General features: G+C 52.9%; 104 protein-coding genes, 3 tRNA genes and 2 pseudogenes (2 of these 109 cut by a window edge). 65 read left to right on the top strand and 44 right to left on the bottom strand.

Annotated elements, in window-relative coordinates; translation table 11 throughout:
- On the bottom strand, positions 1 to 686 hold the 5' portion of the coding sequence (locus tag AC6I9Z_RS15965; RefSeq protein ID WP_461458845.1) for a TIGR03032 family protein. It extends 409 nt beyond the left edge of the window; 686 of the gene's 1,095 nt are visible here — the first part of the coding sequence; its start codon is at positions 684 to 686; the stop codon falls past the left edge of the window.
- A 677-nt stretch (positions 687 to 1,363) separates the two neighbouring features.
- Here AC6I9Z_RS15965 and AC6I9Z_RS15960 point away from each other — a divergent pair.
- Complete coding sequence (locus tag AC6I9Z_RS15960) at positions 1,364 to 3,139, top strand: DUF6538 domain-containing protein (RefSeq protein ID WP_461458843.1); 1,776 nt, start codon at positions 1,364 to 1,366, stop codon at positions 3,137 to 3,139.
- Positions 3,140 to 3,519: 380 nt separating this feature from the next.
- Here the strand turns inward: AC6I9Z_RS15960 and AC6I9Z_RS15955 are convergent, their stop codons facing one another.
- Entirely contained in the window at positions 3,520 to 3,663 is a 144-nt protein-coding gene (locus tag AC6I9Z_RS15955; protein WP_461458841.1) for a hypothetical protein, read from the bottom strand.
- A 1,367-nt stretch (positions 3,664 to 5,030) separates the two neighbouring features.
- Complete coding sequence (locus AC6I9Z_RS15950) at positions 5,031 to 6,671, bottom strand: ShlB/FhaC/HecB family hemolysin secretion/activation protein (protein WP_461458839.1); 1,641 nt, start codon at positions 6,669 to 6,671, stop codon at positions 5,031 to 5,033.
- Positions 6,672 to 6,848: 177 nt separating this feature from the next.
- Here AC6I9Z_RS15950 and AC6I9Z_RS15945 point away from each other — a divergent pair, with 177 nt between their 5' ends.
- The 3 genes from AC6I9Z_RS15945 to AC6I9Z_RS15935 all read left to right on the top strand — a co-directional run bounded on the left by AC6I9Z_RS15945 (position 6,849) and on the right by AC6I9Z_RS15935 (position 11,301).
- Positions 6,849 to 8,540: a FecR domain-containing protein gene (locus tag AC6I9Z_RS15945; protein WP_497811052.1), complete on the top strand. Its 1,692-nt coding sequence runs from the start codon at positions 6,849 to 6,851 to the stop codon at positions 8,538 to 8,540.
- Positions 8,541 to 8,665: 125 nt separating this feature from the next.
- On the top strand, positions 8,666 to 10,990 hold the full coding sequence (locus tag AC6I9Z_RS15940; protein WP_461459088.1) for an EAL domain-containing protein: 2,325 nt from the start codon (positions 8,666 to 8,668) through the stop codon (positions 10,988 to 10,990).
- Between the two features lie 110 nt (positions 10,991 to 11,100).
- A complete protein-coding gene (locus tag AC6I9Z_RS15935; protein ID WP_461459086.1) occupies positions 11,101 to 11,301 on the top strand; it encodes a hypothetical protein in 201 nt (66 codons plus the stop codon).
- 165 nt (positions 11,302 to 11,466) lie between these two features.
- Here AC6I9Z_RS15935 and AC6I9Z_RS15930 read toward each other — a convergent pair whose 3' ends face one another.
- A complete protein-coding gene (locus AC6I9Z_RS15930) occupies positions 11,467 to 11,628 on the bottom strand; it encodes a hypothetical protein (RefSeq protein WP_461459085.1) in 162 nt (53 codons plus the stop codon).
- A 416-nt stretch (positions 11,629 to 12,044) separates the two neighbouring features.
- Here AC6I9Z_RS15930 and AC6I9Z_RS15925 point away from each other — a divergent pair, with 416 nt between their 5' ends.
- The 5 genes from AC6I9Z_RS15925 (at position 12,045) to AC6I9Z_RS15905 (ending at position 17,506) form a co-directional block, all read left to right on the top strand.
- Complete coding sequence (locus AC6I9Z_RS15925; protein ID WP_461459084.1) at positions 12,045 to 12,587, top strand: recombinase family protein; 543 nt, start codon at positions 12,045 to 12,047, stop codon at positions 12,585 to 12,587.
- 748 nt (positions 12,588 to 13,335) lie between these two features.
- Positions 13,336 to 14,424: a hypothetical protein gene (locus AC6I9Z_RS15920; protein WP_461459082.1), complete on the top strand. Its 1,089-nt coding sequence runs from the start codon at positions 13,336 to 13,338 to the stop codon at positions 14,422 to 14,424.
- Between the two features lie 107 nt (positions 14,425 to 14,531).
- On the top strand, positions 14,532 to 15,587 hold the full coding sequence (locus tag AC6I9Z_RS15915) for a hypothetical protein (protein ID WP_461459080.1): 1,056 nt from the start codon (positions 14,532 to 14,534) through the stop codon (positions 15,585 to 15,587).
- A 498-nt stretch (positions 15,588 to 16,085) separates the two neighbouring features.
- On the top strand, positions 16,086 to 16,568 hold the full coding sequence (locus AC6I9Z_RS15910) for a hypothetical protein (RefSeq protein WP_497811049.1): 483 nt from the start codon (positions 16,086 to 16,088) through the stop codon (positions 16,566 to 16,568).
- A gap of 566 nt (positions 16,569 to 17,134) precedes the next feature.
- Entirely contained in the window at positions 17,135 to 17,506 is a 372-nt protein-coding gene (locus tag AC6I9Z_RS15905) for a hypothetical protein (protein WP_461459076.1), read from the top strand.
- On the opposite strand, the gene AC6I9Z_RS15900 is transcribed toward AC6I9Z_RS15905, so the two are convergent.
- The 4 genes and pseudogenes from AC6I9Z_RS15900 to AC6I9Z_RS15885 all read right to left on the bottom strand — a co-directional run bounded on the left by AC6I9Z_RS15900 (position 17,487) and on the right by AC6I9Z_RS15885 (position 20,281).
- Entirely contained in the window at positions 17,487 to 17,954 is a 468-nt protein-coding gene (locus AC6I9Z_RS15900; protein WP_461459074.1) for a hypothetical protein, read from the bottom strand. The two genes, AC6I9Z_RS15905 and AC6I9Z_RS15900, sit on opposite strands and share 20 nt — an antisense overlap.
- A 7-nt stretch (positions 17,955 to 17,961) precedes the next feature.
- On the bottom strand, positions 17,962 to 18,465 hold the full coding sequence (locus AC6I9Z_RS15895) for a surface-adhesin E family protein (RefSeq protein WP_461459072.1): 504 nt from the start codon (positions 18,463 to 18,465) through the stop codon (positions 17,962 to 17,964).
- A 20-nt stretch (positions 18,466 to 18,485) separates the two neighbouring features.
- Positions 18,486 to 19,187: pseudogene (locus tag AC6I9Z_RS15890) on the bottom strand (SOS response-associated peptidase).
- A gap of 146 nt (positions 19,188 to 19,333) precedes the next feature.
- Positions 19,334 to 20,281, bottom strand: coding sequence for a hypothetical protein (locus AC6I9Z_RS15885; RefSeq protein ID WP_461459070.1), 948 nt, complete (start codon positions 20,279 to 20,281; stop codon positions 19,334 to 19,336).
- A gap of 354 nt (positions 20,282 to 20,635) precedes the next feature.
- Between AC6I9Z_RS15885 and AC6I9Z_RS15880 the strand changes: the two are divergent.
- Both AC6I9Z_RS15880 and AC6I9Z_RS15875 read left to right on the top strand, forming a co-directional pair.
- A pseudogene (locus AC6I9Z_RS15880) lies at positions 20,636 to 21,064 on the top strand (phage terminase large subunit family protein); the annotation flags it as partial.
- 9 nt (positions 21,065 to 21,073) lie between these two features.
- Positions 21,074 to 21,631, top strand: coding sequence for a hypothetical protein (locus AC6I9Z_RS15875; protein ID WP_461459068.1), 558 nt, complete (start codon positions 21,074 to 21,076; stop codon positions 21,629 to 21,631).
- Between the two features lie 376 nt (positions 21,632 to 22,007).
- Here the strand turns inward: AC6I9Z_RS15875 and AC6I9Z_RS15870 are convergent.
- Positions 22,008 to 22,082: transfer RNA gene (locus AC6I9Z_RS15870), tRNA-Glu, on the bottom strand.
- A gap of 133 nt (positions 22,083 to 22,215) precedes the next feature.
- Positions 22,216 to 23,982 (bottom strand): single-stranded-DNA-specific exonuclease RecJ, encoded by a 1,767-nt coding sequence (recJ, locus tag AC6I9Z_RS15865; protein ID WP_461459066.1) that lies wholly within the window; start codon positions 23,980 to 23,982, stop codon positions 22,216 to 22,218.
- Between the two features lie 65 nt (positions 23,983 to 24,047).
- Here recJ and AC6I9Z_RS15860 point away from each other — a divergent pair, with 65 nt between their 5' ends.
- Positions 24,048 to 24,539, top strand: a complete 492-nt coding sequence (locus AC6I9Z_RS15860) for a flavodoxin family protein (RefSeq protein WP_461459064.1) — start codon at positions 24,048 to 24,050, stop codon at positions 24,537 to 24,539.
- Here AC6I9Z_RS15860 and AC6I9Z_RS15855 read toward each other — a convergent pair.
- The 3 genes from AC6I9Z_RS15855 to glpX are packed head-to-tail and all read right to left on the bottom strand — an operon-like array spanning position 24,523 to position 27,369.
- Positions 24,523 to 25,122 (bottom strand): uracil-DNA glycosylase family protein, encoded by a 600-nt coding sequence (locus AC6I9Z_RS15855; protein WP_461459062.1) that lies wholly within the window; start codon positions 25,120 to 25,122, stop codon positions 24,523 to 24,525. The two genes, AC6I9Z_RS15860 and AC6I9Z_RS15855, sit on opposite strands and share 17 nt — an antisense overlap.
- Entirely contained in the window at positions 25,123 to 26,394 is a 1,272-nt protein-coding gene (locus AC6I9Z_RS15850) for an alpha/beta hydrolase (protein ID WP_461459060.1), read from the bottom strand.
- A gap of 3 nt (positions 26,395 to 26,397) precedes the next feature.
- Positions 26,398 to 27,369 (bottom strand): class II fructose-bisphosphatase, encoded by a 972-nt coding sequence (glpX, locus tag AC6I9Z_RS15845; RefSeq protein WP_109355694.1) that lies wholly within the window; start codon positions 27,367 to 27,369, stop codon positions 26,398 to 26,400.
- A gap of 57 nt (positions 27,370 to 27,426) precedes the next feature.
- Between glpX and AC6I9Z_RS15840 the strand changes: the two genes are divergently transcribed.
- Positions 27,427 to 27,918 (top strand): hypothetical protein, encoded by a 492-nt coding sequence (locus AC6I9Z_RS15840; protein ID WP_461459058.1) that lies wholly within the window; start codon positions 27,427 to 27,429, stop codon positions 27,916 to 27,918.
- Positions 27,919 to 27,929: 11 nt separating this feature from the next.
- Here AC6I9Z_RS15840 and AC6I9Z_RS15835 read toward each other — a convergent pair whose 3' ends face one another.
- Both AC6I9Z_RS15835 and AC6I9Z_RS15830 read right to left on the bottom strand, forming a co-directional pair.
- Entirely contained in the window at positions 27,930 to 29,228 is a 1,299-nt protein-coding gene (locus AC6I9Z_RS15835) for a homoserine dehydrogenase (protein ID WP_461459056.1), read from the bottom strand.
- Between the two features lie 138 nt (positions 29,229 to 29,366).
- Positions 29,367 to 30,218 carry a hypothetical protein gene (locus tag AC6I9Z_RS15830; RefSeq protein WP_461459055.1) on the bottom strand — a complete coding sequence of 284 codons (852 nt, stop codon included), beginning with the start codon at positions 30,216 to 30,218 and terminating at the stop codon, positions 29,367 to 29,369.
- Between the two features lie 264 nt (positions 30,219 to 30,482).
- Between AC6I9Z_RS15830 and AC6I9Z_RS15825 the strand changes: the two genes are divergently transcribed.
- The 4 genes from AC6I9Z_RS15825 (at position 30,483) to AC6I9Z_RS15810 (ending at position 33,136) form a co-directional block, all read left to right on the top strand.
- Positions 30,483 to 31,142 carry an energy transducer TonB gene (locus AC6I9Z_RS15825; protein WP_109355697.1) on the top strand — a complete coding sequence of 220 codons (660 nt, stop codon included), beginning with the start codon at positions 30,483 to 30,485 and terminating at the stop codon, positions 31,140 to 31,142.
- 83 nt (positions 31,143 to 31,225) lie between these two features.
- Positions 31,226 to 31,993, top strand: coding sequence for a MotA/TolQ/ExbB proton channel family protein (locus AC6I9Z_RS15820; RefSeq protein WP_461459052.1), 768 nt, complete (start codon positions 31,226 to 31,228; stop codon positions 31,991 to 31,993).
- Positions 31,994 to 32,118: 125 nt separating this feature from the next.
- The gene (locus AC6I9Z_RS15815; protein WP_109355699.1) at positions 32,119 to 32,640 is read left to right on the top strand and encodes an ExbD/TolR family protein; all 522 of its coding nucleotides are present in this window, start codon (positions 32,119 to 32,121) and stop codon (positions 32,638 to 32,640) included.
- Between the two features lie 43 nt (positions 32,641 to 32,683).
- The gene (locus tag AC6I9Z_RS15810) at positions 32,684 to 33,136 is read left to right on the top strand and encodes an ExbD/TolR family protein (RefSeq protein WP_461459050.1); all 453 of its coding nucleotides are present in this window, start codon (positions 32,684 to 32,686) and stop codon (positions 33,134 to 33,136) included.
- A gap of 283 nt (positions 33,137 to 33,419) precedes the next feature.
- Here AC6I9Z_RS15810 and AC6I9Z_RS15805 read toward each other — a convergent pair whose 3' ends face one another.
- The gene (locus AC6I9Z_RS15805) at positions 33,420 to 35,249 is read right to left on the bottom strand and encodes an ABC transporter transmembrane domain-containing protein (protein WP_461459048.1); all 1,830 of its coding nucleotides are present in this window, start codon (positions 35,247 to 35,249) and stop codon (positions 33,420 to 33,422) included.
- Positions 35,250 to 35,549: 300 nt separating this feature from the next.
- Between AC6I9Z_RS15805 and AC6I9Z_RS15800 the strand changes: the two genes are divergently transcribed.
- The 4 genes from AC6I9Z_RS15800 to AC6I9Z_RS15785 all read left to right on the top strand — a co-directional run bounded on the left by AC6I9Z_RS15800 (position 35,550) and on the right by AC6I9Z_RS15785 (position 38,006).
- The gene (locus AC6I9Z_RS15800; RefSeq protein WP_461459046.1) at positions 35,550 to 36,098 is read left to right on the top strand and encodes a TspO/MBR family protein; all 549 of its coding nucleotides are present in this window, start codon (positions 35,550 to 35,552) and stop codon (positions 36,096 to 36,098) included.
- 43 nt (positions 36,099 to 36,141) lie between these two features.
- On the top strand, positions 36,142 to 36,504 hold the full coding sequence (locus tag AC6I9Z_RS15795; protein WP_461459044.1) for an accessory factor UbiK family protein: 363 nt from the start codon (positions 36,142 to 36,144) through the stop codon (positions 36,502 to 36,504).
- Between the two features lie 171 nt (positions 36,505 to 36,675).
- The gene (locus tag AC6I9Z_RS15790) at positions 36,676 to 37,182 is read left to right on the top strand and encodes a type III secretion system chaperone family protein (RefSeq protein ID WP_109355704.1); all 507 of its coding nucleotides are present in this window, start codon (positions 36,676 to 36,678) and stop codon (positions 37,180 to 37,182) included.
- A gap of 11 nt (positions 37,183 to 37,193) precedes the next feature.
- Positions 37,194 to 38,006, top strand: a complete 813-nt coding sequence (locus AC6I9Z_RS15785; RefSeq protein WP_461459041.1) for a pyrroline-5-carboxylate reductase family protein — start codon at positions 37,194 to 37,196, stop codon at positions 38,004 to 38,006.
- 208 nt (positions 38,007 to 38,214) lie between these two features.
- Here the strand turns inward: AC6I9Z_RS15785 and AC6I9Z_RS15780 are convergent, their stop codons facing one another.
- The gene (locus AC6I9Z_RS15780) at positions 38,215 to 38,727 is read right to left on the bottom strand and encodes a MarR family winged helix-turn-helix transcriptional regulator (protein ID WP_254054288.1); all 513 of its coding nucleotides are present in this window, start codon (positions 38,725 to 38,727) and stop codon (positions 38,215 to 38,217) included.
- 92 nt (positions 38,728 to 38,819) lie between these two features.
- Here AC6I9Z_RS15780 and AC6I9Z_RS15775 point away from each other — a divergent pair, with 92 nt between their 5' ends.
- From AC6I9Z_RS15775 to AC6I9Z_RS15755, 5 genes are all read left to right on the top strand, one after another.
- A complete protein-coding gene (locus AC6I9Z_RS15775; protein WP_461459039.1) occupies positions 38,820 to 39,917 on the top strand; it encodes a branched-chain amino acid aminotransferase in 1,098 nt (365 codons plus the stop codon).
- Positions 39,918 to 40,009: 92 nt separating this feature from the next.
- Positions 40,010 to 40,084: transfer RNA gene (locus AC6I9Z_RS15770), tRNA-Gln, on the top strand.
- Positions 40,085 to 40,364: 280 nt separating this feature from the next.
- A complete protein-coding gene (locus tag AC6I9Z_RS15765) occupies positions 40,365 to 41,060 on the top strand; it encodes a response regulator transcription factor (protein ID WP_109355707.1) in 696 nt (231 codons plus the stop codon).
- Positions 41,061 to 41,062: 2 nt separating this feature from the next.
- Positions 41,063 to 42,430 carry a FecR family protein gene (locus tag AC6I9Z_RS15760; RefSeq protein ID WP_461459037.1) on the top strand — a complete coding sequence of 456 codons (1,368 nt, stop codon included), beginning with the start codon at positions 41,063 to 41,065 and terminating at the stop codon, positions 42,428 to 42,430.
- 75 nt (positions 42,431 to 42,505) lie between these two features.
- Positions 42,506 to 44,791 (top strand): CHASE2 domain-containing protein, encoded by a 2,286-nt coding sequence (locus AC6I9Z_RS15755; protein ID WP_461459035.1) that lies wholly within the window; start codon positions 42,506 to 42,508, stop codon positions 44,789 to 44,791.
- Between the two features lie 10 nt (positions 44,792 to 44,801).
- On the opposite strand, the gene AC6I9Z_RS15750 is transcribed toward AC6I9Z_RS15755, so the two are convergent.
- The 5 genes from AC6I9Z_RS15750 to AC6I9Z_RS15730 form a co-directional block, all read right to left on the bottom strand.
- A complete protein-coding gene (locus tag AC6I9Z_RS15750; RefSeq protein ID WP_461459033.1) occupies positions 44,802 to 45,350 on the bottom strand; it encodes a hypothetical protein in 549 nt (182 codons plus the stop codon).
- A gap of 99 nt (positions 45,351 to 45,449) precedes the next feature.
- On the bottom strand, positions 45,450 to 45,683 hold the full coding sequence (locus AC6I9Z_RS15745) for a hypothetical protein (RefSeq protein WP_461459031.1): 234 nt from the start codon (positions 45,681 to 45,683) through the stop codon (positions 45,450 to 45,452).
- Between the two features lie 3 nt (positions 45,684 to 45,686).
- Positions 45,687 to 47,060, bottom strand: a complete 1,374-nt coding sequence (locus tag AC6I9Z_RS15740; RefSeq protein WP_461459029.1) for a class II 3-deoxy-7-phosphoheptulonate synthase — start codon at positions 47,058 to 47,060, stop codon at positions 45,687 to 45,689.
- 120 nt (positions 47,061 to 47,180) lie between these two features.
- Positions 47,181 to 48,560 carry a cell wall hydrolase gene (locus AC6I9Z_RS15735; protein WP_497811042.1) on the bottom strand — a complete coding sequence of 460 codons (1,380 nt, stop codon included), beginning with the start codon at positions 48,558 to 48,560 and terminating at the stop codon, positions 47,181 to 47,183.
- Positions 48,561 to 48,778: 218 nt separating this feature from the next.
- Positions 48,779 to 50,206 (bottom strand): MATE family efflux transporter, encoded by a 1,428-nt coding sequence (locus AC6I9Z_RS15730; RefSeq protein WP_461459025.1) that lies wholly within the window; start codon positions 50,204 to 50,206, stop codon positions 48,779 to 48,781.
- Between the two features lie 47 nt (positions 50,207 to 50,253).
- On the opposite strand from AC6I9Z_RS15730, the gene AC6I9Z_RS15725 reads away from it, so the two are divergent.
- The 3 genes from AC6I9Z_RS15725 to AC6I9Z_RS15715 are packed head-to-tail and all read left to right on the top strand — an operon-like array spanning position 50,254 to position 53,429.
- Positions 50,254 to 51,519: a DUF2891 domain-containing protein gene (locus tag AC6I9Z_RS15725; RefSeq protein WP_461459023.1), complete on the top strand. Its 1,266-nt coding sequence runs from the start codon at positions 50,254 to 50,256 to the stop codon at positions 51,517 to 51,519.
- 9 nt (positions 51,520 to 51,528) lie between these two features.
- Positions 51,529 to 52,683: a sensor histidine kinase gene (locus tag AC6I9Z_RS15720; protein WP_461459021.1), complete on the top strand. Its 1,155-nt coding sequence runs from the start codon at positions 51,529 to 51,531 to the stop codon at positions 52,681 to 52,683.
- A 17-nt stretch (positions 52,684 to 52,700) separates the two neighbouring features.
- On the top strand, positions 52,701 to 53,429 hold the full coding sequence (locus tag AC6I9Z_RS15715) for a LytR/AlgR family response regulator transcription factor (protein WP_461459019.1): 729 nt from the start codon (positions 52,701 to 52,703) through the stop codon (positions 53,427 to 53,429).
- On the opposite strand, the gene AC6I9Z_RS15710 is transcribed toward AC6I9Z_RS15715, so the two are convergent.
- The 4 genes from AC6I9Z_RS15710 to AC6I9Z_RS15695 form a co-directional block, all read right to left on the bottom strand.
- Entirely contained in the window at positions 53,426 to 54,466 is a 1,041-nt protein-coding gene (locus AC6I9Z_RS15710) for a CaiB/BaiF CoA transferase family protein (protein ID WP_461459017.1), read from the bottom strand. The two genes, AC6I9Z_RS15715 and AC6I9Z_RS15710, sit on opposite strands and share 4 nt — an antisense overlap.
- A gap of 80 nt (positions 54,467 to 54,546) precedes the next feature.
- Entirely contained in the window at positions 54,547 to 54,957 is a 411-nt protein-coding gene (locus AC6I9Z_RS15705) for a PilZ domain-containing protein (RefSeq protein ID WP_461459015.1), read from the bottom strand.
- Between the two features lie 221 nt (positions 54,958 to 55,178).
- The gene (gene dksA, locus AC6I9Z_RS15700; protein ID WP_254054326.1) at positions 55,179 to 55,589 is read right to left on the bottom strand and encodes an RNA polymerase-binding protein DksA; all 411 of its coding nucleotides are present in this window, start codon (positions 55,587 to 55,589) and stop codon (positions 55,179 to 55,181) included.
- A gap of 787 nt (positions 55,590 to 56,376) precedes the next feature.
- Positions 56,377 to 57,402 (bottom strand): hypothetical protein, encoded by a 1,026-nt coding sequence (locus tag AC6I9Z_RS15695; RefSeq protein WP_461459013.1) that lies wholly within the window; start codon positions 57,400 to 57,402, stop codon positions 56,377 to 56,379.
- Between the two features lie 133 nt (positions 57,403 to 57,535).
- Here AC6I9Z_RS15695 and serS point away from each other — a divergent pair, with 133 nt between their 5' ends.
- Together serS and surE are read left to right on the top strand one after the other, a co-directional pair.
- Entirely contained in the window at positions 57,536 to 58,819 is a 1,284-nt protein-coding gene (gene serS, locus AC6I9Z_RS15690) for a serine--tRNA ligase (RefSeq protein WP_461459011.1), read from the top strand.
- Entirely contained in the window at positions 58,819 to 59,586 is a 768-nt protein-coding gene (surE, locus tag AC6I9Z_RS15685; protein ID WP_461459009.1) for a 5'/3'-nucleotidase SurE, read from the top strand. The genes serS and surE overlap by 1 nt, the downstream gene beginning before the upstream one ends.
- A gap of 267 nt (positions 59,587 to 59,853) precedes the next feature.
- Here surE and AC6I9Z_RS15680 read toward each other — a convergent pair whose 3' ends face one another.
- On the bottom strand, positions 59,854 to 60,615 hold the full coding sequence (locus AC6I9Z_RS15680) for a hypothetical protein (protein WP_497811039.1): 762 nt from the start codon (positions 60,613 to 60,615) through the stop codon (positions 59,854 to 59,856).
- Positions 60,616 to 60,787: 172 nt separating this feature from the next.
- Between AC6I9Z_RS15680 and AC6I9Z_RS15675 the strand changes: the two genes are divergently transcribed.
- The 5 genes from AC6I9Z_RS15675 (at position 60,788) to AC6I9Z_RS15655 (ending at position 67,050) form a co-directional block, all read left to right on the top strand.
- A complete protein-coding gene (locus tag AC6I9Z_RS15675; protein WP_461456856.1) occupies positions 60,788 to 62,962 on the top strand; it encodes a putative bifunctional diguanylate cyclase/phosphodiesterase in 2,175 nt (724 codons plus the stop codon).
- Positions 62,963 to 63,099: 137 nt separating this feature from the next.
- Positions 63,100 to 64,197: a peptidoglycan DD-metalloendopeptidase family protein gene (locus AC6I9Z_RS15670; protein WP_461456854.1), complete on the top strand. Its 1,098-nt coding sequence runs from the start codon at positions 63,100 to 63,102 to the stop codon at positions 64,195 to 64,197.
- A gap of 7 nt (positions 64,198 to 64,204) precedes the next feature.
- Positions 64,205 to 65,293 carry a potassium channel family protein gene (locus tag AC6I9Z_RS15665; protein ID WP_461456853.1) on the top strand — a complete coding sequence of 363 codons (1,089 nt, stop codon included), beginning with the start codon at positions 64,205 to 64,207 and terminating at the stop codon, positions 65,291 to 65,293.
- 75 nt (positions 65,294 to 65,368) lie between these two features.
- Entirely contained in the window at positions 65,369 to 66,094 is a 726-nt protein-coding gene (locus AC6I9Z_RS15660) for an esterase/lipase family protein (RefSeq protein WP_461456852.1), read from the top strand.
- Positions 66,095 to 66,153: 59 nt separating this feature from the next.
- On the top strand, positions 66,154 to 67,050 hold the full coding sequence (locus AC6I9Z_RS15655) for a phytanoyl-CoA dioxygenase family protein (RefSeq protein WP_461456850.1): 897 nt from the start codon (positions 66,154 to 66,156) through the stop codon (positions 67,048 to 67,050).
- A 39-nt stretch (positions 67,051 to 67,089) separates the two neighbouring features.
- Here the strand turns inward: AC6I9Z_RS15655 and AC6I9Z_RS15650 are convergent, their stop codons facing one another.
- The gene (locus AC6I9Z_RS15650) at positions 67,090 to 67,464 is read right to left on the bottom strand and encodes a DUF1761 domain-containing protein (protein ID WP_461456848.1); all 375 of its coding nucleotides are present in this window, start codon (positions 67,462 to 67,464) and stop codon (positions 67,090 to 67,092) included.
- Between the two features lie 139 nt (positions 67,465 to 67,603).
- Here AC6I9Z_RS15650 and rimO point away from each other — a divergent pair, with 139 nt between their 5' ends.
- Positions 67,604 to 68,971 carry a 30S ribosomal protein S12 methylthiotransferase RimO gene (gene rimO, locus AC6I9Z_RS15645; protein ID WP_461456956.1) on the top strand — a complete coding sequence of 456 codons (1,368 nt, stop codon included), beginning with the start codon at positions 67,604 to 67,606 and terminating at the stop codon, positions 68,969 to 68,971.
- A gap of 31 nt (positions 68,972 to 69,002) precedes the next feature.
- Here rimO and AC6I9Z_RS15640 read toward each other — a convergent pair whose 3' ends face one another.
- The gene (locus AC6I9Z_RS15640; protein ID WP_461456846.1) at positions 69,003 to 69,518 is read right to left on the bottom strand and encodes a DUF1993 family protein; all 516 of its coding nucleotides are present in this window, start codon (positions 69,516 to 69,518) and stop codon (positions 69,003 to 69,005) included.
- A gap of 45 nt (positions 69,519 to 69,563) precedes the next feature.
- Positions 69,564 to 69,980 carry an MAPEG family protein gene (locus tag AC6I9Z_RS15635; RefSeq protein ID WP_461456844.1) on the bottom strand — a complete coding sequence of 139 codons (417 nt, stop codon included), beginning with the start codon at positions 69,978 to 69,980 and terminating at the stop codon, positions 69,564 to 69,566.
- 153 nt (positions 69,981 to 70,133) lie between these two features.
- Here AC6I9Z_RS15635 and AC6I9Z_RS15630 point away from each other — a divergent pair, with 153 nt between their 5' ends.
- The 6 genes from AC6I9Z_RS15630 to AC6I9Z_RS15605 all read left to right on the top strand — a co-directional run bounded on the left by AC6I9Z_RS15630 (position 70,134) and on the right by AC6I9Z_RS15605 (position 82,555).
- The gene (locus AC6I9Z_RS15630; protein ID WP_497811036.1) at positions 70,134 to 71,027 is read left to right on the top strand and encodes a LysR family transcriptional regulator; all 894 of its coding nucleotides are present in this window, start codon (positions 70,134 to 70,136) and stop codon (positions 71,025 to 71,027) included.
- 187 nt (positions 71,028 to 71,214) lie between these two features.
- Positions 71,215 to 72,054 (top strand): GGDEF domain-containing protein, encoded by an 840-nt coding sequence (locus tag AC6I9Z_RS15625; protein ID WP_461456840.1) that lies wholly within the window; start codon positions 71,215 to 71,217, stop codon positions 72,052 to 72,054.
- A gap of 79 nt (positions 72,055 to 72,133) precedes the next feature.
- The gene (polA, locus tag AC6I9Z_RS15620; protein WP_461456838.1) at positions 72,134 to 74,974 is read left to right on the top strand and encodes a DNA polymerase I; all 2,841 of its coding nucleotides are present in this window, start codon (positions 72,134 to 72,136) and stop codon (positions 74,972 to 74,974) included.
- A gap of 22 nt (positions 74,975 to 74,996) precedes the next feature.
- Complete coding sequence (gene glk / locus AC6I9Z_RS15615; protein ID WP_461456836.1) at positions 74,997 to 76,013, top strand: glucokinase; 1,017 nt, start codon at positions 74,997 to 74,999, stop codon at positions 76,011 to 76,013.
- A 240-nt stretch (positions 76,014 to 76,253) separates the two neighbouring features.
- The gene (locus AC6I9Z_RS15610) at positions 76,254 to 77,168 is read left to right on the top strand and encodes a LysR substrate-binding domain-containing protein (protein WP_461456834.1); all 915 of its coding nucleotides are present in this window, start codon (positions 76,254 to 76,256) and stop codon (positions 77,166 to 77,168) included.
- 242 nt (positions 77,169 to 77,410) lie between these two features.
- A complete protein-coding gene (locus tag AC6I9Z_RS15605; RefSeq protein ID WP_461456832.1) occupies positions 77,411 to 82,555 on the top strand; it encodes a beta strand repeat-containing protein in 5,145 nt (1,714 codons plus the stop codon).
- Between the two features lie 200 nt (positions 82,556 to 82,755).
- Here AC6I9Z_RS15605 and AC6I9Z_RS15600 read toward each other — a convergent pair whose 3' ends face one another.
- The 3 genes from AC6I9Z_RS15600 to folK all read right to left on the bottom strand — a co-directional run bounded on the left by AC6I9Z_RS15600 (position 82,756) and on the right by folK (position 84,694).
- On the bottom strand, positions 82,756 to 83,631 hold the full coding sequence (locus AC6I9Z_RS15600) for an OmpA family protein (protein WP_461456830.1): 876 nt from the start codon (positions 83,629 to 83,631) through the stop codon (positions 82,756 to 82,758).
- A 416-nt stretch (positions 83,632 to 84,047) separates the two neighbouring features.
- Positions 84,048 to 84,123, bottom strand: a tRNA-Lys gene (locus AC6I9Z_RS15595).
- An 88-nt stretch (positions 84,124 to 84,211) separates the two neighbouring features.
- Complete coding sequence (gene folK / locus AC6I9Z_RS15590; protein ID WP_461456828.1) at positions 84,212 to 84,694, bottom strand: 2-amino-4-hydroxy-6-hydroxymethyldihydropteridine diphosphokinase; 483 nt, start codon at positions 84,692 to 84,694, stop codon at positions 84,212 to 84,214.
- 106 nt (positions 84,695 to 84,800) lie between these two features.
- Here folK and AC6I9Z_RS15585 point away from each other — a divergent pair, with 106 nt between their 5' ends.
- The 4 genes from AC6I9Z_RS15585 (at position 84,801) to AC6I9Z_RS15570 (ending at position 87,701) form a co-directional block, all read left to right on the top strand.
- Positions 84,801 to 85,382, top strand: coding sequence for a superoxide dismutase family protein (locus AC6I9Z_RS15585; protein ID WP_461456826.1), 582 nt, complete (start codon positions 84,801 to 84,803; stop codon positions 85,380 to 85,382).
- 70 nt (positions 85,383 to 85,452) lie between these two features.
- Complete coding sequence (locus AC6I9Z_RS15580) at positions 85,453 to 85,911, top strand: low molecular weight protein-tyrosine-phosphatase (protein ID WP_461456824.1); 459 nt, start codon at positions 85,453 to 85,455, stop codon at positions 85,909 to 85,911.
- A 194-nt stretch (positions 85,912 to 86,105) separates the two neighbouring features.
- Complete coding sequence (locus AC6I9Z_RS15575; RefSeq protein WP_461456822.1) at positions 86,106 to 86,840, top strand: Bax inhibitor-1/YccA family protein; 735 nt, start codon at positions 86,106 to 86,108, stop codon at positions 86,838 to 86,840.
- Between the two features lie 150 nt (positions 86,841 to 86,990).
- The gene (locus tag AC6I9Z_RS15570; RefSeq protein ID WP_461456820.1) at positions 86,991 to 87,701 is read left to right on the top strand and encodes a hypothetical protein; all 711 of its coding nucleotides are present in this window, start codon (positions 86,991 to 86,993) and stop codon (positions 87,699 to 87,701) included.
- 121 nt (positions 87,702 to 87,822) lie between these two features.
- On the opposite strand, the gene AC6I9Z_RS15565 is transcribed toward AC6I9Z_RS15570, so the two are convergent.
- The 7 genes from AC6I9Z_RS15565 to AC6I9Z_RS15535 form a co-directional block, all read right to left on the bottom strand.
- On the bottom strand, positions 87,823 to 88,272 hold the full coding sequence (locus tag AC6I9Z_RS15565) for a hypothetical protein (RefSeq protein WP_461456818.1): 450 nt from the start codon (positions 88,270 to 88,272) through the stop codon (positions 87,823 to 87,825).
- 162 nt (positions 88,273 to 88,434) lie between these two features.
- Positions 88,435 to 89,061 (bottom strand): glutathione S-transferase family protein, encoded by a 627-nt coding sequence (locus AC6I9Z_RS15560; protein ID WP_461456816.1) that lies wholly within the window; start codon positions 89,059 to 89,061, stop codon positions 88,435 to 88,437.
- Between the two features lie 93 nt (positions 89,062 to 89,154).
- Positions 89,155 to 89,847, bottom strand: coding sequence for a helix-turn-helix transcriptional regulator (locus AC6I9Z_RS15555; RefSeq protein ID WP_109356295.1), 693 nt, complete (start codon positions 89,845 to 89,847; stop codon positions 89,155 to 89,157).
- Positions 89,848 to 89,849: 2 nt separating this feature from the next.
- Positions 89,850 to 90,221, bottom strand: coding sequence for a VOC family protein (locus AC6I9Z_RS15550; RefSeq protein ID WP_461456813.1), 372 nt, complete (start codon positions 90,219 to 90,221; stop codon positions 89,850 to 89,852).
- A 90-nt stretch (positions 90,222 to 90,311) separates the two neighbouring features.
- Complete coding sequence (locus tag AC6I9Z_RS15545; RefSeq protein WP_461456811.1) at positions 90,312 to 91,037, bottom strand: DUF1428 domain-containing protein; 726 nt, start codon at positions 91,035 to 91,037, stop codon at positions 90,312 to 90,314.
- 132 nt (positions 91,038 to 91,169) lie between these two features.
- On the bottom strand, positions 91,170 to 93,494 hold the full coding sequence (gene clpA, locus AC6I9Z_RS15540) for an ATP-dependent Clp protease ATP-binding subunit ClpA (protein ID WP_461456809.1): 2,325 nt from the start codon (positions 93,492 to 93,494) through the stop codon (positions 91,170 to 91,172).
- A gap of 263 nt (positions 93,495 to 93,757) precedes the next feature.
- Positions 93,758 to 93,958, bottom strand: a complete 201-nt coding sequence (locus AC6I9Z_RS15535) for a DUF1192 domain-containing protein (RefSeq protein ID WP_109357605.1) — start codon at positions 93,956 to 93,958, stop codon at positions 93,758 to 93,760.
- A gap of 128 nt (positions 93,959 to 94,086) precedes the next feature.
- On the opposite strand from AC6I9Z_RS15535, the gene AC6I9Z_RS15530 reads away from it, so the two are divergent.
- From AC6I9Z_RS15530 to argC, 12 genes are all read left to right on the top strand, one after another.
- Positions 94,087 to 95,097: an NAD(P)H-quinone oxidoreductase gene (locus AC6I9Z_RS15530; protein WP_461456807.1), complete on the top strand. Its 1,011-nt coding sequence runs from the start codon at positions 94,087 to 94,089 to the stop codon at positions 95,095 to 95,097.
- Between the two features lie 3 nt (positions 95,098 to 95,100).
- Positions 95,101 to 95,523 carry an NUDIX hydrolase gene (locus AC6I9Z_RS15525; protein WP_461456805.1) on the top strand — a complete coding sequence of 141 codons (423 nt, stop codon included), beginning with the start codon at positions 95,101 to 95,103 and terminating at the stop codon, positions 95,521 to 95,523.
- Between the two features lie 107 nt (positions 95,524 to 95,630).
- The gene (locus AC6I9Z_RS15520) at positions 95,631 to 96,548 is read left to right on the top strand and encodes a UDP-2,3-diacylglucosamine diphosphatase (RefSeq protein WP_497811032.1); all 918 of its coding nucleotides are present in this window, start codon (positions 95,631 to 95,633) and stop codon (positions 96,546 to 96,548) included.
- Positions 96,545 to 97,609, top strand: a complete 1,065-nt coding sequence (locus AC6I9Z_RS15515) for a glycosyltransferase family 4 protein (protein ID WP_461456801.1) — start codon at positions 96,545 to 96,547, stop codon at positions 97,607 to 97,609. Before AC6I9Z_RS15520 ends, AC6I9Z_RS15515 begins: the two co-directional genes overlap by 4 nt.
- Before the next feature lie 156 nt (positions 97,610 to 97,765).
- Positions 97,766 to 98,461, top strand: a complete 696-nt coding sequence (locus AC6I9Z_RS15510) for a DUF1013 domain-containing protein (RefSeq protein ID WP_461456954.1) — start codon at positions 97,766 to 97,768, stop codon at positions 98,459 to 98,461.
- Positions 98,462 to 98,648: 187 nt separating this feature from the next.
- Positions 98,649 to 99,764 carry an MBL fold metallo-hydrolase gene (locus tag AC6I9Z_RS15505; RefSeq protein WP_461456800.1) on the top strand — a complete coding sequence of 372 codons (1,116 nt, stop codon included), beginning with the start codon at positions 98,649 to 98,651 and terminating at the stop codon, positions 99,762 to 99,764.
- 44 nt (positions 99,765 to 99,808) lie between these two features.
- Entirely contained in the window at positions 99,809 to 101,131 is a 1,323-nt protein-coding gene (gene hemN / locus AC6I9Z_RS15500; protein WP_461456798.1) for an oxygen-independent coproporphyrinogen III oxidase, read from the top strand.
- 177 nt (positions 101,132 to 101,308) lie between these two features.
- Positions 101,309 to 102,847, top strand: coding sequence for a flavin-containing monooxygenase (locus AC6I9Z_RS15495; RefSeq protein WP_461456796.1), 1,539 nt, complete (start codon positions 101,309 to 101,311; stop codon positions 102,845 to 102,847).
- 55 nt (positions 102,848 to 102,902) lie between these two features.
- Positions 102,903 to 104,429, top strand: coding sequence for a flavin-containing monooxygenase (locus AC6I9Z_RS15490; RefSeq protein ID WP_461456794.1), 1,527 nt, complete (start codon positions 102,903 to 102,905; stop codon positions 104,427 to 104,429).
- A gap of 43 nt (positions 104,430 to 104,472) precedes the next feature.
- Complete coding sequence (locus tag AC6I9Z_RS15485; RefSeq protein ID WP_461456792.1) at positions 104,473 to 105,894, top strand: leucyl aminopeptidase family protein; 1,422 nt, start codon at positions 104,473 to 104,475, stop codon at positions 105,892 to 105,894.
- Positions 105,895 to 106,022: 128 nt separating this feature from the next.
- A complete protein-coding gene (locus tag AC6I9Z_RS15480; protein ID WP_461456790.1) occupies positions 106,023 to 106,961 on the top strand; it encodes a C40 family peptidase in 939 nt (312 codons plus the stop codon).
- Between the two features lie 9 nt (positions 106,962 to 106,970).
- A complete protein-coding gene (gene argC / locus AC6I9Z_RS15475; RefSeq protein ID WP_461456788.1) occupies positions 106,971 to 107,903 on the top strand; it encodes an N-acetyl-gamma-glutamyl-phosphate reductase in 933 nt (310 codons plus the stop codon).
- Positions 107,904 to 107,914: 11 nt separating this feature from the next.
- Here argC and lepB read toward each other — a convergent pair whose 3' ends face one another.
- Genes lepB through pyrE form a run of 4 tightly spaced genes read right to left on the bottom strand, consistent with a single transcriptional unit; the run spans position 107,915 to position 110,563 of the window.
- Positions 107,915 to 108,781, bottom strand: coding sequence for a signal peptidase I (lepB, locus tag AC6I9Z_RS15470; RefSeq protein ID WP_461456786.1), 867 nt, complete (start codon positions 108,779 to 108,781; stop codon positions 107,915 to 107,917).
- Between the two features lie 54 nt (positions 108,782 to 108,835).
- Positions 108,836 to 109,240, bottom strand: a complete 405-nt coding sequence (acpS, locus tag AC6I9Z_RS15465; protein ID WP_461456952.1) for a holo-ACP synthase — start codon at positions 109,238 to 109,240, stop codon at positions 108,836 to 108,838.
- A 10-nt stretch (positions 109,241 to 109,250) separates the two neighbouring features.
- A complete protein-coding gene (locus AC6I9Z_RS15460; protein ID WP_461456784.1) occupies positions 109,251 to 109,985 on the bottom strand; it encodes a pyridoxine 5'-phosphate synthase in 735 nt (244 codons plus the stop codon).
- The gene (pyrE, locus tag AC6I9Z_RS15455; protein ID WP_461456782.1) at positions 109,982 to 110,563 is read right to left on the bottom strand and encodes an orotate phosphoribosyltransferase; all 582 of its coding nucleotides are present in this window, start codon (positions 110,561 to 110,563) and stop codon (positions 109,982 to 109,984) included. The genes AC6I9Z_RS15460 and pyrE overlap by 4 nt, the downstream gene beginning before the upstream one ends.
- 252 nt (positions 110,564 to 110,815) lie before the next feature.
- Here pyrE and coxB point away from each other — a divergent pair, with 252 nt between their 5' ends.
- The 6 genes from coxB to AC6I9Z_RS15425 all read left to right on the top strand — a co-directional run.
- Positions 110,816 to 111,859, top strand: coding sequence for a cytochrome c oxidase subunit II (coxB, locus tag AC6I9Z_RS15450; RefSeq protein ID WP_461456950.1), 1,044 nt, complete (start codon positions 110,816 to 110,818; stop codon positions 111,857 to 111,859).
- 14 nt (positions 111,860 to 111,873) lie between these two features.
- Positions 111,874 to 113,526 (top strand): cytochrome c oxidase subunit I, encoded by a 1,653-nt coding sequence (gene ctaD, locus AC6I9Z_RS15445; RefSeq protein ID WP_109356315.1) that lies wholly within the window; start codon positions 111,874 to 111,876, stop codon positions 113,524 to 113,526.
- Between the two features lie 90 nt (positions 113,527 to 113,616).
- Entirely contained in the window at positions 113,617 to 114,522 is a 906-nt protein-coding gene (locus AC6I9Z_RS15440) for a heme o synthase (RefSeq protein ID WP_461456780.1), read from the top strand.
- Complete coding sequence (locus AC6I9Z_RS15435; RefSeq protein WP_162558996.1) at positions 114,519 to 114,683, top strand: cytochrome c oxidase system small membrane protein; 165 nt, start codon at positions 114,519 to 114,521, stop codon at positions 114,681 to 114,683. Before AC6I9Z_RS15440 ends, AC6I9Z_RS15435 begins: the two co-directional genes overlap by 4 nt.
- Before the next feature lie 20 nt (positions 114,684 to 114,703).
- A complete protein-coding gene (locus AC6I9Z_RS15430) occupies positions 114,704 to 115,270 on the top strand; it encodes a cytochrome c oxidase assembly protein (RefSeq protein WP_461456778.1) in 567 nt (188 codons plus the stop codon).
- 34 nt (positions 115,271 to 115,304) lie between these two features.
- Positions 115,305 to 115,343, top strand: partial view of a cytochrome c oxidase subunit 3 gene (locus tag AC6I9Z_RS15425; protein WP_461456776.1) — the beginning only. Its footprint extends 831 nt past the window's final position; 39 of the gene's 870 nt are visible here — the first part of the coding sequence; it begins with the start codon at positions 115,305 to 115,307; the stop codon falls past the right edge of the window.

The raw sequence follows: 115,343 nt of genomic DNA, 5'->3' as shown, positions 1-115,343 counted from the left end.
CAGCGCGGCGAATGCGGCATGGATAGTCCTTCGCAGATAACGGCCTTCTTCTCGATATCGATCACCACGCCGCCATCGCCGCGGCGATCGCGCCAACCATCGATTGTGTCGGACTTGGAAACGGCGGTGACATAGGCGGGCTTGCCATCGCGCATCGCCAGACCGTTTAAGTGGCAGCGATCCTCATCCACAATGTCGCTGATGAAAGGTGGTCGCCAAACAGGCTTGAACGAATGCCGCTGCGAGACGGTGGCCAAGCAATTGTAGCGCGTGTTGACGAACACCAGCTCGCCATCCTTCTGCACGCCGACATCATGCGCATCGAGCTGACCAGTGGTGTAGATGGTGCGCGGCATGAAGCAGGCGTCATAGGTCTGATTGATCCGCTGGTCGGCATCCAGCACATTCTCCAGCCGCATCACCTGCGCGCCCGCTGTCAGCACCAGGCGCCCCGGCCCATCTGCGCATAGTCCCATCGGCTTGGGCATGCCCGACTGGTGCAGCTGCGGATTACCTTGAGGCCCGCTGCCCAGCATATAGAGAAAGCTGGACTGATAAGAAGTGAAAGCGAGTGCGGCCTTGAGCTCAGCCAGCCGCGCAATAATCCCGCCTGACAGCGAGTAGGAAACCTTGGGCGGTGCCGCACCAACCTGGCTTGCTGCGACCTGTTGTCCTTGGCCCGTCATTCAATTCCGCCCTGTATATATAGTGGTCAATTGGTAGTTGCAGCGATAACTGGCCGATAAATTTAGTGCTGTAAAGACTGGCTATGTTGGCGTTCAAAATACCGGTTCCATAAAACCGCCCCATTTCGAAGAGTGCACGAGCGCGAATGCATTGCTGGCGATCGAGAAGGAACCGGATTGCCAAATCTGCTTCTGGTTGAAGGGATGTTGGGACCGATCTTGGCGTTGAAGTTCCATGGCACGCGGTTTTCAGCTACAGGATCAAGTTTTGAGTATATCATCTTCATTCTTGGAGGCCGGAATGGCCGCAGAGAATGTCGGCTTTCGAGAACTAAAATATTGGGAGTCAATGTCTCGAATGGGGCGCAAAGCTGCCATTCGTATTGAAAACACCTTTTTGCCGGTTTGAGACTGAGGTAGTTATTTCCGCTCAAAGTTCCGCGCAGTTCAGTCTCTGTATTTGGAACTAGGAATATGGCGCGCGCAAGTCGCCGAAAAGACGCGATAAAGTCGCGCCCAAAAAGAGTCCAAGTTATTGATATAATTTAGAAAACTGCGTGGTGACCCCTACGGGAGGGCATGCAATAAATATAAAAAACATTGAAATTATTCAATAATATGCTATTAGGCTACATAGCTACCTAGAAACTGTGATACAATACTGTGATACAATCGATTTGATCAACAAGTCCATTCCCTACATAAAAAGGCGTGGCGAAGTCTTTCAATATGTCCGGCGTATTCCGGCAGACATTGTGAATGACTCTTCGATATTTGAGATATTCTTTGGCTCCAAACCAGTATTTAGGAGATCGCTGAGGACAAAGTCTCCAAATGAGGCTCAGATCAATAGCCTCGCTATAGAGCGCGAATTTGATTTGTTGATCAATCAAGCTCGCCAGCAGATCACAAAACCAAGCTCCTTAGTCAGTGCGGCAGTCAGTCTATCGCAGAATGGGGCGCTAGATGCTTTGGTCATATCCAAGTTCGTAGAAGACCGGTTGCAAATTCAACGATTAAGCTGGCAGCGTGATTTTGCTTGGAGCGCTATCAATATTCTAAATAAACAGGCGCTGGATGCCAAGATTGAAAGGCGAGCTGAACAACGCTCAATCCTTCGAAAAAGATCAGCTGATTCAGCGTACGATCCGCTTTCAGATAAAGAGGCGTGGAGTCCGGTTCAGATCGCGAGAGATTTTATCGGCGACAATCGATTTGGCACAGATGAAACTTCGATGGAATTTGCAGCGTTGGTACGGGCGATTGTTGATCAGGAAGCAAAATTAGATGACCTGATAAATCAGATGATAAAAGGTGATGCAGTTCCCGAAATGCCTTCAAGCGGCATGTGGGCTAAAAAAAGCGAATTGCCTAACGATGAAGAGGCAACACCTTTATTCAGCAAAGTGGTGAAACAGTTTGAGGGAATCTCTTCTCTTCGGCCCCGCACAATTAAAAAATACCGTAGAGCGCAATCCGAGTTCATAAACGTCGTTGGTGACAAACCTATTGGGGCAATCTCAAAGTCCGACATTACTAAGTTTATGGATGAGATATCCAAGCGCAGAATAACACGCGGCAAAGAGCTGCTTCAAATAACCCAGGGTACACTTCAAAGCTACAAAGTCGGTGTTTCCGCGCCACTAGAGTTTGCAATTGACCGCGATATTATTGAAGGCCCCAATCCTTGTGGAGGGATAAAACCAGCGCGCTGGTGCGTTGAAGTTGATAAACTCAAGATACCAGCAAAGCGCCCATTCTCGATCTCTGAACTGCAAAGGGTGTTTGCTCATCCTTGGTTTGCCGGCGTTCGTTCGAAATCTAGATGCTATGATGAAGGTAAATTGCTGCTGAATGACATGAGATATTGGGCTCCTGTTGTGGCAGCTCATACTGGGATGCGTGCGGGCGAGTTAGCAGGCTTAGAAGTAAGTGACGTTAAACTTGAGGACAAGTTTCCTCATATACATTTAGTTCCCAATAAATTCCGAGGCACGAAAAATGGAGAAGGACGTTACATTCCGATATTGGATGTCCTTATTGAACTTGGTTTCGATAAGTATCTGACTGGGCTTTCAAAAAGAGGCGAGACCAGATTGTTTCCTGATTGGGAATATCCAGGTGACGACTCCCTAGAGGCTGAAATTGGTGATGAGTGGGCGAATACTAAATGGATTCGAGCATTCAACCGATCCGTAATAGGAAAAACATTTAAAGAGGATTTTCGAGATCTATATCGTTCGCCAATAAGTTTTCATAGTTTTCGCGGTTCGTTCAAAACTTTACTGACACAGGCTCACCCTGGATTACTTACAAACTCTGTGATCGGGCACTATCAGGATGCCTTGGATCGAGCTTATTTGTCCAAGCAAACCCCTGCAGAATTATATCCTGCATTTCATGATCTGAGATACCCAGATCTAAAAATACCTTGCCGTAGGCATTTAGTCTAACACGGAAATTAATCTCAGGATTCTTTCAATGATTGGCAATAAGTGAACCCAACCAAACGCATAATGGCGGCCAGCCGTCGGCATGAGGCAGAGGTCTTTATCCTATATCGGATAAGGGATACCGTGAGAAAGCACTTCATTAGATCCCCCGCCAAAGTATCTAGGATTTTACGCGATGCAGTAAGTATGAAAACGGGGGGACAGGATAAGCTGGTACAAGATAGTGTTTATAAGATTATTAGGAGTAAGGATGGGTGGGGAGTGTATGGAGGCAAAGAGTTTCCAATAGAACCCTTTGGTGATGTTAAGTTGATACCGCGTTGGAAAGACTTGACCCCATGGATGAAGGCTCAAGTTGGTTGCATGGCTATTGCTCTTGATCAAACTGCAACCGCAAAGCCAAGGTTCATCTCATTAACCATCACCTCAACGCCAGCCTGCTTAAACGATTTCAAAATCAGCCCGGCAATCAGAGTTTGGGTGAGATGGTACGGAACGAGTTTGGCCGGCAATGCCGTAAACATTTCGGTCGTCCGATGAGTTTCTACTTTGTCATTGAAGAATGGGATCGCTCAGGAACCAAACAGGTTGAACCACATATTCACGGCTCAATTGAAATCCCGGCGCTTAAAATTCCTGACACTCTTCACGGAAATAGTCGCAATGCTTTGAAGAGAATTGAATCGAGGAAAGGACTGTATGAAGCCCAGCGGGTTTATGGTCTACGTATCTTAAAGGAAGCATCGCTCCGCGTAATCGGTGCGAAATTTAAACGACCACCTAAAGGATGGATCCCCCAGAAAAGGCAGTCCCACTTTGTTAAACCCTTTGGATCAATACATCAGGGCGTCAGTTACGCGTTTAAGAACGTAGACAAAGAGGGAAAGGAGCTCAGTGATCAGCGACTGTATAACAATCGAGTGTTCCAACAGAATGCAAGAGAACTATGGGGTCATATATCTGGTAAGACCGGTTGAATTGCTCGGTCGAATAGGTTGCAACCTGTACAATCAGCTTAGAATCAAGGAAAACTCTGAGAGATCGGTCACTTTCTGCTATTTTGGTTGTCGTGGGTTGTCATAGGTTGACATTTTTTGGGCCGTTTCAAATGCATACACTTAGCCCGTATAGTGGTTCGTATCTAACGCCATCAACTCGCATGTTGATCAAGAATATGTCGATGGTGAATGTCCAGCGCATACAGTTGGCTTTTCCCCAGCACAGCGCTCACAGCGGTTAGCTTGATTGGAGCGTTCGAAGCCGAGTTGCAGGTGCAATCGACGAAGTCTTACAGCGTGCCGGGACTAACGATCCTGATGCAGCCTAAGTAAACGATATTTGAAACGTCAAAGCCATCCATTGGTGCCCTTAGAATACCCAAATCAGGAACTTCTTTCCTACATGGAACATAAAGTGAGCAATATCACTTGATTGAGTCAAAAGGAAGGTTGCTCATGGTTGTCTTGAACAGCTCAATTCTCATCGCACTTGCTTCGGTTGTTGCCAGCCCAGCTTCATTGATCTGGGCACTCAGAAGAAAGCCGTGATTTTTTTGTCCGACGACCGGCTGGTTGCAATGGCAGTCAACACGCTCGAACAAACACTTGCCCAAAGCGCTGAGGATCGCATCTGCTGCATCAAATCAATCGTGGTCTTGGGGGATCGCTTAGTGACACGGAATGCTTCTGAGAGGCAGGCATTTGACGAATATTGAAAAATGTCCTGATTGGCGGAATCAGCGACTTCGCTTGGGCTCCCGCCACCGGTGTTAAATGGCATCTGTTTGCTGCGCAGCATAGGCAAACAGACGGGATGGTTGTCAAATGCAAAGCATCGGAAAATGTTAAACGTTAATGTCCGCTATGGGCGCAAAAGCGGACCCCGGAATTTTTCAGAAACGCACACCAACCTGCACATTGATTTTAGGAGATCGGTCAGCGCTTTCGAAACGGTCTTCATTGATTGGTATGGCGGTTTCGATGTTGAAGTCCACTAGCCCCATCTGCGTACGGATACCACCGCCAGCAGATGAAAGGGATCCGTCGCCAAAGCCGGTGCCGATGTTGGAAACATAACCGCCGTCGACAAACCCGTATACCTGGACCCAGTCCAGCCAATTTGTGACGTTGTCAAAACCTTTGCGCAATTCCGCAAGGCCCATGATGCCTTCATCGCCAAAACGCTCGCTGAAATCATAACCTTTGCCGAAATAGGGACCGCCGATCGCTATTTCATTGGCCGACAGCAGCGGGCGCGAAGCGATTTGACCATTTCCGACGATACGGGCTCCGAAACCGTGACCAAAGTCCAGAATGGCGTTGACCCAGGCATTCGCCTTTGTGAACTCGCCGCTGCCATTGAACCGAGAGTTCAGGGGGTCGCCTCGGCGGCTCGCGCCCAATATGCCAAGCCCACGGGTCACACCGATGCCGCCGTAAATGCGGCCAGAACCGATTTTGTGATTTCCGGTAAAATTGAGTGCAGCCGTCGCGATCTTGTCATCCTGAAACCGGACACCGTCCTGCGACTGTTCAACTTCAAGATAGGCGAGTTCTGCATTGAGCCAGAGGTTGAAATCATTGCTGCGTTTAAGCAACTGGCTGGCGAAAATAGACGCAAATCGACTGCGACCTGTATAATCAAGTGACCGTAAACGGCCGCCCGACTGTGTCCGCCCTGCGGAAACGGAAAAACCGACAACAGTATCGCCATCGCCAACTGTGTTGGCATATTTCAAACTCACGAAGTTGAGCTCTTTGGGCTGGGCAACAGTGGTGATGACGCTGGTCGTCAGCACGTCACTGTCGGTTAGCAGGCCAGCTATATCGAGTTGCAAACGGGCGCGGACAGGGCCGAGAGCATCCGGCCCGTAATTATCCAGCGCAGCATAGCCGCGAGCCTTCTGTTCGCGGACCGTGACGACGAGCACCCCGCGACCTTCTTCCCGCAGATAGGTTGTATTTCGAACTGTAATATCTGGCAGATCACCAGCGAGCAGCAACTGTTGCTCGACAAGTTCTGATTGGGCCGCTTCGCATTTCAGTTTCAGCAATATCCTACGCAACTTTTTGTTGCGCGAGCCAATGATCCGCACTTCGTCAATGGCGCCCGGATCCAGTCGGACCTTTACGACGCCAACTTCGACCGATTGCGGAGGAACAAACGCACTGGCGAAAATATAGCCTTCCTGACGCGCCATCTCGGACACGGAGCTGGCCAGTGACTTCAGCACATCTTGTGTGGCGCTTTGCCCAATATATTGCTCATATCCCGAGGCGAGCCTGTCCGCGGCAATAGGCAGTTCGCTATCGATATTTATGGCACCAATCATAATGGCATCCCCATCGACTACTGAGTTTGCCTGCTGATTTTGAGCCACTGGCAACGCCGATTGTTCCGACAGGGGATTCTCGGCGCGCTGGCTATTTTGATCGCCAACGCTTTCAAAGGGGTTGGGTGCTTGCTGCGCAGAAGCGACAGCGGCGTGACAGGCAAAGCCAGCTACCAATACAAGACAAACCAAACGCAACAACGCAAACTCCGACTACTCTGTACGAAGGTTCGTTTACGTCTAATGTCTTAGGAAAAGCTTATCAAACCAGCCATTTAACGAAAAATTTAGCGTCTTTCTAAACGAGAAATTGGATCGCTGCCTTTATTGCCTTGAAATTGTGGGGACAATTATTTCACCGTTCCGAGGATAGTATCGATGCGTAAACTGGCCAAATTCATAGCAATTGCGGCAATTGCAACAGGAACCGCCGCCCATGGCGCGACTCCGGAATGGAAGCTTTCTGAAAGCAATGGAACCGTTAACATATTGCGGTCGGGCGTATCGAAAATTGCCATTGCTGGTGGCGATCTTCGTCCCGGCGATGTAATCCGCACAGGGAAAAAGGGCCGTGCGGTCCTGGTCCGTGGCCAGGAATATGTGGTGGTTTCGCCCAATAGCAGACTGCGGATTAGCGAGCCGAAAAAAAGCGGCGGTGTCATGCAGTTCTTTGAGGAGCTGGGCAACGTCATCTTCCGGATCGACAAAAAAGCTACGCCACATTTTGGTGTAAAAACACCTTATCTGGCGGCTGTTGTAAAAGGCACGACCTTTAGCGTCACGGTGACGGAAACCGGTTCCGCGGTGCAGGTTACCGAGGGTGCCGTGCAGGTTTCTACGCTAGACGGAGGTGCAACACAGCTATTGTCACCCGGTATGATCGGGATGGTCAAAAATGGTGACCAATTCCGGCTTTCGATCACAGGTTCGGAAGAGAAAACAATCATCTCACCAAATGCGCCAGCTGACACCTCGGGAGCAGCTGCCTCAGAAGATGTGATTGCCAGCGACATCGCCACTGGCGGTTTCGAAGGTATAATCGAGGCTCCGGTTAGTGAATCTCCGGTATCGCTGAGTGAATTGACAGGTGGTCTGGTGAACAGCGGTTCATCGACAAAAGCCAATGTGCAACTGGCTTCGGTCAATGCGCCCAATCTGATTGATCTGGCGCTGTCCAATGCGAGCACGAACGGTGTCCCCGGCACATTTGGTAATGGCAACGCCAACGGTGATGGAAACGGCAACGGGAATAACGGCAACGGAAACGGCAATGGCGGTTCCAATGGCGGCGGCAACGGCAACGGCAATAGCAGCGGCAATGCGAATAATGGCAATGCCGGCGGAAACGGTAACGGCGGCGGCAGTGCCAATGCGAGCAACGGCAACAATGCCGGTAATGGCAACGCCAACGGTGGCGGAAACGGCAACGGGAATAACGGCAACGGAAACGGCAATGGCGGTTCCAATGGAGGCGGTAACGGAAACGGAAACAGCAGCGGCAACACCAATAATGGCAATGCAGGTGGAAACGGGAACGGCGGCGGCAGTGCCAATGCGAGCAACGGTAACAATGCCGGTAATGGCAACGCCAACGGTGGCGGAAACGGCAACGGGAATAACGGCAACGGAAACGGTAATGGCGGTTCCAATGGCGGCGGTAACGGAAACGGGAATAGCAGCGGCAATGCCAATAATGGCAATGCAGGTGGAAACGGGAACGGCGGTGGCAGTGCCAATGCGAGCAACGGCAACAATGCCGGTAATGGCAACGCCAACGGTGGCGGAAACGGCAACGGGAATAACGGCAACGGAAACGGCAATGGCGGTTCCAATGGAGGCGGTAACGGAAACGGAAACAGCAGCGGCAACACCAATAATGGCAATGCAGGTGGAAACGGGAACGGCGGCGGCAGTGCCAATGCGAGCAACGGTAACAATGCCGGTAATGGCAACGCCAACGGTGGCGGAAACGGCAACGGGAATAACGGCAACGGAAACGGTAATGGCGGTTCCAATGGAGGCGGCAACGGCAATGGAAACAACGGTAATGCGAACGGGCATGCGAAATAAGGCTTAACGCGACAGACGCGGTGACAGTGCCTGAGACCAACAAGCATCAGTCCGGTTGATGCCAAGTTAACCAAAATTACAACCATCTGTTCTAAAGAGGGATTCTCGTTTTCAGGGAGACCGTTTTGAACGGAAAACTGCCTTTTATTGATCTGTTGACCGCGCACCGGCTCTTGGTTGCGTGGATACTGGCATTGCTTTCGGCGGTGTTGCTGGTCATGGCGGGTATCGGCGGCGATGTGGAGCAGCGTTTTCAGACTTTTCGCGCGGAGATCCTGGAAAAGCCTGCTTCGGGGGATTTCCTGCTGGTCGAGATTGATGCAAAGTCACTTCAGGCTCTTGATCGCTGGCCGTGGCCGCGAAGCCATTATGCCCAAGCAATTGATAAGCTTTCTGGCCTGGGTGCCGAGCAGATAATATTCGATATCGATTTTTCTGCGCACTCTACGACAGAGCAGGACCAGGAATTTGCCGAAGCCATTGCCCGATCAGATGCCTCTGTCGTGCTTCCCACATTCCGGCAGAAAGATGCCGCCGATCAAAGCCGCTATGTCGAAAGCTTGCCAATCGAGGAACTGCGAGCGCATGCTTTCCTAGCGTCTGTTAATGTGCATCCCGATAATAATGGGCAACTCAATACATACAGCTATGGCACCGTAACCGATGGCACTGTCCGCCCGTCGCTTGCCAGCATGCTCGCCGATTCCTCTGGCAATATTGAGAAAAGCTTCGCGATCGATCAATCCATAGACCCAAGCACCATTCCCCGGCTCAGCTTTATCGATGTGCTTGAAGGCAATGTTCTTCCGCAGTCTATAGAGGGAAAGAAAATCCTTGTCGGCGCCACTGCAATCGAGCTGGGTGACCGCTATCCCATCAGCCGGTTCGGCGTGGTGCCAGGTGTCTTGATCCAGGCATTGGCGGCAGAAACAATGTTGCAATCTACCGACATGGAAAATTTGGGGAAATGGCCTCCCCTCATAGCCGCTTCTGCTTTTCTCTTGATACTGGTCCTGTCGGGACGCTGCTCTCACACGATGTTGACCGGTGCCGTTTGGATCATCGGACTGGCTTTGTTTGCCAGTATCCTGGCGTTCGAAAAAAATGGCTATCTGACTTATTCGAATGTGCCGGCGCTTTTTTTCCTGCTCATTTTTCTTGTGCTTGAAAAATTCTCCCGGACCCGGTTGGCTTTGAATGAAAGTCAATTTTACAATGAAACCAGCAAATTACCCAACGAAACTGCTCTCCAACAGTGGTTGAGAAAGAATGGCGGGGCCAATATCGCCACGCTGCGAATTTCGGAATTTCGCGATCTGTTGGTGGTTACTGATGTTGAGTCCCGGATTGAATTATTCGGAAACATTGCTGAACGGCTTAAATTTCTGGCGGTTGACGGTTGTGTATATCATCTCGATTCCGATATTTTTTCCTGGATCGTCAAAGACGAATATCGTGAAGACATTGCGGCCCATTTTGACACGGCGGCCACGCTTTTTCATTCTCCGGTCATCGCCGGCGGCTCAAAAGTGCGACTTGATGTCAGTTTCGGTATCAGCGATGAATCAATCGATAAATCAAAAATAGCTTCCGAACAGGCTGCCTATGCCGGCAAAAGGTGGATGTGGCACGATGCTGTAAAAGCCAGCGCGGTAGGCGAAAAACAAAGCCTGCTCGTCGATTTGGATCAGGCCCTGGCCAATGGCGATATCAATATTGTCTATCAGCCCAAATGGGACTTGAAGGAAGACAGATTATCCGGAGCGGAGGCGCTCGTGCGCTGGAACCATGCGGAACGTGGCAGAATCAGCCCGGACCTCTTTATTCCAATGCTGGAAAAAGCCCGCCGGATCGATGATATCACCTTGTTTGTTCTGCAATCCGCATTGCTGGATCTGGCCTCTTGGGAAGACGCCCGACCCGGCTTGAGTTGTTCGGTGAATATCTCAGCGCAATTGCTTGGCGACAGCATGTTTGTTGAAAAAGCCATTGCGCTGGTGGAGGGTTCCAAAGCCCCGAATCAGCAAGTGACCTTTGAAGTAACCGAAACGGCGACGCTGGCAGATCCCGATTTATCCATAATGGCTTTGCAACGCATCAGAGATGCGGGGATCATGGTTTCCATTGATGACTATGGTACCGGACAATCGACAATGAGCTACTTGCAGCGTCTTCCGGCCGATGAAATCAAAATTGATCAAAGCTTTGTCAAAACCATAGTCACTGAAAAGTCCAATCAGGTGATCGTGAAGTCAGCAATTGAAATGGCGCATGCACTCGGCTTCAAAGTTGTTGCCGAAGGTATCGAGGACGAGAATTGCTTGAACCTGTTGACTAGAATGAAATGCGATATCGGCCAAGGTTGGCACATCTCCAAACCGGTTACTGCAGAAATTTTTCGGGCCGCCTGGCTTGAAACGACAGCCCTTCAAGAGCGCAAATCAGCTTAAACCTTCTTTCCCTTTCACCTTTTGATTTAATGAGTTAAGTGACTATTAGGTCGATTTCTGACGGTTACTTTCGTTCACAATCGTCCGATAGATTGCAAAATCGTTTCAACATGGCAAAGTCATTGAAAGAAGTTTGGTGGGTGAAGATTACCGGTGGGGCAGAACCCATGCAATTTTATGCCGGAGTAAGAAATCTCGATCAGCTAATTGAACTCGCTGAGCGCAACGGCTTCACAATTGATCTAGAGGATGTTTCAAGGGTTCCGAATGTGGTGGGTATCAAAGAAGGCGAATGGAAAGCTGTACCTTGAAATGGTTCCGGTCTTTTGGTTTCGATTTTTATGTCCGCTTTCGGTATAGGACAGCCATTAGCCCCAAGTACGACTTTGAACGCAAAGTCAGCCTCAAACTATCTCGTTAATTAATAGAGCTGCCGGTGCTTCTAAGGCTGAATCGGTATGCGGGAAACAATACGATCAATTTTCGTTGTCAGACTTTGCATCTTGATTGGCTTGCAGAATAGCTCCATCCCGCTCTAAAAAATCTATGGCTTCGGCAACCTTGATCGCAGCCATGCTTTGTCCGGCATCGTCTAGCGCGCTCAAGATACGTTGCAAATCTTCTATAATTTCATCCATCGCAGTTCATCAGCCTTTTCCCTTCCAGCGGATCTGGTTCCTGCGAAAACAAGTATCTTTTTCTTCTTAAATACATGATATTGTTAGTTTTTCAAGCTATGATATGTCATTGTTTATAACGATAGCCTAGTTTTCATCAGAGGCATGAACTCAAGAAATAGGCGTTGCTCAGAAGTAATCTCTAATGTTCGCTTCCTAGATACCGCGGACATAAGCTTTTCCTGAGACGGTAATCCAGTTCAGGTACCCCTATTCAGGTAAACCGCTGAGAGTAATCCTTTTCAAGCTGTCTTATTTTGTTAAACTCATCCGAGGCGTCTCGCCGTTTCCACATCCTGTCTCGGATGACTTCGCTTCCCATTATGAGGCGATAATTTCTTCTGACTCTAGAATCAAATGAGACAGGAGAAACCTGAATGACGGTAGTTGGTTATGCACGTGTAAGTTCGGCTGGTCAGAGCTTGGACATACAAAAAGAGCAACTGGAAAATGCGGGCTGTAAGAAGCTGTTTGCAGAAAAGCAGAGTGGAACTTCAACGAACAACAGAATTGCGCTCAAAGACACCTTAGAATGGCTTAGGGAGGGTGACACATTGGTGGTTACGCGCCTTGATCGGTTGGCCCGCTCCGGCAAAGATTTGTACGATATCATCGAACAACTATCGCAAAAGCAAGTTGGGTTTCGATGCCTTCAACAAGGAGCAGTCGATACCACGACATCAATGGGCAAATTGGTGCTTGGCATTCTGGGTGCTGTTGCCGAGTTTGAAACTTCCATTCGGAAAGAACGGCAACGGGAAGGTATTGAGAAAGCGAAAGCCAGAGGAGTCTATAAAGGCCGCCCGGCATCGATTGATCCAGAGGAGGTCAAGAAGCTTAAACAAACTGGAATGGGAGCGGCAGCTATTGCAAAGCAGTTGAATATCGGGAGAGCGAGCGTCTATCGATTACTAGCCTGACCGTCCAAACTCGCCAATGGCAAGATTTAGTATCCTCTCAATTGGCGCCGTGCACTTTCCGCCATTTCTTTGCGGCATGTTTCAGTCCAGCAATCTGACATCCGTTGAGCTGGTTTGTCTACGTAGAATAGGAAAAACAACGTAGCGATTACGGCAGTGAAGCCCAATATAATAATCATATTGGTACTAAGGATAGGTTCTAATAGCTCTGGCGGAGGTTGATACCCCTTGGGCTGATCGATTTCTTCGCTATTTTCCTGTTTATTCATTTTACTACCTCCAAAAATAAGAGGCAACCCGGACTTAAGCCGGGTGTTTAGAACCCTGCACAGACGTCAGAGCGCCGCCACCTTTAAGCGGAGCTCTGGACATACGTGACGGCCACCCGGCCAGAATTAACTGACCGGCGTCTGTGTTTCGGGTTTCTAAAGCCCCACACGCGGGATTTACCGAGTGCGCAAACCGTTTAGATGTAATAAGATTTCGGTGCAAGAATTGGATTGGACGAAATTCGAACATTAGATTTTGAATCCACTGCGCACTACCGACGTCACAAAGACACTCTTAGAATTCGTCCTATTCTTGGGATCGCTTTGCCTTTGAAATCACTCTGAGGCGCAATCCTCGATCAATCTAGATGTCATTTGAAAACGCTTGGTGGGTAAGCGACAAAGAGCCGATGCAGAAGGTTGCCTGTTCCGTGTTATTCAGTATCCATCACTCATAGGTGACTAGAAGGGGAGCGCATATGGCAAAAGGTGGAAGCGATGATGGACCATTGCAACCCAGAATTGTGCACCTGCTCGGAGGCCTTAGAGCAATCGACTTGCGTGAGGACAAAGTATTTATCCAGATTGCTTTGGAGAAGCCGCTCATAGAGTTTGCAACTCCGAGATACCCTCAACTGTATAGCTCACTGAAACAGCTAGGATTGACACCGATAGGAGTTGAGTTTCCCCACACCGCTAGTTTGAAGGGGCTGTCACCATCGGACTGGCAGTGTTTTTTTCCAACATCGGGGTTCTTATTGATGGATGAAAGACGTGCTTGGTCGGAGATCAGGTATTTGGCGATTGAGGAAGAAAAATATGACGTCGTTGAGGTTGCAGTAAATTGCACTACCTATCTCGATTTATTAGATATTCGTTTGATGCAACTAAGTGTGGCCTACAACGCAAGTCTTCGCTCACAAAAATCAAAAACCAATGATGATAATTTTCTATTCAGCAACGGTTTTATGCGAGAAATTGACGCCGCTATTCATGGCTTTGTAGCTGATGCCGGTTCTTTCCGCGATCACATTGCCGAAACTGTATGGCACCATATCCTAGGACAGTCTGAGCCACTGGGTACTTTCAGCAGTTTCTTAAAGAAGATTAAAGCCAACCCACACAAGCTAGCTGTACAGCTTTCTGTAGCAGGGAAGAAAGGGGAATGGCTTTACAACTTTAGCACGCTTCGAAATGAGATCGTGCACGTAGCTCCCGTTGGTAGGTCCAGTGAATTTCACTTTTGTCAATTGAGGAACCAGACATGTGGTCCGTCGTTGACATTACCACTTCTGCACTATCCGATACTAGACAGCGACAACACTGTATGGACTGCTGATGAGGGTCAAAAAGCAATATACTCTCAAGACGAATCAGCAATCAAAGCTGCTCTAAAGCGCTACAGCAATTACGTTGAGAGCAGCTTTGATGGGCTAGCCTATGCGTCTCAAACTTTGGAGCATATGGTAAAATTGATAAGAAATGTCAGAGTTGCCTCGGGGTGGAAAGGCAAAACCCCCACACTTACTAATGCAGATATCGTAGGGGAAGTTAAGACCATAAGTTGAGACAGACACATGTGTTTCCAACTTAGTCATTGCGATTAGCTTCGCAGAGCCTTTTTGATACACTCCACAGGATTGTTAAGTGCGCAATAAGTGGCTAACTATTTGCAATGTTTAACTCAAAAACTGTTTTCGTATTAGGTGCAGGTGCTAGCGCCGAGGCAGATGTCCCTGTGGGTAACAAACTTACCAGTGAGATCGCTGGCCTGACCAATTTCTATGTAGAACATTCTGATGGTCTGAAAACTGGTGATACCCAAATATATCATGTTCTAAGAGGCCTCGCTTCTTCCGATGCCAATAAGTGGGGTAAAAATAGGTTTATAGCGTCAGGGCGAGAAATATCAGAAGCTATGGGTCTCGCTCCCTCTATTGATACATTTTTGGAAACGCATGCAACGAATGATGAGTACGTCCTGATAGGGAAGCTAGGGATTGCAAAGGCAATTCTGTCAGCAGAGCGGGGTAGTAAGTTTGCCCCCACATCGGATGGCACAAAACCTTTCTCAATGAGTACTATAGCCGACACATGGTATCGAAGCTTGGGGCAACAGTTGTTTTCTGGCGTACCCAGCAATGCTCCAGCCTCAGCGTTCGACAATATTAGTTTCATTGTCTTCAACTATGATCGTTGCCTTGAGATTTTCTTGCTTAGAGCTATTCAGGTCTACTTTAGGACTACTGAGGATGCGGCATTAGAAATATTGAGTAACGTTAACATCATACATCCTTATGGTAGCTTGGGCTCAATCCAGTCAGGTTCAGAGGGGTTCGTGCCTTTCGGCTCTGATCGATACAACCTACATGATGTATCAAAGCGCATACAGACCTTTTCGGAAAGCGTGGATGATGGTTTCGTACTGGAAAGCATTCGCTCTCAAATAGCGGATGCAGAGACATTGATATTTCTCGGGTTTGCGTTTCATGACCAGAATATAAAACTGCTTGATGACGGCAAGGCCAAGATCGACAAAAAGAGTAACATACAAAATGTTTTTGCAACAACTTACGACCTGTCAGACAGCGATACAAAGGTGGTTCGATCACAGATCGAGTACATGTTAAAGGGGCGGTCAATGGGCTCCCGTGATCAATACTCAATCGACACCTTAAACGGCAGTTGCTCCAAGTTGTTTGCTGAATATTGGCGGAGCTTGACCGCATAACCTAAATCACATTTGTTGTCGGCGCGGGTGGGCAGCAACCCGTTGGTCCCGATGGTGACAAAGAGGCAATGGCGTTTCGAACCTGCTCTCATTCTCAGCCGCAAATTTATCCGAAAACAGAACTTCGAATGATGAGATTATTGACGCCCCCGCTTGCACTTAGAAGTTTTTCGGACAAATGCTCCTCCGGGAACTTGTTTTCTCCGAAATTTTCGTAGCGGAGATTTTTACCCAAGTTCCTGTTTTTGTGCGGGCTATTCCGCGTGTAGGATTCCGCGTCGCCGTCAACGAAACGCCGTTTTCAATCATTCGCAATCTTGCCGAAAATAACGGCATGACCGCTATACCGATGGCGAAAACAGACTGATTGTTTCCAAGACTCCCTCAGACGCGATATTCGCCAGCGTCGGGCGTGGGCAATATGTTCGGCTGGATGTCGATCATGATCTATCGAAATCATTTTCTGAAGTCATTGTGAAGGCTCAGCAAAACAGCACAGTGCGGGACTTTGAAGGGAAGCAAAGACTGGAACAGCGATTCCAGAACAGTGCTGAAACCAGACACCGTCCAATCACCATTATTTCGGATGGCGAGTCTGAAATTCAGGAAAATATCGGGGATTACGCGAGACGGCGCTTCGGTGGCCGTACCTTGTCGGCCACGGTCACAGTGAAATCTGCCTTCCGCGATGATCGGAATGATTCTAGGCAATTATGGGGCATCAACCAGCTTGTTTATATCGAAGAACCAGCCGCTAACATCCGTCAAAATCTCTTGATTTCTGAAGTCGAATTCAGTGTTTCGGGACAGGGATTCTTCAGCAATTTGACAATGCGGCTTCCACAGGCATTCGCCGCCGATACCGATAGTTCTGGGCAGGGAACCGCTAAAATCATTACAAACAACATGGAACTTCGCCGGACATCAGGAGAATTTGCCGATCTGGCGCGCGCGTTTAAACAGGATATCGGACTGGGCTAGATGGCCAAATATCGGATAAAAAGTTTCCTGATATTAACTATTTAGCAACCTGATCGTCCATTTAAATCTTTGTTTACAGAGGCTTATGAACTTTTTAGACGCATGGCAACAACTTGACAAAAGCATCACGGAACAATATATGTTACCTATCACTTCGATTGAATATGTATATTCACTTGAAAATTACAGGGACGCTAGCACTGCAATGCTCGCGTCCCTTATTTTTTAAGTGGGACTAGGCCTGCAAGCCTAGCCCCGACGGATTGCCTAGGCCCGTAGTTGCCAAATAACTTTCGCTATAAGATCAACAAATGCGACTGTTGCAAGAACAATCAGACATATCACTTCAATATTCAACGCATATTCACCTCCATTTTACAGCATGATTTCCTAAAAGGACGCTGCACCATCTATTTATACATCAAAGCCTAACCCTCCAATAACTATGTCGATATGTTTCACCGAAATACGGGGACAATTAGGTGGATAAATCCTGATGCCTTTTCAGATTGATATTTGTTCCTGATCTGTTCTACCTTGGATCGATGTCCGTTTCACAGGAAAAAATGACCTTTTTGGCGATAACCGCGCTGTCGAATATTGTTACACAGGCCCGCAAAGCACGTGTTCCGCCGTCTCCCGCCCTGCGCTTCATACTGGCTTGGTTATACGCCACTGGACCTGATAATGATCGTGAGTTCTATGATCAATTCTGGAAGACGGTGCAAGATGATGGATCAAGGCAATACAGTGAGTGTCAGGCCAATTATCTTCGCGGCACTACTGCCCAGACCTGCTTGAACGGAATTGCACGGCGGGCGGGAATCGAATTAACGGCGGATGTCATGAGTCAGCTGCGCTTCGCCAACATGAGACAAATTGAGCGGCGTAACTATCGAGCGACGTCAAGCCATCGGTTCAATTCGAAAACCAAATAGAGACAGCAATTCCCAGTACTCCTATGATCAGACCCGGCACACTCCATTCTTTGATGAACGTGATCACTTTTGCTGCGGCTGAATAAGCTGGAACTGCTATCTCTTGCGTATCTTTGTAAATAAGTGGCCCGTTTTTGAGATACTTTAAATCTGTAGTGCGAATGCGCCAATCACCAAACATTACAAACTTTTCGGGGTGGCCGCTTACCTCCCAGCTGTCTCGATCAATAACAGGGCTATGCGAAATGCCGTTAACGGAACTCTGCCAAGATGCGACACCACGATAAATCAATTTGACTGGATATTTTTTTCGACAGATAAACTCACGGAACTTGATCCCGATTGATCGGGATTTCCGCTGGATCATGCGGCTTGTGAAGTCTACTTCCCAGTCGTTTGAAAATTCTTGCAGCATGTCGACAATTTCTGACGGTGTCTGCTTTTTCATTAGCCTATTAATCCCGGATAGCGGATGGACAGACGGCCTGCGCCCAAGCATCGGCAACAGTTTCTGGGGTGATAAAATCTGTGTCATGGCCTTTCCAGCGATGTCCAACAGTGCCGTCGGGCATATGCGAGGTTTGACTTAATACCGTGTACTTATCGGCAGCACAGTCAAATCTGACCAGTTCCATCATCGACCGATAGTCGACGGTTTTGTTTTTACTGTGATCTGTTTTTATCCAGACTCTTGGTGCCATATTTTTCAAATTGTTCAAATCTTTGGCTCTGATCATATGAATTGCGCCATTAGCACCGGTAACGACCGTCAGCCATTCGTTATCATCAACGGGGGTAAACTCGTTCCAGTCATTTTTGTCGACAACGGGATCGTCGGCCCACTCTGTGAATAGGGCCTGAAACTCCGTATCGTCTTTGCTGGCCTTATCTTGCGCCATCGCCATTGATGTAAGAAACGGGGCGCACAGGCTAGCGATAAATAATTTCTTTAATTTCATAGAACTTTGCTAAAACCTGTTCAGTGCCGTGTCGAGTAATATTGAAGGAATGAAGTAAAATCTGTGCAATGGGTCGGTTTGAACAGTTCCGGGGAATTATTTCTGACATTGCCGACATCGTTACTAACCGGCCTGACATCCAGATCACCGCCATAAGGCTCTGTCATTGGCTTGGCGTCTGTCCAGCTGCCCTGAAGCCATGTCGCGACCTGATCAGGCTCAAGAATGGCGGGTAAGCGATTATGGATCGGTTCGAAGTCTAGCGTCGCGCCTGTCGTGATTACCGAATAGGTCGTCGTTTCCAGATAGCCATTATCAGCCCAAAGGCCTGCCAGTATCATGGGCGCACCATCGGCCCGCTGAATCCGGTGTGCCTGTTTCAGTTTTCCGTCGCGCTTCCATTCAAAAAAGCCTGAAACCAGAACGGCGCATCGACATGATTTCAACAAGTTCTTGAAACTGGGCTTTTCCTCCAAAGTCTCCGCACGCGCATTGATCATCGAATAGTTACGCGACCGGTCTTTCTGCTAAGTCGGGATCAGTCCCCATTGCATCGGCTTCAAAACATGCTTGCTACCCTCATGCACCGCAACCGGCATGATATACGTCGGCACGATATTGTAATTTGGCTGTAGGTTGGTTGATGGAGTCCCGGTGATATCAAGAATTTCCCGATATTTAGCCCAAGTCAGTTCTTCGCTTGCATATTTTCTTCCGCACATCTGTGTAAACTAACAAGTCGATGTGTGAGCCGCAATGCCGGCAGCGATGAGCAAAATGGTCGTTCAGTGATATAGGCGGGCTTTGACAAGTGTTGTTTCACAGCTTTAAGACGGTAATTCAAATTACAAAATCGGCTGTTAGAAATCTATCCCAGTTGCAAGTGAACCGCACTGTTCAGGCTATTTTGATCAAATTGAATCTCCATATTCAACTTACCTGTGAGAGGTTGCCCCCCTTTTTCAGTAAAAACTCGTATAGGAACGGTTCCACAAGTTGGCCTGATACCAGAATTGTCAGTGGCAGCTAAAGCCGTCATGCGCCTTATTAACTCGTCGGCGCTTTCAACCCCCAACGGGCCATGTCCACCACCGTCAGGTCCGCCATCGTCAGGATTGACCGTTCGGGCGGTTCGACTAAATTCCTCATTGCGTCTCCGTCGTTCTTGCTCTCTTTCATCATCCAATTGGCGCTGAGTCTCGACTCGTATCGCCCTGATTCGATCCCGTTCTTGCTTTTCTTCCGCCTGCCTCTTGCGCTCCCTTTGTTGCTGCTCCTGACGATTGATCTTGGCCTGTTCATTTCGCGCAGTTTCATCATCATCATCTAATTGCTGAAATATGTTATCCATCTTCTCGCTGTACGTTAAAAAGTCACTTAAACGCTTCTCCTCGCGTATTTCTATTAACTTCTCCTGATACTCGTTTTTCTTTATCTCGTCTGCTTCCAGTCTATCTTTTTGCCGCTGTAGTTGCGCCTTTCTGGTGCGAAAGACTTCATCAAAAAAGTCACCGTCACTGTAGTTTGCCGATTGCGCCAACATCATTGTAAATGATCCATTTGCAACCATTCCATCAAGATAATCGCTGTCGAACTGTGAATTGATAAAGATCGTTCTTTGCGGAAAATCACCAGCAGTTTGAGCGCTAAACTCCGCGTCTGGTGAGGCATAATATGTGATATATTCATCCCTATCAAAATAACCTACCAGCTCTCCAAGCCTTTGATCTTCAGAGGTGTAGTGTCTAATTGCCTTCTTAATCTTGTCGAATTCTTCTTTTGAAAACCTAGTTAGAGCATAGACCTTGTCTTCCATTGGAAACCCTTTTTGCATCTTTTAGAGAAAGTTCGAAACTGGCACATCATCTGAACGATTCATACCTAAATAATTCGCTCATCTAAGTGGATGAATTGTGTAAAGACTAGAAATACCTTGGTGAAGTTCACTTTGAACAGAAGTTCATTTTTTATGCCTTAAGCAGCTTTCCACCGCCTGTAGCGAAACGTCACTAGTTTACAGCACAGCATTCCCATGCAGGCCGTCCGAACCGATCCCAGACCTATTCTCGACACTGCCTTCGCCACAGTTCTAGCGGTTCCGCCCTAATTATTATGCGCCGACTGGGCTGATAAGAACTTCGTTCTAAGCGCCGAGTCGAGCAATAGTAGCGGCCAATGGACGACAACACCGTTACAGCGCGCTATTCTAAACTGCATGGGATCAGACCTGATCGAACGGGTCAATCTCTACAAACCAGCCCGTATGGGCGGCACGAAGATGTTGATTGCCGCCAATGCCTATTTAACCGTTCACAAACAGCGTAATATCGGATTCTGGCAACCAACAGAAACGGACGCCCAGTCTTTCGTTAAGACCGAAGTTCAGCCCGCGATCCGGGACTGCAAGCCATGGGATGCCATGTTATTGGACAGCCGCGAAGGCAGCAAATCCAATACCCTTGGTATAAAGCAGTTTCTGGCATCATCATCCCATTATCGTGGTGGTGCGACCGCCAATAATTTCAGGCGGATAGCCGCAAAGCATTGGGCGCAGAAGCATGGCAGCATCCAAGCCAAAACCTATTTCAAGAACCTGTAAGGACAAGATATGAACGACCTAAAACCCTATGACGGCAATCTCCCGGTAACATCTCTGGGTGAATGGACTTTGCAAGGCGAACGTCTCGCCGCCGATCATAGGAATCTTATGTGGTCGATTGCGGCATGGCTTGAACAGGGGGTCCGGGAATTCGGGGATCGGGCGCAAGCCATTGCACTTGTCCAGTTCGGGAAGTCGCGCGCCGATATCAAGCTTGCCATGGACCTGTCGAAACGATTCCCGGAAGGTGAACGCTGGGATGGCCTGACCTATGCTCACCACGCCGCTGTGGCTAATCTGGTCGATCAGGAGGCTGCACAAATACTAGTCCAAGCCCAGACCAACGGCCTTTCCGTCACTGCCACAAAAAAGGCGGTGAATGCTATTCGTGAAAGCCAAGGCGGTGATGTATTTCAGAAAATGATGGCGATTCCGCAAGACGAATTGCTCGACGATTGGTGGTCTAAGATTCAGCGCCTCTGGAACCGCTGCCCGAATGGCCCAGATGGGCGCGCTATGTTTTTAGAAGCGGCTTCTGAAGCTGATGGTGGGATCATGCAGGATTAGCTTGAATCAGGCCTTCCATGTTGCATCCATGTTGCATGGACCAGCCGGAGAGAATGGAAAAGGGCGGAAAAACAACGTATTAGAATGCAGCATGACGCAACACGGATTTACAGTTATTGTGACGTCGTACCGGCAATAAATCCCAGTTTTCCGGGCCGTTTATCTGGTAGCGGAGGAGGGACTCGAACCCCCGACATATGGATTATGATTCCGCTATTCTGCATGGGAAACTTTGGCAGAAATCATTCATTGACTCAGCAAGTAAGGGTAGGTTCGTTTTACATGATTTGTGGCTGGACAAAGTGTGTAACAGAGGTGTGATACAACTCACTTTTGGACAGCTATAAGTTGCTGTATTTAAACCATTTATCGAAAATGGTGACCCCTACGGGAATCGAACCCGTGTTTCAGCCGTGAAAGGGCCGCGTCCTAACCGCTAGACGAAGGGGCCACACCAATGCCTGATGGCATCGCTAAGCAGCGAATTCGGGCGATTAGGGGTATCGGACGCTTTGGTCAACCCCTTATTGGCGGTTTGCGGGCATATTTACCGATATTTATTGTGAACCCCAGAGTGCGTGGGATTAATCGGCCCAAGCGGCATCTTCCAGATGGATTTCGGCAGCGGGGCGGCTGCCCCAATCGTCTATTTTCGCACGGCCGGCTATCCACAACTTCCGATTCTTCGGCGCGCTGAGAAGGGCTTGGCCAAGATCGCTCTCGGCGGCGCGAAAAGCGATGGTTTTGATCGAACCGCCATCGTCGCCTGCTACGATCATCCGGACATGGTCCTTGCCAACAATGTCGCATTTGATGATCCGTACGGGCCCGGCTGCGATCCGCGGCGCTGGCCAGCCCATGCCATAGGGCCCTGCGCCATCCATTGCTTCCACGAAGAGCGGATTGACTCCTTTGGGTGACAATACGGCATCGAGCAACAAGGCTTTCCCGGCTTGCGCGGTGCTCACATTTTCCGCCAAACGGTCGTTCAGGAATTCGCTGAATGCGTCAATCTTCTGTGCATCGATGGTAACGCCTGCCGCCATTGCGTGACCGCCGCCAGCGATCAGCAGGTCCTGTTCCTTTGCGGCAATTATGGCGGCGCCCAGATCAACGCCCGAAATTGAGCGCCCAGATCCTTTTCCGATGCCTTCATCATCCTCGGCAATGATGATTGCAGGGCGGCCCAGTTTCTCTTTGATGCGCCCGGCGACAATACCGATTACGCCCGGATGCCAACCTTTTGCAGATAGTACTGCTACGGCTTGATTCTGCTGAGAGGAACACATGGCCTCCGCTTCTTCCAGTACATGAGCCTCAATCGCACGGCGTTCCTGATTGAAATGGTCCAGCTCTGCAGAAATTTTCTGCGCTTCTTCTGGATCTTGGGTGGTCAGCAAGCGGACACCCAGATCGGATTTACCGACCCTGCCGCCAGCATTAATCCTTGGTCCCAGGGCAAAGCCGAGGTCAGAACATATTGGTGCGCGTTTCAGGCGACTGGCATCAATCAGGGCAGACAGGCCGACATTTTTGCGTTTGGCAAGAATTTTCAGTCCCTGCGCCACAAAGGCACGATTGAGCCCGCGCAGTTGCGCAACATCGGCAACGGTACCAAGCGCGACAATATCCAGCAGTTCCAGTAATTTCGGCTCGGCGCGGTCTTTGAAAAAGCTTTTTCCGCGCAGATTGCGGACCAGCGCTGCGCTCAACAGAAAAGCCATGCCGACTGCGGCGAGATGCCCATGTTCGGCCCCGGCATCGCTTTCATCCAGGCGATTGGGATTTACGAGTGCGCTGGCTTTGGGCAGCTCGGCAGCGCATTTATGATGATCAACAACGATGACCTCTACGCCTGCTGCATGTGCCATGTCGAGGGCATCAAAGGCCATTGCACCGCAATCGACTGTAACGACGAGATCAGAGCCTTGCTGGCCCAGTTTGACCAAAGCCTCGCCTGAGGGGCCATAACCTTCCATCAGGCGGTCCGGGATGTAGTAGCCGGCCTCCAGGCCAAGATCACGGAACAGGCGGATGAGCAGGGCAGCACTGGTCGCGCCGTCAACGTCATAGTCGCCGAATACTGTAATATTCTCATTTTTCAGGACAGCCTGTGCCAATCGTTCCGCCGCCACATCCATATCCTGAAAAACTGATGGATCGGGCATGAAGCCCCGGATCGTCGGGTCCTTGTTGATATCCAGTGTTTCGCGTGTTGCGCCGCGGGCCAGCAGCAGCTGTGTCACCAGGTCATCGGGTTGAAAACCGGGGTCGCGAGCATCGGCACTGGTGCTGCGCCATTGCCAAGACTGGCCGGATAGCGATTGGGTGACATTAAGTACTGCATTCATGTCATTAGCTATGCGCGAACCATGGTCCGCTGACAATTGCTTTGATCGCTGTTAGGGCAGGGCGGATGAAAAACCTGCTTATCGTCTATTATAGTTATACCGGCGGCACCCGTCAGATGGCCGAAGCCGCTGCGGCCGCCGCGCAAAGCGAAGAGGATGTCAAAATCTCGCTGATACTGGCCGAGGATTGCAAGCCTGCTGACATGCTTGCCGCCGATGGCTATATTTTTGCGACGCCGGAAAATCTGGCGGCAATTGCAGGCGTGATGAAGGCTTTTTTTGATCGCTGCTATTATCCGCTGCTGGGCCAGATTGAAGGTCGGCCCTATGCTGCGATGATTTGTGCAGGTTCGGATGGGGAAAATGCGCGAAAACAGCTGGAGCGGATTGCGACCGGTTGGCGACTCAAGAAAGTCATCGATACGCCGATAATCTGTACCCATGCGCAGACCGAAGAGGAAATTCTCGCACCCAAAACAATAACCGAGACGGATAAAGGGAAGTGCTCTGAAATTGGAGCCACGCTGGCCGCCGGTCTCGCTATGGGCGTTTTTTGATCAACCGGGCGACACGTTCTTGCAGCACCGGAATGACACCTGCTTCAAACCATGGATTTGCCTTGAACCACCGGATATTACGAGGGCTGGGATGGGGAAGGGGCAGGGCGCCCGGCCAGAACTCTTCCCACCGCTCCACCGTCCCGGTGAGCGTTTTGGATTTCTTGTCGCCAAGATGCCAGTCGAGGGCATATTGACCCAGAATCAGTGTCAGCTCGATATTCGGCAAGTGATCAAGCAAAGGCCGCCGCCATTGCGGTGCACATTCGGAGCGGGGCGGAAGGTCTCCTCCTTTACCTGTTCCGGGAAAGCAAAAGCCCATCGGTATGATCGCGAATAATGCTGGATCATAAAATTGATCTTCGCTCACGCCGAGCCATTTACGAAGGCGCTTTCCACTTTGATCGTCAAAGGGACGCCCTTTTTCATGGGTTTTGCTGCCGGGTGCTTGCCCGGCAATCAGGATTTTGGAGGTCGTTCCTGCTTGCAATAAAGGGCTTGGGCCGAGCGGCAGGCCATCGCAAATCTTGCAGGCGCGAACATCTGTAAGCAACTTGCCAAGTTTGTTTACGTTGTCCGTCATTTATTCATCATCGCGGCGGCATATCGTCAGATGATTTGACTCTTCGTCCTTTGCCGGAGCGGCGAGTGCAAAGACATAAGATAGATGAGTTTGCTCGCGTCCCTTCATTGCACCGCGCCCCCCGTTCACCACGGCGGCAAAGTCTTTGCATGCGACCGCACTGCGCAGATAGTCGCCATGTCCCACGCGGCCCTGACTGACGGCGGTGGTATCAACGATGGTCAAACCGCTTTTTTCTGGTGGCGCATCATATTGCGACTTTGCGGCATAGCAGCGTTCCGGCAGTCCTTTTTCTTTCAGTTCCGCCGCTTTGAACGGGTCAAAGCAGCGCGGATTTCCCAATCGCGGATAGCCATGGACATCATGGGAAAGAGATAGCGCTGAGTCTTTTGCCGAAGCATAGACAGTTATCCGGCGATCATTGTTGACCCGCCGGGCAGACAGTATTTCCTCGGCAATATCTCGCTCGAAATCCTGTCGGTCAACGTCTGGAGAAGCCAGAATGATGTTAGAAATGACACTCGAATCGCCATTGGACGCGGTCCGGTCAACAAATTCGACCGCTGGCAAAACCAAACGCGCACCCAGTGAGTGGGAGACCAGTACAATTTCCTTGGTCCATTCTTGCTGGGCAAGCTTGGTCAGGAACCGCCGAAAGTTGCGTTCGTCCCAATACATATTGGTTTCATCAACGGCGTATTTCAGCAACTGCCCCTGCGAGGGCCAGCTATACTGAATGACCGGACCGGTAAAACCCGTGAGACGTGAAATTTGGGCGGCATCGCGAGAGCTTGTGAAAAATGTTTCGCGATAGCCATGGACATAGAGCAAGACGCGGCCGTCACGATTGCCCATCGTTCTGGACAGATCCGTCCACCACTGTGTCTCGTTGGACATGGCCAGCGGGATGCGGCGACCATCGACCTTGCCTTTGTCATTCAAGACATCCTGCGGGGCGCCGAAGCGGCCATAGCGAACTTTATCTCCGCGATGCTTGAGCAATTTGACGGTTTCGTTGCGACAATCGGGCAATCGGCTGGTGACGACAAAAAAGGGCTTGTCGGCCAGCGCTGTTTCACCATTCGTACCATCGGTTGAATGGGCGGATGAAATATCTGTAGCCGCTGGGTTGCATCGCCCGTTGGCGACATAGTCTGCGTGGCGGATATCGCCATAGTCAACCGGTGAGATACAGCCAGTAGCTATAAACGTCAGGCCCAATGCCAGCGGCTTCAAACCACCCAATAATGCCTTGAGCGTACCGCTGACCATGGTTCAGCCGCGATGCTCGCTCTTGACCCAGCGAACGGTGCCGGAAGACGCGCGCATCACTACACTTTCGGTTGTCATGATGCCGTTGCGGAGTTTCTTGACGCCTTCCAACAAAGAGCCATCCGTCACACCGGTTGCAGCAAAAATAACATCACCTTTGGCGAGTTCTTTCAGGTCATAGACTTTATCGAGATCTTCAATACCCCATTTGTGCGCCCGTTTACGCTCGTCATCATTGCGGAAGGTCAGGCGGCCTTTGAACTGCCCACCGACACAGCGCAGCGCCGCAGCGGCCAATACGCCTTCCGGCGCTCCGCCGCTGCCCATATACATATCGACAGTGGTTTCTTCATCGGTGGTGGCAATGACACCCGCCACATCGCCGTCCGGGATGAGCATGATACCGCAGCCGATTTCGCGCAATTCGGAAATAATCTTCTCATGACGAGGGCGGTCAAGGACACAGACAATGATGTCGGCCGGCGCCACGCCTTTTTCATTGGCAACGGCTGTCACATTTTCGGTAACAGATTTATTGAGATCGATAATATTGTCGGAATAGCCAGGGCCAACGGCGAGTTTGTCCATATAGACGTCCGGCGCATTCAGCAGGTTGCCTTTCTCGGCAATGGCGAGAACCGCGAGGGCGTTTGCACCTGCTTTAGCGGTGATTGTAGTGCCTTCCAGCGGATCGAGGGCAATATCAATTTCTGGCGATTCGCCAGCGCAGCCGCGCCCGACTTTTTCGCCGATAAACAGCATTGGTGCTTCGTCGCGTTCACCTTCACCAATGACCACGGTTCCGCAAACATCCAGTCCGTTCAACGCGGCCCGCATTGCCTCGACCGCCGCGGCATCGGCTGCCTTTTCATCACCTCGACCAATGAGTTTTGAAGCAGATACAGCTGCCGCCTCGGTGACCCGCACCATTTCCAATACGAGAATGCGTTCGAGAATATCACTTGATTTGGGCATTTGAATGTCTAGTCCTTCTTTAAGGGGCAGATTTTGAACTCTCGATAGGGGAGCGATATGACAATGTCGAGAAGCCTTATAACCTTGTCTTTAATCCTGACTTCCAGCACGTTTTTCGAGACGGCTCATGCCCAGATAGAGGCAGATGACCGCACGCTTCAGTTGATCGAAACAGCGCATCAATTGGTAGCGGTCGATGCCGATGGCTGTCTGAAGAATAGCGATCCCGACGAAATTGTCGTTTGCGCCAGATTTGATGCCAACCGCAAATACCGTCTTCCTTTTCCCGAACTGATTGAGCGGGATCAAAGGATCAGAGAGCCGATTCCGACAGGAAATGCGGAATATGTGAATACCGGTCGCTGTTATATTGATGCCAGCGAGCGCAAATGTTTCAAAGGGCTACCGATAATGAGCATATCCTTTGGCGGATCAGGTGGCGGGGTTGGCGGCCCTGCTGGAAAGCTGTGGCGCATCATTGAGCCGACCGTGCCGGATGAAGACTATGTGAAACAGGTGCAGATCAAAGCAAATGATCCGGCCGAGTGATCGGAAGATTCCTAATCTTCATCGCTTAACAGATGCATGACGACCGGCGCGCCCTGCAGACTGCTGGAATCGGATAGCTTTTGAAGACTTTGGATAACGTCGCGTTCCTTGCTTTGATGGGTTACCATAGAAATCAGCACAGAGCCTTCATCGGTCTTTTCGGTTTGTATCAGACTCTCGATAGAGACTTCTGCATCACGCATGGCGGCGGTGATTTCTGCCAGCACTCCAGGTTTATCGGTTACAACGAAACGGATATAGCTTTTGCCCGTACGATTACCGCTTTCCGCGCGTTCGCGTTCGGTCATTTGATCTGCTGACATGGTGAAAACGCTGCCGCAATCGCCGCGGGCAATATCGATAAGGTCGGCGACTACAGCCGATGCGGTTGGGCCATCACCGGCGCCGGCACCCTGAAACATCAACCTTCCGGAGAAATTGCCTTCGGCAACAACGGCATTGGTTGACCCTTCAATATGTGCCAGAGGATGATTTTCCGGGACGAGATAAGGATTGACCCGCTGAAATAGTTTCTCGCCGTCAATGCGCGCCATACCAAGCAGGCGGATGCGATATCCCAAAGCTTTGGCCTGTCCGATATCTGCGGCCATGATATTGCGAATTCCCGAAATTTCGACACCGTCAAAATCAACCGCTGTACCAAAGGAAAGCGCGGCAAGAATCGCTAGCTTATGGGCGGCATCGACGCCATCAATATCAAAACTGGGATCGGCTTCCGCATAGCCCAGGTCCTGAGCGTCTTTCAAAACTGCATCAAAATCGCTGCCATGCTTTTCCATGGTTGCGAGTATATAGTTACAGGTCCCGTTCAATATGCCGTAGACCCGCTCTATGCGATTGGCAGATGCGCCGTCACGCAGGCCCTTGATGACAGGAATGCCGCCAGCAACAGCGGCTTCATATTTCAATGCAACGCCTTTGCTTTCGGCCAGTCCGGCCAGCTCCATACCATGATGGGCGATCATCGCCTTGTTGGCGGTTACGAAGGATTTTCCTTGTTTCAGGCTGTTGCGGGCAAGGTTGAGTGCGGGGCCATCAGACCCGCCAATCACTTCAACGACACAATCGATCTCCGGATCGGCGGCGAACTCATCCATATCATCGACCCATTTATATGGGCTGAGATCAACGCCTCGATCGCGATTGCGGTCACGTGCGGAGATCGCCACAACAGAAATGGGGCGGCCGGCATTCTGCGCAATCATAGAGCCATTTGCATTGATCAACCGAATGACGCCGGAGCCGACAGTGCCGAGACCTGCTAAAGCGATGCGGAGAGGTTTTGTCATGATGGAGACCTTGAATTCGGGCTGATAAGCGAAGTGATCGGACGTTCGACGCCGACTAATAGCGTCACGGCATCATATTGCCAGCCTGTCTTTGCTGCACCTAGATAAAAGAGCCAATAGCAGGCTATGCAAAGAAGCTTATCGAGGCCGATATTCTGGCCGGCGGGATCGGGGGCAGTTGCCCAGATCCTGTATTACCAGATTATAATCCCGCCGAGCCTGGTTTGCGTTGCTACCCGAATCGCCCGTTAGAGCCTCCTCGGGTAGAGATTGGGGTAAGAAACAGGCCAGACGATACCATAGCAGGCTGTTGCGCACCGGCGCGCGTGCTGCCTCATCGACAATCTCGCTGAGCGATACTGCCCAGACTTTTTTCTGACCTTCGCGGCTCAATATGGTGATGGAGACAGGGTCGCGCGACACGGTTTCCAGGAATATCTGTGTTTCGCCTTCGCCGATAATTGTTCCGGGAACATGAAAAGCGCTGCCGATACTGGCAATGGCGGGCGGCGCGTTGCGGGCGACGATTTCACGTACTATGGATCGGACGCGCTGATCTCTGGCGGGAGTCCAGCCAATCTGCGCATCCGGCGCGGAAAGTTGCACGTCGCCATTGGTGGCCGAAAGATTGCGCGCGAAAATAATGAATGGCTTTTTCTTTATCTTGGGCGCTTTCCCGCGTTCATTGAGCGGCAAGTCGATAATGTAGCGAATCGTTTCCGGTATCCCGCCCTGACCCCGAATCAGCGCGTTGGTTGTCGCTACAATATAGTATCTTTGGGTTCCCGGCGGCGCATTTGGTGCGCGTTCGGGATCGACTTTAATCGCTTCCTTAACTGTAACATGGGCAATGATCGGTGCGCCGGTGCTCAGATCGGCAAGATCGGCATATTGCAATGGATCAGCAGCGGTACTTGATTGAGAAAAAGCAAGAGAATCCGCTGTTATTGCCCATAGCAAGGTGATGATTGTCATCGATAGTTTTTGCATGATTTTCCTGTGAAATTTCGCTTTGCAGACACCTGTCAACAATTGTCATTCTGAGTTTTCGACAGCTTAATCAATGCTGAACTAACAAAGCGATTGCCTGTCTCCATCTACCACGTTAAAACATTTTTAAGACGGCTTTCAAAGCAACGAAAAGCTGTCATGGGGAATCTAGGGATCGCTGTGGGTAAAACTCCAACAGTTCTCAACAAAAACCTTGTTGCGAGGTTTCGATTCCCGAGGGAAGAAAAGGAGTTATGTTTCTGAATGGCTTATGCTGACCAACAACAAATGAGTTCGAGCAAGATAATTTCCATTATTCTTGTCGTTCTTATTCACGCGCTGTTTGGATATGCTTTGGTGACCGGACTAGCTTATAGTGCTGTAAAGAAAGTGGCATCAGAGCTCGATATGATCGATATCCAAGAAGAAGAACCGCCCGAAGAGATTGAAGAACCACCACCACCACCGCCGGATCAGCCGATTGAACCACCACCAGTGGTAACGCCTCCGCCAATCGTGGCACCGCCAGCGGCGCCAAGACCTGTGATATCCACGCAACCAGTAGCGCCTCCTGTAGTCGCGCCTGTTGTTGCTGCACCGCCTCCGCCTCCACCGCCGCCTCCACCGCAGCGGGCAAATCCGGAGCCGCGTGGTAATCCAGGTAACTGGGCGAACGCGAACGACTATCCATCACGTGCACTGCGTGAGGAACGCGAAGGTACTACTAGCTTCCGTGTTACGGTTGGAGCGAATGGCCGTGTTTCTGATTGTCAGATCACGGGGTCAAGCGGCCACAGCGATCTGGACGCAGCCACCTGTAAAAATATCAAGCGTCGTGCACGGTTCCGTCCAGCACTTGATAGTCAGGGCAACAAAATGGCTGGGACATGGTCTAGCCGGGTTCGTTGGCAGATACCGAAATAATTATGAATCGCAGCGGGCTGGCTTCCGTCAGTCCGCTGCAAAAACTGTTTTGAAATTAAATCCATCCTTGAGGGGAATATATAATGTTTATTGAAATCTTAGCGGCCGGTGCAACGGCTCCACAAAACCAGTTTGGCTTTTGGGAAGCAATGGAGCAGGGCGGCGTTATCGCTTGGTTCACATTGGGCGTACTGGCGATTATGTCCGTATCATCTTTCTACATTCTGTTTTCAAAACTGTTCGAGCAGAACAAAGTTATGAAGCAGGGACAAGCTGCTCGCTCTTCGTTCTGGAAAGCAAACAGCCTGAAAGAAGGCGCTGCCAAGCTCGACAAGAACAGTGCGTATCGTCAGATCGTTGACGACGGTATCAAGGCCGAAGAAGATCACGCCCGTTTGACCGACCCTGTGGAGGCGCATGACTGGTTGCACGGTTCGCTGGATCGTTCACAAGGTTTGATCAACTCCAAACTTGCTACGGGTCTTCCATGGCTCGCAACGGTTGGTGCAACGTCTCCGTTTATCGGTCTGTTCGGTACGGTTATCGGTATTTACCGCGCACTGATCAAAATTGGTATTGCTGGCCAAGCATCAATTGATGCTGTTGCTGGTCCGGTTGGCGAAGCTCTGATCATGACCGCACTGGGTCTTGGTGTGGCCGTTCCTGCCGTTCTTGCCTATAACTGGCTGCAGGGCCGTAACAAGCGTATCGCCGAAGATCTCAGCGATTTTGCAAATGATGTTCTTGGTTACATTTCGTCCGACGGTGCGGTGAAACCATCCGCAATGAAAGGTGGGGCTCCAGCGAAGCCAGCAACCGCAGCTGCAGCAAAGCCGGCTCCGAAAAAGTAAGGCGCTAGCCAAAGCCGTTTGCGGACATCAATGTTTCTGCAAACGGCTTGGGCTGGTCCTGATTTTCGAATGCGCAGGGTCATCCTGCAATTTCGGTAAGTATAATTATAAGAGGATAGAATCTTATGGCGATGAATGTTGGCGGCGGAGGCGGAGCGGAAACTCCCCTATCGGACATTAACACGACCCCGCTGGTGGACGTCATGCTCGTTTTGCTGATCATTTTCTTGATCGCCGTTCCTGTTGTGATCCAGACGGTGGAGTTGGAATTACCGGTTATGGAATTTGAAGTGACAACAACGAAACCTGAAAATGTTTTGCTTGCTGTTACCACGACTGACTCTGCCGGACGTGATCCTGGCGATCCGGAATATTCCGGCGCCAATCCAGGCGGTAATTGCCGGGTCTATTGGAACACGACCCCGATCGATTCGAATGAATTGGTGCAAAGAGCCGTGACGCAGCTGGAAAACCAGATTGAAGCTTTTGGCGGTGTGGAAAATATGACGCCGGAAGATATGCCGGAAGTGCATATTCGCGGTGACATTAACACACCCTATCGGTGCATTGGCGGGGCAATTTTTGCCATGCAGCGCGCGGGTTTCGCGAAAGTCGGATTTCTCTCGACACCGGTTGCAATCGAATAGCCCGAAACGGCATGAAGTTTAGAGTATTTAAGGAGACGCACTAATGGCCATGAGCGGCGGCAAAGATGATGGTGAGCCGATGATGGAAATGAACACGACGCCGTTGATCGACGTCCTGCTCGTTTTGCTCATCATGTTCATCATTACAATCCCGGTCCAGACCCATGCGGTTAAACTGGACCTGCCTGTAGATGATCCAAATCCACCACCACCACCACCAATTGATCCGGTAAAAAACCGGTTGGGCATTACGGCCACCAATCAGATATTGTGGAATGATACGCCTGTTACACTCAATCAGGTTAAAAGTTTTCTGATACAAACCAAATCAATCGTTCCAGAGCCTGAACTGCAATTCCAACCGGATGCAGTGGCGGCCTATCTGACCGTTGACCGTGTATTGGCGGAGATCAAGTCTAGCGGTGTCAGCAAATTTGGTTTTGTCGGCAACGAACAATATAGCAGCTTTAGCAAGGCATCACGTTTGCCGAACTAAATGTTTGCGATAACGCTTTAAAAGGGGCAGTGGAGCGATCCACTGCCCCTTTTTTATTCCCGGTTCCGGGCGTTTCGTGTGCGGCTTTGGCATCAAAACTTTGAACGAGAAAGTGGGTTAGGGGGCGATCAGTTTCAAGCAGGTTGGTTGGGTCGCGCCAAACCGCAGTGGGCTTGTTGTTGTCACCCTCTGGTCTTCACAGGGTGAAGCATGACGCAAACAACGTGGAATCGTCTGTCTACTGAGAACCAATTCTGAGATAAATGTGGTCCACAGTTCTGCTTCAGACCGCCAAGGCAGTCTTCGACTGTTCACTGCCATTAAACTGCAACTCTGCCAGCTTCGAATAAAGACCGTTTTTCGCAATCAGGCTGTCGTGATCGCCTTGCTCCACAATCTGACCTTCATCCATGACGATGATCCGGTCAGCAGAACGAACGGTCGCCAGCCGGTGGGCAATGACAATCGTTGTCCGGTTTTTCATCAAATTGTCCAATGCGTCCTGCACCAGCTTTTCGCTCTCTGCATCCAGTGCTGATGTCGCTTCGTCCAAAAGCAGGATCGGTGTTTGACGCAGCAACGCCCGGGCAATTGCCACCCGTTGCCGCTGACCGCCGGATAGCCGGGTTCCTGCTTCGCCCATGAAGCTATCAAGGCCGTCGGGTAGCTCCAGCAGGAATTTTTCTGCATTGGCCGCGCGGGCCGCTGCCCAGATTTCCTCGTCGGTCGCATCCCACATGCCATAACGCAGATTGTCGCGAGCCGACGCCGCAAATAGCACGGTATCCTGAGGCACCAGCGCCATCCGCTCCCGAATGTCGGCAGGGTCGGCGGAGGGCAGGGCCACACCATCAATCCGGACGCTGCCGCCCTGTGGATCGTAAAAGCGCTGTGCGAGCTGAAACAGGGTTGATTTGCCGGCACCGGAAGGCCCGACAACCGCAACGGTTTCGCCCGGCGTCACTTTCAGGGAGAAGTTCTTGAGAGCATTGGTTTCCTGGCGCGTGGGATAGGCGAAGGTGACGTTGTCGAACGAGATTTGTCCCCGCGGTGGTTCCGGCAGGGCTATCGGCGAGGCCGGGGCTGCAATGCCCGGCTCTTCGGAAAGCAATTCAGCCAGACGGCCAGCGGCGCCTGCTGCACGCAAAAGATCGCCATAAACCTCTGTCAGTGCACCAAAAGCACCGGCTACCAGTCCGCCGGTCAGGACGAATGCGGCAATTGTACCACCGGAAATGGTTCCATCGGCAACGCCGATCGCGCCGCGCCACATCAATAATGTAATACCGGTAAATACCAGCGCGATAACCACTGCCGTTAAGGCAGCTCGCAGCCTTATCCGCCGCTTTGCGGTTTCGAACGTGGTTTCTACCGCGCCGCCAAATCTTTCATGCTCGCGGTTTTCCTGACCAAAGGCCTGGACGATTTTCATGGCGCCTAGCGTTTCAGAAACCATGGCACCGACATCGGCAACCCGGTCCTGACTGAACCGTGACACGCTGCTCAGTTTGCGGCCAATGAAAACGATCGGCAGAATGACAATCGGGATACCCAGTAACAATCCCGCTGTCAGGGCTGGTGCCAGTGTGAATAGGAATATGATCCCGCCCACACCGACAATGGTGTTGCGCAGGGCCACCGACACGGTGGTGCCCACGGTCTGTTCGATAATTGCGGTATCGGATGTCATTCGCGATGCGATTTCCGATGGACGGTTTTCTTCAAAAAAACCGGGGGCAAGGCGCAGTAAATTGCGCTGAACCGCCAGTCTGATATCAGCGACAACCCGTTCGCCGAGCCAGCTGACAAAATAGAAGCGAAGTGCTGTGGCCACCGCCAATATGGCAACAATCACCAGCAGAATTTGAAAATAGGGAGCGATTTCTTCTCCGCCGGAAGCAAAGCCTTCATCGACGATCGACTTGAAACCCCACGGAATCGCCAACGTCGCCAGGGCGGCGACCAGTAAAGAAATTGCGGCAAAGCCTATCTGCCTTGGATAACGAATGGCCCGATCCCAGACCATCCGCAAATTGCCTATTCTTTTAATCGCAGGTTTTTCTGTCTTTGACGGCTCCTGTTCAGGGGCATTGTCATTGGTATTTTCACTCATAAACGAAGCCCCTAGCAGTCGGACCTTTGCGCCACAATCCTGTTGGCCATCAGATAGGGATGGAAAATCCCATGCGCAATCAGACCGGTCTTTCCTAGATAGGATTAAATTGTCCGATGCCAAGGATCAGATCAACAGAACGACCCATATTGGGATCGTTGCCACTGCGTCAGGCAACTCACTGGAAAACCGCCGCAACATTGCCTAAGAAACGATGATATTATAGCGGTTTTCTGCTGTATGATTCGCTCTGAAAGCCGGACGGCAAGCTGGAGCATATTGGGCTAAGGGAAGTAAACCGTGAACCAGATCGCATCTAAAGGCCAATTGCGCATGTCGCTTTTGCGCTGGGTTTTATTCATCGTCCCGCTGATTGTTCTATTGGGTTTCATATCAGGACAGGTTGCGGGTTCAGGCGAGGAAAATCGCTGGTTTCAGGCGCTGGTTAAGCCGGAGGCACAGCCACCCGGCTGGATGTTCGGAGTTGCCTGGACGATCCTGTACACCATGATGGGAATAGCGCTGGCAATGATAATGCATGCCCGTGGCGCGCCGCTGCGCGGCCTCGGCATTATTCTGTTTCTGGTGCAATATGCACTCAACCTTTTCTGGTCACCGCTATTTTTCGGCATGCATCAGATATCTGCAGCCTTCTGGTTGTTGATCATGATTTTTGCGACGGCTTTTGTCACAACGCTGGTTTTCGGCCGTGTTCGCAAAGCTGCTGCCTGGTTAATGGTTCCCTATCTGGCGTGGCTCTGTTTCGCTGCGATTTTAAACAAGCAGATTGTCGACCTTAATCCGGGTGCAGAAACTCTTGTTGTGCCTGCAGCCAGTACCCAGATATAAGAGCGTAATAACCTGACCCTGACCCCCAGACGGAGTAATTGACATGCAAAGCCAGAACAGATTTTTTGATGACCTTTCCAAAGTACTGAACGGGCTGGCCGGAACAGTGGCCGGTGTTGGCCGCGAAGCCGAGGCGGGTGCGCGGGAGCGGGCGAAGGAATGGGTCGGCGGCATGGATTTTGTGTCGCGGGAAGAATTTGAGGCGGTCAAGGAAATGGCGTCCAAGGCACGCGCTGAGGCTGATGCATTGAAAAAACGGCTTGATGCTCTTGAGAAGTCCGCACCAAAATCAGCAGCAGCAAAGCCAGCCGCCCGGAAAACAGCCGCGAAAAAGCCTGCGGCCCGTAAGCCGGCCGCACGCAAGCCAGCACCAAAGAAAACCACGCCGCCAAAATCAGGCAGCTAGTTTTCGTCCCGGATCTGGTCGACTTTTTCGCCACAGAATATCCACGCTGATTATCCACAGTCTTCCCACAAACAATATCGACCAAGGGATTACGCCGCCTTGCCCTGCATGTTGAGCTAGGCCACTAAGGCTCTGATGCAGGGGCAAAGATGCAAATGATGTGGAACCGTAATGCTTGACGATATATGGTCTGAGCTTGATCAGGAAGAAGCGCCGCCGGTAGATATGCTGGTCGCTTTTTTCGAGGCACGCGGTTGGTCGGTCAATCATGTCAGTGAAGAAGAAATCTCGGTCGAGATTAAAGGCAACTGGACCAGCTATCAGTTGCGGGCGATCTGGCGCAATGAGGACCACGTTTTGCAATTGCTGCTTCTGCCGGAGCTTCGGGTCCCCGATGACAAGAAAATCGCCATTTACGAAACGCTTGGGTTGGTGAATGAGCAGCTTTGGCTGGGCCATTTTGATCTCTGGTCAAACGAAAATATCCTGTTGTTCCGGCATGCAATCATGCTGGGTGGCAGCGGCCTGCTTGGCCTCGATCAGGCGCAGACAATTGTCGATATGGCGATAGATGAATGGGAGCGCTTTTACCCCGTGTTCCAGTTCGTGTTGTGGAGCGACAAAAGTCCGCAGGACGCGATTGCCCATGCCATGATCGATACGCAGGGTGAAGCCTGAAGGAGTGAAGCGTGATCGGAGACGGGTTTGAGAACATCTGGTTTGTCGGTTGCGGCAATATGGGTGGAGCGATCCTGCAGGCGTGGCTTGATCAGGGCCTGGACGGTAACAAGGTCACTGTAGTCAAGCCGAATGCATCGGCGCTGCCGGGCGGATTACAATCGCAGCCGGATTATCCTGAAGGTTCATCTCCCGATCTGGTGATGCTGGCGATGAAGCCTTATCAGCTGGACGATGTCGCAGTGAAACTCGCACCATTGGTGCACGAAAGCACACATATCGTTTCTGTGTTGGCCGGGACCGAAATTGATATTTTGCGGACAGCTTTTCCGGACGCAGGTAAAATTCTCCGGCTAATGCCCAACATGGCTGTAACGGTCGCCAAATCACCGATGATCCTGATCAGCGAAGCGGAGGATGCCGAACTCAAAGCGCAGATGAATGAGTTATTTGCCCCGCTTGGACCACCTGAATGGCTTGAGAATGAAGAGCAGATGCATCTCGCAACTGCCCTTTCGGGTTCTGGTCCTGCCTTTCTTTTTCGGTTTATCGATGCGTTGGCCGTGTCGGCGGCCGTGTTGGGCATGAACAAGGCGCAAGCCGAGCGCCTTGCTCTGGCGATGGTCGATGGTGCCGCGACGCTGGCTGCTGAATCAGATCTAAATCCGGGTGTGCTGGCCGACCGGGTGGCCAGCCCGAATGGCGTCACCCGCAAGGGGTTGGATGTACTGGATGCTGACGGCCGGGTGAACGCGCTGCTTCATGACGTCCTGAAAGCGGCGATGGAACGCAACCGGGAAATGGCCGAGGAAGCGAAAGCCTGATCTTTCCTACAGAACGGGCGCTGTGATAGTGATACCGCGCTCTTTCTCCGCTTTGTATATTGATCCCGTTACCAGCTGGATGAGCTAGCCGAGCGAATACCGGGGTTAGTTAGAATTGTGTGAACTTTGGAATCTTATTACGGGCCAAAAAAGCCCAAAAGGCGCCTGTACACTTTGTAAACTTTGTAGCTGTTCAGGCCTTGTTCTTTCAGGTTTTGTCCTTGCGTAGGTCAAATACCATCTGTCGGTCGCTTTCGGGGACCAGCCCCTCTAGCACATGCCAGAAACCCGTTACGGATTCCTGTCCCGCGGTCACATAGGCGGCGGACAGCTTTTCCCGTAACTGCGCGAACAGCTCTGCTTCCAAAGCGGCGCCTTTATCGGTCAATCGAAGTAATTTCTGGCGGCGATCCAGAGCGCCGGTTTTTGTTACCACGAGATCCCGATCGTGCAATTCCTTCAGAACCCGGCCCAAAGATTGTTTGGTAATCGCAAGCAACCGCAGCAGCTCACCAACCGTCAAATCCGGTTGGCGCGCGATGAAATAAAGCGCCCGGTGATGCGCCCGGCCAAGGCCCTGTTTGGCAAGCTCCTGGTCAATTGCATTGGTCAGCCGGGTATAGCCAAAATAGAGCAGTTCCACACCGCGCCTGATTTCGTCTTCGCGAAGGAAGAGCGGCGATGCTCCCGGGGAAGCAGAAGGGCGAGATATGTCAGCCATGTTGACGTATCTTGACATGCTGCTTTGGGGATTGCAAGATAATCTGATTAAGGTTGCAAACCCTTCCATCAGTTCAGCGAAAGTGACAGAATATGGCGCATGACGATAGTCTGGAAATCCTTGTTGAACGGAATGATGCACCAGTATCGGATGCGGACCGGGCAAAGCTTCTGGAAAATCCGGGCTTTGGAAACCTGTTCACGGACCACATGGCGGTCATCCGTTATACAGAGGGACAGGGCTGGCATGATGCCAAAATAACAGCGCGCGCGCCTATCCCGATGGATCCCGCGTCATCGGTATTGCACTATGCGCAGGAAATATTTGAAGGGATGAAGGCCTATCGCCTGGCAGATGGCACGACCGCCCTGTTTCGCCCTGAACAGAATGCCCGGCGTTTCCAGTCATCGGCACAGCGAATGGCGATGCCAGAACTGCCAGAGTCGGTTTTTCTGAAGTCTGTTGAAGCACTGGTCGATATTGACCGCGACTGGTTTCCCTCCGCCGAAGGCGGGTCCCTTTATTTGCGGCCGTTCATGTTCGCCAGTGAAGTGTTTCTGGGGGTTCGTCCTGCGAAGGAATATCTCTATATGGTGATCGCATCGCCAGTCGGTGCCTATTTCAAGGCCGGCGCGTCAGCGATTACAATCTGGGTATCGAAGGATTATACCCGTGCCGCTCCTGGCGGTACCGGAGCCGCCAAATGCGGCGGCAATTATGCGGCCAGTCTAGTCGCGCAGGCCGAAGCGATTGATCAGAATTGCGATCAGGTGGTGTTTCTTGATGCTGCCGAGCAACGCTGGGTGGAAGAGCTTGGCGGTATGAACCTGTTCTTTGTGATGGACGACGGACGACTGATCACACCGCCGCTTACAGGTACAATTCTGCCGGGAATTACACGGGAATCGATAATGACCCTGGCACGCGAAGAAGGGCTGACGGTCAGCGAAGAACCTTATTCCATCGACCAATGGCGTGCAGATGCAGCCAGCGGGAAATTGAGAGAAACATTCGCTTGTGGCACTGCCGCGGTTGTGACAGCGGTGGGCACGGTCCGGTCCGAGGACGATGAATTTACCATCGGTGGTGGCGGCCCTGGCCAGTTGACCGAGAAACTGCGGATGCGGCTGGTCGATATTCAGCGCGGCCTTGCCGAAGACAAGCATGGCTGGGTCAAACGCCTGTTCTGAAACAATGTAGAAAAATAGCTGTAACTGCCCCTTGCCCCTTTCGGGTAAGTTGGATATTAGGCCCCTTCGCTGACGAATGAAGCGGCCAATATTGGGGTGTCGCCAAGTGGTAAGGCAGCGGCTTTTGATGCCGCCATGCGCAGGTTCGAATCCTGCCACCCCAACCATTCGATCTGTTGCCCTTGCAATATAACAAATCGAATCACTGCTGCTCATTATCTCCACAACGACCTGTAAATTCGCACCGATTTGGATGAAACGTGCCTTCCAGACGAAGAAATCGATGGCCGTTTTGGTAAAATTCCCATTTATTATGTAAAGCTATGTAAATTAGGTGTCGTGGCTCTGGTAAAATCCACGAACATAGATGTAAACAAAATCCGGGTTGGGAATTTATATGAGGCGAAAGCAATGGGATGTTTGCTTTCGCTACCGGGGAAAACACGTATGCGCATAGCAATTGCAGACGACGATAGAGAAGTCGTAGATTTTTTGGGTAAAATTGTTGAAGAGCAAGGCCATGTTTTCGTGGGTTTTGCAGATGGCGACGCTTTGGCCAATGCTTTGCTGCGTGACACTTTCGATCTGGTAATCCTGGATTGGAACATGCCTGGCAAGACCGGCATGCAGATCCTGGAATGGATGGAAGGTGCGGTCGATGATCGTCCGCCGGTTATGATGATGACGAGCCGCACTGCAAAACAGGATATCAGCGACGCACTGAACGCTGGCGCCGATGATTATATCACAAAACCGGAAGACCCGAATGTAATCGCTGCCCGGATCAATGCGATCCTTCGGCGCGGCAACGGCTCCACGGCCATGGAAACAACGGCGCAATATGGTGACTATATTCTGGACCGCATCGAACAGAAGGTCCGGCATAACAAAACGGAAGTGGCTTTGACCGCCAAGGAATTTGAATTGACCGATTTGATGTTCCGTAATCGCGACCGGACTTTGTCACGGCGCTATATTATGGAAACGGTCTGGCGGACCAACGCGCATCTGGCGACGCGGACGCTGGATATGCATGTGTCGCGGGTGCGGTCCAAATTATCGCTGACGCCTGAGAACGGGTTTCGGATTTTCACCGTTTTCGGTTATGGCTATAGGCTGGAGACATTAAGCAACGGGGTATGACCATGACCTTTGAAAGACGTAAGCGAAAATATCTCAAATGCTTGCAGCTTTCATCCCTGCTTTTATTGGCTTCGGTTTTTGTCTCACCGCATATCGCGCAGGCCCAGTCTTCTGCCAATAATGAACGTGTTGAATATGTGTTCAAGCGCGGCGATACCCTGATTGAACTCGCCGGAAAATATATGCGTAAGCGCTCCGACTATGTGACGGTGCAGCGGCTCAACCGGATAGCAAACCCTCGTTTCATTCCTGTCGGAAAAACCATATCGATCCCGTTCCGCCTGCTGAAGTACCGGCCGAGTGAGGCCAGTTTGAGTGCTTTTCGCGGCAATGTTTCCATCGCACGTGATGGTCAGACCATCGCCCCAGTGACAGGCCTCGATATCGCGGAGGGTAGCAGGCTTGCCACTGCAGCAGGCAGCTTTTTGACACTGGAGCTGGAAGATGGATCCCGTATTTCCATGCCATCCAACAGCAAGATGCGGATTACGCGCTTGCGGCATATTCTTCTTACCGACAGCGTGGACTATGAATTGGCAGTGGATAGCGGCCGGATGCGTTCCAAAGTTACACCTTTCGACAAGAAGGCGGATCGGTACCGGGTTCGCACACCAGTGGCCGTTTCTGCCGTTCGGGGTACAGATTACCGGACCCGCGTGGATGAAGCGACTGGCTCGGCTTATTCGGAGACAGTTGAAGGTGCGATTGAGGTTGCTGCGGGGGAGAGCCTGGACAGCGCAAACATAGTGTCGGTTCCGGCTGGCACTGGCGCCGCTGCGACCGTTACCGGTGATCTTGCAAAAGCAGATCTGCTGACGCCGCCTGAACTTGTCGATCCGGCCAAGGTGCAATCCGAAGAGACGCTGGAATTTGTCGTGGCGCCGCGAGAAGCAGCCACTGCCCACCGTATCCTTGTTTCAACTGACGCCGGCTTTGTGGATATTGTAACGGAGCAGCTAAGTGACGGCGCAACCATAAGTCTGCCCGGCATCGAAGACGGACGCTATTTTGCCAAGGCAACCGCCTTTGGACGAGATGGTTTTGAAGGGATGCCCGCGACCTATTCTTTCAAGCGACAGCTAAGTACGCTCAGCGGCAGTGCCGGCAAGGGTGATTTTGGCTATCGATTCAAATGGTCGGGTGCCGGCAAGGGTAAACGCGTTTATCGTTTTCAATTGCTGCTTGGCGATACGAATGCCGTTCCGATTGTCGATGAAGCTGGCCTCACCCGAGACGTCATTACCCTGTCCGACTTGCCCGACGGCGAATATTACTGGCGCGTCGGGGTCACACAATATTCTGTGGACCCGGAAGATACCGACGTGTTTCAGAAATGGACCGATTTCGAAAAATTGACGGTAGCTGGCTAGGGCCGCTGATTAGCGGCCGGACTGCCAAAGATGTACCGGGTCGCCTTTTGTCTCTATGTGGAGAATTGATTGTCCATGAAACTGCGTCGCCGCCTCGGAATTGAATGGGCCGGTGTGGCGCTTGGGGCATCGCTGATAGTCACTGCACTGATCTACTGGAACAGTCTCTCCGGCTTTGACAACCTACTTTATGACCAGCTTTCTGAATATGATCGTCCGGAGGCATCCGAAGAAATTTTGATTGTCGCCGTCGATGAAGACAGTCTGGCCGCATTTGGAAAATGGCCATGGCCGCGCGATCGACATGCAAATTTGTTCAGCATATTGGCGGATGCAAAGCCAAAGGCGATTGCATTTGATATATTGCTAAGCGAACCCGGTGACACTGATGAAGACCAGTTGATGGCACAGGCGGCCGGGCAAAATGATAATCTGTTTCTGCCGCTGCACTTTGTCTTCCCGGGGACCAATGGGGCAGATTTTGATGTCAAAGAGCCAATTACACCCCTGAAGGAGGCTGTTGCCGGAATCGGGCACGTCAATCTTCTTTTCGATCGTGACAGCGTAGTACGCCGGACATCATTGTGTTTTGGCGGAATCACCGACCCTGTGGACAGCGCCAGGACGGTCTGGCCGCATCTCATGGAACAGGTTTATCGCAGTGTGAGTGGTGGTAGTTCATCGGCCTTTGACAGTCTTGAAAATTGTCAGAAACCTTTGCTCATGCCCTATGCGAACCGCGGGGCCTTTTCCCAGGTCCCATATGCTGCAGTCGTAAATGGCGAAATTCCGGTAGCGTTTCTGAATGACAAGATCATATTGATAGGCGCAACCGCCCAAGGGTTGGGTGACCAGCATCCTGCGCCGCTTGGCGATGGTGGTACTGTCGCCGGTGTCGAGATTATGGCCAATATGCTGAATGATATCATGGCCGACAATTTTATCGCGCCCGTTTCGACAGGCACGCAAATCCTTCTGTCGCTGATCCCGACCTGGATATTGCTGATCGGTTTCTGGCGCTGGCGGCCCCGAACAACGATCTTTGTCTCGATCGGGTTGGTTGCCGTCATATTGGTCGCCAGCGCCGTTCTGTTGTCCTTTCAGATATGGTTTGCGCCCGGTGCAGCGCTGGTCGGACTGGGGCTGGTCTACCCGGTCTGGGGATGGCGCCGACTGCAGGCGACCAGTGACTTCATGGGCGGTGAGTTGAAAAATTATCGCTCCGAAACACCCGATATTCCTGTTCTGCAAAGCTCGCTGGGTCCTGTGGATCTGGTAACCGAACAAGCCGAAGAGTTAGCCCATGCCATCAAGCATGTTCGTGACCTGCGCCGGTTCATTACCGATGCACTGACCAATTTACCCGACCCCATGTTCATCACTGACCTCGATGGCAAGGTCAAGTTTGTCAACAAACTGGCGCAAACCGGGGTCGAGGATGGTGCTCAGGATCTGGCACTTGATGACATGCTGGATCGCTTTGTTTCGCCTGAAGATCTGGGCGATGTTAAAAATTACCTAGCGCTGGACCAACAGGCCCGCGAACATGATTATATCGATTTCACCTCACTGAATGATCAGGTTTTCGCGATGCGCCGGGCCCGGGTATTATCCAATGAGGGAGAATTGCGCGGGCACATCCATTATCTTGCGGACATAACCGAAGTCGCCAATGCGGCACAGGAACGTGAAGAAGTCTTGCAGCTTTTGTCTCATGACATGCGGTCCCCTCAGGCGGCGATATTGGCGCTACTGGATGGTCAGGATGCAACGGATGACAACAAGCGGATCGAAAGCCATGCTCGCCGGACTTTAGCGCTGGCCGATAATTTTGTCGGTCTGGCGCGAATAAAGTCGAGTGAATTTTCCGGCGAAGATATTCTGCTGTCTGACCTGGTGATTGAAGCCAATGATAGCTTGTGGCCACTTGCTAAACAGCGGGGAATCAAATCAACGGTCGACGATCAAACGGACGGTGCATTCATCGTCGGCGAGCCATCTAGTCTTTACCGGTCGTTCGCTAACCTGATCGACAATGCGATCAAATACAGCCCTGACAACAGCCAGATTTCTATCCTGCTTCGCAATATCAGCCTCGACAAGCAACCCTTTGTGTCCGTTACAATTACCGATCAGGGCAAAGGTATAGCGGAAGACATGCTGGGCAATCTGTTCGAGCGCTTCGCGAGCAATGACGCAGCGTCCAAGGGAGCCGTCAAAGGCGCCGGTCTGGGGCTCAATTTCGTGGCGGCAGTGATCGAGCGCCATGGCGGCACCATCCGCGCAGGGAATGTCCGGGATGGCGGTGCACAATTTACGATATTATTACCTCTGGCACCGGAACCGGCAGACGCAGATTGATATCAGAGAACTATTCAATACCAGTTCGAGTGCGGACTTTACTGTTCACTGTTTGACCGGAATTCCCCAGATCGGAAAGAGCAGCGTCAATCAGATGCGGTAGAGACTGCTCCATCGACCCTTTGCAGTGATATTCTGCTGCTGTGCCGGAATAGACGGTCGATCCATCGGAGGTGTTGACCATATTGATGGTCAGGCGATGTTCCACATCATCACAGGATTGTAGCGGCTTGCGTTCCTTTTTTTCGGCGATGGTGGCGATATTATCCTTTTCACCTGTTGTCATAGCGATGGATGCCGGCCGATCTGCCAAGGCGATGTGAACCAGTATCGGTGCCTCGTCTACCGCAGCAAAGTTTCTCGCTACCAGCGCTTCAGCAACCATCTTGCGCGCTGTTTGATAAGCTGCGCTATTCTGTTCCGGTTTGGCCGTGAAACTATATTGCTTCTGGGCGGGCAAAGATGATCCCGCCTTTGTCTGAATCCGGGTTTCAATCGGGCCGCCGCAACTCGTTGTCATGGCGATGAGCGGCATCATCAGGATGGCAAGGCGGCGCATAGCTGTCCTCGGCTAGTTAGTGACCGCTATGCTCAATAATGCCATGGGCCAGAAATGTCACGACAATAGGCGATCACACCGGATATCGTCGCTTGTTCCTCAGCGGGTCAGAACGTAATAAATCACGTAAAACCAGGAAAAAAAGCCGTGGATAATCGCCCAAAGAACTGACTGATGCGTGGTGAAGCTGATCGCGATGGCAAGTGCGCTGCCAAAGCCAACGCCCTTGCTGACAATTTCTTTACGAACATAGGTCGCGCCACGGCTCATTGGTGATCCTCCATCTTCATAATCTTCTGGCCGCATTCGTTCCGGCTTAATCCTATCCGCCATTGCTTATGCCGCTTCGCGCGCGCGATCAGAAAGCTCCTGATTGAGCATTTCTGCCAAAAGAAATGCCAGTTCCAGCGATTGCGCTGCATTTAGCCGGGGATCACAATGGGTATGATAGCGGTCGCCCAGTGCCGCTTCGGTAATCGCAACGGCACCTCCGGTGCACTCTGTTACATTCTGACCGGTCATCTCGCAGTGGATGCCGCCGGCCAGAGTACCTTCAGCGCGGTGTACGGCAAAGAAGCCGCGAACCTCGGCGAGTATGCGCTCGAACGGCCGGGTTTTGTAACCATTATCCGCCTTGATGACATTACCATGCATCGGATCGCAGGACCAGATGACCGGATGGCCTTCCTGTTTGACAGCGCGGACCAACGGCGCGAGGCCGCTTTCCACCTTGTCATGTCCAAAGCGTGAGATCAGTGTGATCCGGCCAGCCTCGCGGGCGGGATTCAACGTATCAAGCATTTTCAGCAGATCATCAGACTTCAGCGATGGGCCGCATTTCATGCCAATCGGATTGCCGATGCCGCGCAGAAATTCGACATGGGCAGAGCCTTCAAAGCGTGTCCGGTCACCAATCCACAGGAAATGGGCGCTTGTGTCATACCATTCGCCGGTCAGGCTGTCCTGCCGCGTCAAGGCTTCTTCATAGGGCAGCAGCAAGGCTTCGTGGCTGGTGTAGAAAGATGTTCCTTTCAGTTGCGGCACGGTATCAGGGTTGAGGCCGCACGCTTCCATGAAAGACAGGGCTTCACCGATACGGTCAGCCATTTCTTCGAATTTCTTGGCCCAGGGGCTGCGGCTCATGAAATCATGGGTCCAGCCATGCACCTGTTGCAGGTTGGCATAGCCACCTGTTGAAAAGGCACGCAGTAGGTTGAGCGTAGCCGCTGCCTGATTATAGGCACGGATCATCCGCTCGGGATCAGGGTCGCGGCGGCCTTCTTCAAATTCGATGCCATTGATAATGTCACCGCGATAGCTCGGCATTTCGACACCATCTTGCGTCTCGGTCGGGGCGGAACGCGGCTTGGCAAACTGCCCTGCCATCCGGCCCAGCTTTACGATTGGCATTTTCGAAGCGTAGGTCAGTACCACGGCCATTTGCAGGATGACCCGAAATGTGTCGCGGATATTGTTGGGATGGAACTCAGCGAAGCTCTCGGCACAATCACCGCCCTGCAGCAGAAAAGCCTTGCCCTCTGCGACTTCAGCCAGATCCTGTTTCAGGCTGCGCGCCTCACCGGCAAAGACCAACGGTGGATAGGTGCCAAGCAGCTTTTCTGTATCCGCGAGCTTCGCAGCATCGGGATAATCAGGCATTTGCAGACCTTCAAAATTTCTCCAACCGTTCGGCGTCCAGTTCGTCGCCATGAGCACACTCCAATGTCTTTCACTTAAAATCGGGTGGCTTTAGGCTCGTTTCAAGGGCAATGGCAAGCAAAAGCGCCGTTTGGTTGCGGCCGAAACTAACAAATGGCCTTGTCCGACGACCTAACTACCCGGTTTGTTTTTCCAAGTGCCAGCATTACGATATTCTGGTTTGACCTGGCTGACATTTGGCAATTTCTGGCCAGCAAAGGCTTCTTCTCCGCCTTTTTTCAAGGCTTCCTTGCTGTAGCTGGGCGCTTGGTAGGTTTTAGGCTTCCCAGCGTTGATAGCAGGTACTGGCAAGCTGTGACGCCGTGCGTTGTCCGCTGCGATAGCCGCCGCTTTCTCTGATTTCGCTGCCTCTTCCTGTGCTTTGCGGCGTCCGGCTTCATAGGCTTTTTCGAGCGCGATGGGATCGAGTGACGGAGCCTGATTCGGATCATATTTGCGCGGTTTCGGCGAGGGCAGGGGCTCTCCACCGCGATAGCTCTGACTGAAGGCGCTGGCTCTTCCAGCAGTGCCCTTCCAGCTGTAGAAGCGGTGCGCACCGATGGTGCCAAGGAACCTGAGGCTGGGTGCCCAGTAAGGATAAATTTCCGTGGTGTGATAGTGCGTCGCTGTGCCAACGGGAGATGCGATCTTTCCGCCCAGCGCTAAAGCAGCGACCTTCTTGGCCCGGTTCCAGTGATATTTCGACGGCGAGCGTCGCAGGGACCCGTCACAAGTATAAGAAAACTGGCATCCCGTGCTGCGTTCGCTACCCTGAAAAATCACGCCGCAAACGGTGCGCGGATAGCTGGGATGGCGAACGCGGTTCAGAACGACCTGGGCGACCGCGCGTTGTCCGGCATCAGGCTCCAGTCCTGCTTCGTAATAAATGGCCGAAGTCAGGCACTGCAGCGCGCGTCTATTGTCGATCAACGAGGCGCGGAACGCGACCGGGCGAATCAGATGAGCTGACGCGGTCTGATCTCGGCTGGCAGCTCCAATGCTACCATTGCTGGTTAGCAGGTCGCCAATCTCGGTTCCCCCAGGCTCGGCCAGTGGATCAATCGCCAGCTCCTCGTAATTTTGCGGGATCGCATAGCCAGGGTCGATGAAGTAAAAAGCGGAGCCCGCGAAATTTTCCTCGGCCCGCTCGACTGGCTGAAGACTGGGATCACTGGGATTATATTGCTGCGCGTCAAGGGAAGCCCGCGGCATGGTCGCGGGTACCATGATCAGGCTGAAAATCAGCAGACCCAGCAATATCCGTTCCCGAACATTGAGCATCAACCAGCGCGGCAGACGCCAAAGCTTTTCGACCTGCGGTTCCGGCTTTCCGATATCGGTGACGGCAGTTGGTGTTGAAGGTTCTTGGGTCCGTTTCGGCGGGGCTGGATCAGCTGCAACGGCAGGAGCAGGCGCTGTTGCAGATGAAGGGGCGTAGACGTACCCAGCCGGTCCGGCAATCGCCGAACTGCCGCTGCCTAGTTGCGGCACATAGGGAGGAGGAACGCGCACTGTAATTTTCAAAACACCTGCAAAGGCCCAAACGGGCTGAAAGCACTGCAATTACAGCCTTTCCCTAATGCTATCGCCTTCCAAAAACCGGGTGTTTCAAGATGGGACGAGGCGCTGGCAGGCGTTAAATGGTTAATCCAGCAATTCCGCGGGACAGCTATTAGGAATGCCTGGGTGTCTGAGGAAATCGGACTGCCCTGGCAGAGCTAATCTCTTTCTCAGTCCTTGTCAGAAGCGTGATTCGCTTCCTGAATATTCACCAGATGACGGGCAATGGCATAGCCGATAACGCCAAACATGACGCCACCAACGGCCGGTCCGATAACGATGCCCGGCAGCCCGTAAAGCGCCCCGCCAATCCAGAGAAACGGCAATATACCCAAAGTGTTGCGTGCCCAGTTCATTATTGTTGACCAGGCTGGACGCTCCAGATTGTTACAAGCGGCATTTGCTATGAACAACATGCCGTTGAAAAAGAATAACGGGGTCAGAAAGACCGCGAAAAGCCAAAAGACCTCGCGGCCCTCGCCCCGTAAATTGAACAGATCACCGATCGGTCCCTGGAGAAAGAAGAGGAGCGGCCAGACAAGCAGCGTATAGCCCAGGGCAAAGCCCATTGCCTGCTTGATGGTCAGCCGGATGCGGTCAAATTGCAGCGCACCGAAATTCTGACCGATTATCGGTCCAACTGCTCCCGACAGTGAGAAAAGCAGACAGAAAGCGACGGGTACAACCCGGCCCATAACGGCAAACCCGGCAATTACCTCATCGGGATAGCTGGCGATGAAACGGTAGGAAATGAAGCCGCCTACAGGGGTCGCCACATTGGTCATGATGGCGGGCACCAGTATCGCCATGACCGGTTTCAGATCCTCCTTGAACAAGACGGAAGAGAATTTCTGGAAACCGCCATAATGCTTGATAATAGGCCCTACGGCCAAGACAGAGGACACGATGGCCGCACAAGCTGTGGCGATGGCTGCGCCGTTTACGCCCAGCCCGAAACCAAAGATGAAAATCGGATCGAGTATGGCATTGGCAATACCCATGCTCAGCGTAACGTTCATCGCGCGCCGGGCCGCCCCGTGTGCGCGTAGAAAGCCGGAACATACCATGGCCGTGACACTGAACGGCATGAACGGGGCAACAATACGGATATAGCCGGTTGCGGCTTCTTTCGCGGTTCCCGTGGCGCCGGCAAGGTCCAGTATTTGCGGTGCAAAGACAAAGAAAATGATTGCCAGCGGGATTATCAGCATCATGCTGAGCGCCAATATATTGGTCAGATAGCGGCGCGCATATTCGGTATCTCCTTGACCGATTTTCCGTGCCGCCAGGGCGCTCGCAGCTATCATCAGTCCGATATTGAAAGCTGTACCGAAAAACAGGATGGTCGCGGCAAAGCCCATTGCCGCGGTCAGTGCGCTGTCGCCCAGTTGGGCAATGTAGAGCAGATCGACAAAATCGACGATGAACATCGTCAGCAAACCGATGCTTGCCGTTAATGTCATCACGGTAATATGCCGCATCGGACTACCGGTTAGGAATATGGCGGTCTGGCTGGCGATAATATGATCCTGAAAAATGAATATGTTGGCTGGAATCGACAAATTCCATCGCATCTTTGCCCTATAGCGTTTTGCCATCCGGTCAATTCATCTCTATGTGAGAAAAAGTTTCTGGGGAGCAATTTATGCTAGTGCGTTTGATTATCCTGTTTGTAACAGTCAGCTTCGTTTCAGCCTGTTCGGCAAATGAGGATGACGGTCAGCGGGGCACGTCCGAACAGGGTTATTTCGAGCGCAAGAACGTTGCGCCGGATCCAGCAGACAATAGCCGGTCGCCGCGAAAGCCCGAACATGCCTACGCACGAATCGCGCTGGACTGCATCAATAAACAATATCCCAATAAGATCAGCCATGTCATGAACAGTGCCAATGATGTGCAACAGCCGGTGCAGTTGACCCCGGTATTTTATGGCTGTTTTGACTGGCATAGCGCCGTTCACGGCCATTGGTTGCTGACGCGGCTGTGGGGCAATGGCTCGATCCCCGAAATGGAAGAAGAAATTGCCGCGGCATTGTCGACCAATTTTACGGAAGACAAAATTGCTGGCGAAGTGGCTTATTTCAATAGTGAAGGCCGAGCCTCCTTTGAGCGGCCTTACGGACTTGCCTGGTTTCTGCAGCTGACAGCGGAACTTAAGGAAATCGCCGCGGGAGAAGGATCCAAGGCACAGCAGGCGCAAATATGGCTCAATCGTCTGACGCCGCTCGAATCGGTCATTACCGACCGGATCAAGACCTGGATTCCAAAGCTTGCCTATCCGATCCGGCTGGGTACACATAATCAGTCCGCCTTTGCCTTTGGCTTGTTTCTGGATTGGGCGCGAACAAGTGACGATAGCCAAATGGAAAGCCTGATCACTGACAAAAGTCTCGTTTTTCATGGAGATGATCGCAATTGCCCCATCGCTTACGAACCGTCGGGCGAGGACTTTCTTTCTCCATGCCTGATGGAGGCAGACCTGATGCGGCGGGTGTTATCCGATACGGACTTTGCGGATTGGCTGACTGGTTTTCTGCCAGATATTCCGTTGGACGGCAGCGGCGACTGGTTGTCCGTCGGTATTGTCAATGATCCGACCGATGGAAAGCTGGTCCATTTGGATGGCGTCAACCTATCCCGTGCATGGGCGCTTGAAGGGATCGCGACTGCGTTGCCGGAAGGTGACAGTCGTAAAGCAGCATTGCTGGCTGCGGCGAAATTGCATGGCGATGCCGGCGAGGAGTCAGTGCGCACCCCCCATTATGCCGGCAGTCATTGGTTGGCGAGCTTTGCGACCTACTGGCGGACCGAACGCGGGCTGGACAGGGCGCCACAATCAAAAGCCGTTCCGGAAACCGGAGATGCCCAGAAAGGCAGTCAGCCACAGCAATTAGCAACTCCGCCGGAATAGCATATGTCCATGCGTTTCATGCCAGTTCCAGATAGTCTTTCACCAAAGGTATCGCCGTTCTGGCACCGCATATTTCCGGTCAATATCGATCTCGCTATGAAGAGTATCTTTGGTGTCTGGGCCGCGTATCTTGTCGTCAATGCGTTGCGCACGATTTTATGGGGCGCGCCGGATCACAGTCATACACTAACGGACTATCTGGTGACGACGATACTTTCGGTGGCCGTCACTTGGCTTTTGTATCGCCTGCTCACCCGGGTTGGTGATCGCAGCGCACTGGCGGTTTTCATACTTACAATTCCGACGATTTTCCTGGCCATAGGCACTGTCTATCTGACGAACTTGATATTGGCCTATCCCATATCGGTGCTGGAACATATCAGCGCAGAGCACCTGATTCCTCTGGAGGATGCTCTTTCACATTTTTTCGACACAGCCTTTATCAATTATCTGATATTGGTGGGATGGGGTGGACTCTATTTGTCCATGGCCAATAGCCGCAACAGTCAGGTCGCGTTGACTCACAGCCGCAATTTGGAGCGTGCTACCCGTGAAAGCGAAATGCGGGCGCTCCGCTATCAGCTGAACCCCCATTTTGTTTTTAACGCGCTGAATTCGGTCAGCAGTTTGATCATCGACAAGAAGAACGGGCCGGCCGAAAATTTGGTAGATGGTCTGGCGGACTACATGCGGTCGGTTTTGGATGATGATGGCGAAGACATGATCCCCGTCGAACAGGAGCTGACTCAGCAAATCCGCTATTTGGAGATTGAACAGGTACGTTTCCCTAACCGGCTCAGCTTTGATGTGCAGATAGATGATGGCGTTCGTGGTTGGAAAATTCCCGCCCTGATCGTCCAGCCGCTAGTTGAAAACGCCATTAAACACGGGGTGGCCCAGTCGTGCGTGCCGGTTCGAATATCGATCAGCGCAACGAAAGATGCGGACCGGCTTAAACTGGTGGTTTCCAATAATGGTCCGCTGCTGGCAACCAGTTCAAAAACCAGGGGAACCGGGACCGGGCTTGCCAATATACGGGAACGACTGGCCGCACTTTATGGTCCCGCCGCTGCATTATTCACGGGCAATGAATCAGATGATCTGGTGGTGGCAACGATCATCATTCCCGACGAGCAACAAATATTCCGCGACTATTGCTTGTAAGTGCGGTTTTTTTTGAGATGACCGATGACAAACTGCACATATTGATTGTTGATGATGAGCCCTTGGCCCGCCGGCGGATCAAGTCGCTATGTGACCGGATGAAGGATATTGACCGGATTACCGTCGCCAGCGGTGGTCAGGAAGCGCTGGACATGATGGTCGAAGATCCTCCGGAAATAGTCCTGCTTGACATCGATATGCCCGACATAACCGGTATGGATGTGGCAAAACGTTGCCAAGACCTGGAAAATGCACCGGAGATTATCTTCACCACGGCACATAGCCGATATGCCGTGGCTGCCTTCCGGTTCGATGCCACGGACTATCTGTTAAAGCCCGTCAAAGAGGATCTGCTGAAAGAGGCTCTTGGACGGGTATTGCAAAAACGGGAAAGAGGCGTCAGCCATCTGGGGCAACCTGCCGACCATCGGCTGTGGGTGCAGGATGGCAACGGCGCGGTGCAGATCAGAAGCGCAGATATCGGCTGGATCTCTGCTGACCGCGACTATATGCGTCTATGCCTGCCGGGGCATAACTATCTGGTACACGAATCGATGGGATCTTTATTGAAGCGGCTGCCGGATGGCATGTTTATGCGCGTCCATCGCTCCACTGCCGTACGCCGGGATTTTGTCCGTGACATTCGCCGCAAGGGTCGCCGTAAATTCATTGTGCTGGGCGATGAAACCGAACTCACCATCGGACCAAGTCACCTCAAGGATGTAATGGCTGCTTTTGCTGATTAAGCGGGCGGTTTTGGCTTGTCTGAAACCGTCACCGAATAGCGCGGTGCTGGTGCGGGCTGTAAATGACCGCCAACATCGACAAATGTCTCACGCTCGACATTATGCGGGTGCTGTTTGGCCTCTGCTAACGACAGAACCGGGGCGAAGCAAATATCCGTTCCTTCCATCAATCCGCACCACTCATCACGCGTTTTCATCTGGAACAGGTCAGTAAGCTTCTCTTTCAGTGGCCCCCAGGATTTGGGATTCATCTGCGCATCGAAATCGCTATCATCTTCAAGCCCCGCGACCTTTCGTAGTTGCGCATAAAATTGGGGCTCAATTGATCCGATCGAGATATATTTCCCATCCGCTGTTTCATAGCTGTCATAGAAATGCGCGCCGGTATCGAGCAGGTTGACGCCGCGCTGGTCCTGCCATTGACCGACATTGTGAAAATCGAAAATCATGGCCATCAGGGCGGCCGATCCGTCGGTCATGGCACAATCCACGACCTGACCGTCGCCGCCGGTTTTTGCGTGGAGCAAGGCCGAGACCATACCCAGTGCGAGCATCATGCCCCCACCACCGAAATCACCAACCATGTTGATTGGCGGCGTAGGTTTATCACCGGCTCGGCCAAAAGCGTGAAGCGCGCCAGAGATAGAGATATAGTTGATATCGTGGCCGGCGGCATGGGCGAGCGGCCCATATTGACCCCAGCCAGTCATACGGCCGTAGACCAGTTTCGGATTATCCTGCAACAGGACATCCGGGCCGAGGCCAAGCCGTTCCATAACGCCCGGGCGAAAACCTTCGATCAGGCCGTCAGATTGTTTGACCAGCTCACGCGCTTGCTGGATTCCCGCTTCGGATTTCAGGTCCACTTCGACCAGTTTGCGAGAGCGGGATAATGCGAGCCGGCCATCAGGCGCTCCGCCAGGACGGTGCAGAACAGTGACGGTTGCACCCTGGTCTGCCAGCATCATGCCGCAGAACGGTCCGGGACCAATGCCTGCAAATTCAATGATGTTGATTCCTGCAAGCGGCCCGGCCATATCCTACTCCTGTTTAATCATTTGATTAAACAGTCCTAATGCAGGCGTCGGATTCTAATCAAGCAGATTGTGAGCGCCGGTTAGCGTGGACGTTGTCCATGGGCGAGCGGCTTGCTCTGATTACCATGTTTCTTGAGATAGTGAGGTAATTCCACTTTATTTTGGCCCACTGGCTTGCGCGCCAGTTTCGGGTCAATCGAATGATCGAAAGCGATGCCCAAACGACCCTGCGCCACCCAGGCCACATAGCCTGTGACCCGGCCGATATTGCGCAGCTCCAGTTCCACCTTGTCGCCGCGTTTTGCGATCACCGGAGCTTCGGCCATCAAGCCGCCGGCAGACAGGTTGCGAATCCGCACTTCACCGCAGTCGTCGCCATCTACGAAGCGCAATGTTGCTTTCAGGAACAGGCTGTCCCGGTCAAGCTCGCGTTTGGGCTGGCCACTGGTCTGGCTGTTTTTCCCCAAATTATCGTCAAATGGTTCTCTCATGTGCTTCCCGCAAGTTAAATGTAAAATAATGTTGCTTGCCGCGGATAATAGGCCCGAAAAGGTGGAAGATTGGTTAATGTTCTGGTCGGCGATCAAATGAAATGTGATCCCAAAAAGAAACAACGGGTTTCTGACCGGCAAGTGTCTTGGACCAGCGCGTTAACGCTGTTGAGCCAGTAACGGTATCATAATGCGATTTTGGTGATTAGAACGCCAGTAAGCTATTGATCGCGAGAGATTTTCTCGTTGCGTTCATGCGCTTCCTGGGCCTCGACACTCATGGTCGCGATTGGCCGGGCTTCCAGCCGTTCCAGTGAAATCGGCTCGCCGGTAACCTGGCAATAACCATATTCACCTTCTTCGATCCGGCGCAGTGCCGCATCAATTTTGGACGTCAGCTTGCGTTGACGGTCGCGTGTTCGCAGTTCCAGGCCCCAATCGGTTTCACTTGACGCGCGATCATTGAGATCGGCTTCCTGGATCGGACCGTCCTGCAAATGAGCGAGAGTTTCCTTCGATTCTTCAATTATGTCATGCTTCCACTGTTCCAAAGCACGCTTGAAATAGGCTAGCTGCCGCTCGTTCATGAACTCTTCGTCGGGACTGGGCCGATAATCATCGTCCAGCACGATATCGCCTTTTTTGCCACTATTTGAAGCGGATGAATTTTTCGCTGAGGACGCCAAATATACTCTCCAACAACTATCACCAGCCTGATGGGCCAGCGTACGACAGGCTATGAGGCGGGCCTATAAACTCGGCTTTCGCCTTAGACAAGGTGCAATCTGTCGTAGCAGTGCAATTTATCCGGTTATGCCGCAAATGGTCTCTGAAATCGTCCGAATAACGACCCTGATCGCAAAGATTTCGCGACTCGGCATCATTGGTAAATCACCAAAGTTTATGGCTTTTTCTGAGCCCAGCGAAAGATATTCTCCGCAAATGGTATCAATTCGGGACATTAACTGTTCCTAGAGAGATTCTGATAGGGATTTTTCCAGTTTTTGCAGCGGAAACAAGGTTAACGCAATTGTGATCACTCCTTTCTTCTGCGCTTTTGATTGATATCGGAATCTACAGAGCGGCAAGCATATCGTTGCCTGACTGCCCATCGGTTCCAAAGCGGAAGAGAGTGAAGACTATGTCGGTAAGAATGGCTTTAGCAAAATTATGTGCATGTACATGCGGCGGTGCTTTGATTGGCGGCGGCGCGGTGCATGTATCGGAAGCGCCGACAGCACCTTATATCAAGAAGGTCGACAAGAAAAAGAAGGTGCGCGCCCGCGTTCTGAAGCGTGGCCAGTCTGCGCGCAAGGTTAAACGCACCCGGCGAACGGTTACCAAGACAGTGACGGCTTGCAAGCCAACCGTGGTAACTATTGCCCAGGCACCGCAGCCCATTCCACTACCTCCTCCGCCCTATATTCCTGCTCCATTGCCGGAAATTCCCGTGCTTGAAAGCGGCGGCGGTTCTGTCCCTGTCGTGATCGGCGGCAGCAGCGGCGGCTTCGGCGGTGGTTTTGGTGGCGGTTTCTTCGGCGGCTTCTTTGGTGGTAGCTCGGGCGGCGGTTCCGTCGTTATCTCTTCGACCAGCAGTGGCGGCTCGACCAGTACGTCTTCGGGCGGAAGCTCGACCAGTGGCGGTTCCACCAGCACGTCAACAGGCGGGTTCTCCAGCACCGGCGGTTCCACCAGTACATCAACAGGTGGCTTTTCCAGTACTTCTACCGGAGGCTCGACCAGTACGTCGTCGGGCAGCATCAGCACTTCGACAGGCGGCGTGAGCACGTCAACCGGCGGTGTCAGTACATCAACAGGCGGCGTCAGCACATCGACTGGCGGTGTAAGCACCTCGACCGGTGGCAGCAGCTCATCCAGCTCTTCCAGTAGCTCCAGCTCGTCGTCGAGCAGCTCATCCAGCAGCTCCAGTTCGAGTGGTAATACCTCAAGCGGTATGACCAGCAGCGGCATGACATCCAGCGGCCATCCCGGCACGTCGACCAGCAGCGGAAATACCAGCACGGGCAGCACCGGTTCTTCGGGTAGTTCGGGCTCGTCCGGAAGTTCAGGATCATCCGGCAGCAGCGGGTCATCAGGTAGCAGTTCGAGTAGTTCGAGTAGTAGTTCGTCAAGCAGTTCGAGTTCTTCCAGCAGTGGTGGTTCGGGTGGCAGCTCCGGTTCTTCGGGCAGCAGTGGATCATCCGGATCGTCAAGTTCGACGTCCTCTGGTGCGACAGGCGGATCATCCAGCTTTGGCAGCAGCGGCTCGTCCAGCAGTTCGAGTTCCTCTTCGAGCAGTTCGTCCAGCTCCAGCACCTCATCTGGTGCCAGCAGCGGCGGCTCAACCGGTGGTTCCACCGGCGGAACTCCGGTTCCTGCCCCGCCAGTGGTGCTGCTCTTCGGCGCGGCGGCAGCTGCCCTGTTTGCGCGCAGCCGCAAAGCCAAAAAGGCCGCCGCTTAATCGGCAGGCCGAAAAACTGAATTCACAAGGCGGCTGGAGCGATCCGGCCGCTTTTTTGTTGGCTGGGCCGCGCTCTGCACTTGAACCGGCGCCACTGTCTCGGCATAGGCTTTTTCCATGCATGATCTAAAAACCATCAGAGAAAACGCGGCTGATTTTGATGCCGCTTTGGCGCGGCGCGGTGTCGAACCCGTTGCAGCGACTATTTTGGCGCTGGATGAAGAAAATCGCAGCATTGCGACCAGGCTTCAGGAAGGCCAGGCGCGGCGCAACGAAGCGTCCAAGGCCATCGGCAAAGCAAAAGGGCAGGGCGATGAGGAAACCGCACAGGCTTTGATGGCCGAGGTGTCCGAATTGAAGGCGAGCCTGCCCGCGCTGGAAGAGCAGGGGCGCGAGGTTTCCGGTAAATTGCGCGATGCTCTGACTGTACTGCCCAACCTTCCCGCAGCCGATGTGCCCGAAGGCGCGGATGAAGATGATAATGTCGAGGTCGACCGCTGGGGCACACCGCGCAGCTTTGATTTCAAGCCGCGCGAACATAGTGATGTTGGCGTAGCGCTGGGCCTGGACTTTGAAACGGCCGCTGAAATGTCGGGTGCGCGCTTTGCGTTTTTGCGTGGTCAAATGGCCCGGCTGCAACGTGCGATCGGGCAATATATGCTCGATCAGCAGACCATGGAAAACGGCTTTCAGGAATGCGCGCCACCGGTGCTGGTGCGTGATGAGGCCATGTTTGGCACCGGTCAGCTGCCCAAATTTTCCGAAGATTCGTTCCAGACCACCGATGGCCGCTGGCTGATCCCCACTGCGGAAGTGAGCCTGACCAACAGCGTGCGCGGACAGATTTTGAACGAAGCCCAATTGCCGATCCGGTTGACCGCCCTGACCCCCTGTTTCCGTAGCGAGGCAGGCTCGGCTGGTAAGGATACCAAAGGGCTGATCCGCCAGCATCAGTTTGAAAAAGTCGAAATGGTCGCGATTGTCCATCCCGATCATAGTGATGCCGAACATCTGCGGATGACCGAAGCGGCGGAGTCGATATTGAAAACACTCGAACTACCCTATCGCAAAATGCTGCTCTGCACCGGCGATATGGGGGCAACCGCGCGCAAGACCTATGATCTGGAAGTCTGGTTACCAGGCCAGGACACCTATCGCGAGATTTCAAGTATCTCGACCTGCGGCGATTATCAGGCGCGCCGAATGAACGCCCGTTTCCGGGCCGAAGGCGAAACAAAGGGCACGCAATTTGTCCATACGCTCAACGGCTCTGGCCTTGCGGTTGGTCGGACTTTGGTCGCGGTTGTTGAAAATTATCAACAGGAAGACGGTAGTGTCATAATTCCGGACGCGTTAAAGCCTTATATGGGTGGTATCGAAAAACTGGAGCCTGCAAGCTGATGCGCATATTGCTGACCAATGACGACGGATTTGATGCCCCGGGCATGAAAGTCTTGCTCGACATTGCGCAGCATTTTTCGAACGATATCTGGATCGTTGCGCCATCAGACGAGAATAGCGGTGCGGGCCATTCGCTTACTCTGACCCGCCCCTTGCGCATCCGCAAGCGCGGCGACCAACAATATTCAGTCGATGGCACGCCCACTGACAGCGTGATGATGGCGGTCGCAAAGATCATGAAGGACGGTCCGCCGGACCTGATCCTCTCCGGCGTCAATCGCGGGGCCAATCTGGGCGAAGACGTGACCTATTCCGGCACTGTATCCGCCGCGATGGAAGGCGCGCTTGCCGGTATTCCCTCGATCGCGCTCAGCCAAAGCTATGCGCGCGGCGACATGGGCGATGATGTGCCTTTCGAAGCCGCACTGCAATGGGGCGAGCGTGTGCTGCGGCCGCTGATCAAGCAGAGCATGGATCATCGCACGCTGGTCAATATCAACTTCCCGGCGCTGCCCGCCAGCGAAGTGAAGGGCATCCGCGTGGTATCGCAAGGCATCCGCGACTATGGCCGCCTACAAATCGTCAGCAACCGCGACCCGCGCGGCTTTGAATATCACTGGTTCGGCCTCGGCCCGATGGTAGAAACGCCTGCGCACAGCACCGATCTGGAAGCGATTGAGGACGGCTATGTCTCGATCACGCCGCTGCATCTTGATCTCACCCATTATGAATCGATGGATGCTCTGGGCAAGCTTTACGATAATTAGGTGAGATGAGTCTTTATTAGACCTCAAGCGCCGGGCGCGGGCATCCGCCCGCTTGGCTTTCCTCGCATAAGCTCGGGCGCGCGGTCGCGCTTGCCTCGCTGCGCTCGGACGATGCTCTCAAGATTGGCACCGGACCGACGCGAAGCGGAGGCAAGGGCGCCAAAATCAAATGGCGTCCGCCGCGCCTTATGGCGCGATAGCCAAGGCGACGCATGTCGCCGCCCAGCGCCTGAGGTTCTAAAAAGAATCTTCCAAAGTTCACACAAATCACACCGCTTCAGCTTCACCCTCCTCCTGCTGATAAAATCCGCTACGTTCCAGAAATCCGCTGCGATCAGCCCGCTCCCAGTCAAGCTCGCCCCACTGCTCACAGTCTGCCAGATCCAGATCAGAAACATCAATATCCTCCGGCGCCATCGCCTGTATCCGCTGGCGCCCCTGTTGCAGCTGCAGGGCATTCATCAGCTGCGCATTGGAAAGGGAGGCATGCGGCTGCTCTCCCGTCCGGCCCGCCCCGTCAATCTCGTCGACCAGCTCTGCACAATCATCGCCCTTACCTATGCCCTCCAGCAGATCATCAAACTTCTCTGCCGCTACCCGCGCCGGTTTGCCGGCAAGGTCCAACCCGTCCGCCATCTTGTCGAGCCGGGATAGCGCTGCCAGAAACAATGGCGCGCTCCAGCGTTCCCTTGTCCCCACTTCCTCGCCCTGATGCCAGACCGCTTCGCGCCAGCCATTCAGCCCCTTATCCATCAGCTCATCCTGAAAGATATCGCGCGCATGGATAATCGCGGCATCCCACGCCCGGGCAAAGGCCCGTGCATCAGGCCGCCGCCTGAGCTTGTAAGCGCTTTCCCGAGACAGTCCCGCATAGCGCGCTGCTGCCCGGACATTACCGGTCCGCGCCAGCGCCTCGAGAAACACCACCTGCCGCTCCGGCGACCAGCCATCATGGCGCGCCCGGGGCTGCGCCAGATCATCGGCGGCAGGGATGTCGGTGAAACTATCGCGTGAAGGTTGCTGTATCATGGTCATGTTCCTTTGCTTTAGAGAAACAGACAAGATAACCTATTTGGTACATTGTAGGAAAGAGGGTGAGGTGGATGAGGAAATGAGGCAGTTTTTGATGGTTTAAAGGCGTTTAAGGAAAATTTATCAGTTATCGTTATCGTTGAAACAAGTGAGTCATCTGATCAACGTAATGAAACATAAACATAACCAATTCGACATGTCACAGGCAAAAGGTCTTGATGCAGGCCAGGCAGAGAGCCTGTTCTCGCGTATTGGTCAAAGCTTTCGCAAAAGCCATCAAAATGAGCAGCGTGAAACCCAGGCCATCGACGCCGAAGAGGCAAAAAGGCTGGTCGATTGCTTCGAGACAGCCAATCTGGGCTGGTTCTGGTCCACCGATCGCAGCGGCAGATTGATATACATCTCTGTCAATACGGCTAAGGCAGTAGGCAAAGACATAAGCGAGTTGGTCGGGTCAAGCTTTGCCGACCTGTTTGAGACCAGCGAGAATGATGCAGAGCAGAATCGCTCACTTCGCTTCATCCTGACCAAGCACAGAAAGTTCGCCGATATTCCATTCAAGACCGCAGATGTGGAAGAAGATATCTGGTGGGATCTGACAGGAATACCCCAATTTGACCGGGATGGAGAGTTTGACGGTTTCGTTGGCATTGGCAAGGATGTCACAGAACGGATTTGTGCCAAACAGGAAGAAAGCAGGCTGGCACATTATGATTCGCTGACAGGTCTTTCAAATCGCGCCCTGATGTCCAAAAAACTGGATTCGACATTATCGGCCTTCAAACAGCAGAAACGCGCTTGTGCATTGTTGCAGATCGATCTCGACCGGTTCAAGCTGATCAACGATACACTAGGTCATCCGGCAGGAGATACCCTTCTGAAGAATGTGGCAGATCGGCTGATGAGACTGCTTTCTGGCCGAGGGGAAGTGGCACGGGTCGGCGGCGACGAGTTTCAGGTGCTACTTCCCGATTGGGATGACCGGGGTGAACTAAGTGACCTTGCCGATGCGATTATCTCCAGCCTGTCCCAACCCTATACGGTAGAGGGTAGCCGCTGTGTAATTGGCGCGTCTGTTGGAATTGCCATAAGCCCCTTTGATGGCCGTGTACCTGAAGACCTGATCAGAAGCGCTGACATGTCGCTTTATGCTGCAAAAGGAGCTGGTCGTGGGCGATTCAGCTTCTTTTCAGAAAAGCTTCTGGAAGCCGTTAACGAGCGAAAAATTCTGGAGGACGATCTCCGGGATGCATTGAACAGAAATGAAATCGAACTGCACTATCAACCCTTGGTCAAGTCCAAAACAGACAAGGTGTCATGCTTTGAGGCTTTGATGCGGTGGAATCATCACGAGCGAGGCTCAATATCGCCGGGTATTTTCGTGCCGATTGCTGAAGAAACGAAACTCGTGCTGGAGCTCGGTACATGGGCTATCCAGCGAGCATGTCAGGATGCAATGCTCTGGCCAGGCAAAGTGCGGGTGGCCGTTAATGTATCCCCCATTCAGTTCGCCGATCCAAGCCTGCCCAAAATTGTGGAGCAGGCGTTGAAATCTTCTGGCCTGCATCCAGACCGCCTGGAGCTGGAGATTACCGAGAGCGTATTTCTCGAGGAAACCGCCGAAACAGAGGAGATGTTCGCCAGCCTGAAGCGATTGGGCGTTCGATTGGCACTGGATGACTTTGGCACGGGTTATTCGTCACTCAGCTATTTGCAGAATGCGCCGTTCGACAAGATCAAGATTGATCAGAGTTTTGTAAGAGGCTCCAATAAACCAGGTTCTCGCAACGGTGCTATCATTGCGGCCATTGTTGCGCTCGCAGACGCGCTAAAAATGGACACGACCGCCGAGGGAATTGAAGCCCATGACGAGCTTGCATGGATAAAGAGCCTTAATGTCAGCCAAATACAGGGATATATCTACAGCAAACCTATCGTCCAGGAAGAAGTGCTGGGGCATTTTGGGTCTGGAGAATGGAAGATAGAGCCTGAAGGGCCGGCTCTGCAACGCGACGACAGGATGAGCATTTTCCGCAAGGTAAGGATTATCTTTGGTGACAGCTATGAAGCTGCAGTTGTCCGCAATCTATCCAAGAGCGGAGCCTTGATCGAAGGTTTGATCTGTTTACCTGAGCGCACCAAACTGGTTGTTGATCTGGGGGATGGACAATTGGCGGTTGCCACTGTGCGGAGAACGAACGACAACCAAATGGGCGTCGAATTTGAACAACGATTGATAAATGACGGTTTCGGGGGCCTGTGTACCCGCCGCCGTGTCTCGCCCTATCTGATCGCAGCTGCCGGATTGCCCGACGCCAAAAGCGTTCAACTAGCAATCTCCTAAATCCCCAGTCGCCGCTTGCCCCGGCTCAGAAACAGACTGTTTTACAATTGTTGTAGTCAGCAGGGCTGGTCACCAACGGAATTAATGCTAGAAAGGACCCTCTCATAGGGGTGAGAGCGAGTGAACGGGGGCGTTCTATGCGTAAGATTCTATTCCTTTTTCTGGTATTTTCCGTATCGGCCTGCATTCCGCCGGGCCGCGATTATGGCTGGCCGCAGAACCGGGCAGCAGATGGTTCTGAACCGATATTACAAACGGATGCTTCGGTTTTCAGCCAGAGCCCGGATGAAGCGCCGCCGCCAACCTGGACCGCGCAGGCTGTGACCCCCAATGCGGTGAAAGTTGAAGACAGCACATATATAGTGAAACCCGGTGACACACTTCGCGGCATAGCCAATCGTACAGGCGCAAGTTCTGAGCTTATTGCAGCAACCAACAATTTGACCGCGCCTTATATCATCAGGCCGGGTCAGAAATTGCAAATCACCGGCGGCCGTTATCACGGCGTGAGTGGCGGTGAGACCGGGATTGCCATTGCCCGAGCCTATGGCGTTCCGTGGCGGGATGTGGTGGCGCTCAACGGTTTGGAAGAGCCGTTTATCCTGCGGGTGGGGCAAAGGCTATTGCTGCCAGCAGCCACACCGATGGACCCGCAGCGCATGACGATTGAACAGCGGGCGGCGGCCTTTGATCTGGATATCGATGATATCGTAACCGGCAGTCAACCGGCGCTGGCCAGCGCGACGACCGCGGATGAGCCATCTGATTGGCGCAAAGCAATTGCGCAAAAGGAAAAACCGGCGAAAACAGCGACAAAAAAACCGGCTGCAATCATCACGCCAAATGCGTTTTCTGGCCGGTTCAACTGGCCGGTGGAAGGCAAGCTGCTCTCCAGCTTTGGCAGCAAGGGGGGTGGTAAGGTCAATGACGGTCTGAATATCGGCGTGGCCAAGGGAACGCCCATAAGAGCATCGGCAGACGGGGTGGTTGCCTATAGCGGTAATGAAATAGGCGTTTTTGGCGGCCTGATCCTGCTCAACCATGGTGGTGGCTGGGTCACAGCTTATGGCCATGCGGACAAATTAAATGTTACGCGTGGACAAAAGATCAAGGCTGGTGATATCATCGGTCTGGCTGGAGACAGCGGCTATGTACAGGAACCGCAATTGCATTTTGAAATCCGTAAAGATCGAAAGCCGGTAAACCCCGTCTCCCATCTGCCGAAGCGGACCTGATGACTCTATGGCCCGGCGCTATTCCCGTAACATCTCCGACTATTTGACGCTGCGGCGCCAGTCGAGCCTGCCGGTCTGGCTCGATATTGCCTGGCGCGTCGCATTTGTATTGGGGCTCATCGCGATGGCTGTGGCGGTCCACTGGTTTGACCGTAATGGCCTGCAAGACAGCTACGATGGCGATGTCAGCTTTCTTGATGTCGTCTATTTCACGATGATCTCAATCACGACGACTGGCTATGGGGATATCGCCCCGGTGACAGAGCGGGCGCGTATGTTTGACGCCCTGGTCGTGACTCCCATTCGCATCTTCGTTGTGCTTATATTTGTCGGCACGGCCTATAATTTTGTATTCAAAAGAACCTGGGACAATTGGCGCATGAAAATCATCCAGAATAATTTGCACGATCATATCGTGATCGCCGGTTTCGGAACCAGCGGCAAGGAAGCGGTGCAGGAACTGATCGCCCGCGGCACCAATCCGGCGGAAATCGTTGTCGTCGATCCGTTTGACGAAGCGCTGGCACAGGCCGAGAAACTGGGCTGTGCGGTGATTAATGGCGATGCGACGCGGGATGTGACGTTGATGAACGTCAAGATTTCCCGCGCGCGATCTATGATCGTTTCGGCGGGGCGTGACGATACCAGCATCCTGATTGTACTAACCGCACGCCATCTCGCCTATCATCTGCCGATCAGCGTATCGGTCCGGGCTGCAGATAATGAACTTCTCGCACGGCAGGCAGGCGCAACGACCGTGATTAATCCGGTGAGCTTTGCCGGATTGCTGCTGGCAGGCAGCTGTGAAGGCGCAAAAATATCCGACTATCTCAGCGATCTGGCGTCCGCCACCGGCCGGGTCAAACTGGTCCAGCGGCCGGTTGATGAAGATGAGGTGGGGATGGCGATGAAAGATATTGTGAAAGAGGGGCTCGGCGTCCGTATCTACCGTGACAACAACATGTACGGATTTTGGGAAGAAGAAGCCAAGAAGCTTGAGGCCGGCGATATCATTGTCGAGATTATGCCAGGTAATGGCGCTGGGAATGGTGGTTCTGGGAGCCGGGCTGCCGGGGAAGAAGCAAAAGCCGAATAGCCTGTCCATGTTGCACCTGCGAACAAACATGCTATGCAGAGATACTGATAGCTGGCGTTCTCCGGGAGAAATATAATGACACAGGCCGATGCGATACCGATGCCGACTGGCCTGCGTCCACCGAACCGGCTGGCACAATTTAGTGAACTGGCGCTGCCGCTCGACTTTGTGCGCTTTGGTTTGCAATGGCCGCGCATTGTAACAGCTCCCAAAGGTGACGGACGTCCGATCTTCCTGATACCGGGCTATGGTGGCAGCGAATTATCTATGGGACCTTTAAAAGCCTTCTTGACCGGTCTGGACTATAATGTCTCTGACTGGGGATTGGGCAGGAACCAGGGGTCGGTTAATCGCGATATCGACCGGTTTACCGCTATTGCGGAAGCACAATATAACAGCAATGACCGGCAGCCATTGACGCTAATCGGCTGGTCACTCGGCGGGATTATCGCACGCGAGGTTGCGCGGCTCTCACCCGATCTGGTTCGTGAAGTGATCACAATGGGTGCTCCGATCATTGGCGGGCCGAAATATACGACACCGGGGCAACGTTATGCGAAATCCGCGCAAATCAATCTCGATAATTTCGAAAAAGAAGTGCATGCGCGCAATAGTATCGGGTTCAGCCAGCCATTGACGGTACTCTACTCCAATCGCGACGGAATTGTTGGACCGGATATCGCCAAGGATATCTATAATCCGCAGGCGCGCAATATCAGAGTCGATGGCGGACATTTTGGTCTTGGCTTCAATCCGAAAGTGTGGCGGATTATTGCGGACACGCTTGCCGGACGAGCCTGACCGGCCACACCTTGTAACCGGACAAATTTCGGCATATCCTCCGGCGCAGGAGAGAACATATGCCGTCATTACAACACCTATCTGCAACCACCGATCCGGACAAGCTGGCGCAGGTCTTGCGCGATGATGGGGCGGCGATTGTCGAAGATGTGCTTGACGGAGCCGCGTTGGAGAAACTGAAATCGGAAATCATGCCTTATGTTGAGGCGACCGAGCCCGGCCGGGATGATTTCACCGGACGCAAGACGACGCGCACCGGCGCGCTGGTTGCGCGGTCCGAGGCGTGCCGCGATCTTGTCATGGATGACCTGATTTTGGGCGGTGCCAATGCCTTTCTGAAACCCTTTTGTGAGCGGGTGCAGCTTCACCTGACGCAGTTGATCCGCATCCAGCCGGGACAGGTCAAACAACCGCTCCACCGCGACCGGCTGGCCTGGGGCGGCTTTCTGCAGGACAGTATCGAACCGCAGTTTAATACCATCTGGGCAGTGACTGATTTTACGCAGGAAAATGGTGCGACGCAGGTTGTGCCCGGTTCGAACAACTGGGAAGCGGGGCGCGAAGCTGGGCCGGATGAAATTCAATATGCCGAGATGAAAGCGGGGTCCGTCCTCGTCTATTCGGGGTCAGTCATCCATAGCGGCGGCGCAAATAACGCCGATCATGACCGGATGGGATTGAACATTACCTATGCGCTAGGCTGGTTGCGGCAGGAAGAGAACCAGTATCTCTCTTGTCCGCCGCATATTGCCAAGGATTTCGATCCGGCGCTGCGGGACCTGCTCGGCTATTGCATGGGCAGCTATGCGCTTGGTTATTACACGCCGCCGACCGGTCCGGGTGAAAGCCCCGAAGTGGTGCCGCCGGAATTTCTGTTCTCCGGGAAGGTAACCGACTGGAGCGACGGTGACGATCTGTATGAAAGCGTCAGTCGGCGCTCCAGCGAAACGGTCTAGGGCCTATCCGAGCAAGGCGTGAACAACGCCCATGGCTGTTTAGAAAAGCAGCCAATAGCCAGCATCAATGAAGAACAGGGTCTTGCTCTTCTGCGAGAACAGATAGTTGGTGCCGATGGCTGGAACGATGAAGCCCAGTGCAACGCCAAAGGCGGTCAGCACTTTTATGGTAAAGGAAAAGTCCGTGCCATAGGTCGCGAACGTATGCGCCAAAGTCCATGAGGCGACCAGGCTGAAAGCAAAGGCGCCGCCATAGATGGCGCCCATATTACCTTCCTTTATTTCTTCTTCGGTCAAGCCGACCGCGCCCATCCATTTCTTGCCCATGATCGGCCCATACCAGATGCCTCCGACCAGAAAGCCTGCCAAGGCTGCAACGACCACAGCGATCCAGTTTACATCGAAAATATTCATTCCATCCTCCCTGATTTTATGAACAGATTGTTTTTACACCGAAATCGCCGAAAAAACCAGCTAACGGCAGGTTGGACCAAGGTACCGGGCCATTGGAGGCGTGACTCATCGGAAAATAGCAGGTAAGGGCGCTGCCATCATGGCAACCGCAATTCCCTCTCCGCCCAAAGTCGGCATGGTGTCCCTTGGCTGTCCCAAGGCGCTGGTCGATAGCGAACGCATTCTGACGCAGCTGCGCTCTGACGGCTATCAGATGTCACCGGATTATTCCGGCGCAGATGTGGTGCTGGTCAATACCTGCGGATTTCTCGACAGCGCGAAGGAAGAGTCGCTGGAAGCCATTGGTGAGGCCATGGCTGAAAATGGCCGGGTGATCGTCACTGGCTGCATGGGCAATGAAGCCGATGCGATCCGTGCGCGCTTCCCCGAAGTGCTAGCGGTAACCGGCGCGCATCAATATGAGGATGTCGTTACGGCGGTGCATGCGGCGGCTCCGGCGGCACGCGGCGCGTTTGTTGATCTGGTCCCCGATGCCGGCCTGAAACTGACACCGCGCCATTATAGCTATTTGAAGATTTCCGAAGGCTGCAACCATCGCTGTTCCTTTTGCATCATCCCGTCGCTGCGCGGCGACCTGGTCTCGCGGCGTCCCGATGCGATCCTGCGTGAAGCGGAAAAGCTTGTCGCCAACGGGACCAAAGAATTGCTGGTCATCAGCCAGGACACCTCGGCTTATGGCGTCGATATCCGGCACAAGCCGCAAATCTGGAATGGCCCGATAGGGCAGGGCCGCGAAGTGCGCGCGCATATGACCGATTTGGCGGTGGCGCTGGGTGAACTCGGCGTTTGGACCCGGCTGCATTATGTCTATCCCTATCCGCATGTGGATAAGGTCATCCCGCTGATGGCCGAGGGCAAGATGACGCCCTATCTCGACATACCGTTCCAGCATGCCGCGCCCAATGTGCTGAAACGCATGAAGCGCCCGGCCAACGAGGCGAAAGTCTTGCAGCGGGTGAAAAACTGGCGCGATATCTGCCCGGACCTCACGATCCGCTCCACATTCGTGGTCGGCTTTCCCGGGGAAACGGAAGAGGATTTTCAATATCTGCTCGACTGGCTGGAAGAAGCGCAGCTCGACCGGGTCGGCGGTTTCCGCTTTGAACCGGTGGAGGGTGCCGCGGCCAACGCGCTCGACGGCGCTGTGCCGGAAGAAGTGAAGGAAGAGCGCTATCAGCGCCTGATGGAAAAAACCGCTGCGATCAGCGCCGCGCGACTGCAAGCCAAAGTGGGCCGCACGCTGCCCGTCATCATCGATGAAATCGGTGATCCGGATGAAGATGGCGACATTGGTGCAACCGCCCGGTCACAGGCTGATGCCCCGGAAATTGACGGCAATGTCTTCCTGCGCAACGTCAGCGCTGAGGTTGCGGTTGGTGATATTATAGATGTCGAGATCGAAGACGCCGACGCCCACGATCTGTTTGGGGCACCGGTGTCAGGCTGACATCTGGGCGGATCAAGACCCGCCAAGTCATTTAGATTCCCATATAGTCCTTCTTGCCTACAGGCACGCCCTGCATGCGCAGCAGGTTGTAGGTGGTGGTGACATGGAACAACAGGTTGGGGAGGTAAAAGCTTAGGACATAGGTTTTGCCGTCGAGGTCCATGGTTTGATCCGGGCCGATCGGCATCGAAATCGTCATGGTTTCATTGCCATCGATGGTCGCGTCATCGGCCTTGGCCACAGTCGCTCCACATTCCGCAACGCGGGCGATCAGGGCGTCAAACGTCTCGCCTTCCATCGGCAGGTTGGGCAGATCGTCGGTGGCGACACCTTCCATGCGCGCTGCACCGCGGACGGCAAATTCGGTGATCATCTGCACCTGCCATTTCATTTCATGCATGTCGGGGAACAGGCGGTTTTCCATGAAGGCTTCTTCGGATGCCTCTGTCGCTTCTGCATGAGCTTTGGCTTTTTCCAAAATGTTGGTCAGTCCGCGAAAAGCCTGCGCGGTGGAGGATTTGAAGATGTGGGAAAGTTGTACAGTCATTTGATATCCTTGATGAAAGTGATGATGCCGATCGGTAATGCGTACCTACATAAGATTTAAAAGCAGAAATCCGCCAAGTGCGACAAAGCAAAGCAATGTACCAAATGCACCGATGACGCGCGCCAGAACGAAGACTTTTCCGCCTTCTGCGCCATGTGATCCGGCTTCGGTGGACAGCGCGATAGCATGTGAAAAACGCGCAATCACAAAGGCGATCGCGATGATCATGATTGTCGAAGAGGGTACTACAGTCATCTCTGCGATGGCCAGGACCGCAACAAACAGACCCGCATTTTCCGCCAGATTGCCATGGCGCCGGATTTTTCGTTCCATAACCGGATCATCGCCAACGCCCAGATTAATCCCGGCTTTGGCACGGTGTAATCCGGTCAGAACCATGAGCACGGCCTGCAGGATGATCAGCAGGCCGCCAGCATAAGCGGAAATAATCGGTACAGTCATACGGTTTCTCCCAATAGCCTTGTTATATCTTTGTTCGTTACCGGCTCAAAAATACAAAGTCCAAAAGAGTATATGCACCCTTATTGTGCAAAAATGAGCCATGCATTTGCTGTCGCTTTGCGCTAGCATTAACCTGTGGAAACGGTCGCAGGGATGGAGAGCGATTTGGATTGGGAAGACATCAAGACCTTTCGCGAAGTGAAGAGCGGCGGAACGATCCGTGCTGCCGCAAAAAGTCTGGGTGTTCATCACAGCACGGTCAGCCGGCGGATTGAGCAGCTGGAAAAATCGCTGGGCGTCACTTTATTCGAAAGGCGCCCGGAAGGTTATTTTCCGACTTCGGCCGGGGAAGATCTGGCGCAAGCAGCGGGATTATTTGCAGACAATCTGTTGACGGTTGAGCGGCATATTGCGGGGCGCGATAATGAGTTAACAGGGACCATTCGGGTAACCATGGCGGAACCATTTGCGACGTCCATGTTTGCTGCGCGCCTGCCGGAATTTTGCGATGCCTATCCCGGCCTGGAGCTGGAGATACTGACCAGCTATGACCTGCTTGATGTCGCCCGGAGAGAGGCCGATATTGCTATTCGCATGGACAATAATCCGCCCGATACTTTGGTTGGCAAGCGCCTGTTTGCCTATACGACATCGATCTATGCCCATCCCGATTATCTCGCCCGGCATGATTTTGTGAATGCGCCGGAACAGGCCCGCTGGCTCGGCTGGACAGACCGGGAAAGCCGGTTTCCGGACTGGACGCAGGACACCGAATTTGCCCGCGTGCCGGTATGGGGGAATTTCGGCAGCATAGGGCTGCAGATCGAAATGGCGAGGGCGGCGATGGGACTGGTCATGATCCCCTGCATCGCTGGTGACAATACGCCTGATCTGGTCCGGGCGACCCGACGTGACCCGACACCATCACGCGATATCTGGATACTCACCCATGATGACCTGCGTCGTACGGCCCGGGTGAAGGCATTTATGGACTTTGCCGAAATGGTTTTGCGCGACAACAAGGCAGCACTGACCGGTCAGCTTTGATTGGCTAGCTGTGATCGGCCAATTCTGATCGGCCAAATCTGATCGGGCAGTTACCAGATAAGGTAAACTGATATCTGCCTGTTAACCAGTTTTGGAGCAATTGGGCAGGAAGTCCGCCATTTTTGCGGCAGGCCTTTAACTATGAAACTGCACAGGCTCGCAATCTATGGGCTTTATCCTGTGAAGAATGAACGAAGTCATCTCGAAATTATCTCCAGCGCGGCAGATCGGTATGCTGTCGGCAACAGAAGTGTTGTCGGCCTTTGCGGTGACCGCGATTGCCTATCTGCTGATCTTCGGTGTTGATAGCAATTTCTGGAACGTCATGACCATGGCTTTCCTGATACCATGGGTGATCTGCCTTCCGGCCAATTTCTATTTTATCAACCAGCGCAAACAGCTGATCGATATGGCGGATGAGCTGAAAGTGACGCAGGAAAAGCTGCAGCAGGTGAACAAGGATTTACAGCGCAAGGCCAATATTGATGGCCTGACCGGTCTTGCCAACCGGGAATATTTCATCAAGCTGTTTGATGAGCGGCGCATGAAGTCGGTCAATAATGTCCTGATGATTATCGACGCCGATCATTTCAAGAATATCAACGACGGTTATGGTCATCCGGTCGGGGACAAGGCGCTGATCCTGATGGCATCGGTTTTCAGGCGCATCTTGCGGAAGAATGATCTGGTCGGCCGGATTGGTGGCGAGGAATTTGGCGTATTGCTGCCGGATACCTGCGAAACCGAGGGCGAGATTATCGGAGAGATGATCCGGCATGAAATTGAAAGCACATTGTTCGAGCCGCAGGAAGGTATTCCGCACCGCATTACGGTGAGCATAGGCCTGACCGGTGTGTCTTCCTATGAGGAGCGCGCCTTGCCAATGCGCAATGCCGACAGCGCGCTATTTGAAGCCAAACGGCGTGGCCGCAATCAATGCGTGCTCTATACGCACGGTATGCGGGCAAAGCCGCGGCCTTTTTACGAAGCGGGCAATAGCTCTGGCAGGATACAAATATCGGTCTGATCCGGGCTCGAAGCTTTCTGAAATCCGCTCTGCAAATTAGCGATGACGGGCACTGTCTGCGCTGCTAGTGATTGTCGCTATGACAGATACAGATTCTTCCGACCCTTCGCCGTCCGACAACGGTTCCGATAAACAAAAACATCTCTATCTGGTCGACGGTTCGGCCTATATTTTCAGGGCCTATCACCGCTTGCCGCCCCTCACCAATATTCACGGTGAACCTGTCGGTGCCGTCTATGGTTATACAACCATGCTCTGGAAACTGGCGGATGAGCTGCACAAGTCCGATGGTCCGACCCATATGGCGGTCGTGCTGGACAAGTCGTCCCAGAGCTTTCGTAACGAGCTTTACAGCGAATATAAGGCGCACCGGCCGGAACCGCCGGAAGACCTGCGCCCGCAATTTCCGATGATCCGCGATGCGACGCGGGCCTTTTCGTTGCCGCTGATCGAGGAAGAAAATGTCGAAGCCGACGATATGATCGCCAGCTACACCAAGGCGGCAGTGGCCGAAGGGTGGAAGGTCACGATTGTGTCATCCGACAAAGATCTTATGCAGTTGATCGAGCCGTTTGATGACAGCCGCGTCGATATGCTGGATACGATGAAAAATGTCCGCATGGGCAAAGCGACGGTCGAAGAAAAATTCGGCGTCGGTCCGGAAAAGCTGGGCGATGTGCTCGGCCTGATGGGCGATAGCGCAGACAATATTCCTGGCGTCCCCGGCATTGGGCCGAAAACCGCGTCAAAGCTGATCAACGAATATGGCGATATCGAAGCCGTGCTCGCTGCTGCACCGGACATGAAAAAGTCCAAGATGAAAGAGAATATTCTGGAGAATATCGAGCAGGCGCGCCTGTCACGGATACTGGTGACGTTGAAAGATGATTGCCCGCTGCCCGATAGCCTGGACAGTTTTCTGCTGCAGGATATTCCCGATGGCCCCTTGCGCGAGTTTCTGACCCATCACGGGTTTAACTCGCTGCTGAAGAAGCTCGGTGGCGGGCAGGCGGAACCGCAAAATCCCGATGTCGATGGCGGTATTGGTGACAGTGCTCCGGCAGCGGCAGCCAAACCGGTGGAAGCGCCAGCAATTGATCGCAGTGCCTATGAATGTGTGCAGGATCTAGAGACGCTCGACAAATGGATTGATCGTGCGCAGTCGAAGGGCGTGATGGCGGTTGATGTCGAGACGGATAGCCTGGAAAGCGTAACCGCGCGGGTCGTTGGTGTCTGTATGGCCACCGGACCCAATGAGGCTTGCTATATCCCGCTTGGCCACGGCAGCGGGGATATGTTTGCCGAATCTCCCAAACAAATTCCGACCGAGGAAGCGCTGTCCCGACTGAAACCGCTGCTTGAGGATGATGCGGTGCTCAAGGTTGGGCAGAACCTGAAATATGACATGACCGTGCTGGCCCAACATGACATTCAGATCACCCCGTTTGACGACACATTGGTGATGAGTTTCAATCTCGATGCCGGCCTGCACGGGCACGGCATGGATGAACTCAGCAAGCTGCATCTTGGCCATGAGTGTATCAGTTTCAAATCGCTGACCGGCACGGGCAAGAAAGCGATCACCTTCGCCGAAGTCCCGCTCGACAAGGCGACGGAATACGCGGCCGAGGATGCCGATGTCACCTTGCGCTTGTGGGAAATATTGCGCCTGCGCATGGCCCCGGAAGGCGCGACGCGCATCTATCAGATGGTCGACCGTCCGCTGGTCCCGGTCATTGCCAAGATGGAAGGAACGGGCGTGCTGGTCGATCGCGAAGAGCTGGCGCGGTTGTCGCAGAGCTTTGCCGAAAACATGGAAAGCCTTGAGAAGGAAATTCATGACCTTGCCGGAGAGCCATTTTCGATCGGCAGCCCAAAACAGCTGGGCGAAATCCTGTTCGGCAAACTCGGCCTGAAGGGCGGTAAGAAAGGCAAGAGCGGCCAATATTCAACAGATGTGACCGTGCTGGACAGACTCGCCGGCGATGGCGAACCGATAGCGCAAAAGGTTGTCGACTGGCGGCAGCTATCGAAGCTCAAATCCACCTATACTGATGCACTCCAGGAACAGATTAATGCCAAGACGGGCAGGGTGCATACAAGCTATTCCCTTAGCGGCGCACAGACAGGCCGGTTGTCGTCGACCGAACCGAACCTGCAGAATATACCGATCCGTACCGAAATCGGCCGGCAAATTCGTCAGGCTTTCGTAGCGGCATCGGGTAACGTTATTCTGGCGGCCGACTATAGCCAGATTGAGCTGCGTCTTGCCGCGCATATCGCCGATGTCGATACGCTGAAGGCTGCCTTTGCCGCCGGAGAAGATATTCATAACCGCACGGCGCAGGAATTGTTCGGCACGGTTGATCGCGACACGCGCGCGCGGGCGAAAACGATCAACTTCGCTATCCTCTACGGAATCTCTCGCTGGGGTCTTGCCAAGCGGCTGGAGGTTGATCCCGACGAGGCGCAGGATATGATCGACACCTATTTTGAACGCTTCCCCGGCATCAACCGCTATATTTCCGAGACCCTGCAGGCGGCGCGGGAAAGCGGTTATACGGAAACGCTGTTTGGTCGCAAAACCCATTTTGAACGCTTGAAATCCGCCAACCAGGCAGAACGTCAGGGCAGCGAGCGTGCGGCCATCAATGCCCCGATCCAGGGCACAAGCGCCGACATCATAAAACGGGCGATGGCACGGATGATCCCGGCCCTGGCCGAGGCGGGACTGGGTGATGTTCAAATGCTCATGCAGGTGCACGATGAACTGGTGTTCGAGCTTCCGGCCGGTGATGTGGAGGCAGCATCAGAAGTCATTCGCAAGGTGATGGCAGGGGCTGCAGAACCAGCCGTCAAACTGTCAGTGCCGCTTGATGTGGATATCGGAACCGGCAAGTCCTGGGACGAGGCGCATTGATTAATGCCGGGCAATCCCGGTGATGTTACCGGAAAATCACGGTGACTGGCCGGTTACGCCTGAAGATATTGTCGTTGCCGATATTGGCGGCACCCATGCGCGCTTCGCGATTGCCACGCTCCAGAGAGGCCAGATAATCCGGGTCGAAAACCAGATTATAATGAAAGGCGCTGACCATGCCAGTCTGGAGATGGCATGGCAGGCATATGGCGGAGAGATCGGCCGTGAACTACCCCAAGACGGAGCGATAGCTGTTGCCGCTCCCGTAAACGGGGACGCCCTTCATCTTACGAATAACAGCTGGGTGATCCGGCCCCGTTTGATCCGTGAGAAACTGAAGCTGAACCGGATCAGTCTGGTCAATGATTTCGGCGCGGTTGGCCATGCGGTTGCCCTGCTTGGCGATGATCAGTTCGGGCATATTTGCGGACCCGATAGCCCGGTCAGCGGGGAAGATTCCATTACTGTCGTTGGACCGGGTACCGGTCTTGGCGTTGCGCATGTTTTAAGAACAGGCAGCGCCTATCATATATCCGAAACAGAAGGCGGCCATATCGCTTTTGCGCCGCATGACGAACTGGAAGACCGTTTGCTCCATAATCTGCGCAAACAGCACGGGCGGGTTTCGGCAGAACGGATTGTGGCCGGCCCGGGTCTGCAGGCCATTTATCGCGTGCTGGCAGAGATTGAGGAACAAACGCCACAGCCGTTTGATGACAAGGATTTGTGGCAACTGGCCCTTGGCGGCAAAGACCCTCTGGCGGCCGCTGCTTTTGACCGGTTCTGTCTGTGTCTGGGTTCTTTTGCGGGAGACATGGCACTGGCCCACGGGTCAGGCGCTGTTGTGATTTCAGGCGGCCTGGGCAACCGGATTGCGGATCAATTGCTCGCATCGGGCTTTCGCGATCGGTTTACGGCAAAAGGGCGTTTTCAGTCCCTGATGGAACAAATTTCGGTGAAGCAGTTTTTCAATGAAGAGCCCGGATTATATGGTGCTGCTGCAGCATTTCTGAAGGAACACACTCCGCCGGTTTTGTGATGTTGAATCTTTGAGATTTTCAAGAGAAATTTCAATCAGGTATCAGACTTCTCGGTATTCATTAACTCGCCGGTTTTGTCCGGTGACCATGTTCCACCCTGTCATGCCATTGCCGATCTCGCTGCGTGGGGATGGTCAATCTGCGGTTCCGCGGATTTGCGGGCTTCGGCAAAAGATTTTCGGAAAATTGTAACTTAGTGGCCGCTCCGAGCGAAACCAGAATATCTTGGGAGAGGTCAAATGAAACTACGAGATCTGGAATATATAACCGCCATTGACAGGCATCTCAATTTCGGCAGGGCCGCGGAAGCCTGCAATGTGTCTCAGCCCGCACTGTCGGCGCAGGTCAAAAAGCTAGAAGAGCGGCTGGGCGTGGAGATTTTTGCGCGTACCAATCATAAGGTGATGGCTACGGAAGCGGGTCACCGGATTATCGAAACAGCCAGAGACATGCTGAAATCTGCGCGTCAGATCAGAGACTATGCGGCGGAATATAGGGACCCCCTATCTGTTCCTTTGAAAATCGGCATCTTCCCGACCTTGGCCCCTTTTATCGTTCCTTATGTGGCGGGAACCGTGAAGGATCTTAGCAAGGAAATGAAAATGATTTTCCGGGAAGCGCCAACCAAACAGTTGATATCGGAGCTGGAAAATCGCCGCATCGATATCGCAATGGTCAGTGGCCCGGTGGACCATCCTTCAGCCAATTTCACACCGGTATTTCGGGAAGACCTGCTGCTGGCCGTATCCAATAACCATCGCCTGGCCAATCGTGACCAGATTTCTGCCAATGAGATACCGGTTGAAGAACTGGTATTGCTGGACGAAGATCACTGCTTGCGCGAAGATACTTTGCGACTGTGCGATAGCAAGAATGTCGGCATTGACATGCCTGAGGATCTGGCCGCGACAAGCCTGCTGACGGCGACACATTATATTACCCAGGGATTTGGATCGACGTTGGTCCCGGCGCTGGCGAGAAACTTTTTGGGTGCGGCCAATCCGGATGTAAACATGGTGGCGATTGATGATCCGGGCTATGGCCGGACCATCGGTTTCCTGTCCCGGAAAGGATGTCCGCGCGAGCATATCCTTCTTGCATTATGTGACAAGATTCGTACTGACCCACCTCCCGGAGTGGCGCCAGTCATGTAAAATGACAGCCGATCCATGATTGCAAAAAACGCTGTTTCAGCCTGTCCGGGTTCCGGATGGGCCTTTCGTATTTATCTAATATAAACAGATAGTTAGATGATAATATTTGCTTATGATGGTCATCGATAGCTTATATTATACAAGCTCAATTCATCCGCATATCACACCGCTCCAGAAGGTACGGCGCTCAGAACTTGCCGTGCCGCGGGAATGTTTCCCGCAAACAGGAAGGTGTAAGAATAATGACTAATTTCCCCCTTGGTTCGACTCGTTCCGTGTCGAAGAAACTGCTTGTGGCTTCGTCCACAATTGCCATGCTGGCATCTGCGCAAGCGCATGCACAGCAAATCATCAATGATGGTGATAATATCACTGTCACCAGTGCGGCAGATGGCGAGACTATCAGCGCGGCCGCCGGTGTCACCAGCACCGTTGATGGTGCCCCCGTTGTAGTCGTCAACAATAATGACGTGACCCTGGATAATGCCGGCACCTTGCGCACCTCCGGTGTGACTCAGACGGTTCAGGTGAATGCAGGCACGACCGGTGCCATTATAAACAATGCTGCGACAGGCGTGCTTGAAGCTGATTCGCGCGTTGTCAATTTTGACGGCACAGATGCAGTGCTGAACAATGATGGTATCATTCGCGGTACTGGCAGTCAGCGCAACGGCGCAGTTTATGGCAACCGGACATCCAACAATATCGCGATCAATAACAGTGCAACCGGGTTGATCGACGCTGGTGTTGAAGGTGCCGGAATCGCAATTGAAGTTGGCGGCGGCGGTGCTCCCCGCGGTGGTTCCATAGTCAATGCCGGTACGGTTCAAGGGCGAGGACAGGCGGCCCCAACAGGCGGCACCGCCGGCGATGGCCTGCGTTTCTTTGGACCCGGATTAGCCCCTGCCTATATCTATAATGGCAATATCACCAATAGCGGTACAATCGCGTCCGAATCGACACAAGGCACGGTTGCCGGTATTCGCTTTGCCAACCGGATCGGATTTCAGGGCGTTCTGGAAAATCAGGCAGGCGGCACCATCTCCGGTGCACAAAACGGCCTGTATTTCGGCAATGATGCCGATCATAGCGGCGGCGTGGTCAACAATGCCGGGACGATCTCTTCCGACAGCCGCGCACTGAACATTGATGGCACTGGCCTGGTCATCAACAATACGGGTTCTATTCTAGGCACCGGTAATCAGCGCAATGGTACGGTCTATGCGGATAGCACTGCGCAAGACTTCGTCCTCAACAATGACGGTACAATCGATGCAGGCGCAGCCAATCAAGGCGCCGGCTTCTCAGTAGAACTTAGCGAGGCAGGTAATGCCTTCGCGATCAATAACACCGGCACCGTGCAAGGTCGCGGGCAGGCATCTGCCGGTGCGGCTGCCGCCGGTGACGGTTTGCGTTTTGAGCGTACACGTAACGCGGGTGTACTCGACGGTTCGACAACTGGACTCTTCACCGGTGATATTGTGAACTCTGGTCTGATCGACTCCGAAAGTACGCAGGGCACCGCTGCCGGTATCCGTTTTGTGAACGGAGTGTCCTTCTCAGGCACCATCGACAACCAGGCTGGTGCTACCATCTCTGGCGCGCAAAATGGGCTTTATTTTGGCAATGCGACCCCAGCGGGCGGTGGTGATTTCACCGGTGCTGTGGTCAACAACGCGGGTGTCATTTCTTCGGACAGCCGTGCGCTGAACATTGATGGCACTGGCTTGGTTATCAACAACCTCGCTGATGGACAGATCATCGGCACCAACAATCAGCGCAATGGTACCGTCTATGCTGACAGCACCGCGCAGGATTTCACATTGAACAATGATGGCCTCATTGATGCCGGTTCCGGTAATCAGGGTGCAGGTTTTTCGGTCGAACTGAGCGAAGCTGGCAATGCCTTCACGATCAATAACACTGGCACCGTGCAAGGCCGCGGCAATGCTGGCGCTGGTCTTGCGGCCGCAGGCGACGGTCTGCGCTTTGAACGCGCGCGCAATGCGGGTGTGCTGGATGGTACGTCAACGGGTCTGTTTACGGGTGATATTACCAATAGCGGCACCATCAACAGTGAAGCCGCCAATGGCACAGTCGGTGGCATCCGTTTTGTGAACGGTGTGTCCTTCTCAGGCACGATCGAAAATCAGGCCGGTGGCACCATCTCCGGTGTGCAAAACGGCCTCTATTTCGGCAATGCGACGCCAGCCGGCGGTGGTGACTTTACTGGCGCTGTCGTCAATAATGCAGGCATCATTTCGTCCGACAGCCGGGCATTGAATATTGACGGTAGCGGTTTGGTGATCAACAACCTTTCCGGCGGTCAAATCCTGGGCACAGGTAATCAGCGCAACGGTACCGTCTACGCAGATAGCACGGCGCAGGATTTTGTCCTGAACAATGATGGTACAATCGATGCCGGATTGGCCAATGAAGGTGCAGGTTTTTCGGTCGAACTGAGCGAAGCTGGCAATGCCTTCACGATCAATAATACCGGCACCGTGCAAGGCCGCGGTCAGGCATCTGCCGGTGCAGCCGCTGCCGGTGACGGCCTGCGCTTTGAACGCGCACGGGTTGCCGGACTGCTCGACGGTTCGACAACTGGTCTCTTTACCGGTGATATTGTGAACTCGGGCGTGATCAACTCCGAAAGCACGCAAGGCACGGCGGCCGGTATCCGTTTCGTGAACGGTGTGTCGTTTTCAGGCACCATCGACAACCAGGCGGGCGGTACCATCTCCGGCGCACAAAACGGCCTCTATTTCGGCAATGCGACCCCAGCGGGCGGTGGTGATTTCACCGGCGCTGTCGTCAACAACGCCGGAACCATCTCGTCCAACAGCCGGGCACTGAATATTGATGGCAGCGGTCTGGTAGTCAACAACACGGGCTCGATCCTGGGCACTAGCAATCAGCGCAATGGCACTGTCTATGCGGACAGCACGGCGCAGGATTTTGTCTTGAACAATGACGGTCTGATTGATGCAGGTGCCGCCAATCAAGGCGCTGGGTTCTCGGTAGAATTGTCTGCCGCTGGAAACGCGTTTGAGATTGATAATAGCGGAACCATTCAGGGTCGCGGCACGACCGCTGCCGGTTTGGCTGCCGCAGGTGATGGCCTTCGTTTTGAACGGGCGCGTAATGCGGGCGTTCTGGACGGCACATCAACGGGTCTGTTTACCGGCAATATTACCAATAGCGGTCTGATCGACAGTGAAGGTGACAGCGGAACGACCGCTGGTATCCGCTTTGTAAATGGCGTCAGTTTCAATGGTACCATTACAAATGCCGCTGGCGGCACCATTTCCGGTGTTCAAAATGGCCTCTATTTCGGCAATGCTACACCGGCGGGCGGCGGTGATTTTACTGGCGCTGTGGTCAACAATGCCGGAACCATCTCGTCAGGAAGCCGCGCGCTGAATATTGATGGCACTGGATTGGTGGTCAACAATAGCGGCACCATCATCGGTACCGGAGCGCAGCGTAACGGTACAGTCTATGCAGACGGCACGGCCAACAATTTTGCGTTGAACAACAGCGGTACGATTGATGCCGGTGTGGCCGGCTCCGGCGTGTCTTTCCAGCTTGGAACAGCGGATGGTGACGTACGCAGCTTTACGCTGATCAATGACGGCACGATTGCCGGTCGCGGTGATGCGCAGCCTTCAGGGGCCTCTGCCGGACTGCGTCTGTTCAATGGTGCCGGGGCAGGAACAACGGTAACGGTGGCAGATAATATCGTGAACAACGGTACTATCTCTTCTGAAACCGGTCCTGCATTGCTCATTGAGAATATCGCCTTTACCGGAAGCTTCATCAATAATGGCAGCCTGACAGGTCCGGTCGCTGTTGATGCATCGTCTGCGCTGTCTGGTTTGAACTTTGTTCAGAATGGCGGCGCCATCACGGGTGACTTCATCGGCTCGGCGCAAGCGGATAGCCTGTCCTTTGCCGGTGGAACCAGCGTTTTGGCCGGTGATATTACCGGAAATGTTGCGGTTGATGTGGCGGCACCAAGCACGGTGACGATTTCAGGCGCAAGAAGCCTGGAAGGTTCCCTTTCTGTTGAAGGCAAATTGGCCTTCGACTTGGGCACTGACAGTCTTGCGGTAGATGGCGATACCAGCTTTGCTGCAGGTAGCGTCGTAAATATCTCCACCAATCAGACCTCTGCAGAGCTGTTACTGGATGCTCCGATCAATGTTCTGACCGAAACCGGAACGTTCACGGACAATGGCGTTACAGTGAATGTCATCGATGATGATTTCCTGATCGACTATCAGGTCGACCTGGGATCAATAACGGTGACACCAACCGCCGTAGAGCTTGGCAATGTGTCTGCTGATGCGAATATCTCGGGCTTTGGATCGGCCATCACGTCGGCTGTATCCAACGGCCGCCTGCCTGATGCTGTATTTGACGGATTGAATGCCGCCACCAGCACAGCGGAATTCGAGGCAACGGCTCTCACTCTTCTGCCCGCGATTAATGATGGTGTGGCCAGAGAGATTTTCGAGACACAGCGTTTTGCCAGTAGCTTGCTGACCAATCGTTTGTCAGGTGATGAGACCGGTATCTGGGGTCAGATATTCTATCGCAACGCGGACCGCGATGCCGATAGTCTGAGCGCTCTGGGCTACGATGCCGATACCATCGGCTTCACTCTCGGTCTCGACAAGAGCATTGGTGAAACTGCCAAAGTGGGCGTTCTGCTCAACTATGCAGATATCGACATTGATGCCAACGGTCTGGCCGGTGCGCAAACTGATGTGAACAGCTATCAGATATCTGCTTATGCAGGCCTCGATTTCGGAGCGGCCTTCGTCAATGCAGAGCTGGGTTATTCTTTCAACGATGTTGAAAGCAGCCGCACGGCTGTGGGTGCACTGATCTCCGGTGAATCCGATGCAGATGGCGTGATAGCCAGCCTGTCGACCGGTTATCGGCTGGAGACAGGTAGCTTCACCCTGACACCATCAGCAGGGCTGCGTTATGCCAGCCTGTCTCAGGACAGCTTCACGGAAACCGGCGGTCTGGGTCTGACCCTCGATATCGATCGCACAGAGTTTCTGGAAGCGACGGTGGGCTTGCAACTGGCCGGCAAGGTTGATGAAACGAAAGACCTGTCGATCGTGCCATTTGCCAACATTGGCTACAGCTATGACCTGATCGGTGATGGCGTCGGCGTGAACAGCAGCTTCAATGGCGGACTGGACAGCTTCCGACTAACGGCGGGAGAATCTTCTCAGTCCCGCTTTGACCTCGGTGCTGGTCTCGACCTGGTCAACAAGAACGGGTTGAGTATCGGAGCGGAATATCGGGGGCGTTTTGCATCCGATTACCAGTCCCATTCGGGCGGAATAAAGGTTCGCTTTGCGTTCTGAGTAGAAAGTTGACCTTTCGTCCGGGAAAGCCGGCTGGTGGAAACACCAGTCGGCTTTTTTGATTGTGCAGATATCGCCCCGGACTATTTTTCAGGCATAAACAAAGGCGGGAAAGTCAGACTTTACCCGCCTCTGCGCAAATTATTGTGATACTAGTCGGTCAAAAATATCGGGGTGGGCAATGCCCACCCCGCAAGGGGTCACAGGCCCTCAACACTTTTACTGACCATGATATTCACCGCAACGCGGCGGTTTTGTGCTTTGCCTTCCCGGGTGCTGTTATCGGCCAGCGGATCTGCTTCAGCCATTCCGGTTGGGGTCAGCATGCGATAGGGCTTCCAGCCGCAAGCTTGCTGAATATGATTTACAACACGGCCGGCTCGCCGCTCGCTCAGTACCTGGTTATACTCCTGGCTTCCGACGGAATCGGTGTAACCGACAACCAGCAGGAGCGCGTTTTCCATCGCTTCGGCTTGAGCCGCGGTGTCGCAAAGTTCTTGCTCAGCCTGCGGAGACAGTCTCCACTTGCCGGTGTCGAAATATACGTTGGTCGTACCTCTAATATTATACTTGTCGATATCGCCAACACGGCCGCGCAGCGCCTCGGTCGCCGCCGTCTGTTCTGCAAAACCCTGGGCCGTGCCATTACGGATCATACTGGCAGTTTTAAGGTCTTTGTCGCGTAGACGGATTTGGCTGGCCACCAAGCCTTCGCCCCATTCCACGGTCCGGACGGTAACCGGAAGACCGTTGAGCAGCGAATCGGAAGCAAGTTTACTGCGGCCGAGACCCAAAAAGCCCTTGCTCGCCTTGATTTCGGTAGCTTCAGCAACAATGATTGCCGTGTTGGCGCCATTTTCGCTGGTTACCTGCATTCTGTCGGCTTTGCGCGCGGAAATAAAGCCTTCGATCTCTGGTCCCTCAGGCAGGCCGGACAGGTCAGCCGGTGGCAGACCGGTTACGGTAATATCAACGTCATCTAGGTCCTGCTGCTGCGCAGACACGCTGCTCGGTGCCATAATGGCAGCCGTGGCAAGCAGGAATGTAATTCTCGAATTTCTGGAAATATTTTTCATTGTTCTACTCCTTCAAACAATAGCATCTCGCCCCGCATGTTGATTGCTCTTCGTCTGACCGAACCCGTAATGGCTTATTTGACTGTCAGAATCCCCTCATCTCGTGATGCGAGATGTGCAACTTGGATTACCTCACTGTTCAGATCATCCTTTCTGGCACATGAACGCTGACGAAAACGCCGTTGGTTTTACAGGTGGTCCGAGCCTATATTGCGGCGAACAGTTACAAGTGGTGTTGTGCGAGCCGCAATCACGTGTTGGTGGACTCGTGACGAACATCTTCTCTGGCATACTCACCGCTTGTTTTGTTGGGTGTCGCTCAGTATCCTGAAAATCGTTTTGATTTGCAGGAATGGTGTCGGAACAGGATGTCGGAATGAGATTGCTCGAAAACCTCTGAACATCCGGGAAAAAGGTGGTGAGCCCTGCTGGGTTCGAACCAGCGACCTACTGATTAAAAGTCAGTTGCTCTACCGACTGAGCTAAGGGCCCACAACTGCACAAGGCTATTGCGAAGCGCCTCCCTAGTGGTGCTTGGCCACGGGGTCAAGCGGCTTTGGGATGTTTTAGCTGGAATTTATCACAGGCCTTTGCGGGAAGCAATTTGTGCAATCGTCAGACCGGTTACCGGATCGCGCCACTTGGGTGCGATTTCGGCAGCTGGCTGCAGCACAAAGGCGCGTTCCCGCATCATCATGTGAGGGATTGTAAGTCTTGGATTGTCTGCGGAAAAAGCGCCTTCACTCCATAATATAATATCGAGATCGAGCACTCTTCGTGACCATGGTTGCCCGCGTCTTGTACCAAAGCGTGATTCGATGCTCTTCAAAAGCGTTAGCAATTCGTCCGGGCGAAGGCCCGTGCTTATGATCGCAGCAGCATTGGCATACGCACGGTTTGATGGGCCGACTGGTCTGGAAGAGAGAGTTGCCGAATATTTCAAGACAGTCAGGCCCTGTTGTTCAAGCGCGGTCAAAGCCGCTGAAATGACTCTGGCGGGAGGTCCATGCCGGACATGGCGCTGGTTGGAGCCCAGGGCTATCAGGAAGCGGGTCTCGGGCACTTTGCTCCTCGGTTCATAATTGCAGATAGCGCTAAACTAACGGTTTAAACGTCAGAAAACCGCTGCTACCATGGAAAGACAATAAGGCAAATGCAGGAGCAATATTATGGGCGTTCGACATGTTGGCGGGGGTGGTGCCACATTGCTACTGGCCGGGTTGGCCCTTTCACTAACTGCTTGCGGTGGCAACAGTGCCAGTTCTGAACTGGAACCCGCCGAAAGCATCGCACGGGCCGATCTGATCGGCGCAGATGATACGCGATATGGTGAAGTCATAATTGGTGAGGGTGATGGCGGCCTGATTGTGCAAATTACTGCGGAAGGCCTGGCGCCTGGACCGCGCGGGGTTCATATTCACGAAGTGGGAAAATGCGAGGGACCTGACTTTAAATCAGCCGGCGGGCACTGGAATCCCACAGGAAGAGAGCATGGATTTGACAATCCTCAGGGCGCGCATATGGGCGATTTCTTTAACCTTGATATTGGTGAGGATGGCAAGGGTTCAGTAGAAGCGACGATAGATGGCGCTGCCCTGAAAGAAGGGGATAACGCCTTAATGGATGCCGATGGTGCGGCTTTTGTGGTACATGCCGGGCCAGATGATCTAAAAACCGACCCTTCGGGGGAAAGCGGCGGCCGGATCGCTTGCGGTGTTTTCGAGTTACAGAAATTTGAACCAACCAGATAGTGATTGGGTAATAGCTGTCACGCCGAATTTTTTGAATTCCAGAATATCTTTTTAGCTATCGGGGGGTCGCATGGCTATTTCAGTTCTTTTTGTATGCATGGGTAATATTTGCCGGTCGCCGTTGGCCGAAGCTGCTTTGCGGCAGGAATGCGCGCGCATGGGCATCAATATGGTGATCGATTCTGCTGGAACGCATGATTGGCATACCGGGCGACCGCCGGATGAACGGGCGCAAGCTGTTGCTGCTCGTAATGATGCGCCAATCGACCATTTGCGTGCCCGCCCGGTAAGAACCTCAGACTTTCGAGACTTTGATCATATTATCGCGCTTGATGGGGATAATCTGACCAATCTGAAGGCGATACAGCCATCTGATGGTTCTGCGCGGATCGCGCTGCTGCTGGATTTTGTCGAGGGCCGCGCTGGCCAGGATGTTGATGATCCCTATTATGGCAACGATGAAGCGTTTGAACAAACCTGGGCTGATGTTGTGGCTGGAGCCAAAGCACTGGCCGCCAAATTCTCCTGAATGATTTCTCTATGGGAATTGGCTAATTTCGTGTTTTCGGTGATTATCGATTGATGTTATCTATGGGTTAACTTGTTGATTTTATCGAATCGACATCCGGTTTTTCTTGAAAAATTCACATAATCAACCGATATTGAAGGGGATAGCGCCGTCATCCTGTTTTTGCGGCGCAATAACTGAGGAGTTTGAATATCATGGCTTGGCCTGACCCACGAGCGACAATGTCGCGTACACCTGTTGGCACGACGCCACAATCCGACGTCGCATATGACGCCGGGCTGCGCTCTTATATGCTTAAAGTCTATAACTACATGGCGAGCGGCGTGCTGCTCACCGGTATTGTGGCGATGCTTTTTGCAAGTTCCGGTATGGCCGCGGAAATCATGTTTGGCGGCGGACCGCTGAAGTGGCTTATTATCCTTTCTCCCCTGGCGATCGTTTTTGCGATGAGCTTTGGTCAGAATAAATTCTCTACATTTACGCTGCAGGCTATGTTCTGGGGCTTTGCGACCTTGATGGGGCTGTCGATGTCGACGATTTTCCTCGTCTATACCGGTGCGTCTATTGCCCAGACATTTTTCGCTACATCGGCGGCTTTCCTGGGCCTTAGCCTGTTTGGCTACACAACCAAGAAAGATCTGTCCGGCTGGGGCAGCTTCCTGATCATGGGTGTGATTGGTCTCATCGTTGCAATGGTGATCAACATTTTCCTGCAGTCCACGATGTTTCATTTCGTCATCAGCGCGATCGGTGTTCTGATCTTCGCGGGTCTGACGGCCTATGACACGCAGCGGATCAAGAGCATGTATGCTTATGTCGCCGGTACGGACATGGTTGGCAAAGTTATTATTATGAGTGCGCTCAACCTGTATCTGGACTTTATCAACATGTTCCAGTTCCTGCTCAGCTTCATGGGCAGCCAGGACTAAGCCTCTATTCATATGCTTTGACGTACGACAAAGCCCGGCAGGAAACTGCTGGGCTTTTTCTTTTGGCAGTTGGTCGTTTTTCGGTTGCTATTGCTGGACAAGCGAGAGCCTCCCGCATAAGAATTTTGCGCGATCCATAGGGGAAATATAGTGCTTCAGAGTGTAAAAAAAGTTCGTTTGTTAGCCGTTGCTGTGGCCGTATCTGCGCTGGCCGCCTGCCAGACCGCCCCGCCTCCGCCTCCACCAGCTCCGGTTGCCACTCCACAATACACACCTCGTGCGCCGACGACGCCATTTGGTGCGAGTATCAACACCATTGTGCCGCAACTGCGTCCTGACGGTTTGCGGCAGACAATCAATCGTGACATCGGGCCTTTGGAAACTTTATGGCATGTAAGGGCCGCATTGAATGTCGCGGCACTCAGCTGCACCGGGCCCCAATATTCTCGACTAGTGAGTGACTATAATGCCTTCATTGGCAACAATAAGAAGTTTTTGCGGAACGCCAATAATGCGATTATCAGAAAATATCGGCGCGATCATGGCGGCGGATATAAGCAAGCACATGATCGTCATCAGACCAGCCTGTATAACTACTGGTCATTTTCTCCGTTGCGACGCCCCTTTTGTGACCAGGCGGTGCAAGTCAGTCAGCGAGCGATTGTAACGAAATCTGAAGAATTAGAGGCCTTCGGCGCGCAGGCGCTGGCCGAACTGGAAAAGCCGTTCACCGATTTTTATCTCGCCTATGAGGAATATGAGCGTGATCTGGATGCCTGGCGCCGCCAATATGCACCGGAGCAGGCCCGCGATGCGGCGGATGAGACAATCAATACAACCGGCCTGACCAAAGGAGGTTAGGCGCTGGATATTCCAGATTAAAATTGGGCAAAAAAGAAGGCCAGATGGTAGGAACCATCTGGCCTTTGTCTTTCAGCTTCCCAGAGATGAGGAGAGAGCGCTGAAAGAAGGAGGGATTGATTTAAAAGCCGAAGCGGACCCCGACTGAATTTTTGTCGTTTGCCGCTGGCCCTGCTTCAGACAGATAATCTGAGCGCACCGAGCTGGAAACGAAGCGACCGGGATTGATGGCATCAACGCCGCTGTCCTGTGCGTTGGAGCGATAAGAAAATTCTTGAGGAATGAACAAACTGGTCAGGCCCGCATCGGGTTGTGTTGCGACAGGTGCTATGTCGTTCTGTATGCGGAAACCGGGTGCAAATTCAGCGGCCATAGTAGCCATGAAACCATGGTCCTTTTTGCTGGTAACACCAGCCAGATCAAAATTGCTTATAGGAAGGTCGATGGCCTGATGCTTTTGGGGGGAAGCGGTTTCTGCCATGCTTTGGGTATCTATGGCAGAGTCGGCAAATGCTGGCGTTGCGGTAATGCTGATAAGGGCAGCGGCGGTAACGATAACTGCATTTTTCATAACTTCGACCTTCCTATATCGGCAGCCAGCACTTGCTTGCTGCTCTCATAGGTGGTTTCGGGCCGGAAACAGATTCGGTTACAGAAGGCTCAAATTATTATTGATTAAATTGATCAATAGTGAGTTTTAGATAGCCTGTAACACTTACAGAAAGGTGCTTTTCTAGCTTTCTGGCATCAGTGCGGCATCAACCGCCTTCGCTTCCTTATATTTTTCGCGCGCCCTCAAACGCTCCGCATAGGCCTGGAAACTATCGCGGGCCGGGAAGCTTTCAAATTGCAAACCCCAATCAACTTGCGAGCCGACATAGACATCAGCCATCGTGAAGCGATCACCGCAAACATAAGTATGGGATTGCAGCATCTGATCCAACACATCCATGGCACGGTCATAACTGCCGTAACCTGCAGTACGCTCTTGCTCTTCTGTAGGGGACAGGCCGAAACTGCGATCCAATACTGCCTGTTCAATCGGCCCTGCCGCAAAAAACAGCCAGCGATAATAGTCTGCGCGCTCATCTGTTGTCGGCGCAAGGCCGGCATCCGGAAAACTATCGGCCAGATAAGCGCAAATCGCCGCGCATTCTGTCACTGTCCTACCATTATGTACAATGGCGGGAACCTTGCCCATCGGATTGATGGCGAGATATTCATCCGATTTCATTTCGTCTTCATATGCAATGATCTTCTGATCATAGTCGGCTCCCGCTTCATGCAACGCCCATCGCACGATTTGACCACGGGACATGGGGTTGGTGTAAAAGGTGAGCTGTGATGAAGTTGGGGACATTATCTACTCCTGTAGTGGCGAGGATTAAAATCATAGCAAATTGATAGATGTATTACAGTTGGCACTTGTTTAAACTGACGTCTTTCGCCGACGCTATTGCTTTCCATATTTTCCTTCGATCTGACGAAGAATTTCAGCCAGCGAGCGTTCCGGTGCGGGCGTGAAGGTCTTTCCGGTCTTGCCCAGTCTTTCCATGCGGTCGAGGCGGAACATGCGAAAATCGTCGCGCAATTCGCACCAGGCCACCAATGTCCATGTCTTTCCCCAGAACCACAGGCCCAGTGGTTGAACATTCCGGCTGGTCGCTGCGCCTTCCTCATCACGATAGTCGAAGGATAGGATATCGCGGGCATCAATGGCGGCTTCACACAGATCAATCACATCTCTGGTTTGCTCGCCGATACCCATTTCGGGAGCGAATATCTTGGTGCCACCGACCTGGTCGCGTTCCTTTTCCGGCAATACCGTTTCGATCTTCACCAACGACTCTTCTGCCGCTGTTCTCATCGCGGTGCCGCCCCAGGCGCGCACCATACGGGCGCCAGTGACAAGAGCGACAATTTCCTCGCGCGTGAACATCAACGGCGGCAGATCAAAGCCGCTGCGCATAATATAGCCGATACCGGCTTCGCCATCGATAGGGACACCAGTGGACTGTAAATCGGCAATGTCGCGATAGATGGTGCGCTCGGACACTTCCAATCGCTCGGCCAGCATGGCCGCGGTGACAAGCCGACCGCCGCGCAGATATTGCACAATCTGGAAGAGGCGGTCGGCTCTGCGCATATCTAGTTTTTGAAAATACCGAGCGAATTGCCCTCGGTATCCTTGGCATAGAAGAAGGAACCGGCCGGGATCAGAATGACATCCGATACGACCTCGCCGCCGCCTTTTTTCACGCGCTCCATTGCATCATCAAGATAGCCATCGACCGCGAGATGTGCAGTGATTCCATCGCCTTCGGTTGCCGGCTTTCCTTCGTACAGATGGCCAGATGAGGCGTTTTCGCCTTCATAGGGCAGCATCATGATCGGTTGCGGGCCCGCTTCATTCTTTGTGAGCGGGGCCTCCAGCAGCGTTTCATAAAAGCTGCTAGCTCTTTCCAGATTTGTGACGGGAATCTCGGTCCAGACAAGACGGTTATTTTTCGCTTTGGTCATTAACTTGCTCCTCTTCGTTGTTGGGGACAAGTTCGCTATGCCATAGCCCTCCTGACAGCATATTGTCAGGAGGGTCCAATTATTTTTCCTTTATTGACTGTCAGTGTCGAGAAGGATCTCAAATCCACCATAGATTAAACGTTTCCCATCCATTGGCATCTCTGCGCCCGGAGCAGGCATCCGTTTGTCTTCACGCATTTTTTCTGCACCGGTCTCAAACGCCTCTTTAGACGGCCATTCCGCATAACCGAAAGCGATAGCTTCGCCGGCCTTTGCCTGAACCGCGCGCTTGAAATCGGTAACCTCGCCGTTTTGTATCCCCGCTGCCCAGCCATCGGCAGCGCGCAAGGCTCCATTGTCAATTGCCAGACCGCGCATCGTCTCGCACATATCGGCAAAGGCTTGGCGTTTCTCTTTAGGGACAGGGGCGACATAACCCTGTACATAGCCTGCCGGGCCGCTGGTCCCCCGTTCACCAACTGTTTCAAAGCCTGAATAGATCATCCGCATGCCATCAAACGGCATTTCTGAGGGCCCTTCCATCCGTTCATCACTCTTCATGTCCTGATGAGCCTTATAATAATCTTCCTTTGTCCCCCAATCTATCCATGAGAAGACAATATTCTCACCCTTTTCGGCGTCTACCGCTCCGTACATATCGGTAAGTTCGCCTCGCGGAACGTCGGATCCCCAGCATTCGACAATCCGCCGGGCCCCATAATCGGTAAAAAGTGGCACGGACTCTTGCGCCATTTTTAAATAAGCTCCCTTATTGGCTTCGGGAACCGGAATGATGAATCCTTGAAAATAACTCATTTTCTCTCTCCTCAACCCGAATATAGCAAATTTGAGCTTTCTAATCACGCGCGCACAAAAAAAGCGGCGTGAGACCAGTCACGCCGCTTTTTGTTTTTGGGCAGCAGACGGTGAGCCTGCTTTTCAGTGTAATTACTTGTTCTTGGTCGGCGTCTTTTTCTTAGGCGCCGGTTTCTTCTTTTTCTTTGCTGAGGGCGCAGATGGCGTGACCTCAAAGGTCAGCTCGTTGTCCTTCAGATGCACCTTGACCTCGCCGCCATTGACCAATTTGCCGAACAGCAATTCTTCGGCCAGTGGCTGCTTGATCTTCTCTTGAATGAGGCGGCCCATTGGGCGCGCGCCATAGAGTTTGTCATAGCCGCGTTCGGTGAGCCATTTCTGGGCATCATCATCGAGAGTGATATGAACATTCTGATCTGCCAGCTGCAGTTCCAGTTCAAGGATGAATTTCTCGACGACCCGCGCCACGACTTCTGGCGGCAGATAAGCAAAGGGCACAATCGCATCCAGGCGGTTGCGGAACTCAGGGGTGAACATTTTCTTCACCGCTTCATCGCCAGCATCTTCCTTGGACACATTGCCAAAGCCGATGCCTTCTTTTGCCATGTCTGACGCACCGGCATTGGTGGTCATGATGAGAATGACATTCCGGAAATCAACAGTCTTGCCATGATGGTCGGTCAGCTTGCCGTTGTCCATGACCTGAAGCAGGATGTTGAACAGATCGGGGTGTGCTTTTTCAATCTCGTCGAGCAGCAACACACAATGCGGGTTCTGATCGACAGCATCGGTCAGCAGACCTCCTTGGTCATAGCCGACATAGCCCGGAGGCGCACCGATCAGGCGAGAGACACTGTGGCGCTCCATATATTCGGACATGTCAAAACGCTTGAGCGGAATGCCCATGATCGAAGACAACTGCCGGGCAACCTCGGTCTTGCCAACGCCAGTAGGTCCGGAGAACAGATAATTGCCGATTGGCTTGTTCGGTTCACGCAGGCCGGCACGAGACAGTTTGATTGCGCTCGAAAGCTTTTCAATTGCCGCATTCTGCCCAAAGACAACACGCTTGAGATCCTTGTCGAGATTTTCCAGCGTCTTCTTGTCATCTTTCGATACGGATTTGGGCGGAATGCGCGCCATGGTCGCGATAACCGCTTCAATATCCCGGGTCGTGATCATCTTTTTACGACGCGAAGGCGGCAACAGCATTTGCATCGCGCCAACTTCATCGATCACATCAATAGCCTTGTCTGGCAATTTGCGGTCGTTGATGTAACGGGTTGAGAGTTCTACTGCGGACTTCAGGGCATCAGGCGCATAGCGTACCTTGTGATGCTCTTCAAAGGCACCGCGCAGGCCAGCGAGAATCTTGATCGTATCCTCAACGCTGGGTTCGTTAACATCAATTTTCTGGAACCGGCGCAGCAAGGCGCGGTCCTTTTCAAAATGGTTGCGGAATTCCTTGTAGGTGGTTGATCCGATGCAGCGGATGATGCCGCCGGACAAAGCTGGCTTCAGCAGGTTGGATGCATCCATCGCGCCGCCACTGGTCGCACCAGCGCCAATCACCGTGTGAATTTCGTCAATGAACAGGATCGCGTCCGGCATTTTTTCGAGCTCGGCGACGACCTGTTTCAGCCGTTCTTCAAAATCGCCGCGATAGCGTGTTCCGGCCAGCAGTGAACCCATATCAAGAGAATAGATAATCGCAGGCTTCAATACGTCGGGAACGCTTTCCTCGACGATCCGCAGGGCCAAACCCTCTGCGATGGCGGTTTTACCGACGCCGGGTTCGCCGACATAAAGCGGGTTGTTCTTGGACCGGCGGCAAAGAATTTGCACGGTACGATCAACCTCGGCCTGGCGTCCGATAAGCGGATCAATCCGGCCATCCTTGGCTTTCTGGTTCAAATTGACGGTAAACTGGTCAAGCGCGGTTTCTTTTTTGTTTTTCGCCTCTTTTTTCTCGTCACTCTCTTCGCTGCCGGACAGTTCGGCCGGATCAATCGATTGTCCGCCCTTGCCAACGCCGTGGCTGATAAAGCTGACAGCATCCAACCGGCTCATATCCTGTTGCTGGAGGAAATAAACGGCATAGCTCTCTCGTTCAGAGAACAATGCGACAAGCACGTTCGCGCCGGTCACTTCATCTTTGCCGGACGACTGCACATGCAGGATTGCACGCTGGACAACCCGCTGGAAACCGGATGTCGGAGAGGGGTCGATGGATTTTTCCACCTTCAGGGAATCCAGTTCGCTGTCGAGATACAGAACCACCGCGTCTTCAAGCTCGCCCAGATCCACTCCGCATGCGTTCATCACTTGCGAGGCATCACCATCGTCAATCAATGCCAGCAGCAGATGTTCCAGTGTCGCATATTCATGAGACCGATCAGCAGCATTTTTCAGCGCCTGATGTAGGGTCTTTTCCAGTGATTCTGCGAATGAAGGCATATATATACTCCTAGAAGGGACAATGGAATGTCCCGTTAGCTGAAAGCCTATGCGGTCCGGTGTTGCCCTGACCTTAACCTTTTGGCTTCCTTCTTAATCTATGCGCAACCCAAAAAACATCAAGGGCATATCCTGAGAATGGCAAGCATGTAGCCAAGGTAGAGCGTATTTCCTGATCTCTTCTCCTAAACGGTTCAAGCCGGATCAAATTAAATCTGAATATTAAGATATAGGGTTAACAAATCCTTACCAGGAACCGGAATTTACGTTTTTTTAAACAGGCTGTCGGCACTCGCACGATGTGACACGGCAAAGCTTTTCTTGGCTTCACAGCGGCTTATTTCTGTTTTCAGCGTAGATATCCGCTTCTCAAGCTCATCCACAGAAAATGGGTCCAGGTCCTGTTTTATCAGCAGGCTGAGTGGATCATTTGCGCTGCGCGGCAGATCATCGTCATCATTCATATGAAAATATCCCATCTTTTTCGGCCATTTGCCTCGGCAATGTTGACCCGCACGGCTTTGCTGTCAATAAGGTCATCAGAGAAAAAGCGCCTGCCATTTACGCGTTTTTGGGGAGATTTGGGGCAGCCATGACAGTATCAGAAGTTTTGCAGACGGAAATGATAGCGGTAGCGATCAGTGAACCAGGCGGGCCGGATGTTTTGAAGCCGGAAACAATGGCCGTTCCACAGCCTGCCGCTGGCGAAGTTTTGATCAAAGTTGCGGCGGCCGGTGTGAACCGCCCAGATGTGGTTCAGCGTATGGGGCTCTATCCGGCTCCTCCAGGCGCATCTCCGCTGCCGGGTCTGGAAGTATCCGGTGTCGTTGTTGCACTGGGCCAGGGCGTGGAGCCGGAGTGGATGGGGCGCAAGATATGCGCTTTGACCAATGGCGGCGGCTATGCAGAATTCTGTGTGGCTCCTGTGGGACAGTGCCTTCCCGTTCCGGACAGCCTGACCATGGAAGAGGCGGCGGCCTTGCCGGAAACATTGTTCACTGTGTGGAGCAATCTGTTCAACCGTGGCTTTGCGCGGGAAGATGAAACAGTATTGGTCCACGGAGGCACCAGCGGGATCGGTACTATGGCGATCATGCTGGGTAAACTGTTTGGGTTGAATGTGATTGTTACTTGTGGTTCCGATCAGAAATGCACAGCCGCAAAGACCATCGGTGCGGACCACGCCATCAATTATAAAAGCCAGGATTTTGTGGAAGAAATCAAGAAGATCACCGGCGGACAGGGCGTGGAAGTGGTTCTTGATATGGTTGCCGGTGACTATGTCCCGCGTAACCTCAACTGTCTGAAGGAAGACGGCCGGCATGTCACAATCGCCGTACAGGGCGGCATGACAGCCACCTTGAACATGGCGCAGGTCATGATGAAGCGATTGACCCTGACCGGATCAACATTGCGCCCGCAATCGGCTGATCGCAAGGCGCTGTTGGCCGATGAACTTTACCGTTATGTCTGGCCGGATATTGAGGCGGGTAAGTTGAAGCCGGTAATGGATGAAACATTCGCGCTTGCCGATGCCGCCAAGGCACATGCACATATGGAAGCCGGCGATCATATCGGGAAAATTATTTTGAAAGTGGAATAACGGATGGACGAGAATATCGACTTTCACGGCGCAAAGGCGGCGCTGTTTGTCGATGATAAACTGCTCGTCTATCGCCGAGATGACAATCCCGATATTCCCTTTCCGGATATGTGGGATTTGCCCGGAGGCGGCCGCGAAAACGGGGAAAGCGGCGCAGAGTGTATTGTCCGGGAAACCTTTGAAGAATTCGGCATAATGGTCGATATTGCCGCGCTTGACTATGTCCAGAATTACGAGAACTGGCGGGGTGGAAACAGCCGAAGAGCTCTCTTTTTTGCCGGTCAACTCTCTTCCAGCCAGGTGGATGCCATTGTCTTCGGTGATGAAGGGCAGCACTGGCATCTCATGGCGGTTACAGACTTTCTGGACAGCAGTCAGGCCGTGCCGCATTTGCAGGATCGATTGCGTCACTATCTGGGGCATTAGAGTAAAAATCGGCCAGTTTCTGTAAACAAAAGGTCACAAAACGGGAATCATCCTGTCATATTGGCAGGTTATAGGCTGGCTCTATGGATAGCTTCCATAGGAGTGCGATGATGGCCAAACAATTTCCGCCGATTTCTTCATCTGATATCCCGTTGCTGGAAGCAGACCGCTATGAGGCGCGACTGACCCGGCAACCACGGGTCAACCCGGCGGACCGGACACGATATCGAACCATCTGGATTTCCGACATTCACCTTGGCACCCGAGGTTGCAACGCCGATATGCTGATCGATTTTCTGGACCATGTCGACAGCAATACGCTTTACCTGGTTGGGGATATCATCGACGGTTGGCGGCTGAAGAAGAAATTTTACTGGCCGGATGGGCATAATGATATCATCTGGCGGATATTGAAACGCGCCAAGCGGGACACTCGGATTGTCTATATACCCGGCAACCATGATGAAATGTTCCGGCAGTTCACCGGCCTGAATTTCGGCGGCGTGGAAATCCGGCGGCATGCTATTCATGAAACTGCCGATGGTCGCCGGCTTTTGGTCATGCATGGTGATGAATTTGATACGGTAATGCTGGCACATCGCTGGCTCGCCTTTGTCGGTGACGCCGCCTACACGACATTGATGCGGCTCAACTGGCTCGTCAACAAGTTCCGCCGGCGCATGGGTCTGCCTTATTGGTCGCTGTCCAAAGTGGCCAAGCACAAGGTCAAAAACGCGGTTGAATTTATCGGACGCTTTGAAGAGCTGGTCGCCAAAGCTGCTGGCAATCGCGGTGTTGATGGTGTGGTTTGCGGCCACATTCACACTGCCGAGATGCGCGAGATCAAAGGCATTGAATATTATAACGATGGCGACTGGGTGGAGGGTTGCACGGCTCTGGTTGAGTGCGATGACGGGACCATGGAGATTCTCCACTGGGCTGACGAGATTAAGGCGCGTGAGGCAAGGCGCAGCCAACCGATGAATCTGAAAACTGTGAAGGGCAATCTGGAGCAGGCGGCATGAAAATCGCGCTGGTAACCGATGCCTGGCATCCTCAGGTTAATGGAGTTGTTCGTACATTGGATACGGTTATCGGCATATTGCGCCAATGGGGGCACGAGGTGCTGGTGATCTCGCCTGACCAGTATCGTTCAGTCGCTGCCCCCAGCTATCCGGAAATCCGTCTGGCAATGACCCGCGCGCGAAGCGTTGGTCGGCGGATTGCAGCTTTTGAGGCTGACGCCGTACACTTGGCTACAGAGGGACCCTTATGCCTTTCCGCGCGGCGCTGGTGCCGGCGGAACAAACGTCCGTTCACAACCGCCTATCATACACAGTTTCCCGAATATCTGGCCAAGCGCACGCATTTGCCATCGCGTGTTTTCTGGCCGTATATTCGTTGGTTTCATGGCGCTTCACAGGCAATAATGGTGTCGACTGAAAGCGTCAGACAGCAATTGGTGAAAGAACGTTTGCCGCAAGTGCATCATTGGAGCCGTGGTGTCGATCTGGGCAATTTCTCACCAGATGCGCCTGCTCCGAAAATATTCGATGATCTACCGCGCCCGATCCAGCTCTATGTCGGCCGTGTTGCCGTTGAAAAGAATATCGAGGCTTTTTTGCAAACAGATCAGCCGGGCAGCCGGGTAGTTGTTGGCGATGGCCCTGCGCTGGATGATTTGCGAGAGCGTTACCCCGACGCACATTTTCTGGGCCGGAAATCGGGGCGGGAGCTTGCCGGTTGTTATGCCGGAGCCGATGTTTTTGTGTTCCCGAGTAAAACGGACACATTCGGACTGGTTCTCATAGAGGCGCTGGCATGTGGTACGCCGGTCGCGGCCTTTCCTGTCACAGGGCCGGTCGATATACTGACCGAAAAAAGTGGCGTAATGGCCGAAAGCCTTGATAGGGCCATTGCCGATGCACAGCATTTGCGATCGGAAGACTGTTTGAAGCGCGCCGCGCATTTTAACTGGACGGCAAGCGCGCGACAGTTTCTTGCAGGCCTGGCACAAATCGAACCAGAGCAGACGGTTCGCCTGTCACGCCGTTTCATTGCCAAGGCCATTTTGGCCAGAGCTTGAGCCTTGGCCAGCTAAAAATGCATGGCTAAACCAAATATCTTGCCGACTCTTTCGATATCCCCTACATAGGGCTCAACAACAGGCCGCTCCCGAAAGGGGCGGCCCTTATTTTTTATAAAGGACGCCGCCGTGGCCCAAGATAACCCAACTCCGCTTATGCCGCATGCAACTGCAAGCTGGCTGGTTGACAATACCGGATTAAGCTTTGAGCAAATTGCTGAATTCTGCGGTATTCACATTCTCGAAGTGAATGCGATGGCCGACGATCTCGCCGGTTCCAAATATACCGGACGCGATCCTGTACAGGCGCATGAGTTGACCAATGAGGAAATTGCGAAAGCCGAAGCTGATCCCGAATATCGGATGAAGCTTCAAAAAGGGCCTGAGCAGGTACGCCGGACCAAAGGTCCACGTTATACGCCAGTGTCCAAGCGTCAGGATAAACCCGACGGCATTGCATGGCTGCTCCGCAATCATCCGGAAATTTCCGACGCACAGGTTGGTAAACTGATCGGCACGACGCGCACTACCATCAACGCGATCCGCGACCGTGAGCACTGGAACATTGCCAATATTGTACCTAAAGATCCGGTTACGCTGGGCCTTTGTTCGCAGCGTGAATTGGACGCAGTGGTCGCCAAAGCCGCTAAGAAAGCTGGCATTGAACCGGAAGTACCCGAAGACAAGAAGCTGGGCGGCGACAAAGAAGCGCTTATCGCCGAATTGCATGAAGAGCGGGCACAGGCAGAGCGTGACGCCGAAGCTGCATTGGCCGCTGAATCCGGTGAAGAAGAAATTGCTTCAGAAGATTTAACGGCAGAAACGCTGTTTAAAGATAGCAAGGAAAGCTAGTTTTTCGGTTAGCTTCAACTTTGTGCTCCGCACTTGATGCGGAGCCTAGGATGGCTGCTCTTACGATCTACTCTAGGCTCCGCATCAAGTGCGGAGCACCGTCGCGTGAATGTTAAACGGCAGAACAGCTTAACCGGTCAATTAAATCCGGTTGCGCCTGTGCGCTCGGCCGGTCTATGATCTTGTCATGGATGTCCCCACAAAATCTCCCGCTTATGATGCAACGCTGGCCGATCATGGCTTTGAACCCATAGAAGCGGAAGGACTCACCTATCCGCTAGGCGCGTTCGAACCGAAATATGGCGAATATTTTGAATTGATGCCCGGCATCGGCTGGACCCGCACACCGGTTCCCGGGCCGCTTGGGCATATAAACAATTGGGTGCTGGATGACGTGCACCCGGATGGAAGTCCGGGCTTTGCAATTGTCGATACCGGTCTGTTCATGCCTGCGGTCATCGAAGCCTGGAAAACGCTTTTTAAAACCGGCCTCAATGGCAAGACGGCCACCAAGATTGTTGTCACCCATTTTCACCCGGACCATGTCGGCTGTGCGGGCTGGCTCGCCAACCGGTTCAAGGCTCCCGTTCATATGAACCGTACCGAATGGCTGTTGGCGCGGATGCTGACCGCTGATGTCAGCGAAGATGTACCGCAAGAAGCAATTGATGAATGGCGGTTTGCAGGATGGGACGAGGCGCTCATCAAGGAAAAATGCGAAGGCGGATGGGGACGATTTGCCCGGGCCGTTTCGCGTTTGCCAACCGGACATATCCGCATGGATGAAGGGGATAGCCTGACTATCGGTGCCAATGATTGGCGGGTAATGATTGGGCGCGGCCATACACCGGAACATGCCTGCCTGATCGATGATGCCAGTCATGTCATGATTTCCGGTGACCAGATATTGCCGCGAATTACATCCAACATCTCGGTAATGCTTAGCGAACCGACGGCCGATCCCCTCGGCGAGTGGCTGGACAGCATAGACCGGTTTCGTGCCGAAATTGATCCCAATCTTCTGGTCCTGCCTGCGCATGGCCGTCCGTTCAAAGGCGCGCATCAGCGGCTCGACACGCTGGCATTGCGGCATAATGAGGCGTTGGATGACCTTGCCGATGCATTGGCCCGGGAACCGATGCGCGTGGTGGATAGTTTTCCGCTGCTATTTTCCCGCCCGATTGGCAATGATGTGATCGGTATGGCGACAGGCGAGGCGATGGCGACGCTCCGCCATCTGGAATATACCGGCAGAGCAACGCATGACATGAAAGATGGAACTGCCTGGTACAGCGCGGTTTGATCTAGCGCAAAGACAGCTGGTTTTTGCACGCATAAGTCAGGCTTATGTGGAAATATTACCCCGAACTGCTCGAACGCCCGGTCCCGCGCTATACGAGCTATCCGACCGCTGCCGACTTTCACGATGAAATTGGTGCGGATGATCTGGAGCAGGCCTTGGCGGACGTCCGGCTATGTGACGATATCTCGCTATATGTCCATATCCCTTATTGTGAACAGATATGCTGGTATTGCGGCTGTAACACCGGAAAAGCCAACCGTACCCAGCGGTTAGCTGCTTACATGGACGCACTATTTTCAGAAATTGACTTGGTGTCACGTAAACTTGGCAAACGTGGCCGCGTGACCCGCATCGCCTTTGGCGGCGGCAGTCCCAATGCTTTATGTGCTGATGATTTTTCCAAATTGCTGGGCCGCCTGTCGACTGCCTTCCGATGCGATCAGCCGATATTATCGATCGAACTGGACCCAAGAGGCTTTACGTCAGAATGGCGTGATCTGATCCATGCGACGGAGATCCGAAACGTCAGCTTGGGCGTGCAGAGTTTTGATCCTGCTGTGCAGGCCGCCATTGGCCGTGTGCAGCCGCTGGATATGGTGGTGGACATGGTCACAGACCTTCGTGCCGCGGAGGTTTCGTCGCTGAATTTCGACTTGATGTACGGTCTGCCCGGGCAAACTGAAGCCATTCTGGCAGAGACTTTACAGCAGACTGTTCGCCTGTTGCCCGAACGGATTGCTCTATTTGGATATGCCCATATACCCACGCTCATCCCGCGTCAGCGCCGGATTGATGATACATGCTTGCCAGACGGCAGACAGCGTTTTGACATGGCTGCATTCGGTTATGATTTTCTGACTAAGGCGGGTTATCAGTCCATCGGTTTCGATCATTTTGCGCTCCCCGATGATCCTTTAGGGCGGGCCGGGACAGACGCTATGGTTCGCCGTAACTTTCAAGGTTTCACCGATGATCAGAGCAACATATTGATCGGACTGGGTGCCTCGGCGATCAGCGAATTTCCGGACCGTATTATTCAGAACCAGAAAAATACGGGGCGCTATCGGAATTCACTTGCGAATGGCCAGCTGCCAGCGAGTGCCGGGATAAGGCGAAGCCATGATAATCAAATCCATGGTGCGATCATTGAGCAGATATTGGCCAATGGCGAAGCGGATCTTTCGCCGCTTGGCGATGCGCAGAGCTATGCGGCCATGCTTACATCTTTCATAAATCGCGGGCTTGTCGAAATTGTCGGCCAAAAACTGAAGCTTGATGCTTCGGCCAGGCCCTATGCCCGGAGCATTGCGGCGGTATTTGATGAATTTCGAGGTCAAACCAGCGGGATGTTTAGTCGAGCAGTATAGATACCCGATGCCAGAAAGCATTCACGGCGCTTTCGCAGATTAACGATGTTGCAGGTGAAAAATAGCTGTTTTTCAGTGATAAGCCTTAGAATTAAAGCGTTAATCAGCTGATTAAATTGTTATTTGCAACCTTGTCGCGGGAATGGCATAGTGAGGTAAAGCTGGGAGAGACGGCAAATGGCAACGCAAACGTTGGAAAAAAGCGGCGGCGCTTCAAAAGCACCTGTAGAATCAGTGGACGTCCTGATTGTCGGGGCAGGCATTTCGGGTATCGGCATGGCCGTGCACCTGCGTGACAAATGTCCGGGCAAGAGCTTCGCTTTGGTTGAGCGCCGGGACGAAATCGGCGGAACATGGAACTTATTCCAGTATCCCGGCATTCGCTCGGATAGCGACATGCACACGTTGGGTTTCAATTTTGAACCTTGGACCGAGCAGAAAGCCATTGCCGATGGTCCCTCGATCATGAACTATCTTCACCGGATCAAGGCCAAGCATGATCTGGAAAAACATATCCACTTTGGTCACAAAGTCCTGTCTGCCAGTTGGTCGAGTGAAGATGCGCGCTGGACAGTAACGGCTGAAAAGTCAGACGGTAGTCACGCGATTATGCATGCCAATTTCCTGTACATGGGTTCCGGCTATTATGATTATGATCAAGGCTATGATGCGCAGATCACCGGCATAGACAATTTCAAGGGCGATGTGGTGCATCCGCAATTCTGGCCCAAGGATTTTGATTATAGCGGCAAAAAGGTGGTTATCATTGGCAGTGGTGCGACGGCAGTGACCATTGTTCCGGTCATGGCTGAAAAAGCCGCCCATGTGACGATGCTCCAACGGACACCAACATGGTATTTTGCCCGGAATGCCAAAGATCATCTCGCCAATTTCCTGCGCAAGATAATGCCCGACCAATGGGCGTATAATATCATCCGCAGGAAAAACGTGTGGATGCAGGACCTGACCTTTAACATGGCCCGGAAAAAGCCTCAGAAAATCATCAAGAAGCTTGAAAAACCACTCAAGAAAGAACTGGGCGATAAATATAACAAGGAAGATTACACGCCTCCTTATGGTCCCTGGGAGCAGCGCCTGTGCCTCGTTCCCGATAGCGATATGTTCAAGGCGATCAGTTCCGGCGCAGCAGACGTCAAGACGGGGCATATCGAAACGGTCACCGCTGACGGTATCAAGCTGAAATCTGGTGAAACACTGGATGCGGATGTGATTGTTACGGCCACCGGTTTGAAGCTGGCCGTCGCCGGTAAGGTTGCGTTTGAAGTGGATGGCAAGCCGATCAACTTTCACGATCATTTCTATTATAAAGGCTGCATGTTCTCTGACATTCCCAACATGGCCATTGTCTTTGGCTATCTGAACGCATCATGGACATTGAAGGCCGATATTGTCTCGGAATATACCTGCCGCCTGCTCAACCATATGGACGCAACAAGTACACGGATTGCAAATCCGGTGCTGTCAGAGACGGTTGAAGAGGAAGAGCTGTTTGACTTTTCTTCCGGCTATATACAGCGCTCCATCAATGAACTGCCGCGCAACAGTACGAAAATGCCGTGGAAGCTCAATCAGGATTATTTGTTTGATAAGAAGGTTCTGCTCAACGAAGCTGTGGATGATGGTGTCATCCAGTTCTACGGGCCGAACAGCCAGACAGTTGAGGATTCTCAGCCTGCGCTCGAAGCGGCGGAGTAAATGCAGTTTCCATATCCATCCTTGTAATTAACATTAATGTAAGTAAATAGGTTATATGGAAAATAAATTTCTCGACGTTCTGATTGTTGGTGCGGGCCTGTCCGGTATCGGCGCCGCTGTCCACCTGACCAAAAGATGCCCTGGCAAGAGTTTCGCCATTGTCGAAGGGCGAGAGCGTCTGGGCGGGACATGGGACCTGTTCCGCTATCCCGGTATTCGTTCGGACAGCGACATGTACACCTTGGGTTATAATTTCAAACCCTGGACGGCGCGCAAGGCAATTGCCGATGCGCCGACTATCCTCGATTATCTGCACGAGACGGTGGATGAACATGGTCTCGAAAAGCATATTCGCTATGAGCGCAAGGTCACTAACGCAAGCTGGTCAAGTGAAACGGCAAGATGGACCGTCAGCCTGACGCATGGCGACGGATCGACGAGTCAGATAGAGTGCAACTTCCTTTTCATGTGCTCCGGTTACTATAGCTATGAAGGCGGGCATAAGCCGGATTTCAAAGGCTATAGCGATTTTGCAGGACCGATTGTCCATCCTCAGGAATGGCCGGAAGATCTGGACTATACGGGCAAGAAAGTTGTGGTGATCGGCAGCGGTGCGACGGCGGTTACGCTGGTTCCATCGATGGCGGAAACCGCGGGGCATGTCACAATGCTTCAGCGTTCCCCGACCTATATTGTGTCCCGCCCCGCAGAGGATAAATTCGCGCTGGCGCTTCGCAAATTCCTGCCGAATAAATTGGCTTATGGCATCACCCGCTGGCGTAACGTTCTCTATCAACTCTTCACCTTCAATCTGGCGCGCCGTCAGCCAGTTGGCTTTAAAAAGAAACTGCTTGAAATGGTCCGCGAGGAAATGGGGCAGGGCGTGGACATGAAGCATTTTACGCCAACTTATAACCCCTGGGATCAGCGGCTCTGTCTGGTGCCGGATAGCGATCTTTTCCAATCGCTCAAGTCGGGCAAGGCGTCTGTCGTCACCGATCATATCGAGCGTTTTGTCGAAGACGGCATATTGCTGAAATCCGGCGAGAAGCTGGAAGCAGATATCATCGTCACAGCCACTGGTCTCAAGCTGGTCTCCGGCGGCCATGCCCAGTTTGAGATTGATGGCGAGCCGGTCCATTTTGGTTCGCGTTTCAATTATAAAGGCGTGATGTTCTCTGATGTGCCGAATCTCGGGATGACCTTTGGCTACACCAATGCCAGCTGGACATTGAAGGCAGATCTGACCAGCGAGTATATTTGCCGGGTGATAAACACCATGGACCGTAAAGGCGCGCAGATAGCCTATCCCCATCCGGCCGATGGAGAAAAACTGATCCCCGAAACAATTGTGGATTTCTCATCGGGTTATATAGAACGCGCCGCTGCCGACTTGCCAAAGCAGGGTCAGAAGAAGCCTTGGCGACTGAACCAGAATTACGCGAAGGATATAGTCAATCTGCGCTACAAGACGGTGGATGACGGCGTGATGGTTTTTGCCAAAGCCGGAAGCATGTCGTTGGGAGCGACCAGCGAAGCTGGAAAGGCAGAGCCTTTGAACTCGCAACCTGTCGCTGCCTGATTAGGCACTCGCGTTCCGACAATTGTGCGTCTATAGGGACGCGATGATTGACTTTAAGACATTGATAGAGGCCGACAAAGGCCAAGCCGCCAGAACCATCCAGATACTGGATAAACATGTTTTTGAAGATTGGCTCAAAGGCCAGCCGGATAGTATTCGCAGCATAGTAAAGGCCTATAAATTTACTGCCAATCCGAAGTCCTATCTAATCCTTCCGATTACCGGGGCAACGGACAAAGACGACAAATCCGAACAAGGTGATTTCACCGTCGTGGCCGGCGTCCGCAATCGCAAAAAGCTGGACCCATGGGCGCTTGCTAAACTTGGCGGCAGGTTGCCGGAGGGCAAATATCGGCTGGCCGGTGCCAGCGCCAAAGACGCTTTGTTCGGCTGGCTGATCCCGCAGCATGAATTTGACGAGTATAAAGAGCTACCGGATCGTCAGGGGCCCAGTGTCTTGCTGGTCAAGGACGAAATTGCGCAAGTCGACGAAGCAGTCCGTCAAGCGGCGGCCACCGCTCTGGTCCGCGATATGGTCAATACACCAGCAGCTGACATGGGGCCAAACAAGCTTGAGGACATTGTTGAAAAATTGAGCGAAGCGCATGGCGCAGAATTGAAAGTCACGCGTGGAGATACCCTGGAAAAGGACTTTCCGATGATCCACGGCGTTGGCAAGGCGGCCATGCGGGATCATGCCCCGCGCCTGATTGAACTGAAATGGGGCAAGGCGGATGCACCCAAGATCGCCATAGTCGGCAAGGGCGTAACCTTTGACAGCGGAGGGCTGTCAATGAAGTCGCCTGCCGGTATGCTCATCATGAAAAAGGACATGGGCGGTGCGGCTCATGCCATTGCTTTGGCAAAGCTGATCATGGAAGCAAAATTGCCGGTACAGCTTCACCTGCTGGTACCGGCGGTGGAAAATTCGGTCGATGGTCATGCGCTACGTCCCGGCGATGTGCTCCATAGTCGCAAGGGAATAACGGTAGAAATTGGTAATACCGATGCCGAAGGGCGCCTGGTATTGGGTGATGCGTTGACGCTGGCAGGGGAAGAAGAGCCCGAGCTTATCATTGATTTTGCGACACTCACTGGCGCAGCGCGCGTCGCTTTGGGTCCCGATTTGCCAGCTTTGTTTTGTAATGATGACGAAATGGCCGCTGGCCTGCTCGACAGTGGTGATCAGGAAGATGATCCGCTATGGCGCATGCCTCTTTGGTCCCGTTATGAATATCGTCTCAAAAGCCCTATTGCCGATACGAACAATGTCGCCACGGGGTCTTTTGCGGGGTGCATTACGGCTGCGCTGTTCCTGAAAAAATTCGTCCCGGGCGATATTTCGTGGGCTCATTTTGATACCTATGCATGGCGACCTTCCAGTAAGGCGGGCCGACCAAAAGGCGGGGAGGCATTGGGTCTGCGGGCGAGCTGGAACTACCTGAAGGCACGTTACGCTAAATAACCACGGTGCATCGCCGCTTGATCAACGGGCCGTTTCTCGGTTAAGGGCGGCCTATTGTCACAGCTTTGTCACAAACTGTGGGCGTCGCGTAGTTGCGGCAAAAGCCGTAAATGGGGTATTGAATAAAAATGAATATTGTCGGGGACATGAAAGCCGGAGACATGACGGCGCGCGCGAAATTTTCGCTGCACGGTCCCGAAGAAGATTTCGATCCGCGGATTACCGCGCATCGCGGGGATCTGGCGGATATCGCTCTGGCAGGCAAATTATTTGCGCCGCACTATGCAGAGGCCATACCGATGCGCTGCGCTGCGCCCAAGGCGATGATCCGCAAACAGGGCAACAAAAGCCATGAAGCCGTTTCTGAGCTGCTGCATGGCGAAGATTTTCAACTGTTGGATGTGGTCGGCGATTGGGCCTGGGGCTTTTGTGATCATGATGGCTATGTCGGCTATCTACCGGTCCATGCTTTGCAACATCAACGCAAGACCGCTGAACCGACTCATTTGATTTCAGCCCGGGCGGCGTTGATATTTATCGATCCCGATGTCAAAGCGGGAGTTATCAAGCGCCTGCCAATGGGTGCCAAACTCGCCTGCGGAGACCCAAGTGAGTGCGGCAAGTTTCTGAAAACCGGCAAAGGCTATGTCCATGTTCGCCATGTTCAGGAGATCGGAGCCAAACAGGTTTTCGACGGTATGAACAGCACGGCACGATTTGCGGAACAGCTAATTGGCGCGCCATATCTATGGGGTGGTCGCAGCGGTGACGGTCTTGATTGTTCAGGTCTGATCCAGATGGTGCTGGGGTTAACGGGACAATCGGCACCGAGAGATGCGGACCAGCAGCTGCTGGCCATCGGATCGGAAATTCCGGCAGATGAAGAGTTAAAGCGCGGGGACATTGTATTTTTTCCTGATCATGTCGGAATAATGGCTGATAGTGACCGGATCATTCATGCGAATATCCACTGGATGCAGGTTGCTGAAGAGCCTTTAAATGATGTGGTTGCGCGTTTTGGTGACGATGTTGAGCAGCCGGTTCTGGCGCGCAAGCGTCTTGGGTGATCAGCGGCCATGACACACAGTGTTTTCATCGATGGTGCGGCCGGAACCACCGGCCTTGAAATTGCCGACCGGCTGGGGTCACGGCAGGAATTTAATCTTGTGCGGCTGCCAGAGGATCGGCGCAAAGACACGGCCGCCCGGCGTGAAGCCATTAACAATAGTGATTTTGTAATCCTGTGCCTGCCTGATGAGGCTGCCAAGGAAGCTGTATCACTGATCGACAATGACCGTACGCGGATCATAGACGCTTCGTCAGCCCATCGTACGGCAGCCGATTGGGTCTATGGATTTGCGGAGTTTCAGGAGGGACAGCGTGAGCGGATCGCGAATGCGCGGTTCGTCTCAAATCCCGGCTGCTACCCTACCGGTTTCCTTGGTCTTGTCGCGCCGCTTGTTGCTCGCGGCCTGTTACCAGCGGACTGGCCCTATTCCGTTAATGCCGTGTCTGGTTATTCTGGCGGTGGCAAGGCGTTGATCGAGCGGTTTGCGCAAGAGCCGGATATCGGTTTCCGCAGCTATGGCCTGACCCTTGAGCATAAGCATATGCCGGAGATGAAACGGCATGCCGGTCTCACTCATGATGTGATCTTTGCACCGGCCGTGGTGCGGGCCTATCGCGGTATGATTGTTGAAGTTCCGCTGAACTTGGCTGCCATCGGCGGCGGCGCGAAATCGGGTGATCTGCTGGAGGCGTTGAAAAATCACTATGATGGCTCAGCAATTGTCAGCGTGCATGATGGCAGCGGCACTGGCGAACTATTGCTGAACGAGAATGATCCTGCGACGGATCGGCTCGAACTTAGTGTTTTTGCAGATGATAGCGGCGATCATGTCCGTTTGGTGGCAAAGCTCGACAATCTTGGCAAAGGCGCAGCCGGTAGCACCGTTCAGGACTTGAACATCATGGCAGGTCTGGATGAAACTCTGGGGCTACGACTGTAGAACTGACAGCCTTATTCGGCAGTGCTTTCATCGCGGTCGGGCCGCAAACTTGAGCCCGCTCTTCCGCTGCGGAAAGATGTAAACCAGCTCAACGGGTTGAGGCTGGTTGTACCATCCAGCGAAAAGGTAATAAATTCGGCGCGGCCGCCAATATTTTCCCAAGGGATAGTGCCATTAAGGCCAAGCGGGCTCGCAACCCGGCTGTCCGCAGACAGATCCCGGTTATCTCCCATCAGGTAAACATGGCCTTCCGGGATGATGACAGGATCAATATCATCAGTGAGTTGCGGCCCCAGATCGATAATATCATAGCTTACGCCATTGGGCAGGGTCTCGCGGAGGATCGGAAGCGTGCAGACACTGTTGCCGGCGGCGTCTGTATTGCGCAGGCCGGGAAATTCGGAACCGCAAGGGGAATTGGCATCAATTGGCAGGTTCAGGTCTGGCTGAACTTCTTGTTTGACCGCAACTCCGTTCAGGAAAACCTGGCCGCCGCGCATCTCCAGCATGTCGCCAGGGAGGCCGATCACCCTTTTGATATAGTCGCTGCTCTGATCCTTCGGGGTCAGGATCACGATGTCACCCCGTTCCGGCAAAGAGCCGAAAAGCCGTCCTTCCATACGTGGTAATATATGGAATGTCGGCGACACCCATGACCAGCCATAGGCATATTTGCTGACAATCAGGCGATCCCCAACCAATAGGCCGGGCATCATGGAGACAGACGGAATGTAAAAGGGCTTTGCTACCAGACTATGAAAAGCTAAAACCGCGAGCAGCAATAGACCGATGCTTTTGGCCTCACCGATCCAGTCGGTTTTCTCTTTTTTGGAATCATCCGCCTTGATTGTCGGTTCATCCACCTTTTCTAAAGCCATATCCTGTTTTCTTCTTCTATTGTCATGCCGACCCATATCCAACCGGCTCACCGTCTAACGCGAAGGCATCGCTTCGATAATGACGAATGCTTGTGCCCATGGATGATCGTCAGTGAGTGTGAGATGAACGACCGCATCATATCCCGCTGGAGTCAGCGCGTCGAGCCGTTTCTTCGCGCCGCCGGTTAGCGCTAATGTCGGTGCCCCGCTTTTGGCGTTAATGACGCCGATGTCTTTCATATAGACGCCTGCCTTGAAACCCGTTCCAACGGCTTTGGAATAGGCTTCCTTGGCAGCGAAACGCTTCGCATAGGTTCCGGCCATTGTGTAGGGCCGGCGTGCGGCTTTGGCTCTTTCGATCTCCGTGAAAACCCGTTTTTCAAAGCGCTCACCAAAGCGGTCCAGCGAATTTTGAATGCGCTCTATATTGCAGAGGTCCGAACCCAATCCTATGATCATGATCTGACCGTCATCGTGCGTCATCCATCAGTGCGCGCATTTGCTTTATGCTTCCCGCCAATCCACCGAAAATCGCCTCGCCGATCAGGAAATGGCCTATGTTGAGTTCGGCCAGCTGCGGAATAGCGGCGATCGGCACGACATTATCAAAGGTCAGGCCGTGGCCGGCATGAGGCTCGATACCGTTTTTTGTGGCCAGCGCTGCGGCATCACTAATCCGCCGCAATTCCTTTTCCCGATCCGCGCCGCTGACATGCGCATAATGACCGGTGTGAAATTCGACCACTGGCGCACCGAGATGAATGGCGGCTTCGATCTGGCGCGGGTCGGGCTCGATAAACAGGCTGACCCGGATATTGGCTTCCCGCAGTTGTCCGACAAAATCTGATAGCCGGTTGTGCTGGCTGGCGGCATCCAGGCCGCCCTCAGTCGTGCGTTCTTCCCGTTTTTCGGGAACGATGCAGGCGGCATGCGGCTTATGCCGAAGCGCGATCTCCAGCATTTCGTCTGTTGCCGCCATCTCAAGGTTCAACGGAATGGACAATGTATCCATCAATTCCAAGAGGTCGTCATCACGGATGTGCCGCCGATCTTCCCGCAAGTGCGCGGTAATGCCATCAGCGCCAGCCTCTGCAGCTATTGCCGCAGCGCGAATGGGTTCAGGATGGTCACCTCCGCGCGCATTGCGAATGGTGGCAACATGGTCAATATTGACGCCTAGTCTCAATTTCGACGCCGCGTTCATTCTTTGCGGCTACCCGGTTTGGTGGTCGGGATGGCGGCGAGTTCTGCCGGTACTTCATCATCCGCGTAGGATGGCACTTCAAGAGCGATCAGCGGAAAGAATGGAACATCAAAACTGGCTGCACCGTTTGAGCGGTCGACCAATGCTCCTGCTGCGATAACGTCGCCGCCTGCATCGCCAATAGCCTTTATTGCCTCTCGCGATGATAGGCCTGTTGTTACGACATCCTCCATCATCAGCACTTTTTGACCCGGCTCCAGACGGAAACCCCGGCGCAGTTCAAATGTGCCTTCGGGGCGTTCCAGAAAGATCGCCTCTTTGCCCAGCGCTCTGCCCATTTCATGACCGACTATGACGCCGCCCATTGCCGGTGAGACCACAATATCGATAGCGGATCGGATATCAGCTGGCATCTGGCCAACCAATGCTTCGGCCAATCTCGCGCCTCGGGCAGGGTCCATCAATACCCGTGCACATTGCAGATATTGGGCGCTGTGCCGACCGGATGACAATATGAAGTGCCCTTCCAAAAGCGCATCACTGGCGCGGAATTCATCCAATATTTCGGTTTCAGTCACGATTTTATTCTGCCCTGTTTGCTGTTGTATTTCAGAAATGGCTTCATCTTGGTTCTAATGAAAGGCCAAAAACTGAAAAAATATGCGTAGAGTAGCTTGAGGCTTGCGACAACCCTGCTTATAAGCCGCGTCAAACGGGATGTTTCAGGTTCAATGGCCGATTGCCCAAATGGGCATATTTACCAGAATATCTGGTGAGCCCATATGCTGAAAACGCCCGAAAATTGGGGTAAAAATAAGGTTGAGCAAGTAATGACTCATTATGTGAAAGCATGGATTCTGGCATTGGGCCTGATTCTCACGCCCGCGGTTGCAACCGCGCAAGATGCCTTGCCGGCGGCTCCAGGAGCTGAGGCAGCACCTTCTGAGGCGAGTGTTGATGCAGAGGCTCCTGCAGCCGAAGCGGCACCAGCTTCAGGACTTGATCCCGCTCTCTACACGCCAATGAAACCCACCGAAGGTGTGGGTATGCCGGTCGATGGCGGTCTCGATTTTCAGCCACAGGTCAGTGAAACTGGCAAACAAGCCAAATGGATAAACAACTCCATATTATTACCAATCATGACTGTTATCTGTCTGTTTGTGCTCGCATTGCTTTTTTGGGTCATGATCCGTTTTCGTCGCGGAGCCAATCCGGAGCCTTCGAAAACAACGCATAATACCTTTATCGAAGTTGTCTGGACGGTTGTTCCGGTCTTGATTCTGCTGGTTATCGCTGTTCCTTCCATCAGCCTGCTGGCTCAGCAATTTGAACCTGCACCGGAAGACGCTTTGACCGTGAAAGTGACGGGTTATCAGTGGTATTGGGGTTACAATTACCCTGACAACGGTGACTTCGAAATTATTTCCAACATGCTGACCGAAGAGGAAGCAAACGAGCGCGGCGAGCCATTCCAGCTCGCGGTTGATAACCGGATGGTTATTCCGGTTGGAAAGCCTGTGAAAATGCTGATTACCGGTGCCGACGTTATCCACAGCTTCGCGATACCAGCGGCATGGTTCAAGCTGGATGCCGTTCCGGGGCGGATTAACGAAAAAGTTCTGCAAATCGATGAAGTTGGCGTTTATTACGGGCAATGTTCTGAGCTTTGCGGCGCGCGGCATGGCTTCATGCCAATCGCTGTCGAGGTTTTGCCGGAAGACAAGTTTAACGACTGGGTGCGCGCAAATGGTGGAACTGTAAAAGGGGACGAAGTCGCCGCCGACGAGAGTGAAGATGGCGCGGCTGAAGAAACCGCATCTGATGACACGACAACAGAAGGCGCGCCTGCGGATGCAGCCGCCGCTGCGAATTAAGGGATACGCAAGCGATGACAACTATTGCAGCAGACGGCCAGATTTTGGATGATCACGCACATGATGCGGACCACAAGCCAGCCTTTTTTCAACGTTGGTTCATGTCGACCAACCACAAAGACATCGGTACGCTTTACCTGATTTTCGCTATTATCGCGGGTATCATCGGTGGCGCGATTTCCGGTATGATGCGGATGGAACTGGCTGAGCCAGGTATTCAGTACCTGACAGGCTGGGTTGGTGCCGGTGCATCCATGGATGAAGCGCTTCACCTCTGGAATGTGCTTATCACTGCACATGGTCTGATCATGGTCTTTTTCATGGTTATGCCGGCAATGATTGGCGGCTTCGGCAACTGGTTCGTTCCTTTGATGATCGGCGCGCCGGATATGGCGTTTCCGCGGATGAACAATATTAGCTTCTGGCTACTTGTTCCTGCATTCCTGCTTCTTTTGGGATCGGCTTTTGTTCCTGGGGGAACCGGTAATGGTGCCGGCACTGGCTGGACAGTTTATGCGCCGCTAGCCACGACCGGGTCGGTAGGGCCTGCTGTGGACATGGCAATATTGTCGCTTCACCTTGCAGGTGCGAGCTCCATCCTGGGTGCGATCAACTTTATCACAACCATCTTGAACATGCGGGCGCCAGGAATGACCCTGCACAAAATGCCGCTATTTGTATGGTCGGTTCTGGTAACAGCTTTCTTGCTGCTTCTAGCACTGCCTGTGCTCGCTGCCGCTATTACGATGCTGCTGACAGATCGTAACTTTGGTACAACCTTCTTTGATGCCGCGGGCGGTGGTGATCCGGTGCTTTACCAGCATCTGTTCTGGTTCTTCGGGCATCCCGAAGTTTACATCATGATCCTGCCCGGTTTCGGCATGATCAGCCACATTATCTCGACCTTCTCGCGCAAGCCTATCTTTGGCTATCTCGGCATGGCCTACGCCATGGTCGCGATTGGCGTCGTCGGGTTTGTTGTTTGGGCGCACCACATGTTCACCACGGGCATGTCGGTTAACGTAAAAATGTACTTTACCGCAGCAACCATGGTGATCGCGGTGCCAACCGGCATCAAGATTTTCTCCTGGATTGCGACTATGTGGGGCGGGTCAATGACCTTCAAAACCCCTATGGTCTGGGCGCTGGGCTTCATCTTCATGTTCACCGTTGGTGGTGTGACCGGTGTTGTGCTGGCCAATGGTGGTATCGATGACAACTTGCATGACACCTATTATGTGGTTGCTCACTTCCACTATGTGTTGTCGCTGGGTGCCGTCTTCTCGATCTTTGCCGGCTTCTATTACTGGTTCCCGAAAATGTCGGGCCGCCATTATAGTGAGCTGCTCGGTCAATTGCATTTCTGGACCTTCTTCATCGGCGTGAACATCCTGTTCTTCCCCATGCACTTCCTGGGTAACCAGAGCATGCCACGGCGCTATCCGGACTATCCGGAACAGTTTGCCTATTGGAACGAGATTGCGTCCCTTGGATATGTGGTCATGGCCGTTGGCGTGTTGATTTTCTTTGTCAATATCGCCTGGGCTCTGGTTGCTGGTCGTAAGGCTGAGGCGAATTACTGGGGTGAAGGTGCAACGACGCTGGAATGGACATTGTCCAGCCCGCCGCCGTTCCACCAGTTTGAGACGCTTCCCCAGATTAAGTAATCGGGGATTGCTGATTGCATCTATTCTGCCGGTGGCTGAAAGGCTGCCGGCACGATAGCGATAGTGACGACATGAGATACTGATAAAGACATGACAACCGCTTCTACATCACCTTACAAGCTGGCCAGCGCACGGGATTTGTTTGCGCTGACCAAGCCGCGCGTGATGTCGCTGGTGATTTTTACGGCGATCTGCGGGTTGATGGCGGCTCCCGGTTCCATTCATCCGATTATCGGTTTCACGGCAATATTGGCGATTAGCCTGGGTGCCGGTGCATCCGCGGCGCTGAACCAATGGTATGAACATGATATTGATGCAGTGATGAAACGGACCGCAGGTCGGCCTTTGCCGGCGGGTCGCATGGACCGCGAAACCGCGCTGCATTTCGGAGTAGGGTTATCAGTCTTTTCTGTTCTGCTGATGGGAGTCGCGGTCAATTGGCTTAGTGCTGCGATATTGGCCTTCTCTATTTTCTTCTATGCCGTGATTTATACAATTTGGCTAAAGCGCAGTACACCGCAGAATATTGTCATCGGCGGTGCGGCCGGCGCTTTCCCACCTGTCATAGGTTGGGCGGCCGTTACCGGCGACGTCACGTTGATGCCGGTACTGTTGTTCGCGATCATTTTCTTTTGGACGCCCCCACATTTCTGGGCACTCGCGCTGTTTGTGAACAGTGACTATTCCAAAGCGGGTATCCCCATGATGCCGGTCGTTGCTGGTCGAAAATCTACGCGCAGACAGATCGCAGGTTACAGCCTGATACTTACCGCCTGCGCTGTTGCACCCTTTGCCATGGGTATGACCGGGGCGGTTTATGGCGTAACCGCGATTGTGCTGAGCCTGGCCTTCACTCTGTTGTCCTTCCGTGTGGGTGTCAGCAGAACAGAGAACCCCAGTGCGATGCAGGCAGAGAAGCATTTGTTTAAGTTCTCCATCGTCTATCTTTTCGCCTTGTTCGCCGCGCTGGTTGCAGACAGGATGATATTTGCATGAGCAAGATCGATAGCAAAAACGCAGCAATGACGCCGGAGGAGCAGAAAGCCTATCAGGCCAAGCAAAAGCAGCGGGCGGCGATTATGGCTGGCTTGCTCTTTTTCCTTGTCGTGTTATTTTACTTCATCACCTTCGTAAAAATAAATAGTTCGATATCATGAGCCACGCCCAGACCAGAGATATGTCGACTAAGAATCTGCGCATTGCGGCAATGGCGGGTGCGATGGGTATCGCGATGCTGGGTATGGGCTATGCCGCTGTGCCGCTCTATGAAATTTTCTGTCGGGTCACAGGATATGGCGGAACCACTCAGCGGGTGGATGCGGCCCAAGCTGCCACGGTTCAGGCCACGTCGCGTGTCATGTCGGTTCGGTTCGATTCCAACGTCAATTCTGCCTTGCCATGGGCATTTAAACCGGAAAACCCGGTAGACCGGGTTAGTGTAGGCGCACGTGACATGGCGATCTACATTGCAACGAATAAATCAGATCAACCGGTTGTGGGTACTGCGACCTTTAACGTGACACCTGTGCAAGCCGGAAAATATTTTCACAAAGTGCAGTGTTTCTGTTTCACGGAGCAACTTCTGGAGCCCGGGCAAACGATGCGGATGCCTGTGCTCTATTATGTTGATCCGGCGATTATGGATGATCCGGAAACGCGGGATATTGAAGAAATCACACTAAGCTACACATTTTATCGCTCGAAAGACGGCATTGCGGTGGACCCCGCAACTGGCGATAGCTAAGAACAGTAACGAATAAAATCTGGGGAATAAAACCATGGCTGGAGCCAAAAACCACGATTACCATATTTTGCCG

It is taken from the genome of Parasphingorhabdus sp., from assembly GCF_059726685.1.
Note: the sequence above shows the minus strand (reverse complement) of the source record. Positions and strands in the feature narration are given on the sequence as shown.

Coding starts and splice junctions, on each gene's coding strand:
- AC6I9Z_RS15530 (WP_461456807.1), top strand. CDS start 94,087: ATGACAGTATCAGAAGTTTTGCAGACGGAAATGATAGCGGTAGCGATC.
- AC6I9Z_RS15750 (WP_461459033.1), bottom strand. CDS start 45,350: ATGCGCCGCCTTGCCATCCTGATGATGCCGCTCATCGCCATGACAACG.
- acpS (WP_461456952.1), bottom strand. CDS start 109,240: ATGATCATAGGATTGGGTTCGGACCTCTGCAATATAGAGCGCATTCAA.
- AC6I9Z_RS15520 (WP_497811032.1), top strand. CDS start 95,631: ATGATGGCCAAACAATTTCCGCCGATTTCTTCATCTGATATCCCGTTG.
- AC6I9Z_RS15575 (WP_461456822.1), top strand. CDS start 86,106: ATGGCTTGGCCTGACCCACGAGCGACAATGTCGCGTACACCTGTTGGC.
- AC6I9Z_RS15805 (WP_461459048.1), bottom strand. CDS start 35,249: ATGAGTGAAAATACCAATGACAATGCCCCTGAACAGGAGCCGTCAAAG.
- AC6I9Z_RS15495 (WP_461456796.1), top strand. CDS start 101,309: ATGGCAACGCAAACGTTGGAAAAAAGCGGCGGCGCTTCAAAAGCACCT.
- AC6I9Z_RS15840 (WP_461459058.1), top strand. CDS start 27,427: ATGACAATGTCGAGAAGCCTTATAACCTTGTCTTTAATCCTGACTTCC.
- polA (WP_461456838.1), top strand. CDS start 72,134: ATGACAGATACAGATTCTTCCGACCCTTCGCCGTCCGACAACGGTTCC.
- AC6I9Z_RS15505 (WP_461456800.1), top strand. CDS start 98,649: ATGGATGTCCCCACAAAATCTCCCGCTTATGATGCAACGCTGGCCGAT.
- AC6I9Z_RS15665 (WP_461456853.1), top strand. CDS start 64,205: ATGGCCCGGCGCTATTCCCGTAACATCTCCGACTATTTGACGCTGCGG.
- AC6I9Z_RS15830 (WP_461459055.1), bottom strand. CDS start 30,218: ATGCAAAAACTATCGATGACAATCATCACCTTGCTATGGGCAATAACA.
- glk (WP_461456836.1), top strand. CDS start 74,997: ATGTTACCGGAAAATCACGGTGACTGGCCGGTTACGCCTGAAGATATT.
- AC6I9Z_RS15705 (WP_461459015.1), bottom strand. CDS start 54,957: ATGAGAGAACCATTTGACGATAATTTGGGGAAAAACAGCCAGACCAGT.
- AC6I9Z_RS15765 (WP_109355707.1), top strand. CDS start 40,365: ATGCGCATAGCAATTGCAGACGACGATAGAGAAGTCGTAGATTTTTTG.
- AC6I9Z_RS15435 (WP_162558996.1), top strand. CDS start 114,519: ATGAGCAAGATCGATAGCAAAAACGCAGCAATGACGCCGGAGGAGCAG.
- AC6I9Z_RS15925 (WP_461459084.1), top strand. CDS start 12,045: ATGACGGTAGTTGGTTATGCACGTGTAAGTTCGGCTGGTCAGAGCTTG.
- AC6I9Z_RS15720 (WP_461459021.1), top strand. CDS start 51,529: ATGCGTTTCATGCCAGTTCCAGATAGTCTTTCACCAAAGGTATCGCCG.
- AC6I9Z_RS15895 (WP_461459072.1), bottom strand. CDS start 18,465: ATGAAATTAAAGAAATTATTTATCGCTAGCCTGTGCGCCCCGTTTCTT.
- AC6I9Z_RS15860 (WP_461459064.1), top strand. CDS start 24,048: ATGAAAAACCTGCTTATCGTCTATTATAGTTATACCGGCGGCACCCGT.
- AC6I9Z_RS15955 (WP_461458841.1), bottom strand. CDS start 3,663: ATGTTTACGGCATTGCCGGCCAAACTCGTTCCGTACCATCTCACCCAA.
- AC6I9Z_RS15935 (WP_461459086.1), top strand. CDS start 11,101: ATGGCAAAGTCATTGAAAGAAGTTTGGTGGGTGAAGATTACCGGTGGG.
- surE (WP_461459009.1), top strand. CDS start 58,819: ATGCGCATATTGCTGACCAATGACGACGGATTTGATGCCCCGGGCATG.
- AC6I9Z_RS15775 (WP_461459039.1), top strand. CDS start 38,820: ATGGCGCATGACGATAGTCTGGAAATCCTTGTTGAACGGAATGATGCA.
- AC6I9Z_RS15600 (WP_461456830.1), bottom strand. CDS start 83,631: ATGAAAAATATTTCCAGAAATTCGAGAATTACATTCCTGCTTGCCACG.
- rimO (WP_461456956.1), top strand. CDS start 67,604: ATGGCAACCGCAATTCCCTCTCCGCCCAAAGTCGGCATGGTGTCCCTT.
- AC6I9Z_RS15875 (WP_461459068.1), top strand. CDS start 21,074: ATGAACGACCTAAAACCCTATGACGGCAATCTCCCGGTAACATCTCTG.
- AC6I9Z_RS15915 (WP_461459080.1), top strand. CDS start 14,532: ATGTTTAACTCAAAAACTGTTTTCGTATTAGGTGCAGGTGCTAGCGCC.
- AC6I9Z_RS15650 (WP_461456848.1), bottom strand. CDS start 67,464: ATGAATATTTTCGATGTAAACTGGATCGCTGTGGTCGTTGCAGCCTTG.
- AC6I9Z_RS15510 (WP_461456954.1), top strand. CDS start 97,766: ATGCCGCATGCAACTGCAAGCTGGCTGGTTGACAATACCGGATTAAGC.
- AC6I9Z_RS15605 (WP_461456832.1), top strand. CDS start 77,411: ATGACTAATTTCCCCCTTGGTTCGACTCGTTCCGTGTCGAAGAAACTG.
- AC6I9Z_RS15825 (WP_109355697.1), top strand. CDS start 30,483: ATGGCTTATGCTGACCAACAACAAATGAGTTCGAGCAAGATAATTTCC.
- AC6I9Z_RS15660 (WP_461456852.1), top strand. CDS start 65,369: ATGACACAGGCCGATGCGATACCGATGCCGACTGGCCTGCGTCCACCG.
- AC6I9Z_RS15945 (WP_497811052.1), top strand. CDS start 6,849: ATGCGTAAACTGGCCAAATTCATAGCAATTGCGGCAATTGCAACAGGA.
- AC6I9Z_RS15580 (WP_461456824.1), top strand. CDS start 85,453: ATGGCTATTTCAGTTCTTTTTGTATGCATGGGTAATATTTGCCGGTCG.
- AC6I9Z_RS15545 (WP_461456811.1), bottom strand. CDS start 91,037: ATGAGTTATTTTCAAGGATTCATCATTCCGGTTCCCGAAGCCAATAAG.
- AC6I9Z_RS15525 (WP_461456805.1), top strand. CDS start 95,101: ATGGACGAGAATATCGACTTTCACGGCGCAAAGGCGGCGCTGTTTGTC.
- AC6I9Z_RS15885 (WP_461459070.1), bottom strand. CDS start 20,281: ATGGAAGACAAGGTCTATGCTCTAACTAGGTTTTCAAAAGAAGAATTC.
- AC6I9Z_RS15515 (WP_461456801.1), top strand. CDS start 96,545: ATGAAAATCGCGCTGGTAACCGATGCCTGGCATCCTCAGGTTAATGGA.
- AC6I9Z_RS15835 (WP_461459056.1), bottom strand. CDS start 29,228: ATGACAAAACCTCTCCGCATCGCTTTAGCAGGTCTCGGCACTGTCGGC.
- AC6I9Z_RS15920 (WP_461459082.1), top strand. CDS start 13,336: ATGGCAAAAGGTGGAAGCGATGATGGACCATTGCAACCCAGAATTGTG.
- AC6I9Z_RS15480 (WP_461456790.1), top strand. CDS start 106,023: ATGAATATTGTCGGGGACATGAAAGCCGGAGACATGACGGCGCGCGCG.
- AC6I9Z_RS15755 (WP_461459035.1), top strand. CDS start 42,506: ATGAAACTGCGTCGCCGCCTCGGAATTGAATGGGCCGGTGTGGCGCTT.
- AC6I9Z_RS15535 (WP_109357605.1), bottom strand. CDS start 93,958: ATGAATGATGACGATGATCTGCCGCGCAGCGCAAATGATCCACTCAGC.
- AC6I9Z_RS15585 (WP_461456826.1), top strand. CDS start 84,801: ATGGGCGTTCGACATGTTGGCGGGGGTGGTGCCACATTGCTACTGGCC.
- AC6I9Z_RS15855 (WP_461459062.1), bottom strand. CDS start 25,122: ATGACGGACAACGTAAACAAACTTGGCAAGTTGCTTACAGATGTTCGC.
- AC6I9Z_RS15815 (WP_109355699.1), top strand. CDS start 32,119: ATGGCGATGAATGTTGGCGGCGGAGGCGGAGCGGAAACTCCCCTATCG.
- recJ (WP_461459066.1), bottom strand. CDS start 23,982: ATGAATGCAGTACTTAATGTCACCCAATCGCTATCCGGCCAGTCTTGG.
- AC6I9Z_RS15820 (WP_461459052.1), top strand. CDS start 31,226: ATGTTTATTGAAATCTTAGCGGCCGGTGCAACGGCTCCACAAAACCAG.
- AC6I9Z_RS15460 (WP_461456784.1), bottom strand. CDS start 109,985: ATGAACGCGGCGTCGAAATTGAGACTAGGCGTCAATATTGACCATGTT.
- AC6I9Z_RS15675 (WP_461456856.1), top strand. CDS start 60,788: ATGAAACATAAACATAACCAATTCGACATGTCACAGGCAAAAGGTCTT.
- AC6I9Z_RS15900 (WP_461459074.1), bottom strand. CDS start 17,954: ATGAAAAAGCAGACACCGTCAGAAATTGTCGACATGCTGCAAGAATTT.
- AC6I9Z_RS15730 (WP_461459025.1), bottom strand. CDS start 50,206: ATGGCAAAACGCTATAGGGCAAAGATGCGATGGAATTTGTCGATTCCA.
- AC6I9Z_RS15745 (WP_461459031.1), bottom strand. CDS start 45,683: ATGGCGGATAGGATTAAGCCGGAACGAATGCGGCCAGAAGATTATGAA.
- AC6I9Z_RS15610 (WP_461456834.1), top strand. CDS start 76,254: ATGAAACTACGAGATCTGGAATATATAACCGCCATTGACAGGCATCTC.
- ctaD (WP_109356315.1), top strand. CDS start 111,874: ATGACAACTATTGCAGCAGACGGCCAGATTTTGGATGATCACGCACAT.
- AC6I9Z_RS15930 (WP_461459085.1), bottom strand. CDS start 11,628: ATGGATGAAATTATAGAAGATTTGCAACGTATCTTGAGCGCGCTAGAC.
- AC6I9Z_RS15715 (WP_461459019.1), top strand. CDS start 52,701: ATGACCGATGACAAACTGCACATATTGATTGTTGATGATGAGCCCTTG.
- AC6I9Z_RS15725 (WP_461459023.1), top strand. CDS start 50,254: ATGCTAGTGCGTTTGATTATCCTGTTTGTAACAGTCAGCTTCGTTTCA.
- AC6I9Z_RS15655 (WP_461456850.1), top strand. CDS start 66,154: ATGCCGTCATTACAACACCTATCTGCAACCACCGATCCGGACAAGCTG.
- argC (WP_461456788.1), top strand. CDS start 106,971: ATGACACACAGTGTTTTCATCGATGGTGCGGCCGGAACCACCGGCCTT.
- clpA (WP_461456809.1), bottom strand. CDS start 93,494: ATGCCTTCATTCGCAGAATCACTGGAAAAGACCCTACATCAGGCGCTG.
- AC6I9Z_RS15490 (WP_461456794.1), top strand. CDS start 102,903: ATGGAAAATAAATTTCTCGACGTTCTGATTGTTGGTGCGGGCCTGTCC.
- AC6I9Z_RS15560 (WP_461456816.1), bottom strand. CDS start 89,061: ATGTCCCCAACTTCATCACAGCTCACCTTTTACACCAACCCCATGTCC.
- AC6I9Z_RS15780 (WP_254054288.1), bottom strand. CDS start 38,727: ATGGCTGACATATCTCGCCCTTCTGCTTCCCCGGGAGCATCGCCGCTC.
- AC6I9Z_RS15565 (WP_461456818.1), bottom strand. CDS start 88,272: ATGAAAAATGCAGTTATCGTTACCGCCGCTGCCCTTATCAGCATTACC.
- AC6I9Z_RS15635 (WP_461456844.1), bottom strand. CDS start 69,980: ATGACTGTACCGATTATTTCCGCTTATGCTGGCGGCCTGCTGATCATC.
- AC6I9Z_RS15555 (WP_109356295.1), bottom strand. CDS start 89,847: ATGCGCAGAGCCGACCGCCTCTTCCAGATTGTGCAATATCTGCGCGGC.
- coxB (WP_461456950.1), top strand. CDS start 110,816: ATGACTCATTATGTGAAAGCATGGATTCTGGCATTGGGCCTGATTCTC.
- AC6I9Z_RS15430 (WP_461456778.1), top strand. CDS start 114,704: ATGTCGACTAAGAATCTGCGCATTGCGGCAATGGCGGGTGCGATGGGT.
- AC6I9Z_RS15680 (WP_497811039.1), bottom strand. CDS start 60,615: ATGATACAGCAACCTTCACGCGATAGTTTCACCGACATCCCTGCCGCC.
- AC6I9Z_RS15550 (WP_461456813.1), bottom strand. CDS start 90,221: ATGACCAAAGCGAAAAATAACCGTCTTGTCTGGACCGAGATTCCCGTC.
- AC6I9Z_RS15740 (WP_461459029.1), bottom strand. CDS start 47,060: ATGGCGACGAACTGGACGCCGAACGGTTGGAGAAATTTTGAAGGTCTG.
- lepB (WP_461456786.1), bottom strand. CDS start 108,781: ATGGCTTTAGAAAAGGTGGATGAACCGACAATCAAGGCGGATGATTCC.
- AC6I9Z_RS15795 (WP_461459044.1), top strand. CDS start 36,142: ATGCAAAGCCAGAACAGATTTTTTGATGACCTTTCCAAAGTACTGAAC.
- AC6I9Z_RS15640 (WP_461456846.1), bottom strand. CDS start 69,518: ATGACTGTACAACTTTCCCACATCTTCAAATCCTCCACCGCGCAGGCT.
- glpX (WP_109355694.1), bottom strand. CDS start 27,369: ATGCCCAAATCAAGTGATATTCTCGAACGCATTCTCGTATTGGAAATG.
- serS (WP_461459011.1), top strand. CDS start 57,536: ATGCATGATCTAAAAACCATCAGAGAAAACGCGGCTGATTTTGATGCC.
- AC6I9Z_RS15485 (WP_461456792.1), top strand. CDS start 104,473: ATGATTGACTTTAAGACATTGATAGAGGCCGACAAAGGCCAAGCCGCC.
- AC6I9Z_RS15850 (WP_461459060.1), bottom strand. CDS start 26,394: ATGGTCAGCGGTACGCTCAAGGCATTATTGGGTGGTTTGAAGCCGCTG.
- AC6I9Z_RS15625 (WP_461456840.1), top strand. CDS start 71,215: ATGAACGAAGTCATCTCGAAATTATCTCCAGCGCGGCAGATCGGTATG.
- AC6I9Z_RS15630 (WP_497811036.1), top strand. CDS start 70,134: ATGGAGAGCGATTTGGATTGGGAAGACATCAAGACCTTTCGCGAAGTG.
- hemN (WP_461456798.1), top strand. CDS start 99,809: ATGTGGAAATATTACCCCGAACTGCTCGAACGCCCGGTCCCGCGCTAT.
- AC6I9Z_RS15810 (WP_461459050.1), top strand. CDS start 32,684: ATGGCCATGAGCGGCGGCAAAGATGATGGTGAGCCGATGATGGAAATG.
- AC6I9Z_RS15905 (WP_461459076.1), top strand. CDS start 17,135: ATGACCTTTTTGGCGATAACCGCGCTGTCGAATATTGTTACACAGGCC.
- AC6I9Z_RS15790 (WP_109355704.1), top strand. CDS start 36,676: ATGCTTGACGATATATGGTCTGAGCTTGATCAGGAAGAAGCGCCGCCG.
- AC6I9Z_RS15440 (WP_461456780.1), top strand. CDS start 113,617: ATGACAACCGCTTCTACATCACCTTACAAGCTGGCCAGCGCACGGGAT.
- AC6I9Z_RS15760 (WP_461459037.1), top strand. CDS start 41,063: ATGACCTTTGAAAGACGTAAGCGAAAATATCTCAAATGCTTGCAGCTT.
- AC6I9Z_RS15710 (WP_461459017.1), bottom strand. CDS start 54,466: ATGGCCGGGCCGCTTGCAGGAATCAACATCATTGAATTTGCAGGCATT.
- AC6I9Z_RS15670 (WP_461456854.1), top strand. CDS start 63,100: ATGCGTAAGATTCTATTCCTTTTTCTGGTATTTTCCGTATCGGCCTGC.